Origin of the sequence: Bacillus cereus group sp. RP43 (genome assembly GCF_040459645.1) — a bacterium.
Taxonomy (GTDB): Bacteria; Bacillota; Bacilli; order Bacillales; family Bacillaceae_G; genus Bacillus_A; species Bacillus_A mycoides_C.
Genome location: NZ_JARVHQ010000001.1, coordinates 4,495,733 through 4,611,075 on the forward strand (window position 1 = coordinate 4,495,733; position 115,343 = coordinate 4,611,075).

The following is a 115,343-nucleotide window of genomic DNA, read 5'->3' on the forward strand; positions in this document are numbered from 1 at the left end:
CTCATTAATGACCAAGCTTCAACAGGTGAACCATTTCCAGTATATTTCGTATCATATTCATCCGGTAAACCAAGGTCATGTCCAAATTCATGTGCAAACACACCTACAGCGCCATCTTCTGGTTCAATTGTGTAATCATGCGCTGCTACTTTTCCACCAAAGTAATCTACCTTTGATTTTGTCCCTTCAATTGCTACTGGATCTGTAGCTAATTTTGAACGATGTGACCAGATTGCATCATCACCTAATTTACCGCCACCAGCTTCTTGACCAACACCAGAATGAATTACCATTAAATGATCAATTACACCGTCAGGTTCATTTTGATTCCCATCGCTATTTGTATCATATCTATCGAATTGATCGAACTGAGATAAGTCTAACCCTTTCTCAGCAGCTGCATGTAAAGCTTCCTTCACTAAATCACGTGCACCTTTTGGACCTTTATTATCGTGACCACTACTACCATCAGCTCCATAATCAGATGCTTTTCCTGGAACAGTTAGCCACTCCGTTACATATCCGTCTGTCGTATAGCTACCGCCAGACTGCTCTTCATAGTATTGTTTAAATGTTTTTACTTTCGAACCATCAAATAATGTATAAGGCTCATTACCAAACAACATCTTTTGATAATGTTCTCTACTAAAGTCTTTCGAATACATATAACCTGGTGTTTGATCAATATTATTATGTTTATAATCACTAAATTCAACGAGTAGCACTAATACTTTATCCGATCGAACAGATCCCTTATATGGAGCTTGCTTTGCCTTGGAAGTTGGAACTTGTCCATTCAATTGCTTTTTATTTGGTTCCGGCTTTTGCTCAGGGCTAACATTTTTTTCAGCCTTCTTTACGTTCTCCTTTTCTTCCATCTTTTTCTCTTTTACCTTTTTCACGAAATCAGATGCTTCTTGAGCAGCATCATCGGGAAGAATTTCTTTATTCGCCTGATCCCCTTGCTTTTTTTCAATATATTGCTCTACAGCCTTTTTTGTCTCTTCTTTAGACGATGCTGGATTAATTGTTCCTCTTTCTTTCAGCGCTTCCGCTAAACGATCTTCTTGAATTAAATTATGATCAATTGGCGTTGTAGACACACTTTCTTTTGCTGGCGTTTCTGCGTATGCTAACGGAGCACTCATTACAGATGTACATCCGATAATTGCCGCAATTGCTAACGTTGATAGTACTTTAAATGGAGCTTTTCTTTTCATCCTTTGTCTCTCCTTTTATAAAACTTAAAATTCAGATAAATAAGTGCATTTGAATCGAAATCCCCGCTTTCTGCCCTCCCTATATAAAAAGGCATAATTCTATAAACGTTAAGCTTTCTGTTATAGAATCATGCCCTCCAGTTTTCTGGTCAGACCCTCTATCTTTTTATCCCGCTATTCGCTGGGCAGTAAGACTCCCACCTCAAAATCCGGCGAATGTGAGGAAGTTAGGTGGGAGATAACTGCCCGTAAAATCCCGATTGGTGCGGGCTGATAATCAGTGGGGATGGACAAATCCCCCCTCTGATTAAAGTTTCACTTTATGTCGAAATGTGAAAAATAAAGAGTGATTTGTTATATATTAAATAGCTTATATTAAAAATTTAAAAGACAATATGCACAATTGCATGAAAATTCTTTCAAACAAAAAAAAGAACCCAAGTTAATTAAACTTGGGTTCTCCATTTCGTATTATTTCTCTTGTGTTTTTTCCCAATCAGCTAAGAATTTCTCAATTCCTTGATCTGTTAATGGGTGCTTCACTAATGAAGCGATTACGTTTGCTGGGATTGTTGCAATATGTGAACCGTTTAATGCTGCTTCTGTTACATGAACACTGTGACGTACAGATGCTGCAATGATTTCTGTTTCAATGCCGTGAATTGCAAAGATTTCTGCGATTTGGCGAATTAAGTCCATACCGTTATGACCGATATCATCTAGGCGACCTAAGAACGGTGAAACGTATGTCGCACCAGCGCGAGCTGCAAGTAATGCTTGCACTGCTGAGAATACTAATGTAACGTTTGTACGAATTCCTAAATCAGAGAATGCTTTTACTGCTTTTAAGCCTTCTGTTGTCATTGGAACTTTTACAACAACGTTTGGAGCGATTTTTGCTAACTCTTTTCCTTCTTCAATCATTTTATCAGCTTCTAAGCTAATTACTTCTGCGCTTACAGGTCCTTCAATAAAGCTGCAAATTTCACGAATACGCTCATGGAAATCTACGCCTTCTTTTGCTACAAGTGATGGATTTGTCGTTACTCCAGCTACTACACCTAATGCATTTGCCTCTTTAATTTCGTTAATGTTTGCTGTATCAATAAAAAATTTCATTTGTTATTCTTCCTTCCTAATTTTCATTTTATATTTATTTATTTTTTCTTAATAAGCTCTAATTCAATCGGAACAAATTTGTCCACTTTTTTACCTTGTGTTATTTCTTTCGCTGTTTCCATCGCCTTCTCTCCGATTAATTCCGGTTTTTGAGCGACTGTTGCTGCCATGCGCCCATCTTTAACCGCTTTTACAGCATCGTCCGTTGCATCAAATCCAACAACGACTACGTCCGTTTTACCAGCAGATTTCAACGCCTCAAGTGCGCCTAATGCCATTTCATCGTTATGAGCAAACACTGCTTTTATATCGCTATTTGCTTGCAAAATATTTTCCATAACGGATAACCCTTTTGCACGATCGAAATCAGCTGCTTGTTTTGCTACTACTTTTAAAGACTTATCAGCTACGTTATGGAATCCTTTCCCACGCTCACGAGCAGCAGACGATCCAGGGATTCCTTCTAACTCCGCAACATTTGTTCCTTCACCAACTAATTCCCGAATGTAATCACTAGCCATTTGACCACCTTCGACATTGTTAGAAGCAATGTGAGAAACAACTTTACCTGAATTCGCAACTCGGTCTACTGTAATAACAGGAACATTGGCTGCATTAGCTGCACTTACCGCTGAAGCAACGGCATCTGAGTCAGTTGGATTAATAACAACTACATCGACACCTTTTTGAATTAAATCTTCAACATCGTTTGTTTGCTTCGCTGCATCATTTTGTGCATCAACAGCAATTAGTTCAATGCCACTATCTTTTGCTTTCTTTTCTGCACCTTTTTTCAACGTGACAAAAAATGGATTATTTAAAGTGGAAACAGAAAATCCAACTTTAATAGTTTTATTTCGACCTTTATCGCTAGAATCCTTTGCCCAATCTGGTGGTTCCATTGAACAACCAGCAGTAACTACCATGATGCATGCAACGAGTATCAGTAACCATTTTTTCATGAATTGTCCCTCCATTACGCTTCTTTTCGACGATCAATTAGTACAGCTAGTAAGATTACAAGTCCTTTTACGACTTGTTGGAAGAAAGAAGATACACCTAATAAATTTAAACCGTTATTTAGTACACCAATAATAAGCACACCGATGAATGTACCAACAATCCATCCTCTTCCGCCAGAAAGACTCGTTCCTCCTAACACAACTGCAGCAATTGCATCTAATTCGTAAGAAGTACCAGCAGTCGGCTGTGCAGAATCTAACCTTGATGTTAAGACAATACCTGCAAGCGCTGCCAAAATTCCGGAAAGACCGTAAATCATTACTTTAATTCTCGTAACATTAATACCTGATAAAGCTGCGGCTTCTTCATTTCCACCAATCGCAAACGTACGGCGACCAAACGTTGTTTTCTTTAAAATAAAGTACAGTACTGCAAAAGCGATCATCATTGTAACGGCTGGCACAGGAATACCAAGGAAATAACCACGGCCAAACATTTGGAACATTAAATGATCACCAAGACCAGTGATCGGACGTCCGTCCATATAAACAAGCGTCAACCCGCGAAAAATAGTCATTGTTGCTAAAGTTGCAATAAACGGAGCTACTTTTCCCTTCGCAATAATGATACCGTTTACAATCCCCATTGCAAGACCTGCTAATAATCCAACTACCATTGCAAGGAACGGATCCATGCCACTTGCCATCATTCCGGCAACAAGTGCACTTGATAATGCTAAGATAGAACCTACCGATAAGTCAATACCCCCTGTTAAAATAACGAAGGTCATTCCAAATGCAATGAGTGCATTAATCGATACTTGGCGCAGTATATTAAATAAATTTGGAATTTCAATAAATGCTGGATTTAAAGCTGTAATTACTACGATAATTAATACTAATCCAATTAAAGAACCAAGTTGTTGTAATACATTCCCCTTTTTAGCCATATCTTACTCTCCCCCTGTAGCTAGTGCCATAATAGACTCTTGTGATGCCTGATCCTTCTCTAAAATACCACCGATTTTCCCCTCATGAATGACGAGAACTCGATCACTCATTCCTAAAACTTCTGGAAGCTCAGACGATACCATAATAACGGCATCTCCTTGCTCGGTAAGCTTATTCATAATAGAGTAAATTTCTTTTTTAGCCCCAACATCTACACCTCTCGTTGGTTCATCTAAAATGAGTAACTGCGGATGAATACCTAGCCATTTTGCAATTACAATCTTTTGTTGATTTCCACCAGAAAGAGATTTTACAGCTTGCTCTCCGTTTGCTGCTTTCACATTAAGAAGCTTCATCATATCCTCTGTAAATTGCTGTTCTAAACCTTTATTAACAACGCTTCCCTTTGAAAGACTTTCTAAATTTGGTAAAGCTAAATTTTCACGAATCGAAAAATCTAACACAAGCCCTTCAGATTTTCTATCCTCTGTAATAAAGGCAATTCGTTGTCTAATCGCATCAATCGGACTATCAATTTTTACTTCTTGTCCATTCATAAAAATTTGTCCTGAATCAAGCGGTTCATATCCAAATATTGCTTTCATAATATCCGTGCGACCAGCTCCCATCAAGCCCGCAACACCAAGGATTTCACCTTTTCTAACTTGAAACGAAACATTTTCAAATTTCCCCTTTTTCGTTCCGTTACGCATTTCAAAAATCACTTCGCCAATTTGACTATTTCGTTCTGGATAACGTTCACCAATACTGCGGCCCACCATCATGCTAACTACTTCATCAAATGATGTTTCCGGAATTAATCTCTTCCCTACATATTCTCCATCACGCAAAATCGTAATTGCATCACATATTGAAAAAATTTCTTCCATCCGGTGTGAAATATAAACGAATGAAACGCCCTCTTTACGTAATTTATTAATAACAATAAACAGCGTTTCAATTTCGCGATCAGTCAATGCTGCTGTAGGCTCATCCATAATAATAACACTTGCATTTGTCATTAATGCTTTAGCAATTTCAATAATTTGCTGTTGTCCAACTGATAGTTCACCTGCTAGCATAGCACCTCTCACATGTAGACCAAGATCTTCCAATTGCTGCTGGGCAATCGCATTCATTTGACGCGTACGTAAAATGCCCGTTTTCCCATACATTAACTCTTTTCCAAGAAACATATTTTCAGCTACCGTTAAATTCGGTAATATGTTCAACTCTTGATGGATAAATGCAATACCGTACTCTTCCGCTTCTTTCGCATTTTTAAAAGTTCGTTCTTGTCCATCAATTGTGACTGTTCCACTGTCTTTTTTATATACACCTGTTAGAATCTTCATGAGCGTCGATTTCCCCGCTCCATTTTCCCCCATCAATGCATGGACTTCTCCTGTTTCAATCATAAACTGTGCGTTTTTTAGAACAGGATTACCACTGAACGCTTTTGAAATGTTCTTCATTTCAATATGCATTCTCATCACATCCCTTTATTAAAAAATCACGCCTGCATGTAAAATAACATTCGCATAAGGCGTTGCTTCTCCTGTACGAATAATCGCCTTCGCTCTCTTTGTATGCTCTTTAAATTCCTTATGAGACACATATTCAAATGCTGGCTCTATTAATCGCATCTCAACTTCTTTATTTACCTCTGCATTATTCATAATAACTTCTTCTGCTAACGTCACTTTTTCAATTGCCATATCATCAGCAACAACTTGTAATACGTCTAAAAAACTAGGTTTTCCAATTTCAACTGCTAAATCAATTCGTTTTACTCCATCAGGAATAGGTAACCCGCAATCAGCAATTACAATCGTATCTGTATGTCCAAGTGAAGCAAGGACTGCCGCGATTTCACTATTTAATACACCGTGCTTTTTCATCCAACAATCACCTGCACTTCACGTACTCTCTCTCTCGTTGGCATACCGCCCTGTGCCCCAAGTTTCGTTACGGAAAGACCACCAGCAATATTTGCAAAACGAATTGCCTTTTGAAGTGTTACTCCTTCAGAAAGCGCAACTGCTAATGCACCGTTAAATGTATCACCTGCTCCAGTCGTATCTACTACATCTACAGCAATACTTGGAACTTGAACAACTTCCATTCCATTATGGAATCGAACACCGTTAGACCCTTCCGTCATCAATAGCTTATTTGGATATTTCGCAAGTAACTCTTCAATTGGTGATGTGAAATCATTTAATACGATGCGACATTCATGTTCATTCGGCGTAATATAAGTCGCTTTTTCTAAAATATCTTCTGATAAAAATTGTGCTGGAGCCGGATTCAGCATAACTGGAATTTTATGCTCCTCACAAATAGACAGAACGTATTTTACTGTTTCAAGCGGAATCTCTAGTTGAAGAACAACCATATCAGCTTTTACAAGAAGGTCTTTTGAACGATCTACAATCGACTCATTTACAAGAGCATTTGCCCCTTGCACAACAACAATACTGTTATCCTCTTCCGCTAAAACGATATGAGCAATTCCTGTCGTTCTATCTGTAACCGGTACCACATAGTCGATAAAAACACGTTCGTTCTCTAAATTTTTTCTAACTACTGTTCCGTAATCATCATTTCCTACTGCACCAACCATCGCTACATTTGCTCCCAATCTAGCTGCAGCAACTGCTTGGTTGGCCCCTTTTCCACCTGGGATCGTATGAAACGCTTCACCAATTACCGTTTCTCCTGCTTTCGGCCGTATTTTTGAAACAGCCACTAAGTCCATTGAAATACTACCTACTACTGCAATATTTGGCATCTGTCTCATCTCCTTACTTCGTTGTATTTCGTTCTATAATTTCAATCGGTAAACGATAGTGTTTCTCTTCTAATGGATTTCCTTCCATCTGCTCTAACAACAATTCTGTTGCAACTTTCCCCATTTCATAAATTGGCTGTGCAACAGTTGTAATAGATGGATACATCATTTCTGTTAAAGAAATTCCATCGAATCCGATAATTTGTAGCTCTTCTGGAATAGAAATTCCCTTTTGAAGTGCAGCCTTTACAACGCCGATTGCAATTAAATCATTCCCAGCAACAATTCCATCAATATGCGGATATTCTTCCAATAATTCCACCGTGACCTGTTCACTATTAGCTGGATCGAATGTACTCTCTGCAATCATATAAGAAAGATTATTTTGCGTAATAACGTCTACAAAACCTTCAAAACGTTCATTAGCTGTGCTCACATCACGCGGTCCGCGAATATGTGCAATATGTTTACACCCTTTGTCTATTAATAACTTTGTCGCTGCCTGACTCCCTGCATAGTTATCTGCATATACAGTAGGAATGCGCTCATTAAACATACGGTCAATCGCAACAACTGGAATAGACAAATTCATGTAATTAACACTATTTTGTGGATTCGTTGCCACAATAAACCCATCCACATTATTTTGTCTAAGCACATCAATGTATTGTTTCTCTTTTTCTAAACTTTCATCAGAGTTACAAAGGACAACTGTGTAACCTTGCTTATATGCTACATCTTCTACGGCACGTGCAACTTCTGGAAAGAATGGATTCACGATATTTGGAACAACTAAGCCAATTAAACGAGATTTTTTATTGTATAAAGAACGTGCTACTGTACTAGGTTTATAATCTAGCATTTCAATTGCTCGCTCTACTTTTTTTAATGTATCCTCATGAACATATCCATTTTTATTTAACACTCTGGAAACGGTCGCAACAGATACCCCTGCTAATTTTGCAACGTCTTTAATCGTACTCATTCTCTTTTCTCCTCATTTCATGTAACCGTTTACAGAAAATAATATAACGCATTTATAAAAATACGTCAATCATTTCTCACTAAAAAGCTTTTAAGGTTATACTCAAAAAAGCATCGCCATAAGGCGATGCTTTTTCATTACGAATATGATACCGTTTGTTCTTTCTCTTCTACAGCAGGCTCTTCAGCACCTTTTTTACGGTCAGACAGTTTAATTTTCTGTAAGAAAATCGTAAAGATAGCACCTACTATGATAAATACCAATCCTGTTAAGAATACAGTATGAAGTGAGTCCACTAAAGAGCTTTTCAAAATTGGTACGATGCTATTAGAAAATGCTTCTGGCATTTGTTTTAATGCCTCTGGACTAAATAGCATAGAATATAAACTTTGTGGATCTGTATGAATCATATCTTTAAATTTTGTTACCATTTGTCCCGCTTCTTTTGGGAATGTGTCTAATACAGGTACTAATTTATTTGTTAACGTTGTACCTGAAGTGTTATTCATAATTGATCCTAAAATTGTAATCCCAAAAGTTCCACCGATTTGACGGAAGAATTGACTTGATGATGTTACAACGCCAAGATCTTTTTTCGGGAAGCTTTCTTGTAATGCTAATGTTAATATCGGCATAACAAGACCCATTCCTAAACCGATAACCATCATATAAGAAGTAGCGGTAAGCTTAGTTGTATGCATATCCATCGTTGTTAATAGCCAGAAACCACCAGCCATAATAAGCATCCCTGTAATAATTTGTGGTTTCACACCAATTTTTAATACAAGTTGACCACCGATAATACTCATAACGATCATTGTAATCATCATCGGTGTCATAATTGTTCCTGATTCAGCAGCACTTACGCCTACAATTCCTTGCATAAAGAACGGTACGAACATAATTGCTCCAAACATTCCGATACTCATAAAGAAACCGATCGCATTCAGTAGTGTAAATGTGCGGTTTTTAAAGAAGTGCATCGGTAAAATTGGTTCTTCAGCCTTCGTTTCAACGATAACAAAGCTAACAATACCAATGGCAGCTAGTGCAAACAACCCGATAATTTGCCAAGATCCCCATGCATAATCTTTCCCGCCAAACGTTAACGCAAGTAATAAACTTACAACACCGAGAATCATCGTGAAGATTCCAGCGATATCAATTTTAATTGGTCCTGTTTGTTTATGTGCTTTTAATCCCATTGCAATAAAGATTGTCGCTAAAATACCAACTGGTAAGTTAATGTAGAATACCCATCTCCAGTTCACTGCGTCTACAATCCAACCACCAACTTGTGGTCCAATTACAGAAGCAAGACCGTATAAAGCGCCAAAAATCCCTTGCCATTTAGCACGTTCTTTTCCCGTGAACATATCTCCGATAATAATCATAGCCATTGGCATCATAATACCGCCACCAAGACCTTGAATACCACGGAAAATAATTAATTCTGTCATACCGTTTGCCATACCACATAACGCTGAACCAACCATAAAGATAATTAATCCTGCTATATATACGTTACGACGTCCAAGTAAATCCGCTAATTTACCTGCAATCGGTACAACCGTTGTTGATGTTAACATATAAGCTGTTGTTAACCATGTCATTAAACTTAATCCGCCTAGTTCACCGACGATACGCGGCATTGCTGTACCAACGATTGTTCCGTCCAATGCAGCAAATAGCATTGCGATTACTAAACCGATTAACAACAACTTTCTATTCTGATTCTCTTGTTGCTCCATGTAATCTCCTCAATTCCTCTTAGTTTTTCTCTTTTTTCTCTTGTGTCCCGCAAATAATTGTTTCTAGCTTTTCAAAGAGGCGTAACAAATCTTCCCTCTCTTGTAATTCTAAGTGTGAGAAGTATTTTGCAATATGCTCATTACGAGCCGCCATCGCTTCTTTTACTGTAGCTTTCCCCTTTTTAGTTAGCTCAATGATAACAACGCGGCGATCATTATCGTCGTGATAGCGCTCTACTAACCCATGATCAATTAAACGATCAATCATTACTGTAATCGCACTCGGTTTCACGTACATTTTCTCCGCCAATTGTGTCGCTCTTGAAGCTCCGTAATGATCTAAAATCTTTAAAATATAAAACTGCGGTGGTGTAAGTCCTGATGCTTGCATTTGTTCTAATAGCTCTGTTTGCATTTTCTTTCCTATAGCGAATGTAAGAGCTTGAATCTTATCAATATGAGTCATATCATTTGGCATGTTATCCACCTCTTATTTAAGCAATAAAATATTTAATGTATTTAAATATTAACCCCACAAACAAACTACGTCAACAACTTTCTTTATAAAAACGTTTACATTCTTGTCACAAAGTTGTATAATTTTCGTCGAAGTTAATATTGACAGTCACGGAGAATCGGAGTATACGGCTATGAATCATAAAAAAGGGAGCTTTTTTATATTTCATAGCCTTTTTGTATTCTCTCTGTCTTAAAACGCTTCCAATTAATTAGGGGAGGATTTTCATTTTATGTTTTTCACACAATTATTTAAACCTGCGCCCCACGCAGAACGCTTACCAGCTAATCGCACTGATAGCGAATACCGCAAATTGCGTTTGCAAGTATTCTTAGGCATCTTCATCGGTTATGCGGGTTACTACTTTGTTCGAAAAAACTTTTCACTCGCAATGCCATACTTAATCGAACAAGGCTTTAGTAAAGGGGAACTTGGGGTTATCCTTTCAGCAGTATCTATCGCTTACGGATTAAGTAAATTTCTTATGGGTATCGTATCCGATCGTTGTAATCCTCGCTACTTTTTAGCAGCTGGGCTATTTTTATCCGGTATCATTAATATTATTTTCGGCTCATTTTCTTTCATTACAACGAGCATTATACTTATGTTTGTACTTCAGTTTTTAAATGGATGGGTACAAGGTATGGGATGGCCTCCTTGTGGTCGTACGATGGTTCACTGGTTCTCCGTTAGTGAACGTGGTACAAAAATGTCTATTTGGAACGTCGCTCATAATGTCGGCGGCGCGCTTATGCCCTCTCTCGTTACATTAGGCTTATATTTCTTTGCAAATGACTGGAAAAGTATATTTTACTTCCCAGGTATTCTTTCAATTTTAGTGGGGATTTATGTATTAATTACGATGAGAGATACACCTCAATCTTGCGGATTACCTTCTATTGAAGAACATACTGGGGAATATCCATCAGATGAAAAAGTAGCGGACCGTGAACGCGAACTTTCGGTAAAGGAAATTTTATTTAAATACGTATTAAACAATAAGTTTTTATGGTACATCGCTATCGCTAACGTTTTTGTTTATTTCGTTCGTTACGGCGTTGTAGACTGGGCTCCTACTTATTTAGTAGAAGAAAAAAGCTTTACTCATAGTAGCTCACGTACAGCTTACGCTCTATATGAATGGGCTGGTATTCCAGGTACACTTCTTTGCGGATGGATGAGTGATAAACTGTTTAAAGGGCGCCGCGCACCTGCTGGTATTTTATTTATGGTCGGTGTATTCATTGCCGTTCTTGTTTACTGGCTAAATCCTGCTGGCCATCCAATCATTGATAGTATCGCACTTGTTTCCATTGGATTTTTAATTTATGGACCTGTTATGTTAATTGGCCTACACGCTCTTGACTTAGCACCAAAGAAAGCTGCTGGAACTGCCGCTGGGTTAACTGGGTTCTTCGGTTACCTAGGCGGAGCTACTTTTGCTAGCGCAGCTATGGGCTTTATTGTAGATGGATTCGGATGGGACGGCGGATTCATTTTGCTACTTGCTTCTTGTGTGCTTGCAATGTTCTTCCTTGCTCTTACTTTAAATACAGGATCTGCAAAACAAAAACAAGCTTAAACACTAATATTATACTTACAAAAAAAAGAGAGACAATTCTTTCCAGAACGTCTCTCTTTTTTCTACATATAGTACTTTTTTATTACAAATAATTTATCAATCCAACCCATAATTGTTAGCGTTTTAAAAAGGTTTTTATCCTTATATTACTGCGTCTCATCTCTATATAAAAAGATTTTTGAATATTTACTCTTGTCAAACATTGTCATTTTATATTAAAATAACAACATACTAAATATTTAGTCTTTTCAGAAAAGATGGAGGGATAACCATGAAGAATCCACTTCTTCGCATTGAAAACTTACAGACTTCCTTTCGCATACAAGATCAATATCATGCAGCAGTTGATAACGTTTCGTTAACTGTCCATGAAAATGAAATTGTCGCGATAGTTGGTGAATCAGGTTGCGGAAAAAGTGCACTTGCCCTTTCCATTATGCGACTGCATAATGAAGCAAATACAAAATTACAAGGGCAACTTAACTATAGAGATAAGGATTTACTTACTATGTCGACCGCAGAGATGAATAAAGTACGCGGATCAAACATCGGTATGATTTTCCAGGAACCTCTTACAGCACTCGATCCTCTTATGACAGTTGGAAAACAAATCGAAGAAAACTTAGACTACCACACAAACCTTTCGAAAGCAGAAAAGAAAGAACGCACCTTAGAACTACTCCATCAAGTTGGTATTCCAAAACCAGAACTTACATATAAACAATACCCTCACGAATTATCTGGCGGAATGAGACAAAGAATTGTTATCGCGATTGCGATTGCTTGTAACCCAGCACTCATTATTGCGGATGAGCCAACAACGGCTCTTGACGTAACTATCCAAGCACAAATTTTAGACTTACTAAAATCTATTCAAGAACAAACGAAAATGGGCATCATTTTAATTACACATGATTTAAGCGTTGTTGCCGAAACAGCTGATCGTATTGTCGTTATGTATGCAGGACAAGTTGTAGAAACAGGAACAGTAGAAGAGATTTTTAATAACCCTCTTCACCCATATACTCGTTCTCTATTAAACTCAATTCCATCTGCGTATGCTGAAAAAGAAAAACTGCATGTAATTCAAGGCGTGGTTCCTTCGTTAGCTAAGCTTCCTCGCACAGGTTGCCGATTCCAAGCCCGAATCCCGTGGGTTAGACCAGATCAGCATGAGGAAAATCCTGTTTTACATGAAGTAAAACCAGACCATTGGGTACGTTGTACTTGCTATAAGCACTTCAACTTCCAACATAAGAAAGGAGATGACGTAACTCATGGCACTGCTTAAAGTAGAAGATTTAAAAGTACACTTTCCAATTAAAGGCGGTTTCTTCGGACGTACATTAGATTATATACGAGCTGTCGATGGCGTAAGCTTTGAATTACAACCTGGTGAAACATATGGAATCGTTGGTGAATCAGGTAGCGGCAAGTCAACAACGGGTAAAGCAATTATGCACTTAACGAAAGCGACAGGCGGTAGCATTCATTTTAATAATAGGGATTTAACGAAATTAAGTCGCTCTGAGTTAAGAGAACAACGAAAAGATATCCAAATGATTTTCCAAGATCCATATTCATCGCTAAACCCGAAGAAACGTGTTCTCGATATTATTGCCGAGCCTCTTCGGAATTTTGAGAAGCTCTCGCCTGATGAAGAACGTAGAACCGTTCAAGGGTATCTTAGTATAGTTGGATTAAATCCAGAGTCTATTTATAAATACCCACATGAATTTTCCGGTGGACAAAGACAGCGGATTGGTATTGCACGCGCACTTACATTAAAACCGAAGCTTATTATCGCAGATGAACCTGTATCTGCACTTGACGTGTCGGTACAAGCTCAAGTTTTAAACTTCTTACAAGATTTACAATCTGAACTCGGACTAACATACTTATTTATTAGTCATGATTTAGGTGTAATTCGCCATATGTGTGACCGTATCGGTGTTATGTATCGCGGACGCATTGTGGAAGAAGCAACTAGTGCTGAAATTTATAATAATCCACAGCACATCTATACGAAGCGCCTAATATCAGCTATTCCTGATATTCGTCCAGAAAACCGCGAGCAACAACGTAAATTGCGTCGTGAGGTAAGCGCTGAGTATGAGAAATCCTACGAAAATTATTTCAATGAAAATGGACGTGCTTACGATTTAAAACCAATCTCGCCAACTCACCGGGTGGCATTACCTTAAGGGAGTGATAAAACATGTGGAAATTTATATTACGCCGGGTTTTAGTTATGATACCGCAATTATTCATATTAAGCGTACTCGTCTTTACACTGGCTAAGGCAATGCCAGGTGATGCATTAAGTGGCGCTGAACTAGCAAATCCAAAAGCCGATCCAAAAGTGATTGAAGAACAACGTGAAAAACTAGGTTTAAACGATCCTATTCCCACTCAATATGTAAGGTGGATTTCAAATGCCATGCAAGGGGATTTCGGTATTTCTTACGCACATAAAATAAAAGTAACAGATATTATTGGGGAACGTCTTGGCAATACAATACTGTTAGCTCTTTTTATTCTTATTCTTACTTACTTAATTGCTATTCCACTTGGAGTTATAAGTGGACGTTGGAATGATACGTGGGCTGATCGACTCATTACGCTATATAACTTTTTAGGATTCGGTACACCACTGTTTATTTTCGGATTAGTAATGTTATTCTTATTCGGCTTTTTATATCCAATTTTCCCTACGAGTGGTAGCGTTGCCCCACAAGTTGCAACCGGATCATTTGATTACTATTTAAGTAAATTAAATCATATGATTTTACCAGCTTTATCTGGGGCATTAATTGGAACTGTAGGAACTGTCCAATATTTACGAAGTGAAATTATCGATACGAAACATAAAGATTTTGTACGCACGGTAAAGGCAAAAGGTGTACCAGAATCTAAAGTATATTCCAGACATATTTTACGAAATTCATTTTTACCAATCGCAGCATTTTTAGGCTATGAAATTACAGGTTTAGTTGGGGGCTCTATTATTCTAGAAAATATTTTCGGCTACCCAGGAATTGGACAACTATTTTTCCAATCTATCACTCAACGTGATTTCAGTGTCGTAACTGCTCTTGTATTATTTACTGGATTCGCAACGCTACTCGGGACTCTTCTTTCCGATATTATTCTAAGCATCGTTGATCCACGTATTCGTATTGATTAATGGAGGTGAAGAAACGTTATGTTAGCAAATCCTGAAAAACAAACTGAAGTCATTCATTACGAAAAGAGCCCTTCTGGTTTCTCCATTATGTGGCGAGAATTTCGTAAAGATAAACTAGCAATGTTTTCTCTATTCTTTTTAGCTTTAATATTAATAGCCGTTTACGCAACTTCATTTATTATGAAGCAAGAAGATATCGTCCGAGTCGATCTGTTCGCCATTTATGATCCTCCTTCTGCTGAACATTGGTTAGGAACTGATTATGGAGGTCGCGATATTTTCGGACAATTAATTATTGGTACACGTAACTCCTTTACAGTTGGTTTAGCTATCACTCTTTTATCAACCCTTATCGGTCTTACGATGGGACTAATTGCTGGCTATTTTGGAGGAGTTGTCGATAACATCATTATGCGTTTTATCGACTTTATGATGATTTTACCATTCTTAATGATTGTTATCGTGTTTATCTCACTCGTTCCAACTTTCAATATTACGACATTTATTCTCATAATGACCGCTTTCTTATGGGTCGGAAAAGCAAGGCTGATACGTTCTAAAGTATTGACTGAGAAAGAACTTGATTACGTATCTGCATCAAAAACGTTAGGAACACCAAATTGGAAAATAATCTTCCAGCAAATATTACCTAATTTAAGTTCTATTATCATCGTAAATATTACATTAAATCTTGCTGGTAACATCGGAATTGAATCTAGTTTAACTTACTTAGGCTTCGGTCTACCAGAGAGCACACCAAGTCTTGGTACACTTGTAAGTTACGCAACTAACCCAGATGTATTGCAAGAAAAGTGGTGGATTTGGTTACCCGCATCAATCATGATTTTAGTGTTGATGCTGTGTATAAATTTTATTGGTCAAGCGTTAAAGCGTGCGGCTGATGCGAGACAAAGAAAAGGATAAGGGGTGGAGAAGTTATGAACAAACCAAAACTGTACAAAGTATTAAGTACACTTGCTGCTTCAACATTATTACTATCTGCATGTGGGGGTGCTGATAGCAGTAGTAAAAAAGCAAACACAAAAAAAGTAGAAACAAATAAATTTAGTGCTGCTGTAAAAAATGACGGTAAAGAAATTAAAGACGGATCATTAACTTATGGACTCGTTTCAAATTCACCTTTCGCTGGTGTTTTAAGTAGAGTATTGTATGAAGTTGCTCCAGATTCAGAAATTATGGATTTCTTTGATGAACAATTATTAGCTACAGATAAAAACTGGGAAATTACAAATGAAGGTGCTGCAACTTATACAATTTCTGAAGATAAAAAAACAATTACAATTAAAATTAAAGATAATGTAAAATGGCATGATGGTAACCCTTTAACAGCTGAGGATTTAGAATATTCTTACTTAATTATCGGTAATAGTAAATATACAGGTATTCGTTACGATACACAAATGCAAATGATTGAAGGTATGGAAGAATATCACACTGGAAAAGCTGACAAAATTTCTGGTATTAAAGTAGTCGATCCAAAAACAATTTCCATTACTTATAAAGAAGTAAACCCTTCACTGAAAACTGGTATTTGGACATATCCTACACCTAAAAAATATTTAGGTGATGTACCAATTGAAAAACTAGCTGAATCAGATAAAATCCGTCAAAATCCAATTGGATTCGGTCCATTTAAAGTGAAAAAAATCGTTCCTGGTGAATCAGTTGAGTATGAGCGCTTTGATGATTACTGGGGTGGCAAACCTAAGCTAAAAAATGTAACATTAAAAGTTGTAAATCCATCTATTGTTAGTGCATCTCTGAAAAAAGGTGATATTGATATTGCATCAATTACTGCTGATCAATATCCGAACGTAAGTAAATTAAAAAACACACAACTAATTGGTAAAACTGACCTTGCTTACACTTATATCGGATTTAAGTTCGGACATATGGACAAAGCAAAGAATGAAGCTGTAATGGATAACGATAAGTTCAAAGACGTTCGTTTACGTCAAGCGATGGCATATGCAATTGATAGAGAAAAATTAGGAGAAAAAGTATATCACGGACTTCGTGTTCCAGCTAACTCTCCAATTCCACCATCTATGCCAAAGTACCATAATAACAGTGTTGGCGCATATAACTTAGATGTAGATAAAGCGAAAAAACTATTAGATGAAGCTGGCTATAAAGACAAGAATGGTGATGGATTCCGTGAGGATCCAAAAGGTAATGAATTTAAAATTAACTTCCTAGCTAGTAACGGTAGTGAGACAAGTGAACCACTTGCAAAATTCTATATTCAATCTTGGAAAGATATCGGCTTAAAAGTAGAACTTCTTGATGGACGCTTACACGAATTTAATGCTATGCGTGATATGATTAAAAAAGATGATCCGAAGGTTGATATTTTCTCTGGTGCTTGGAATACTGGCTCTGACCCTGACCTTTCTGGCCTATGGGGCAAAAATGCCGGATTCAACTACCAGCGCTGGGTAAATGATGAAAATACGAAGTTATTAGACGCAGGATTATCAGAAAAAGCTACTGATGAAAAATATCGTAAAGAAATATACGATAAATGGCAAAAATTAATTCATGACGAAGCACCGATGATTCCAATTCATTACACATTTGATTTAACAGGTGTTAATAAGCGCGTAAAAAATTATGATGTCAACACTGAAGTAAATCAAATAACTTCACATTGGAAAGACGTTACTGTAACAAGTGAGAAGCCAGAAGTAGAAAAATAATCATACAAATAGCTCTTAGCATCTACATACATGCTAAGAGCTATTTTTTATTTACAATCCTTTTCTTACTATTTATAACAACCAATTCCTTCCCTACTATAAAATCAAAAAATTTGATGAATCATCTTTATTAAAACAGCTAAAGTAACAGATCCAGCAAATCCCCCTAAACAAATAAGACCCACACCTTGGCTATATGATAAATTTTGGAATGCTTTCATCTTTTTCATCCTCCCTATCTCCCCTTTGATACTCTTATTTTACCAATGGACTAATTTTCATAACATCGATTTCGCTGACAACTAACTTACAAATTTGTAAGTTAACAATTTCCCTTTAAACTTATATATCTAGTATGTCCACGCTCTCCCCCTTTATACATCAAAAAAGACCTCGAATCATATCAAGGTCCTGCTTACACTACATAATATCTCACTCAACTTATTTTATCCCGCTATTCGCCGGGCAGTAAGACCCCCACCTCAAAATTTAGTGAAAGCAACGAAGTTAGGCGGGGATCGGGCTGCCCATAAAAGCCCGATTGGTGAAGGCTAATAATCAGTGGGGATGAACAAAACCCCCACTGATTAAAAGTTCACTTTATAATCATAACTGGACATTTCACACGCTTTGCTATTTTATGACTTACACTACCAAGCACCATCTCTTGCAGTGTATTTAGCCCTCTACTCCCAGCAATAATAAGATCTATATCTCCTGTATTTACATATTGAACAATCGTATCTCCTGGATCGCCATGTAGAATCGTAATTTTGTAGGGAATGTTCTCTTTCTTTAATAAACCCTCAATCTCTTTTAATTTATCTTTTCGACTAGCTGATATTGTTTCTAAATCCGTTTGTCCTTGTATAATATCTGACTTTGCCGTTCTATTATCTACTACGTACACAACTTCAACATGTGTCTCTTCGTTAAATTTCGCAATATATGTTGCATGCTCGGCTGCTCGAAGTGCATGTTCAGAACCATCGCATGCTAATAAAATTTGTTTGTACATATGCTGAATCCCCTTTTCGTTATCCTACTCGTATTATATAATAAAGCCCCCTAAAAAGGAGGCTTCTAACTAGCAATTCTCTTATTATAAGTAGCTAAATTTGAAACAATCTTCGAGCTTCTTTCATTTAATCCCGTTATACTTACATTCACATCAATTTGTTTATACTTCATTATAATTTTATCAATTGCCGCTACTGCTGAATCATCCCATACATGCGCATGAGTAAAGTTCATCTCAATTTCTTTCACATCTTCATTGTATGAAAAAGCATTTATAAACTCTGCCGTAGACGCGAAAAATAGTTGGCCGTGAATTTCGTATATTTTCTTATTTTCAATATACAAATGTTTCACGTGAATCTTTGCCATATTGAATGCAAATAAAACAGCACTAATTATCGTTCCGATAATTACACCTAATCCTAAATTATGTGTAATTAGGACAATCACAACTGTTACGATCATAACAAATGCGTTTCCCTTCGGTACTTTATGAATTGTTGCTACAGAGTTCCAATCAAACGTCCCAATCGAAACCATAATCATAACAGCAACTAAAGCAGCCATCGGAATATGCACAACGTAATCACCTAAAACAAATAGCAATACGATTAAAAAACCACCGGCTACAAACGTCGATAATCTCCCTCGACCACCTGATTTAATGTTAATAACAGATTGTCCAATCATTGCACATCCTGCCATTCCTCCGAAAAAACCAGCGACAATGTTTGCAATACCTTGCCCGCGTGCTTCCTTATGTTTATTACTTTCCGTATGTGTCATATCATCTAAAACTGAAGCTGTTAATAATGACTCTAGTAAGCCGATAATTGCAAGCATAACTGAGTACGGTAAAATAATACGTAATGTCTCAAGTGTAAACGGCACATCAGGAATACTAAAGAACGGTAATTCTTTCGGTAAGCTTCCCATATCCCCTACTGTTTTCAACTGTAATCCGCTCATAAGTGCAATACTTGTCACAATAATAATTGAAATCAGTGTAGACGGTACAGCCTTCGTAATACGTGGAAATAAATATATAATTGCAAGTCCTAATGCGACAAGTGCATACATTTGCCAAGTTGCATTTTTAAAATGTGGCAATTGTGCTGTAAAAACTAAAATTCCAAGTGAATTTAAAAAACCACTCATAACGGATTTAGGAACAAACTTCATAAATGAACTCAGTTTGAACACTCCAAAAATAATTTGGACAATACCTGTTACTATTGTCGCAGCAAATAAATATTGTAAACCGTGATCCTTCACAAGAGTGACCATTAATAAAGCCATCGCACCCGTTGCCGCCGAGATCATCCCTGGTCTTCCGCCGACAAACGAAATTGTAACCGCAATACAAAAAGCGGCGTATAACCCAACGGTCGGATCTACACCTGCAATAACAGAAAAAGCTATCGCTTCAGGAATTAATGCTAAAGCAACAACAATCCCCGATAGCACGTCCCCTCTCATATTTGAGAACCATTCATTTTTTATAGTTTGAAACAAAGTAACACTCCTCTACTCTTTTATCATTTGATTTTCTCCGTAAGAAAATCAAGGCCGACTGCACGAAGGCTATTATATAACGAGCAAAGGATGTTGTGCTATGTAAAAGTTTCCTAAAGAAAAGACGCTACCTTCGTAGCGTCTTTTCTCATTTCATTAATGTCCACCATGCCCCTTACCACTTTCCTGAACAATCTCTAACCTCTCATCCAATATACCTTGTGTTTCAAATGAAATATCACTTGTACTTCCTAATAGGAAACCATGGTTATACGGTCCAAGTGTTGGATTATCTTTAAACTTCGGCTGAATAGTAGCAAGGAAGTTATAAACTGGTTGTGAAGCTTTTCCTTCCTCAAGCAAAACAACAGGGGCATGTTTCCCCATATGCGAAAACGGTGCTCCCGCAATTGCTAAGTCTGGTGTTTTACTCGAAACAAACGACAAACCGTGACCAGGTTTTGTGAACCCCCAGCCAAATTTTGTTTTTTTATCTTTAAACTTCGCGAATGCAATAGAATTTTCTACTGGAGTCTCTCCACTAATACGCGTTACTTTCCCATATTTACTTAACTCTTTTTCTACTTCTTTCGAAACGATTTTTTCTGGTCCTAACACATATATATTCGCTTTATCTTTTCTCGTCTTTAATGCCTCTATTGTCGCTTCTGGCACTTTATTTTTTTCAGTATATAGAAGAGGTTCTGGCATATGAGAAATCCAATTTACAGCTGGTATTGTATATAAACGTCCTTCTTCTTCAGACGAACCGATAATAACGCTATTTGGATAATTTCCTGTTATATCGGCATATTCTTTATCCACATCTTTGGCAAATTTAGCTGGATCCGTTTCTTTAATTTGCTTTACTTTATATTCTTTTAATTGCTCTAGGCTAGATACCTCTACATCCCCCATCACCATAATTTGCGTTCCATCTTTCGTTCCGAGCGGATTTAATCGTTTTATTTCTTTTAACGTCATTTCGGGTACCGCTTCTTTTTCTATAAATAAAATCGGTCCGTTATTCGGATGATGAATAAGATCCGCACTTGCAATACCTAATTGCCACTCGTTTACTGGTACTAAAATAATAGCGCCTGGCTGATTCTCTTTATGCGTTGCTGGCCATATTGTCTGCGAAGTTAACACTGCCATTTGCAGAGGATCATTTGTATTTAATCTCGTTACATTTTTTAAACTTGTCGTTAATAAATCATTCGCTGCTCCTTTATTCATTTCTTTCGGCGCAGTTACCTCTTGATTCATTTTCATTTCCTTTTGCTCTGTTTTCTTCTCTTTTGTAGATTCATGATTTTTATGATCAGTATTCGTTTGTCCACACGCCGCAAGACCAGCTGCCGCAATTATTGTTATCCCAAGAATTCGGGTCATCTTTTTCACTATATCGCCTCCGTATTAATCTTTTTCGAGCCAATATTATTGCCTAAAATGGAATTTCACCTTTACAATAACAAGCAATTCTGAAGAAATTATGCAGATGCATTATAATCTGCACCATTTCTTCATGATTTTGACTTACAATTTAAATAATGACTACAAATGCGGAGGTACTCTATGATCGATATACTACTCGTAGACGATGAACCGAGAATGCTTGAATTATTAACACTTTATCTTACTCCAATCGGATATAACTGCGTATGTGCAGTGTCCGGAGAAGAAGCTATTTCACATATAGAAAATCGAAATTTCAAATTTGTTTTACTCGATATTATGATGCCAAAGATGGATGGATGGGAAACGTGCAAAAGAATTCGATCATTTAGTAACGTTCCTATCATTATGGTAACTGCTCGTGATCAAACGGTAGATGTCATCCAAGGGTTAAAACTCGGAGCGGATGATTACGTAACGAAACCTTTCCATGAAGAAGAGCTTTTCGCAAGAATTGAAGCTGTTTTACGCCGAACGAATCAACGTACGCAAATCCAATATCAAGGCATTTTATGGGATGAGGCCAAGCATTTCGTTTCTGTCTATAATGAAGAACTTCTTCTCACTCCAATCGAATTCTCTTTACTCGGATTATTTTTACGTCATGTGAACTACGTATTAAGCCGTGATCAGCTCATTGAACGAATTTGGGGATTAAATACAAATACAGAAGATAGAACAGTCGATTCACATATTCGTAATTTGCGTGATAAATTACGAAAAGTAAATTTCCCTATTGATCACCATTTAAAAACTGTTTACGGAGTAGGCTATCGATGGATCGATACACTATATTAAGGAGCAAAACAATGAAGCGAATTTCTATTCAACTCGGATTTTATTTTTTAATTGTTACACTTTTAATCGAAAGTGTTCTATTTGTCTTGCTCTATTATAGCCTTGTAAACAATAGAGTAAATGAAGAAATGACAGCTTTATTGAAGCGTGGAAATAGTCACCGAGATGTCCTTGAAAAGTATTTTGATAAGCAAACAATCTCCCATGTTGCACTAATGGAATCCGAAGCTGAAACCACTGTTGTTATTACAAATGCAGATAAGGAAGTACTAGCCAAATCCAATGAAATAAATACTACTATAAAAAAACATATTGAAGGAATGCAAACACGAACAGATCATGATGGAGCTATTATAGAGAATCATTGGAAAACATCTAATTATATATGTACAGTTAGCCCAATTGTAGTGGCAGGAAAAACGGAAGGCTATGTATATATGTTTCTCGGAACGGAATCAATCGAAGAAATGGTTAACGGACTAACAAGACAATTCATTATCGCCGGAGTCATTACTTTTCTATTAACAGCCATCACCATCTTTCTATTATCACGTTTGTTAACAAAACCATTGTTACACATGAAACAAGCGACTGAAAAAATGAGTAAGGGCGATTTATCAGTTTCATTAACGACTACTCGAAATGACGAAATTGGTGAACTAACAGAATCTATCCAAACTCTCGCAAATGATTTACATTATATGAAAACAGAGCGAAGTGAATTTCTAGCAAGTGTTGCTCATGAATTACGAACACCGTTAACATACGTAAGAGGTTATGCTGACATTGCTTTAAAAGAAAGCACACCTCCAGAGCAACGTTTACGATACTTATCCATTATAAAAGACGAGTCTGATTATATTACAAACTTAGTTCAAGATTTATTTTCACTCGCTCAAATGGAAAAGCATAACTTTTTCATTCAAGTAAAAGAAGTGCATTTACACCCCTTCCTTACTCGCATGACCGAAAAAGTAAACGTGATGTATAAGGAAAGACACGTTAAAGTTTCTTTCACTTGTCCTCCTTCACTGTTAGTAAACTTAGATGAACAGCGATTCGAACAAGTTGTAGTAAACATTTTAAATAACGCTTATAGGCATTCAAAAGACCATTCTCATATTAATATTTCTGTTATAGAAGAACATAAAAGTATTTCCATTACAATTGAAGATGAAGGCGAAGGTATTCCGCCTGAAGACCTCCCTCACATTTTCGACCGTTTTTATCGAGTTGATAAAGCAAGATCACGAGCTACAGGCGGAACTGGTTTAGGACTATCTATCGTGAAAGAAATTGTAGAATTACACGGCGGGAATATTACTGTAACGAGCGAAGTCAATCATGGGTCTTGCTTTATCATTTCATTACCATCTATAAAGAAACACGACTATCATCAATAGTCGTGTTTCTTTATCATTTTACTTTATAATATAAATTTACAAACTGTCCAAAACGTTTCGTATCCGTTAAAGTTAAATTAATTTCTGGATTCTTGTCTTGAAATAACGGAACTCCAGAACCTAATATATGCGGTGTAATCGTAACGATATATTCATCAATTAGATTATTCTTAAAGAACTCTCTTAATAGACTTCCTCCACCGACCATCCATATTTTAGATCCCTCTTGTGCTTTTAACCTTTTTGTAAACTCCACTACATCTTCATTTACAAACTCTACATGTCCATTCGTGCCTTTTTCTGAATTAGAAAAAACATAACACGCTTTATCTAAGTACGGGAATGTCTCTGTATGCTCTACTACATAATCGTACGTTCTTTTTCCCATGATTATTGTATCAATTGTCTCATACATTTCCGTATAACCGTTGTCTCCCTCTCCTTCCGTTTCCATTAACCACTGTAAATCATCATCTTCTTTCGCAATAAACCCGTCTAAGCTCGCTGCAATAAATAAAACAATTTTACGTGACATATCTTCTCCTCCTTACAGCTTCTATTGATAAAATCATCTTATAAGCACTATACTAACCATAAAACATGACAACTTATGTCATGTTAAAAAAGAAAAAGGTGATATCCTTGTCAAAAGCAAAACGTTTACTAGACATTCTTATATTTGCTTCTGCGAAAAGAAAATTTACAGCTCAAGAAATAGCTGATGAGTTCAATATATCCGTTCGTACTGTCCATAGATATATTTTAGATTTAAGCGATATGGGGTTACCCATTTACGCTGAACAAGGTCGCAGCGGAGGATATACAGTATTAACAAATAGCATGCTTCCCCCCATTTTATTTACCGAAGAAGAAGCAGTCTCCATCTTTTTTGCTTTTCAATCTTTAAGCTACTATCGTAACTTGCCTTTTAATACGGAAATCAATTCCGTTACACATAAACTATATGGCTCTCTACAAAATGATGCGAAAGCTAAAGTTGATAAAATACGTTCTTATATCTCTTTTTGGAATCCGAAGAGAGCTATTGAGACACCTTTTTTAAACGAAGTGTTAACAGCGGCTATTGAAAACAAAAATTTACACTTTCAATACGAATCTAAATCGGGGATAAAAACAAAACACGTTCACCCTATCGGTGTATATGCTCACGATGGTTTATGGTATTTGCCATCCTATGACTTTAGCAGGCAGAAAGTATTACTGTATCGTGTTGATCGTATTCTTTCTATACTATCCACGGAAGAAAACGAAGATACTTTTATGAATTTAGAAGAATGGTTTGCCTCTAACTCTAACGTAATAAACATTCCTACTCAGTTACATGTTTTACTCACAACAGAAGGCGTACGCCAATGTAAAAGCGTTCCTTACCTTGAAGAGTTCGTTGAAGTAAACGAAGATGGGACAGGGTATATACATTCAGCCATTGATAAAGGAGAAATCAATTTTATTACTCCTTTATTTTATAGACTCGGAAAAGATGCACAAGTTTTAGAACCGAAAGAATTAATAGATGGTTTACGTATATGTGCGAAAGAAGTTTTAAATATGTATGGAGACTAAAAAGGCGTAAGAAAACCCCTCTTACGCCTTTTCAGTAAGCAGTATTTTCTCTATCGCTTCTTTTAACAAATGCTTTGTCTCTTCAAAGTGATGATTCTGCTTTTCTTCCGGTTGTACCGTATAAAACTCAGTAAATGAGCGCTCTTTATATCTCGGTACAACATGCATATGGTAATGCGTGAGTTCGTTAAAGATTCCACCATTTTGACAAATTGTAATTCCGTCAGGTTTATATAATAGCTTAATTGCTTTTGCAATAATCTTAGAAGCATCCATAATTGATTTTGCTACACAATCATCTAATTCGTCCACTTCTACAACATGCTGCTTTGGCACGATTAAAGTATGTCCTGGATAGAAAGGGGCATGATCTAAAAAACAAGTTACATTATCATCTTCATATATTTTATATATTTTTTCCTCTTCATTTGCTAATTTACAACCTAAACATTCCATCATGCTTCCCCCCTCTGCTAAAAACATAAAAACGTGAGCGCCCTATTCTCACGTTTTTATGTTTCACTTTATTAATTCAATTGTTTCCGTAACTTTTATACTATCTTTTACAGATTGAACAATCGTACAATTCTTTACTGCAAGTTGCAGTGCCTTGTCTAATTGCTCTTCTGTAATTTTTTGCGCTTTAATTTTATAGTGCAAATGAACACTTTCAACTGGTTTTGATAGAGCTTCACTTCTACCAATTTCAGTTTCAATTGTAAACGTATCGTATGTAATACGTTTCTTTTCTAAAATCGTTCGAAAAACAATTGCACTACACCCTGCAATAGAAGAAACGAGTAATTGTAACGGTGAATACCCGTTTTCTTTTCCAATCGCTAATTGACCATACGATAAATCTGCTTCTATATCATCGTGTTTGATTGTTAGTTTCATTTGTTTTTTCCATCTCCACTTTCATCGGTTTCTTCCGTTTCTTACTCATATAATAATATATGTAGCAGAAAATGATAAATGGAATACCACAGTATAACGCCATTCTTTGTTCAGGAATAAACGCTAAACTAATGACAACGACGCTATTTGTAATTAAAGCTAGAATTGGAACAAGCGGGTATAGTGGTGTTCTATACTTTAAGTCCTCTAATTTTCCTCCGCCTTTTAAATACTGACTTCTAAAGCGAAGTTGCGATAAAGCAATAATGATCCAACTTGAAACAGCAGATAAACCAGCTATAGATAATAGGTACATATATACTGTATCTTCTGCAAGGAAGCTTGTTAATAACGATAACGCCGCAACAGCAATCGTTACGACTAGCGCTGTAATTGGAATACCACGTTTATTTACTTTCTTAAAAGAAGTTGGTGCCATTCCTTCATTTGCAAGTGACCATAGTATACGCGTTGCTGCATATAACCCTGAGTTCGCTACAGATAATAAAGCAGTAATAATAACGAAGTTCATAATATCAGCTGCATATGGAATACCGATTTTATCAAATACAACTACGAATGGACTTTCAATTACCCCTGCTTCTTTCCAAGAAATTAATCCTACTAAAATTGTCATTGTTAAAATGAAGAATAACATAATGCGCCATACTGTATTACGAATTGCGCGTGGAATTGTTTTTTCAGGCTCCTGACTCTCTCCTGCTGCAATCCCGATTAACTCTGTTCCTTGGAAGGAAAAGTTAACTGTAATCATCGTAAGAAGCACTGCAGCTAGTCCATTTGGGAATAGCCCACCATCACTTACAAAGTTAGAGAAAAGAGGCGCTGCTTCTTTTCCGTCGTATGGTAAAAATCCTAGTAATGCACTACCACCAAGTAGAATGAATGCAATAATTGTAACTACTTTAATACTAGAGAACCAAAACTCTAATTCAGCATAACTCTTCGCTGATATTGCATTTGAAGCATATAAAATAACTCCGAATACGAGACACCATACCCAAACATCAACATTCGGAAACCATCTTTTCATCATTAAACCGATCGATGTTAATTCTAATCCTACTGTTACTGCCCAGCCAATCCAGTATAGCCAACCGATCATAAATCCAGTTCCTGGTCCAATAAACTTCGTCGCATACTTTTGGAAAGATCCTGAAACTGGCATTGCTACCGTTAGCTCTCCAAGACAAAGCATTGTTAAATACATAATAAATCCGCCCACTAAATATGAAAGGATGGCTCCCCCTGGTCCAGCCTGATTAATGGTGTAACCTGAACCTAGAAAAAAACCAGTTCCGATTACACCACCTAGTGCGATCATAAATAAATGTCTACTCTTCATCGTACGATGTAATTGCTCATTCGTTGTTTGCTGCATCTTAATCCTCCCCCTACAAGTACCCCTATCTCTTTTTAAAATTTTCTGATAATAAAAATATACACGAAAGCGATTACAATTTCTATATAAAATTAAAACTTTTCTGATAAAATAATATAAAAAAACGAATTATTGCAAGATTTAGATACTATTTAGAGGAAAATAAGGAGAAACAAGGAAAAACCCTTACATATATTGTAAGAGTTAACGAAGCTCTAATCTTCTCGATAAAATTGATAAACTATAATTCACTATAAAGTACATACAAGCCACTACTATAAAAGTCGGAATCATATAATTTACATTTTGCCCGCTAATAATTTGAGCATTATGCATAAGCTCTGGCAATGATATAACAACTGCGAGCGACGTATCTTTTAGCAATGAAATAAACTGACTAACAAGCGGGGGGACCATCCTTCTTAATGCTTGTGGCAAAATAATATACCAAAGCGCTTGCACATACGTTAATCCTGAAGACCTTGCAGCCTCAATCTGCCCTTTTTCGATAGATAATAGACCACTTCGAACAATTTCAGATATCATTGCCGCTTCAAATATTGTTAAAGCAACAATTGCAGCTGTTATAATTTCTAACTTCAATCCCGCTTCTGGAAGTGCAAAATACGTAAAAAATATAATTAAAAGTAGCGGTAAATTTCGAATCACTTCCACGATCAAGCCTAATATTTGTGAGACGACAGGTATTTTCGTATAGCGCAATATTCCTATTACACTACCAATAATAAAGCTAAGTACAATTGCTACGAGCGCTACCTCTAACGTTATGAGTAATCCTTTTAATAAAAAGAGGATATGATCACCTGTTATCGCTCCCTTAAAATCCATTTATACCGCCTCCTTTGCCAAGCGTTTTTCTAAATAACGCACTAGCATACTGAGCGGAATTGTTAATATTAAATAAAACATCCCGACAAATATATAGACGTCGAACGTAACAAATGTCTTCGTTGAAATTAAATCTCCTTGATACATCAAATCGGTACCAGCGATAATTCCGAGTATGGAAGAGTTTTTTACTAAATTGAGAAATTGATTTCCTAAAGGAGGGATTACGATTTTCATCGCTTGGGGTAAAACGACATGGTACATTGCTTGCATATAAGTCAATCCTGAGGAACGTGCTGCTTCCATTTGACCTTTTGCAACGGATAAAATACCGGCGCGAATAACCTCCGCAATAAAAGCTGCAGTATATACGGTAAGTGTAACTGTTCCTGCTACAAAACCATTTAAAGTAATTCCTACTACAGGTAAAGCGAAATAAAATATAAATGCAATTAATACGAGCGGAATATTTCTTACAAATTCTACAATAGCAGCTCCCAACCAATTTAAAATACGAATCGGTGCAATACGCATTACCGCCAAAATTACTCCTAAAATAAAGCTCCCTATTAATGCAATTACACTAGACATAACTGTATACTTAAAGCCTTCTAAATACATATCAATGTTATTCGTTAATATAGAAAAATCAGGCACATATGCTCCCCTCTTTCTTTACAAGAAGAGGATGAGCATCCCTCATCCTCTCACTCTTACTCTTCACTAGGAATAAAGCCCCACTAATTAAAGTTTCACTTTACTTCTCTTGTTTTTGACCAATCCATTTCTCATACAATTTATCGTATTCTCCATTCGCCTTCATATCTTTTAGCAAGCTATTAATCTCTTTCGTCAAATCATCTGCACCTTTTTGCACTGCAATTCCGTACGGTTCATCCGTAAAAATTTTTCCTACAACTTCATAATTAGAATCTTGCTTTGCCATTCCGTAAAGAATTGCATTATCTGTCGTTAAGACATCACCTTTCCCTGCTTTTAACGCCGTAAATGCCTCACTGTAATTTTCAAACTCTAATACAGTCGCTTCCGGTGACTTTTGGCGAATATTATTTGTAGATGTTGACCCTTTTACAGCTAATACTTTCACACCTTGTTTTATATCATCAATACCCTTAATATTGCTTCCTTTTTTCACAAGTAGCGATTGCCCTGCTTTAAAATATACATCTGAGAAATCAACCTCTTTTTTACGTTCTTCCGTAATTGTCATCGTTGCGATAATTGCATCAATATCACCATTTTTCAGTAGTGGAATACGTGTTTTAGACGTTACTTCTTTTAATTCTAGTTTCTTTTCATCTCCAAGGATTTTTTTCGCAAGCGCCTTTGCGATATCAACATCAAATCCTTCTACTTGCCCTGTTGACGGATTTTTCAATCCAAATAAGTTCGTATCATTCTTCACTCCAACTACTAGTTTCCCTCGCTTCTTAATTTGTTCAATAGCTCCGCCTTGCTTCGTATTCGTTTCTTTCGCCTCTTCTTTTTTACTTCCACATCCAGCGACAACAAGCACGAATAAGCATGAAAATACAATTAAAGTAAACAGCTTTTTCATTTTAAGCATGAAATTCCTCCTTTAATGATTTAACACTCGGCTTAAAAATAGACGAGCTCTTTCTTGTTCAGGATTTGCAAAAAATTGTGCTGGTGTTGTATCTTCGATAATTTGACCGTCATCCATAAATAAAATCCTATCTGCTACCTCACGTGCAAATCCCATCTCGTGTGTAACGACAACCATCGTCATGCCTTCTTTAGCCAGCGCTTTCATAACATCAAGCACTTCCCCAATCATCTCCGGATCAAGAGCAGACGTAGGCTCATCAAACAGCATAATTTCCGGTTGCATCGCGAGGCCTCTAGCAATCGCCACCCTTTGCTGTTGACCTCCGGATAATTGATGTGGATACACACCTGCCTTCTCCGGGATTCCTACTTTCTCTAAATAAAACATCGCTGTTTTCTCTGCTTCTTCTTTTGAAACTTTATTTACTTTAATTGGTGCTAGTGTAATATTTTGAAGAACTGTTTTATGCGGGTATAAATAAAAGTGTTGAAAGACCATCCCAATATTTCGGCGCAATTCATTCATATTTGTTTTCGCATTGTGTACTTCCGTATTTTGTACAATTAATTCTCCATCGGTAATTGCCTCCAATTGATTTATACACCGAAGTAACGTACTTTTTCCTGACCCTGATGGTCCAACAACTACTACCACTTCACCTTTCTTTACTTGAAGATTAATATTTTTTAAAACTTGAAAGTTACCGTAATATTTATTAACTTTACGAAATTCAATCAACATAACCCCTCCTTCCCCTAACAAAGCATGTACATTCTTTTTATATTCAAAAATAAGCAAAAAAATAACTTTCCTCTTCATTTTGCCCATAAAAAAGAGCAAAGGGATTTCCCTTTGCTCTCTTATTCCTATTCTATTAAGATACTTCTTCTTTTTTATCTTTCCCATATTCATGCTCCCAGAAATCAGCATTTTTAATTCCTAACTGCTGCGGATCGAATACTGGATCTTTTCCTTCTTTTTTCTGCTTTTCATAATCCTTTAATGCGATCAATGCCGGTTTTTGTAATAATAGAATCGCAATAATGTTAACCCATGCCATAATTCCTACACCGATATCTCCTAAAGCCCATGCTGTTGCTGCTGTTTTTACACAACCGTAGAATACAACTCCTAAGAATACAAACTTTAGTACGATAGACATCCAAGGGCGGTCTTTATCACGGTTTAAGTAAGCTATATTTGTTTCTGCAATGTAGTAATAAGCCATAATTGTTGTAAATGCGAAGAATAGTAGAGAAATTGCTACGAAACCATTTCCAAATCCAGGGAAAACAGATTCTACTGCTGCCTGTGTATAACCAGGACCTGGCTGTGCACCATTTAATTTATTGACGATAAAGTTTTTTCCGCTTGCATCAAATACGTTATACATGCCTGTAATAATCATCATAAATGCTGTTGCTGAACAAACAAATAATGTATCAATGTAAACGGAAAATGCTTGTACTAACCCTTGTTTAGCTGGATGCGATACTTCAGCAGCTGCCGCTGCATGAGCCCCAGTTCCTTGCCCTGCTTCATTTGAATAAATACCACGTTTTACCCCCCAAGAAATTGCTAAACCAATAATCCCGCCAAAAGCTGCTTCTAATGCAAATGCACTTTTTAAAATTAACATGAAAGCGTCTGGTAATTTTTCAATATTCATAGCTACAATTACACAAGCTACTAAAATATAACCAAGCGCCATAAACGGCACTACAACTTGCGCTACGTTAACAATTCGCTTAACTCCACCAAATATAATAAGTGCTAATGCCGCTACTAATACCGCTCCTGATACGGAAGTATTAATACCAAAAGCTGTTTCTAAACTTACAGCAATACTATTCGCCTGAACACCCGGTAACAGCATCCCCGTTGCAAGAATTGTCGCTGCAACGAACACTAATGCATACCATTTAACCCCTAGTCCTTTTTCAATGTAGTAAGCCGGACCACCGCGGAATTGTCCTTGATGCTTCGTCTTATATATTTGTGCAAGTGTCGATTCTACATAAGCAGAACCTGCTCCTAGAAAAGCTACCGCCCACATCCAAAAGACAGCTCCTGGACCACCAAATGCAACAGCCGTTGCAACACCCGCAATATTTCCGGTTCCAACGCGCCCTGATAATGAAAGTGCTAACGCCTGGAACGAAGAAACACCAGCATCTGATTTTTCTCCTTGAAATGTAAGCTTAACCATTTCCCCTACATGCCTTACTTGTAAAAACCTCGTTCGAATGGAAAAATATAGACCTGCTCCTAAACATAAATAGACAAGTGCGGGACTCCAAACAATATTATTTATCCAACTTACGATAGCTTCCAACATTCCTCCCCCTTTTTGTAAAGAATATTCAGAATATACATAAAATTATATAATGTATACCGAATCTATGACAATATTATTTTAATAAAACAAACATATTTTTGTATAAAAAAACAAAGTATACATTTATTTTGTATACTTTGTTCCCTTATCTCTGTATTATATATTCACTATTGCCTCTTGCTTTATAATTCTTTCATACAACTCATCCGATAACTTTTGAAAATCCTCTGGCATATCTTTCCCTTTAAATTTCTTTTGAAGCGTACCGTATAAACCGATATCACGTAGACGTAAAAATAACGGTAACGATTCATACCAACTATCCGCCAGTCTGTGCTCATATTCATAACCTTTTCGTAATATTTGTAACTGTTTACGAGCAAATTCCGTCTTTTTCTCCAATGTCCATGGTGTAAAAAGAACAGAGTAATAAAGAACCATTGCCAAATCATGAATGAAGTAATTATAGGCAGCGTCATCAAAATCAAAGATTGTTAGCTCTTTGCCGTCATAATGAAAGTTACCTGGATGAATATCGCCATGCATAAGGCCGAACGTTTCTCTTTCGATTGGAAGAGCCTTTATTTCATCCATTAATACAGCAGCAATCTCTTTCACTTTCTCATCTTCTAATTCATTAACAATGCTACTTTCGTCCTCTTCCCACGTATCACGGTAGTCTGTTTTAGGGTAATTCATTGTAAGACGATGCAGTTGTCCAATTGCTTTTCCCCACGCTTCAAAGTAAGCATCTCCCCAATAAGGCGATTCATCTCCTTTTACTTGCTCACCTTTTGCATATGTAAATAAAGACGCAAAAAAGAAAGTGCCATCTTCCGCTCCAATTTCTGCTACAAGATTTTGAGATATTGAATTACGAGGTCCCGCCACTTTCGCCCCATACTCCGCAACATATCGTAAAAAATCTAGTTCAGCCTCTACCTCTTTTTTTGAGCGATGAGAAGAATGCGTTAAACGTAATACGTAATCTTCATCATTTTTATCCTTCGCCTTAAAAATATAATTTTCAAAATCACCAAGTGGCTTTTCTTCCACTGTTACATGAAACAAACTTGCTGCTCTTGTTAAAATCTCTTTTGTAAAAACTCGTTCTACAGCTATTTCCATATGTATCCCTCCTATATATCTTCTTAATTCGACATAAATGTGAGAAGTACTGCTATGAAATTGAATAATGCATGGGCAACCATAGCTGATAAAAGAGAATTTGTTTTCTCATATAACCATGCGAATGCTACTCCACTTAAAAAATTCACCGGTAATGTGTTATATGTTGGAATATGAACAACGGTAAATATTATGGAACTTATAAGTACGCCGCCCCATATGCCATATCTCTCACGAAAAAACGTATAAAAAACACCTCGATATAAAATCTCTTCATAGACCGGGGATATAACTGCCGCTCCTATTACTGCAATGCAAAATGAATATACTGATTTATCACTCTGAATCGTATCCGTTTTGCTATTTTCAAAAGATATCCCCATCTCCTCCATCATTATTAATACACCAATACTCATTACCATTAAAGACATAAGCACTACAATCGTCCATAAAAACCCTTTCCATGAAAGCTTCCGAATCCCAATATCTGCCCACGACAAGTTATATCTTTTTATGCAAAACACATAAACTAAAAAAGTAAATACAACTGCCATAATAAATCCCATTAAAACCCCAGCATATAATGAATTCCCTAATAGATTTAAAGCATATTTATAAAAAATAGATTCAATTGTTACTGGAACAATAATAAATACAAAAACAAATAAATATAAAATTTCTTTCCATCCCCATATATATTTTAAAGTCATATATACCATCCCCTACTTCTCATTTTCTTTAGTATAGAAGATGACGTAACGTAACTTTCAAGCTAATTTCTTAAAAAGAACACAAGCATAATTTTTTCATAAAAAACAAAAATTAACAGTGATAATTTAATCCTAAAAGGGGTGGACAATGTGACAGAACAAAACAATAACCAACAGACGAATAAAACGAAGCCTATGTTTCCATCACTTGCGGAAAATATTAATTACATTGAAAACAAGCTCTCTCATTCCGATGATATAAAAAAATTAGATGTTCCTTTTCAAAATGGAAAAGGAACAATCTTATATATCGAATCTTTAACAGAACCCAATTTAATTCACCAATTAGCTCTTGAACCACTATTAACTCGATCTGATCTGTCTATGAAGGAAAACAATCGGAATAAGGATTATGCGAAAGTAAAATTTAAGCCGGAAGTAGAAGTGAAAATTTTATATAGTGGCGTCTTAAAATAAAAGGTTGTATGCCTTTATGGCATACAACCTTTTATTTTGTATAGCGATATACAATTGATTCGTATGGTCTCAATACAAGGTTTTTAATGTCCTTACTTAAGTCTTTGTAATTAGATAACAATATTTCTTGTTCCATTCCATCTAGTTGAACATGCTCTGGTACAGAATACGTGATTTCTTCACTATAGAAGTTATTTACAACAAGTAATAATTCATTATCTACAGTACGTGTATACACCCAAATCTTAGGATGATTCCCATCTAAAACATCATATTTCCCGTCTGTAATTACATCATATTTTTTTCTAAGTTCAATTAACTTTTTATAATGGTAAAATACAGACGCTCTATCTTCTAATGCCTTCTCTACGTTTATTTCTTTAAAGTTTTCAGCCACTGAAATCCAAGGTGTACTTGTTGTAAAACCACTATTTACCTCTTCATTCCACTGCATCGGAGTACGTGAGTTATCACGAGATTTTTGTTTTAAAATCCCTATAATCTCTTCTTTTGATAAGCCTTCTTCCTGTTTTATATCATGTATATTTAACGATTCTACATCACGATATTGCTCGATAGAATGGAAGTTAGGATTCGTCATACCAATCTCTTCACCTTGGTAAATATAAGGTGTCCCTTGCAACATATGCATAGCTGTCGCTAACATTTTAGCAGATTCATTTCGGTACTTCCCATCATCACCAAAACGGGAAACAATACGAGGCTGGTCATGGTTACACCAGAATAACGCATTCCATCCTCCGCCCTTTTGCATTTCAATTTGCCAATTAGACATAATTTCTTTTAATTTAATGAAATCAAAATCAGCCTTTGTCCACTTATCACCATTCGGATAATCTACTTTTAAATGATGGAAACTAAACGTCATACTTAGTTCATTACGCTCAGGGTTTGAGTATTTAATACAATTATCAATTGTCGTAGATGACATTTCTCCAACTGTAATTACATCTTTCCCTTCAAAAACATTTCGGTTCATCTCTTGTAAATATTCATGGACGCGCGGGCCATCTGTATAATATTTACGTCCATCACTTGTCGCAGTACTACCGTCATCATTTAAGAAACGTTGGTCTTTTGAAATTAAATTAATCACATCTAGACGGAATCCTGTTACACCTTTCTCCAGCCAAAAACGCATCATGTCGTACACTTCTTCACGAAGTTTTGGATTTTCCCAATTTAAATCAGCTTGTGTCTCATCAAATAGATGTAAATAGTATTGCTCAGTCTTTTCATCATACTTCCAAGCAGACCCGCCAAACTTAGACTGCCAATTATTCTTTTCATCACGCCAAATATAATAATTACGATACGGACTATTTTTATCTTCTTTCGCTTCTTTAAACCACTTATGCTCCGTTGAACTATGGTTTACAACAATATCAAGCATAATCTCAATATTACGTGCTTTTGCTTCTTCTAAAAGCTCTTCAAACTCTTCCATCGTTCCGTAAGATGGATCAACGCTGTAATAATCACTTACATCGTATCCATTATCGTTTTGTGGTGATTCGTATATCGGTGTTAACCAAATATAATCTACTCCAAGTTCTTTTAAATAATCTAGTTTCTCTGTAACCCCTTTTATATCACCGGTTTCTTTATTGTAATAACTATTAAAGCTCTTCGGATAAATTTGATAGACTACACTTTTATGCCAATCCTTCATGCTTAACTTCCTCCTACTTCTGTTTAACTCGTTTTGCAAATAACCATGTTAACGTAAATGGAATTACGACTGCGATAATCATCCCAACAATAAACATCGGAATCGATTTCGGAATGATAGAAATAAATGCTGGTAATCCGCCAATTCCGATAGCAGGTGCTAATACACCATTTAAAGTAATGAATATCGCCGCAATAGCAGATCCAATAATCGCTGCATAGAACGGGAATTTATTTCGTAAATTCACACCAAACATCGCTGGTTCTGTAATACCGAAGTACGCTGAGATTGCTGATGTCGATGCCATACTTTTATCATTTTGATTTTTAGAAATCCAGAACATCGCTAATGCCGCACTACCTTGTGCAATGTTAGAAAGAGCAATCATCGGCCAAATAAATGTACCGCCGTGTTGTGCAATTAATTGCAAGTCAATTGCAATAAACATATGATGCATTCCTGTAATTACGAGCGGTGCATATAATGCTCCAAATAATACTGCCCCAAGTGCCGGTACTGTTTCATATACTCCTACTAATCCAGCTGTTAATAAATCGCCAATATGACGTGTAACTGGACCGATAATCCCTAATGCTAATACACCTGTTACAACGATTGTTGTAATTGGTACAACTAATAATTGAATTGCGTTTGGCACATGTTTCTTTAAGAAGATTTCTACTTTACTTAATACGAATGCCGCTACTAAAATGGGTAAAATTTGGCCTTGATACCCTACCTTTTCAATTTGGAATAGCCCTAAAATATCGAAGTACTCAATCTTTTGTCCCTCTAAACCAGTCGCTGCTTTTCCATAATCCCACGCGTTTAATAAGGCCGGATGCACAAGCATTAATCCCATAACAATCCCAAGTATCGGACTACCACCAAAACGCTTCGTTGCTGACCAACCGACAAGTGCTGGTAAAAATACGAATGCAGTATTGGCCATCATATTAATTAAATCCCAAAGCCCACCTAAGTTCGGATATACTTCTAATAAATTTTTCCCATCAAAAAATAAGTCCTTTGCCCCTAATAGGTTATTAATCCCCATTAGTAAACCTGCCGTAATAATTGCTGGCAAAATTGGCATAAATACATCTGAAAATACTTTTACAAACTTTTGAACTGGGTTTAATTTTTTATCCCCTGAACCTTTTACGTCAGCTACCGTCGACTCTTCCATACCTGCAAGCGTTATCAATTCAGCGTATACTCGATCGACATCACCTGGACCAATTACAACTTGAAATACCCCAGCATTATGAAACGCTCCCTTTACTAATGAAACAGACTGCAATTTATCATTATCTATTTTACTTTCATCTTTTAAAGCGATACGGAGCCTCGTTACACAGTGCGCAGCTTGTTCAATATTGTCTTTCCCACCAATATACTGCAACACTTCTTCTGCTGTTTTACGATAGTCTTTCCCCATATTCCCGTCCCTCTTTTCTTTTTTTGATACCGTTTACACTTACATATTAACTCGTATATATAAGTTAGTCAACACTCGTATATATGAGTTGGTGATTTTTTTATAAATAAAGAGATGGAACGATTATTTCGCTCCATCTCTTTATTTTCTTCGCGCCACATCCGAAAAGTGAAAAATATCTAAACGGTGACGTGATTCCGTATATTCGAACTGACTCCCATCGTATAAATGAGTAAAGTTTTTTACAACGACAACATAGTCTGTTCCATTTAAATCTAAATACTTTCGGTCATCATCTGTACATGGTTGTACTTCGATTACCCGCTGTGAATAGCTAATATGTAGCCCTAATTCTTTCTCAATGTATTTATAAATCGATGCAGTTGCAATTTCTCTCGTTAATCCTGGAATATACTCCGATACAAAATGGTTTATATCTAAAATTACTTTTTCTCCATCAATATTTCGTACACGTTTAATATGATCTATTTCTGTTTTTTCTTCCACGTTTAATAACTTTGCTACATCTTTCGTCGCTTTCATTTTCTCTATTTCCACGACTTCTGTAATACAGTAACGCCCTAACCGTTCGTTTTCTTCTTGAAAACTTACAATACCACCAAAGTTAAATTCAATGTTTTTGCGCTTTAATACAAAAACACCTTTTCCGTGTATTTTTTGAACATATCCACGCTCTTGCAATAAATCTACAGCTTTTCTTACAGTACCCCGGCTTGCCTCATACTGCTTCATTAATTCCGTTTCTGATGGAATTTTGCATCCTTCTTTTAATTGTTTATTATCAATAGACTTGCTGATTTCTGTATAAATTTGTTCATACTTACTCATCATCTACAATAGCCCCTTGTCACCTTCTAGTTCTATATGTATTATACCACGCTATACTCTTCTGCCAATCTCTCACTTATTTTCCAGTACAAGAAAACTATGGGTAAATATTTAGTCCCTAAAACGTATTTTTATAAATTTTTTAATATTTTTCTTTTCATTCAAAAAAACATGTAGTATACTAACTTCAAAATCAGAGGAGAAAGGGAGCAAAGAACTATGCTTACTTATACAACTGTAGTTACATTTGCACAAAAACATCATCATCATACTTAACCCTTGAAACCTAGCGGAAAAATTACGCGTAGGTACAAGGGTTATTCCCATTGTACCTACGCTTTGGCAAAGAGCCATGTAGGTATTTTTTATCTACATGGCTCTTTTTTTATTGCCAAAAATGCTAGTAAAAAATGATGTTTAAGCAAAACTTACTACAAAGGAGTTAACAAAAATGGAAACGAAAAAATGGGGATTATGGATTTTAACAGCTTTTGTTATCGGGAATATGGTTGGCGGTGGCGTATTTATGCTCCCAGCAAATTTAGCACACGTATCAGGTCCAATGGGATCTACACTTGCATGGAGTATTACAGGACTTGGTGTATTTATGATTGCACTCGTATTCGGAAATTTAGCTATTCGTAAACCCGAATTAAAAGCAGGACCACAAAGTTACGCCCAAGCAATGTTTACTTCCCAAAAGGCAGGTAAAGTTGCAGGATATAGTATGGCTTGGGGCTACTGGGCTGCTAACTGGGCTGCTACAGCATCTGTAATTATTTCCTTTGCCGGATATTTATCAACATTCTTCCCAGTTTTACAAAGTAAGCAAATTCTCTTTTCAACAAACGGATTTTCATTAGAACTTGGAAAAGCTTTAACCTTCATAGTATGTAGTATGATGCTATGGGGAATTCAATATATTCTTTCTCAAAATATTGATAGAGCAGGAAATATGAACCTTCTTGCAACGATCGCAAAAATCATCGGATTTACAATGTTTATTGTAATCACATTATTCATTTTCAATGCCTCTAATTTCGGGGACGGCCAAACATTTATGAATGAAGCTGGACAACCTATTGCGTTGGGGGGACAAATAAATTCAGCTGCTATTGCAACACTTTGGGCGTTTATCGGTATTGAGTCAGCAGTTATGCTCTCTAACCGCGCAAAATCTCAGCGCGATGTTAAGAAAGCTACGATTTTCGGATTAATTATCGCTCTTCTTATTTACATGGCAATTACTCTACTAACAATGGGTGCTCTTCCACAAGACGCTTTAAAAGAGTCTCAAAAACCATTAGTAGATGCATTAAATTTAGCAATTGGTACTAAAGGTGCTTATATAATGGCACTACTTGCACTCGTATCTTTATTCGGCTCTACTGTAGGATGGATCGTTGTTAGCTCAGAAGTACCTTACCAAGCAGCAAAAAATGGGCTTTTCCCTAAGTTTTTCGGAAAAACAAATAAAAAAGGAAGTCCTTCTAAATCATTATTTATTACAAATGTGATGACACAAATTTTCTTATTTTCAACAATTTCTGGTACTGTTTCAGAAGCATATAATTTCGCTATTGTTGTAGCGACATTAGCATATTTAATCCCGTACCTTGTTTCTACCTTGTATCAGTTAAAATTAGTTATTACGGGGGAAACGTATGATATAATGCCGGGATCTCGAATAAAAGATGGAATCATTACTGCACTAGCATTTTTATATTCCATTTGGGTTATTAAAACAGGAACTGCTGATTTAAAAACGTTCTTCTTAGGAATTGGGTTGTTTGTATTAGGCCTTATTCTTTATCCAATTTTAATGAAAGATTCACAAAAAAAATAATAAAAAAGAGAAGCTTTCCGCTTCTCTTTTTTTATTAAAAGTCAGTTAATAACTTTTCTTTTAATTCCCCTACATCTAACGGTTTCGCATAATAAAAACCTTGTACAAAGTCGCAACCCATTGATTGTAATAAACTTTCTTGTTCTACCGTTTCTACCCCTTCAGCAACCACTATTAAATTTAAACTATGGGCAATTTCGATAACCGATTTTACAATCGTTCGCTCTGGCTGTGCGTGATCATAATGAAACTCACGAATAAAATTACGATCAATTTTCACAATATCAAGTGGTAGTTGTTTTAAATAATATAATGAAGAATATCCTGTTCCGAAATCGTCTAAAGCGATTAAAATTCCCATACTTCTTAATTCTTGTAATGTAGCAATAATATAATCAAAATGACGTACAGCTATACTTTCTGTTATTTCTAATATTAAACGATTTGGTGGAAACCCTGTTCGCTTCAATATACTACGAACAGATAAAATAAATCGCTTTTGCATCAATTGTTGTATTGATAAATTAACAGATAATTTCAGTCCCTCTTGATAATCTGGTAAAGTTTTAAACAGTCGACATGACTTTTCTAGTACCCAGTCACCTAGTTTTATAATAAGTCCACACTCTTCGGCTATAGGGATAAATTCACTTGGTGAAATAGGACCTTCTTCTGTCTTACAGCGTACTAAAGCCTCAATACCAGTGCATTTCTTTGTTTTCAAATCAATAATGGGCTGTAATGCCACTTTTAATTCTTCGTCACGAATTGCTTTTTGCAAAGCAAATTCTATTTTCATTCTACGGTTTATTTTCGCACGTAATTCATCTGTAAAGAAGCACGCCGCATTTCTTCCTTGCTCTTTCGCACTATACATGGCTAAATCCGAATTTTTTAATAATGTTTCAACGTCTTTTCCATCTTGCGGATAGGAACAAAGTCCTAGACTAGCTGAAATATATACTTCATGACCTTCAAGCATAAATGGCGCTTGAAAGCATGACAACACTGATGTCGATAACTGCCTCATCTCATCATGTGTATGAGTTTTTGTTAACAGCACAAATTCGTCGCCACCCAGCCTAGCCAGAACATCTTTCTCTCCTAGCACATAATGCAACCGTGAAGCAACTTCGCTTAAAAGTAAATCTCCTATCATATGACCTAACGTATCATTTACTAATTTAAAACGATCTAAATCAAAGTAAATCATGCCAAACTCTATTTTCTCTGCAATCATCTTATTTACAGTCGTAATTAACTGTAAACGGTTTGGTAAACTTGTTAACGCATCGTGATAAGCAAGTTCCCTATAACGACTTTCGCTTAATCGTAATCTTTGTTCTGCTTCTTTCCTACTACTTATATCATTTCGAATTGCAATAAATTGATAAGGTTCTCCCTTTTCATTTAAAAATGGAACAATTGTTGTTTTAACCCAATAATACGTACCATCTTTTGCTTGATTTCGAATTTCCCCCGTCCAAACTTTCCCACTCAAAATACGCTTCCATAAAATTTGAAAAAATGTTTTCGGATGATATCCAGAATTTAAAATACGGTGATCTTTTCCTATTAACTCTTCTCTTTTATATTTTGAGATTTTACAAAATTTATCATTCACATATGTAATACGACCATTTCGGTCTGTAATAGCAACAATTGAAGACTCATCTAATGCTAATTTTAAATCTTGCAATGAAGAGTCATATAATGCATGACCTCTTTGTTCTAGCATGCGCACCTCTCCTTGCTTCCTATCTGACTAAAACACAACTCGTTTCTCTTCATAGAAATAGAGATATTTCATTTTCTAACAATACGCCTTACATAAATCACAAATTTTTTAAAATAGGCCGATTAAAATAACATAATATTATTTATAAAAAAAAGCAATATAGTGCCGTTTTAATTATAGTAGAGACTTTTCACTTCTCTGATTATCTGATCTTATTATACCGTATTCCCTTACATTTTTTTAATTTATAAAGCTACAATTTAATCAATACTAGCCCCTGTTCCCTACTAATGCGACCTCACACCTAATCTCTTTGCTTGCATGAAATATTAAAGTGTAAATCTAGCTACCGACAGCTAACAGAATAGAAATTGAAATTGGTATTTAATATTTCGAATTACAATAACTAAATATTAACATATATTCACATTTATTTTGGAAGTATTTTATAAATATATACATTATTAAACTAAAAAAGAGGGTATCCTCTTTTTTAGTTTAATAATACGGATTCGATATTTGCTGGTAACCTGGGTATGGTGCTGGATATGGCGTTGGATAAGCTACTGGATATGGAGCTGGGTAATATCCCCCACCACTAGCTGCACCTGTTAACGCTCCGGCTGTAAGTCCTCCTACTACTCCTCCTGCAAAACTTCCTGGGAAAAATCCTCCGCCCCATGAGCCGCCACCCCAGCCCCATCCGCCGCCGTGATGGTGGTGGTGATCATAATGATTGTGTCCACCATGATGATTATGCCCGCCGTGATGATGGTGTCCTCCACCCCCGTGATGATTCCGATCATATCCTCCATAATTCCCAGTATAGTTCATTTTTCTTCCTCTCCTTTTAGCATATAGTTCTGCCTCTCTTTAATATGTGGAATAATAAGGATTCTGCTGATAATCCGCATAGTATGGATAATCTGAATAATAAGGATAACCATATCCGCCATAACCAAACGCTGGACTGAGTAAAGCACCTGCTACAAACCCTGGAAAGAAACCTCCCCCAAAAAACGGCGAATGTCCAAAACCACCCTGGAAACCTCCATGACCAAAACCACAGCCATGACCAAATCCTCCAATTGGACGACCGTACATTTTATTCACATCCCTTTTTATATAAGAACGTAACAATATACTGTATGTAGGACAAATGCGGAAAGCATGGGGGAAATGTCTATATTTTGTAAAAAAAACAAAACACTTTATAATAAGAATGTCGGATTATACCTTTTATATAAGAAGTCTATATTTAAGAAAGATTAGAGGAATTTTATAGAAATGAAGAAGCCTATCGTTCAATTATTATTGGTATTTACAATTGTATCTATCGTTCTCTTCCTATTAAATACGTCGATTATCTCGTTATATACATTCGTCGGTGTATTATGGTCTATTACAATCGTTGGAATTTCGTTCGTTATTTTTATCGAAAACAGGTCTCCTCAAAGCACCTTAGCGTGGTTTTTAGTATTAGCACTTCTTCCTGTTGTAGGTGTGCTTTTATACTCCCTTTTCGGACGTAGCCGTTGGAGAAGAAAGAAACATTTACATCGTTCAGAAGAACAAAGAAAATTATTCCGTGAAATTTTAGAAGGAAGGCGACTAGAATTATCACTCACAGTCCCATTAAGTGAACGTTCTATACATTTAACAGGAGTCGTACAAAAATTTGGAGGCGGTCCTGCCGCAGATAGAACGACGACAAAGCTTTTAACAAACGGAGATCAAACCTTTTCAGAAATCTTGCAAGCTATCGAGCATGCAAAACATCACATACATATTCAATACTATATTTATAAGGCTGATGAGATCGGTATAAAAGTTCGAGATGCTTTAATAAAAAAAGCAGAATCTGGGGTTATTGTACGATTCCTTTATGATGGACTCGGAAGTAATACGTTAAGAAGACGATTTTTAAAACCGATGAAAGAAGCTGGAATTGAAATTGTAGAATTTGACCCTATTTTTTCAGCTTGGTTACTTGAGACAGTTAATTATCGTAATCACCGTAAAATCGTCATTGTAGATGGAGAAATTGGTTTTACCGGAGGTCTCAACGTCGGTGACGAATATCTCGGCCGTTCAAAGAAATTTCCTGTTTGGCGTGATAGTCATTTAAAAATAGAAGGAAAAGCATTATACAAATTACAAGCAATCTTTCTAGAAGACTGGCTCTATGCCTCCAGTGGTTTAAATAACTATTCTTGGGATCAATTTATGAATGTACAATACTTCCCTGGTAAAGAAATTTCGAATGCAGAAGGTGCTGTTCAAATTGTAGCAAGTGGACCAAGCTCAGATGATAAAAGTATTCGTAATACATTACTAGCTGTTATGGGCTCTGCCAAAAAATCTATTTGGATCGCTACACCATACTTCATTCCAGATCAAGAAACTTTAACATTATTACGCTTAAGTGCAATATCCGGCATAGATGTACGTATTTTATATCCAGGTAAAAGTGATAGTATTATTAGTGATCAAGCATCTCAATCCTATTTCACGCCACTTTTAAAAGCTGGTGCTTCCATTTACAGTTATAAAGATGGTTTTATGCATGCGAAAATTGTACTCGTTGATGATAAGATCGCAACAATTGGAACAGCAAATATGGATGTACGTAGCTTTGAATTAAATTATGAAATTATTAGTGTACTTTATGAATCAGAAACCGTTCATGATATTAAACATGATTTTGAAGAAGACTTTAAGCATTCCACTGAAATTAAATGGAACTCGTTCCAAAAAAGAAGTATCAAAAAACGAATATTGGAGTCTTTTATGCGGCTCATTTCTCCTTTACTGTAAGCAATCAATTTCATATTGATTGCTTTTTCTTTTATATTTGTCCCCTCTCCTTTTCTTTGCATACCATATTAAAACAAGTTATCATAAGATGTATTACTTTATGAAAATAATGTTAGGTGGGAAATAAATGTTAGAACAATTTCATATACATGCTGATTTAAAACAACAGCTTTCATCAATTCACGAAAAGAATAAACAAGAAGCTGGTGAAAATGCTCATTTAATCGGTACAAAAATATATAAAGCATCTGATAAAAGCATCATCGAAGATGCTATTACAGCACTTCTTCTTGGTAAAAACATTCTATTAAAAGGACCTACTGGTAGTGGTAAAACAGTACTAGCGGAAACTCTTTCTTCTTTATTCCAAAAACCAATGCATAGCATTAACTGTTCTGTCGACTTAGATGTAGAAGGTATTTTAGGATACAACACATTACAAACAAAAGACGGCGCATCTGAAGTTGCATTCGTTAACGGCCCTCTTATGAAAGCTATGAAGAACGGTCATTTCCTATATATTGATGAAATCAATATGGCAAAACCTGAAACATTACCACTACTTCACGGTGCATTAGATTACCGTAAAATGATTACAAACCCATTTACACAAGAAGTTGTATACGGTGATGACGAATATCGTGTAATCGCTGCGATTAATGAAGGTTACGTTGGGACAAGTGAACTAAACGAAGCATTAAAAAACCGTTTCGTTATTATTGAAGTTCCTTACATTCAAGGTGATACATTAAAAGAGCTATTACTATCTGAATCAAAATTAAATGATGTTGCAACAATTGAAAAATTCGTTGCATTCGCAAGCGATCTTATGCCTTTAGCTCGTGATGGACGCGTAAGTGAAGAAGCAGCGAGTATTCGTGGTATTATCGACGCATGTGATTTAGGTGTATATATTCCTGTTATGCGTGCAATTGAACGCAGTATTATCGCAAAATTAAATGATGAAACAGAACAAATGACTGTCCGTGAATTAGCAGAAAGTTATTTCTTTGAGGGATAATTCATGAGACAAATTTTTAGTGACAAAAAAATTGATGCGTCGCTGTTTCTACAAATGGAAAACTTAATGTATGCCCTTCTAAAAGAAGACGATGCCTATCTTGAGTATGGCTATAAAGCATACTACGACGAAATTGAAAAAAAGGTTGTCATTAGTCACTTTTGGGATGATCGAAAAGAAGAAGATACAGTAATCGGATTAAAAAGCGAAGTGTTCTTAAAAGCACTTGGTAATAAACATTACTCGGACATGACTTTAATTCGTTCTTATGCGATTGAATTACAAGAATCGCCTCTAAAAAAGTTTTTAACACAATTATTTGTTCTATTAGAAGATTTACGTGTCGAAGAAATCGTAAAAAACTTACGCCCTGGCACAATGCATGTTTTCAAAAGAAGAAAAGAAATGTACCGTAATTACTTCGGCTCACAAAATGAAATCAATCGCGTTCGTAACTATCATGGTGATCGTCTATTTTGTCTATGCTATCTTTCATTAACGAGTGATAAATATGAAATGTTTAATAATGAATATTTCGAGCAAATTGAATCAATTTTGCATGAAACATTCCAAGCTCGTAATACGGAAGATATTATGTATATCGTTGAGAAAATTCGCTATCGCTTAGAAGGACTTCTTGAAAGTGATATGCTTAATAATTATTTCGGACATGCCCCGCTTTACTTATCTGTTATTGCAGATGAGAAAGACAGTCGCGCTGAAAAATTAGCAAATGATGATACGCAAATCATAGATGACGATGACAATAAAAACAAAATGGATGAAAGCTTCTCCACATGGCATCGTGAAAATAAAAATAACGAAAACGAGAACTTTCTACGCTTTGAATTAGAAAGCGGAACAAAAACAAATATGATGGGTGATACTGCTCGTGAATCAGAAGATGGTGACCAAGCACTTGGTTCTGTACAAGGCACTTCCCAAAAAAGTACACAATCTAACTTTGATGGTGCTGATACAGAGGAAGCAAGAGCGTCTCATGCTTCTAGCCAAAACGAAGGTGCATACGGCAAGTATAATGTCGGAGCTTCTCATACATTTAAAGAAGCTCGCAAATCAAATCCTGATGAGAAAAAAGATTACCAAGCTATCAAATCAGTCGTTAATAAAGATGTAAAAGAATTAAAAAAAATTATCGAAAAAACAATTGAAAATAAAACGAATGCAAATAGTGATAAATACTACGGAAGACTTCGTAAGAAATTCCTTCGTATTTATACTGAAAAGCAGCCGCGCATGTTTTATAAAAAAGGACAAGAATCACAAGAGCTCGATGTTGCATTCCAACTATTAGTGGACTGCTCTGGTTCTATGTATAACAAAATGGAAGAAACGAAAAAGAGTGTGGTCCTATTCCATGAAGCATTGAAATCTTTAAAAATCCCGCACGCTATTAGCGGATTTTGGGAAGATGCTTCTAGTGCTAAACCTGAAGATAAGCCGAACGTTATCCATGAAGTTGTAAATTACAAAAACTCAACGTTACCAAACGTTGGTCCAGAAATTATGCAGCTTCGCGAAGAGGAAGATAATCGCGACGGATATATTATTCGTATCGTTTCTGAAAAGCTTGCGAAAAGACCAGAAAAGCATAAATTCCTACTAGTTTTCACTGACGGTGAACCCTCTGCGCTAGACTATCAACAAGACGGTATTTTAGATACGCATGAAGCTGTCAAGCTCGCTCGTAAGAGTGGTATGGAAGTAATCGGAATCTTCATCGAAGAAGGCGAAGCGAAAGAAGCAACTTATCAATTAATGAAGAACATTTATAACCATCACTTCTTAGTTGCAAATCACGCTGAAGATTTACGCCTGAAGATTAAACCACTATTGAAAAAGTTATTACTGAAGACGATTGAATAGAAAAACAGGAGCCTTGTCGCTCCTGTTTTTTCTTTCAATCACTTTGTTTCTGGTTGAAACTTGTATGGAATGGATACTTCTAACAATGATTCGAATCCTCCGTCATAGAATGGGAATCGCTCATTTGCAATTTTCCTGTCTACCCACTCGATTGCGGAAATTTCTCCTTCATCTTCTGCACTAAGTTCACCTGTTACTACATTTGCTTGGAATGTAAACAATAGCGCATGATTGCCTTGCTTCTCAAAAAACTTCTCATTTATTGCGACAAGTCCACCTGTTACGGTAGTTAAGCCTGTCTCCTCTTTTACTTCCCTTACTAAAGCTTCCTCTAACGTTTCACCTTTTTCAACAGCCCCACCCGGCAGTGACCAAACATTTTGTTCTACATTATGTACCATTAATATTTTATCTTTTTCGCTATCGTATATTAGTGCATATACAACATCAACTCTTTGCATGTTGTTTTTCTCCCTTCCTAAAATAATTAAGAGCCGATCCCTAAGAATCGGCTCTTCCTATTAATTCATCACTAACTCAGCTGCAAGCTTTTTTTTTAACTTAGCAAGCATGTCCATTGTCATTTTGTCTAAATCGTATTCTGCTTTAAAGCCCCACTCTTTCATTGCTGCTGTTGCATCAATAGAATTTGGCCAGCTATCGGCGATTGTTTGACGAGCAGGATCTACAGCGTAATCCATCGTAAACGCCGGGATGTGTTTACGAATTGATGCTGCGATTTGCTCTGGCTCAAAGCTCATTGCTGTAATGTTAAATGCATTTCTATGCACTAGCTTACTTGGATCAGCTTCCATTAATGAAATGATTGCTTGTAAAGCATCAGGCATATACATCATGTCCATGTACGTTCCTTCAGCAATGTATGAGGTGTATGCGCCTTTTTTAATCGCCTCATAATAAATTTCAACTGCATAATCAGTCGTCCCGCCTCCTGGAGGAGCTACGTACGAAATTAAACCCGGGAAACGTACACCGCGCGTATCAACGCCAAACTTTTGATGATAATAATCACATAGTAATTCTCCTGCTACTTTGTTTACCCCATACATCGTAGTAGGACGCTGGATTGTATCTTGCGGTGTATTATCTTTTGGCGTTGATGGACCAAATGCACCGATAGAACTTGGCGTGAAAAACTTACAGTTTAATTCACGTGCTGCTTCTAATGCATTTACAAGTCCGCCCATATTTAAATTCCAAGCAAATAACGGATTTTTTTCTGCAGTTGCTGAAAGTAAAGCCGCTAAATGAATAATTGTATCTACTTCATTACGCTTTGCAATATCATGTAATTTTTGTCCATCCGTTACATCTAACGTTTCAAATGGGCCAGACGTTACTACTTCACTATCTGTTTCACGAATATCTGTTGCAATAATATTTGATGCACCGTATACATCACGAAGTTTCATTACTAGTTCAGAACCAATTTGCCCTAAAGAACCGGTTACTAGAATTTTTTTCATTTTTCCCACTCCTCATTTGCAAGCTATTCAAAAGATGTTGTTAATTAAATGATACCCATTTCTTTCCCTACTTTTTCATACTTACGAATTGCTTCATCTAACATTTCTTTCGTATGAGCTGCTGTAGGCATATTTCGAACGCGTCCCATTCCTTTTGCCACGGTTGGGAATACGATAGATTTTGCGTATACGCCTTCTTCATTCAGACGTTTACTAAATTCTTGTGTTAATACTTCATCACCAATAATACAAGGTGTAATTGGTGTCTCACTTTCTCCAATGTTAAAGCCAAGTTCTTTTAACCCTTGTTTTAAATAGCGACCATTTTCCCATAAACGATCGTGTAACTCTGTGCTTTCCATTAAAATTTCAATTGATCTCATACAAGCAGCTGCATCAGCTGGTGTTAATGCTGTAGAGAATAAGAATGGACGTGAACGCACTTTTAACCAGTCAATTAAGTTTTGTTTCCCTGCTACATATCCACCAATTACCCCAATTGCTTTTGATAATGTACCAATTTGGAAATCAACTTTATCAGATAGACCGAAGTGCTTTACAGTTCCTGCACCTTTTCCAAGTACACCTGAACCGTGTGCATCGTCTACATATGTCATTAAATCTAATTCTTCTGCAATCTCAACAATTTCTGGTAATTTTGCAACATCTCCATCCATCGAGAAGACACCATCTGTAATTACCATTAATTTATTGTAAAGACCTGATTCTTTCGCCGCGATTGCTTTTTGGCGTAAATCTTCCATATCAGAATGTTTATAAACAATAATTTTTGCTTTTGATAGACGACTACCATCAATAATAGAAGCATGGTTTAATTCGTCTGAAAGAATCGCATCGTTTTTATCCATAACGGCTGAAATCGCTGCCATATTACAGTTAAATCCTGATTGGTAAGCAATTGCTGCTTCTGTATGTTTAAACTTTGCAATTGTCTCTTCTAATTTAATATGCAAATCTAAAGTACCGTTAATTGTACGAACAGCTCCTGCTCCAACGCCGTACTTATGAATTGCACCAATTGCTGCTTCTTGCAAACGGCTATCTGTTGCTAATCCAAGATAGTTGTTTGAAGATAAGTTAATATATTCTTTTCCGCCAATTGTAATGATCGGTCCATTTGAACTCTCAAGCGGATCAATTACGTTATAAAGCCCCTTTGATTTTAAATCCTCTAAATTTTCTTCTAAAAATTTCGCAAGTGTTTTACTAGACATTGTGAAGCCTCCCATCGTTCATGTAAGCGAATTATTGTCTTAATAGTTCTAATAATCCCTCTACTAGCTTAACACGTTTTCAGAATTTATTATAGAAAAATAGCTTAAAGTAACCGCTTACAATTCTAGATTATATATGATTCATTACAAGAAATCTATCATTTACTTTTCATATTTGGTAGAATAAAAAAAATATTTAAGGGGGCTTCAATCATGGCATTTACTGAATCTGATGTATATAATAACGAAGCATTTTTTGAACAATATATGAAACGAAGATACCGAGAAAATAGCCCAAATGAATCACTTGAAAAACCAGCCTTCTTTCAACTCATTGGTGATGTGAAAGGAAAGAAAATCCTCGATTTAGGCTGCGGTGACGCCAAGTTTGGCGAGGAATTATTAGAGAATGGCTGCCACTCTTACACTGGCATTGAAGGCTCCGAGCTTATGTATGAAAAAGCTCGTAAGCACCTAGAAAATAAAAAAAATGGATCTGTTCATTTTATAAACCTCAAAGACTATACCTATCCTCCTTCTACTTTTGATTTAGTAACATCTAGACTCGCCTTACATTATATTGAACAGCTTGATATTATTTTTCAAAATGTGTTTCAAACTTTAAAAACAAACGGGACCTTTACCTTTAGCGTTCAACATCCCGTTATTACCTCTTCGTTTGAAAGCTTACAAACAAGTAGTAAAAGAACTAGCTGGCTCGTCGATGATTATTTCAAACCAGGGAAACGAGTTGAGCCGTGGATTGATCAAGAGGTTATTAAATATCATCGGACAACGGAAGAATATTTTACATTATTACAACAAGCCGGATTTACCATTACAAACCTAAAAGAAGCTACACCAAATCAAACCTATTTTCAGAGTAAAGAAGAATATGAACGTCGCTTACGTATTCCCCTTTTCCTACTATTTTCTTGCAAAAAATAAAAAAACGATGAATTACTCATCGTTTTTTTATCTCATCGCCTGAACAGCTTCTTTACGTACACTTCTTCCTCTTCCATGCGGGATACAGAGCGGTGTTCCAAATAACGGATCAGCGCTTATTTGACACTCCATACGGAATACATCACGAACTAACTTTTGATCAACAACTTCTTCTGGTTTACCTTGCGCATATATTTGTTTATCCTGAATAGCTACAATGTTGTCTGCATAACGGCATGCCAAGTTCAAATCATGCAATACCATAACAATCGTTCTTTTCTCTGTTTCATTTAATTCGAATAATAAATCTAACACTTCAATTTGGTGAGTCATATCTAAATATGTAGTTGGCTCATCCAGTAAAATAATATCGGTATCTTGTGCAAGGGTCATTGCAATCCAAGCACGTTGACGTTGTCCACCTGAAAGAGCATGAACATCACGCTCAGCAAATTCTGTCATACCCGTTGCTGCAAGCGCTTTTTGTACCATTTCCTCATCTTTTTCTGACCATTGCTTCAGCCATGTTTGATATGGATAACGTCCTTGCTTTACAAGTTGTAATACCGTAAGTCCTTCCGGTGCTTGTGGCCCTTGCGGTAAAATCGCCATTTGACGAGCGATTTGCTTCGTTTGCATACTTTGAATTGCTTGATTGTCTAACAAAATGTCACCGGTTGTTGGCTTTAATAATCTAGCTAGTGAACGTAATAAAGTTGATTTCCCACAACCGTTAGAACCGATGAAGATTGTAATTTCCCCTTTTGGAATTTCTAAATTCAGCTCATCAATAATAATCGTTTCACCATACGACAGCGTCAAGCGTTTCGTCTCCAATGCTTTTTGCATATTCATCTCCCTTTATGAATTCCGACTTTTATAAAGTAAATAAATAAAATAAGGTGCACCAATTGCTGATGTAAATACCCCTGCTGGAATTTCAAGTGGTGTGAAAATTGTGCGCCCAATTAAATCTGCAGCAAGTACTAGAATTGCACCAATAATCGCCGCAACTGGGAGCAATGCACCGTAGAAAGAGCCAACCAACCTTCGTGAAATATGAGGTGCCATTAAACCAACAAATCCAATTCCTCCTGCAAAGGCAACTGCCCCACCAATTAAAGCTGTACTAAGTAACAACATAAATACACGCGACTTCGTTAAAGGAACACCAAGTCCCACTGCTATATCATCCCCTAGCTCTTGTGCATTTAAATGTCTCGCAGCGATAAATGATATTGTCGTTAAAATGAGAACCCACGGCGCAAGTACCATAACATTTTGCCATGAAGAACCATAAACAGTACCTGTGATCCATACATTCGCTTGACTTGCTTGATAAATTGGTGCTAACAACATAAATAAAGTTGTTGCTGCTTTCGTTAATGCCCAAAATCCAACACCAATTAAAACGAGACTAATCGGTGATAATCCATCATTTTTCCAGGCGAATAAATATACAAAAAACGCTACAATTGTTGCCCCAGCAAAAGCTGCTAGCGGCATATAATGAATGCTTACTGTTAGCGCATTGTTTTTATCACTAAATATAGCTAAAAAGAGTACAACTGCTACACTTGCCCCGCCCGTAATTCCGATGATATCTGGAGAAGCAAGTGGATTTCGAACGAGCCCTTGTAAAATACAACCTGCTACTGCAAGCGCAATTCCTACGAGAATAGCAATTAAAATACGCGGCATACGAAACTTATTTACAACCATATTTGACATCGCATCGCCATTTCCAGTAATTGCTTGCCATACATCATAAGGAGCAATTTTCATATCGCCCATCCCTGCACTAGCAAAAAATAATCCTATTAAAATAGCTAGTAAACTTAATACGACTAGAATAGCTCGTTTATACATTAAAAACGAGAACCTATCTTTTCCTATACGAAACGGAATATACTTCTTCATTTGCTAAGCCCTCTCTTACGTGCAATATAAATAAAGAATGGGGCTCCGATAAATGCTGTCATAACCCCTACTGGTACTTCTTGTGGCATAATGACATATCTTGCTGCTATATCAGCCAAGATTAGTAGTATTGCACCTAACAAGCCGCTATAGGGTACTCTCCATCTGTGATCAACTCCAACAAGAGATCTGGCAAAATGCGGAGTAACAATTCCAATAAATCCTATTGGGCCAGCAACCGCAACTGAACCACCAGACAGCAGTACAATAATAAGTAGTACGAATGATTTCATTAAAATTGTTCGTTGTCCAAGTCCTTTTGCAACGTCTTCCCCCATCATTAATGTATTTACTTTCCCAGCCATCATAAGAGATGCAATCCAGCCTATTAATAAATACGGGAATACAGATTGTAAAATCTCTAACTTTCTTCCTTGCACAGATCCCGCAAGCCAAAATAATACCTCTTCCATCGCCTTTTCATTTAAAACAAGTAACCCTTGTGTTAACGATGAAAATAAAGCACTAATTGCTACACCTGCTAACGTTAACTTAAGAGGCGTTGTCCCTTCTTTTCCTAAAGAACTAGAGGCAAATACAAGTACTGCTGCAACTGCCGCTCCTAAAAAGGCAATCCATGTGAAAGCTGATAATGATGTCACGGAAAAGAGTACAATTGCTACAACTATAAAGAACGCAGCGCCTGAATTTAATCCAATAAAATCTGGAGAAGCAAGCGGATTCTTTGTTAAAGTTTGCATCAGACAACCCGCAATGGCTAAACTAGCACCAACACTTGCTGCAATTAACGCCCTTGGTAGACGCACATTTTGAATAATAATATGCTCATTTGAACCATTAAAATGGAAAAAAGCATCTAAAGCTAATTTCCAACTCGTATTTGTATATCCGAAAATAATACTTCCCCAAATACAAATAACGACTGCAATGATTCCAACAAATAATCCAATCCATTTTGCTTGATTTGTTTTTAATAACATGCAGCGTTTCCCCTTCAATGTATAATGATACGTTGTAAGTGTATTTCAACTTAATTCTCATTGTCAACGATAATGAGAACTATTTTCAGTAATATATATTGACAATCAAAAGATAAAGGCTTAATATCATGCTTGCTATTGAAAAATATTCTCAACATGTAGGGGGTACATAATGAATTTCATGCAAAAGAAATCGTTTACAGTATTTGTATTTCTACTAGCTTTTTCACTTCTTTTAAGTGCTTGTGGAAAATCAAATAACAAAGAAGAATCAACAAAAGAAGATAATAAAAAAGAAATGATTACCGTTGAACACGCAATGGGTAAAACAGAAGTTCCTGCTAATCCAAAACGTGTAGTTATTTTAACGAATGAAGGAACTGAAGCTTTACTTGAATTAGGTGTGAAACCAGTTGGTGCTGTAAAGTCTTGGACTGGTGATCCGTGGTATCCACATATTAAGGACAAAATGAAAGATGTAAAAGTTGTTGGCGACGAAGGACAAGTTAACGTTGAAACGATTGCTTCTTTAAAACCAGACTTAATTATCGGTAACAAAATGCGTCACGAAAAAGTGTACGAGCAACTAAAAGCTATTGCACCTACTGTTTTCTCGGAAACATTACGTGGTGAATGGAAAGATAACTTCAAATTTTATGCAAAAGCATTAAATAAAGAAAAAGAAGGTCAAAAGGTTTTAGCTGATTACGAAGCACGTATGAAAGATTTAAAAGGCAAACTTGGCGATAAAGTAAATCAAGAAATTTCTATGGTACGTTTTATGCCTGGTGATGTTCGTATTTATCATGGAGATACATTCTCTGGCGTTATTTTAAAAGAACTTGGATTTAAACGTCCTGGTGATCAAAATAAAGATGATTTCGCAGAGCGTAACGTATCTAAAGAGCGTATTTCTGCAATGGATGGTGATGTATTATTCTACTTCACATTCGATAAAGGCGACGAGAAAAAGGGTTCTGAACTAGAAAAAGAGTATATAAACGATCCTCTATTTAAAAATTTAAATGCAGTGAAAAATGGTAAAGCATACAAAGTTGACGACGTTATTTGGAATACAGCTGGTGGCGTAATGGCTGCTAACTTACTACTAGACGACATTGAAAAACGCTTTGTTAAATAATTTCATTCTAACCAGCTCCCTTTTTATGGAGCTGGTTTTTTCATTTCACTGAAGTGTCACATTATTTCATTTTGTATTTTTATTCCCGATATGTTATATTATAAAAGTAAATATAGTTTATTTTCTCTATATCAGAATAAATATTCTAATCTAAATTTTCTGATTTATCACTATTTTACTTTCTTTTAGAATTCAATTACTACATTTGAAAACGCTTATTATCTTGTTTTCAGGGAAAAATACAATAACGGTTGAAGAAAAATAGATTTTTTCAGAAATTTTCTTGCTATTTCCATATAATTCTATTGACTTCTAAATATTTTGTGAATTAAAATAATTACATAAATATCCGTTATACAGGATTAGGGGGAAACAAACATGGATGCAGCTTTAAAATTAGACAAAGCTGGAGAGCAACAATCACCAAAAAAACATCCACCAGGATTATATTTGTTGTTCTTTACAGAGGCATGGGAAAGATTTAGTTATTACGGAATGCGTGGCTTATTAGTTCTTTATTTAACAACGAGCTTAGTAAGTGGCGGTTTAGGATTTGATAAAGCAGTTGCTGTACAAATTTACGGTATTTTCACAATGTTAGTATACTTCACACCGATTATTGGTGGTTGGCTAACTGACCATTTCATTACGAAACGACACGCCATTACCATCGGCGGTATCATTATGGCACTTGGTAACTTTGTACTATTTTCAATGAACACGAAAACTGGACTATTTTTAGGATTAGGATTATTAGTTATCGGTAACGGATTCTTCAAACCAAATATTTCGACTTTATTAGGTCAATTATATAGCGACAACGATTCTCGTCGTGATAGTGCCTTCACTATCTTCTACATGGGAATTAACTTAGGAGCTCTTATCGCTCCATTCATTTGCGGTTACTTCGCAGATTATAGATACGGTTTCTTAACAGCTTGTATCGGTATGATCATTGGACAGATTGCATTTAACTTATTAGCACCTCGTTACTTAGGATCAGCTGGAACAACTGTTGTCGGTAAAAAATCTAAAGAACAAAATGCAAAACCTATTGAGAAAAAACCTTTAACAACACAAGAGAAAAAGCGTACAACTGCAATTTTAATTTTAACTTGTTTCGTTGTATTCTTCTGGGCAGGATTTGAACAAGCTGGTAGTTCTTTAACACTTTACACAGATAAGTTCGTGGATCGTACAATTGGTGGATTTACAATTCCAACACCTTGGTTCCAATCTGTAAACCCACTATTCATTATCTTACTAGCATTACCAGTTTCTGCATTATGGATTAAACTTTCAAAAACAAAAAATGGTGATTTAAAAATCCCTACAAAAATGGCTTTTGGTATGATTTTACTAGGAATCGGGTACTTAGTTTTAACTTTAGCTGTTCTAAAAACTGGTAGCGATGAAGGTAACATTACAATGAAAGCAAACTTACTATTCATTGTATTCACTTACATGTTCCACACAATCGGTGAATTATTCTTATCACCAATTGGATTATCTATGGTAAGTGCAATCGCTCCTGTTAAATTAGCATCATTACTAATGGGTGTATGGTTAGCTGGTACTGGATTTGCAAACTTATTAGCAGGACAATTAGCTGCTTTCACTCAATCTTTAGGATATTTAGAAGTATTCGCAAGCATCGGTATTATCGTAATCGTGCTAGGATTAGTACTTCTTATGTTCTCTAAGAAAATTGCACATATGATGGAATAGCAAATAAAAAAAGACGCTTCTACAATTAGAAGCGTCTTTTCTATTACATTTCTTCTAAAGCCGTCACATCCACGTGAACGCTCTCTCCTGGGTTGGATACGTCATACACTTGAGCACTCCCCTTCTGCTCATCACAGCTCTCAATCCATACGGGGACTCCCTCATATGTAACATCAATTCTACTTGAAGAAGATAATATCTGTTTCACACGTTTTACATCCATTAGATTATTCCTCCTTTGGCTTACAGCACTCCTTTCTATCTTTTCATATCCCTTCAGAATATATTCCGTCAATTTAGCACTTCAACCGATAGTTTGTTTCTTTCTCACGCGCTAATACATACGCTCTCAAATCTTCCTATTATTAGATTCTTTCCAAATAAAAAAAGACGTATATTTCACACGTCTTCTTTCCATAATATTCAAAAATTAAGAAAATAATGTTTTTACTACTTCACTTACTTTATCGTTATGAATTTGATAGTACACTTCTAACCCGCGTCTCTCAAAGCGCACTACTTTATTTTGTTTTAATTTCGTTAAATGCTGTGAAACAGTTGATTGTGGTATTTCTAATACCTCTTGTAATTGTGTTACATTACATGTTCCACGCTGCATTAGTTCCATTACTAGACGTAGACGAAGTGGATGAGCTAATGCTCTTAACATCTGTACGTCTTCTTCTGAAATACGACAGTCAAATTGGTTTTGGTTCATAAAATTCCCCTCATTTTCGTTTTTTATTTTCTTTATTATTTATTTATATATCTGTTCTTATATTTCCTGTTACGACATAACTTTATCAACCTATAATGCTGAAAAATTTTTCCTCCTTTTATCAGCACACAGTTCAGGAAAAAATCCCTGCTGATTTTGAATATTATACTATATGATATAAAGAAAAAGCAAAACAAAGGGCTAGTAATACTTTGCTTACAAACGTTGATTTATCAGCCTTTTTGTTATATTTTCACCTGACTGAAATGTACAGTAATGATATTGTAAAATATCGTCTATAATTGATAACCTATCGTAAAGTAATTTGACCATATTTAACCGCTTTGTTACGATAAAAAGGAAATTTAAGTAAGGAGGATGATGTAATATTAAAAAATGGTTTATTATTGCGTTAATTAGCATTGCGGTTGGCTGGACTATTATCGATCACTTCCTATTAGACACCAAAGAAGATATAGCTTCAAAATCAAACACCCCAATTGGAACTGAAGTTGGCAATGTTGCCCTCAATTTCCTTCTGGAAACAACCACTGGTCAAGAAGTTCGCCTTACAGACTATAAAGGAAAAAAAGTAATATTAAATTTTTGGGCAAGCTGGTGTGGTCCATGCAAAATAGAAATGCCTGATATGGAAAAGTTTTATCATGATACTAAAGATATGGGGATTGAAATTGTCGCTGTAAATGCGACAGCTACTGAAAAAGACCCGAACAATGTAAAACAATTTCTTGAAGAAAACAAATACACCTTCCCCGTCCTATTAGATCAGAAAGGACAGGCAAGTGCCGCATATCAAATCATCAGCATCCCAACATCTTTTATCATCGATACAAACGGTGTCATTCAATATAAGCATGTAGGACCAATGACATATGAAAAAATGAAAGAATATGTAAATAATTTATAAAAGCGTATTCAAATCAATTTGATTACGCTTTTTGTCTACTTTATGAACAAGATGTTACTTTTAATACTATTATGGAATAATTATACTTTTTCACGTTGACAATAGTGTTGAAGCAGAATATACTAAGCATGTAAGTTGATTGTGAATAGTTTCACAAATAATGTGAATTTCTTCACATATAATAGATAGGAGTTGTCATTATTATGAGTACTTGGACACAAATTTATGACCCATTAAACAATATTTGGTTATCTGCACTAATCGCAGCACTTCCAATCTTCTGTTTCATCATTTGTTTAATGGGACTCAAAATGAAAAGTTACATCGCTGGGCTTTATAGTGTGATCGTCGCTATTATTCTTGCTATATTTGTTTATAAAATGCCCGCAACTGTAGCTGTAGCATCTGCCGGGTTCGGTATTTTATCTGGATTTTATCCAATTTGTACTATCGTTATCGCAGCGATTTTCCTTTACAAATTAACTGTTAAAACAGAGCAATTCAACATAATTCGCGATAGTATTTCAAGCATTACAAATGATCAACGTTTACAAGTATTATTAATCGCTTATTCTTTCGGTGCTTTCTTAGAAGGCGCAGCTGGTCTAGGGGTTCCAGTTGCTATTACAGCTGCACTACTTGTAGGTATGGGCTTTAATCCATTAAAAGCAGCAGGTATTTGTTTAGTTGCTAACATCGCTGGTGGTGCTATGGGTGCTATGGGTATCCCAGTTACAGTACCAGCACAATTAACTGAACTCGACGCACTAACTATAGGTCGTCAAACTGTTCTTATTTTACCTTTCATTAGCATTATTTTACCTTTCTTACTTGTTTCAATGGTCGATGGAATTAAAGGTATTAAAGAAACTTGGCAAGGTATTCTTGTAAGTGGTGTTTCTTTCGCAATTACTCAGTTCCTTGTAACTTACTTCTTAGGTGCAGAACTTACTAATATTTTCGCAGCCGTTGTAAGTATGGTCTCTCTTGCATTATTCTTACGTGTTTGGCAGCCAAAATCTTCTGCTAAAGAAGAAAAACAAGGAGAAAAAGAATCTCATACATTCAATCAAATTTTATATGCTTGGTCTCCATTCGTATTCTTAACTGCATTCGTAACAATCTTTAATTTAAAACCGATTAAAGCTTTATTTGCTCCGGATGGCGCGTTAGCAAACTTAGTATTTAACATTCAGTTCCCTGGTCTTCATAATATGGTTATGAAAACTACACCAATTACAAAGGCTGATACACCTTTCGCAGCGATTTTCAAATTCGATGTATTCTCTTCTACAACTACTGCGATTGTATTAGCAATTATCGTTTCACTTATCGTTTACCGCGTAAAGGGTAAAATGATTAAAGAACTAATAGTTGAAACAATGAAAGAACTAAAAGCTCCAGTATATACAATTTGTAGTGTTATCGCTTTAGCTTACGTAGAGAACTACTCTGGTATGTCATCTACACTTGGACTTGCATTCTCTTCTACTGGTAATGCATTCCCAGTTCTTTCTCCAATCTTAGGATGGATTGGCGTATTCATTACAGGATCAGTAGTATCAAGCGGTTCATTATTCGCACCACTTCAAGCAGTAACTGCAGATCAATTAAACATCGTGCCTTCTACACTCGTTGCGTTAAACGTAGTAGGTGGTACAATGGCGAAAATGGTTTCACCACAATCTGTAGCAGTTGCTTGTGCAGCAGTTGGACTAGTTGGTCAAGAATCCGCCTTATTTAAAACAGCAATGAAATACAGTTTAATCTTCTTAGCTGTTATTAGCTTACTTCAATTAAACGCTGTATTTAATATCTTCTAAAAAAAGAACCGATCCAAATGGATCGGTTCTTTTTACATTACATTTTTTTATTCTTTAATAAAGAAGCACCAGCAATTTCAGGATGCGTCATTTCGTATGGATCCAAAATAATATCAAGCTCTTCTGCTGTAAGTACACCATGTTCTAAACATAGCTCCCTAACAGATTTTCCTGTCGCAATTGCTTCACGTGCAATGCGAGAAGCTGCTTCATAACCAATATGTGGATTCACTGCTGTAATAACTCCAACACTTTTTTCAACATATTGCTTAAGCAACTCTTCATTCGCTGTAATTCCTTTAATACAATATTCACGGAATACACGGAATCCATTGTTCATAATACTGATGGATTGAATTAAATTAAATACTAATACCGGTTCCATTACATTTAACTCTAATTGGCCAGCTTCTGACGCTAAGCAAATTGTATGGTCATTTCCAATTACTTGGAAAGCAACTTGGTTAATTACTTCTGCCATAACTGGATTTACTTTACCCGGCATAATAGATGAACCTGGTTGACGAGCTGGTAATTGAATTTCCGCCAACCCAACACGTGGACCAGACGCCATAATACGAAGGTCATTTGCAATTTTAGACATATTCATCATACATACTTTTAGTGCTGCAGATACTTCTGTATATGCATCTGTATTTTGCGTCGCATCAACTAAGTGCTCTGCACCAATAAGAGGGAAACCACTAAAAGTTCGTAAATGCTTCACAACTTGTTCTATATAAGTAGGGTTTGCATTTAATCCCGTACCGACAGCTGTCGCACCCATATTAACTTCGTATAAATGTTGACGAGACTGTTTAATTCTTTTTATATCACGCTCTAGCACTCTGCTATATGCTTCAAATTCTTGTCCAAGGCGAATTGGAACTGCATCTTGCAAATGTGTACGCCCCATTTTAATAACGTGATCAAACTCTTTTGCTTTATCATGAAAAGCAGAGTGAAGTTCTTCCATTGTAACAAGAAGTTCTTCTAGCATCATAAGAGTTGCAATATGAATCCCAGTTGGGAACGCATCATTTGTTGATTGAGCCATGTTCACATGAGTGTTTGGGCTAATTTTCGCATATTCACCTTTTTCGTATCCCATACGTTCTAACGCTCTATTAGCAATTACTTCATTAGTATTCATATTAATTGAAGTACCTGCCCCGCCCTGAATTGGGTCTACAATAAATTGATCATGGAACTTTCCATCCACAATCTCTTGCGCTGCTTCTGCAATTTCTTGTCCGATATCTTTAGCTAAGTAACCTGTATCTATATTCGCAAGCGCTGCCGCTTTTTTTACAATTGCCATTGCCGTAATGAGTGACGGATGAATGCGGTATCCTGTAATAGGAAAGTTTTCTACGGCACGTAATGTTTGTACACCATAATAGGCTACACTCGGTACTTCCTTTTCACCTAAAAAATCTTTTTCTATACGTATATCCTTCGTTGCTATCATTTTTCATCACCTATACTTTTCATTCTAAATCCTTATCTAAAGAATTCGCCCTATAAAATACGAGTATCATTAAAAGAATTCTTCAGTATCCACCTTCACTATATAGCACCTTTTTTGAAAGCGCAAACATTTACTTTTCTATATATCCCTTTTATTAAAGTTAATATAATAGAAAATCCATTCATTCTTCTACTTTCTTTATTTCAACTCGCTTAATTTGATGCATATCCTTTTCAAGAACTTTAAAAGAAAAGCCGTGTTTCTCAATAATATCTCCCTCAGCAACGATTTGCTTTTGTACCATAATCCAACCACCAATTGTATCAACATCATCAGCAACCAAATGTATGCCAAATAAATCATTTACTTCGCTAATAAGCACTTTCCCCTCTACAAGTTTACACACTTCACTTATATGTTCTATAGGTGGATGCTCATCTTCATCGTATTCATCTCGGATTTCTCCAACAATTTCTTCTAAAATATCTTCCAATGTAACAATCCCTGCTGTGCCACCATATTCATCATATAATACAGCTAATGGAATGCGCCTTCTTTGCATTTGCAATAGTAAATCATGGATTGCGATATTTTCTAACACTTCAATAACTGGACGTGTATATGGTGTAATCGAACACTCTTCATCTCGATTACCATCCATATAACGAATAAACAAGTCCTTTACATTAACCATCCCAATAATTTCATCTTTATCTTCACCAAATACTGGATATCTCGTATATTTTTCTTGTGCGATTACTTTAATATGTGTCTCAAACGGCTCATCTTCATATAAACCAACAACTTCAGTACGAGGTACCATGATTTCCTTTGCTACCCTGTTATCAAATTCAAAGATGTTATTTACATATTTAAATTCAGTTTGATTAATCTCGCCACTTTCATAACTCTCAGACAAGATTAATCTTAATTCCTCTTCAGAATGTGCAACTTCATGTTCAGAAGCTGGATGTAAGCCAAATAAGCCTGTCACAAATCGTGCAGAGCCATTTAAAGCCCAAATAAATGGATACATAACTCGGTAAAAATAAATAAGGGGCTTTGATAATAATAAGCTAACTTGCTCTGCTTTTTGGATTGCAAAAGTCTTTGGAGCGAGTTCACCAATTACAACATGTAAAAACGTAATAACTGCAAATGCAATAATAAATGAAACTGTACTTGCAATTGCAGGAGATAAATCCAATTTTAAAAACAGTGGTTCGAGTAAATGTTTAATCGTCGGTTCTCCTAACCACCCGAGCCCTAAAGCAGTAATCGTAATTCCTAACTGACATGCCGATAAATACTCATCTAAATTTGAAGTTACTTTTTTAGCTGCCAATGCGCCTCGTCTTTTTTCACTAACGAGTTGATCGATACGACTGCTACGCACCTTTATAATTGCAAACTCTACAGCTACAAAGAAACCTGTCAGCGCAATAAGAACAGCTACCATCAATAATTTTAAAATATCCACATATGTCCTTTAGCTTTTCTTAGCTAAAGTTACACCTCCTTTAAATAAAGAAGTTTCACTTTAGTTTCTTCATTTACTTGAAAGCAACCCTATATAAAATTCACCAATTTTCAGCCCTCATACAATTCTAATGGCAAACCGTCAGGATCTTGGAAAAAGACGAATTTTTTTCCCGTTATCTCATCAACACGTATCAATTCCGTCTCAACATCGCATCGATTTAAATGTTTAACAGCTTCTTCTATATCAGTAACCGCAAAAGCTAAATGTCTAAGTCCAGCAGCCTCTGGAAAGCTTGTGCGGTCAGGCGGACTTGGAAATGAAAATAATTCAATTTGATACTCTCCTCCTACACATAAATCTAACTTATAAGAATTTCGTTCCTTTCTATATACTTCATTCTTCACTTTGAAACCTAATATTCGTGTATAAAAATCCTTTGACACTTCATAATTTGAACAAATAATTGCAACGTGATGTACTCTACATATATTCATGATTCCTCTATTCCTCTCTTCACCAAACATGCATATTCTCACTTTAAATGAAAAACATATATATCAGAATATCTCTTTTAGGGGGCTTACTATGAAATTTATCACTTTTTTCGTTGGACTTATCGTTGTTTTTTTCCTTGCTTACATTGCTAGCAACAATAAAAAACACATTAAATTCAAACCAATTTTCATCATGCTTATTATACAGTTAATTTTAACCTATTTATTATTAAATACAGAAATTGGTCTCATACTTATTACGATAATTTCCAACCTGTTTACGAGGCTACTTGAGTATGCTGCCAGTGGTATAAACTTTGTATTTGGTGGCCTTGCAAATAAAGGGGAAATGCCATTTTTCCTTAACGTATTATTACCGATTGTCTTTATCTCCGTCTTAATTGGTATATTACAACATTTCAAAATACTACCATTCTTTATTCGTTGGATTGGTTTCTTTCTTAGTAAAATAAACGGTCTTGGGAAATTAGAATCTTACAACGCCATCGCTTCCGCTATTGTCGGCCAATCAGAAGTTTTTATTACGGTTAAAAAACAATTAGCCCAAATTCCAAAACATCGACTATATACACTTTGCGCCTCTGCTATGTCAACAGTATCTATGTCCATTGTTGGTGCCTATATGACAATGATTGAACCAAAATATGTAGTAACCGCACTCGTTCTCAATTTATTTAGTGGTTTTATTATCGTACTCATTATTAATCCTTACGACGTTAATGATGATGAAGACATTTTGGTAATAAAAGGGGAAAAACAAAGTTTCTTTGAAATGCTTGGAGAATACATTCTTGATGGTTTTCGCGTAGCAATTGTCGTCGGTGCTATGCTCATTGGATTCGTCGCATTAATGAGTTGTATTAATGACCTATTCCTCATTATATTTGGAGTTACTTTCCAACAAATAATAGGCTATGTATTCGCCCCTATTGCATTTCTTATCGGCGTACCAAGTTCTGAAATTGTCACAGCTGGTAGCATTATGGCAACGAAGCTTGTAACAAATGAATTTGTAGCAATGATGGATCTTAGTAAAATTTCCAGCACGCTCTCTATCCGTACAGTCGGTATTATTTCTGTCTTCCTCGTTTCTTTTGCTAACTTTTCTTCCATTGGAATTATTTCCGGTGCGGTAAAAGGGTTAAACGAAGAACAAGGAAATGTCGTTGCCCGCTTTGGCCTAAAATTACTATACGGAGCTACTCTTGTTAGCATTTTATCTGCGATTATTGTAAGTATTATGCTTTAATTAGGTAAAATTTTATCATTTTCTTATCCCTGTCTTTTGTATACAATAACGAATAGGTGTCTTATAAATAATCAAGACATCTATTTTTTATACATGTACAATACCTTTTATTTAGCGTACAATATTTTTTATGTGTTTTAATACGCTTCTAGATGTATACACTTTGATTGTTTTAAAGGAGAAAAAATGATGAAATCCGACATTAACAACGACACTCGAGCCAAAAAAGGACGCTCAAAGAAAAAGCGCCTACTTTGGTTCCTTCTTATTCCCTTACTTATTGTAGCAATGGGAGCAGGAGGCTACTCCTTCCATATATACAGTAAAGCAAAATCCGTCTTAAGCAACGCCTATTCTGAACTCGGCCGAGGAGATAAATCCAACAAACGTGAAAAAGTTGTTAAACCTATGACTGATAATATTTCTGTCTTGATCATGGGTGTTGATGAAAGTGATATCAGGGAAAAAGGTTACGGAAAAGCGACTCGTACAGATGCATTACTACTTGCAACAATTAATAAAAATGATAAATCTGTTAAACTAGTTAGCATTCCACGTGATTCACGCGTCTACATTAAATCACGTGATAAATATGATAAAATCACACATGCACACGTATTTGGTGGTGTAGACAGCACAATTGATACAGTAGAAAAATTTTTAGATGTCCCAGTTGATTACTATGTAAAATTTAATTTCAAATCCTTTATCAAGATCGTTGATTCTCTAGGTGGTATAACTGTCGACGTTCCAGTTGAGTTCACAGAACAAAATAGTAGCGACGAAGCAGATGCAATTCACCTAAAAAAAGGGCGTCAACATTTAAATGGAGAAGAAGCACTTGCACTAGCTAGAACGCGTCATATTGATAGTGATTATATGCGTGGTCAACGACAACAACTTGTTTTAGAGGCTATTGCTGAAAAAGCCCTATCTCTCAATTCCATTAATAAAATCGGAAGCCTATTAGATGCTGTCGATAAAGATTTAAAAACAAATTTAACTTTTGATGATATGATGGCTATTGCGAAAAATTCAATGGATTCAAATTTAAAAATGGATAAATTGCAAGTGGAAGGTACTGATAAATATATAGGTGGTATTTATTATTACGTTCCAAACGAAAAAAGTGTTAATGATATATCGACAACACTTCAAGAACATCTCGGTGTTACGAATAAAAATGAGCATAAAAAATTATAATAAAAAGGCTGCTAGATTTTTCTAAGCAGCCTTTTTATTATAATTTTCAACATATTTCTCATGCATATTGTGACAAAAAGAGACAATTATTACAACAGTGTAACATTTTTTATGAAAACATTACACACATAGTGAAAATAATAGTATACTAGTACGTACATAATGTTATTTTCATCATTTTTATACAAAAAATGTAATACATATATTTATACAATTTTTTCTGGGGGGAAATAAATGAAGCTAAGCAAAATACTGATCGGTTCCGCTATTGCCGGTGGCATATTACTTTGTGTTGGTGGTGTTGGTGGATATCAATATGTATCCAAATTAAATAATCAACTAAATACAACTGCACTACCAAACACTACATTTGAAGGTATTTCTCTTGATGGAAAAAATAAAGCAGATATTCAAGCCATTGTTAATCAAAAAGTGAATGAATTAAATCAAAAATCTCTTAACTACGTATTCCAAAATGATAAACAAACTTACATATGGAAAGATTTAGGAGTAGATTATAAAGAGAAGGATATTGTCGACAATATCTTTAAAGAACAAGAAGGGAACGTAATGAATCGTTACAACATGCGTAAGCAAGCTGAAAACGGTGAAGTAAAACGTGACTATAAATTAACACCACAATTAAATACAACAACTTACGAAACCTTTATAAAGGATAAATATAATGAAACATTAAAAAATCCTGTCAACGCCGAATTAAGTGTTGAAGGCTCTACAGTAAATATTAGCCAAAGTCAAAATGGAGAAAAAATTGATAAAGGAAAATTAACCGATTTAACAAGCGCAGCTATTACTTCTGGCACATCCGATGTTGCATTACCAGTTACACTAATAAAACCTGAACGTTCTACAGAAGATATACAACAAATGGGGATTAAAGAAGTGATCGCTGAATACTCTACCCCAATGGCTGGCCGTAATGGAAATCAGTCCTATAACGTAAATAAGTCAGCTAATACTTTAAGTGGAGTTATTGTTGCACCTGATGACACGTTTAGTTTTAATGACCGTGTTGGCGTAACTGATGCTGCACATGGTTATAAATCCGCAGCAGTATATTCACAAGGTAAAGTTATACAAAGTGCAGGCGGAGGCGTTTGCCAAGTAAGTAGTACTTTATACAGCGCAGCTTTAAGGGCAGATTTAGGAATTGTTTCTCGAAGCAATCATTCTATGCCCGTAAATTATTTACCACTTGGGCAAGATGCAGCAGTGGCAGATTATGGCCCGGATTTAAAATTTAAAAACAATACAGGTAAGCATATTTACATTCAAGCATTTTCAAATGGAGGTAGTATTACTACTCGCATTTTCGGTACAAATACTGGTAAAAATGTTGAAGTTTCTTCTCAAGTAATTAGTAATACTGGTGATAAAATAACAGCGGTTACGTATAAAAAAGTAACACAAAACGGTGAAGTAATATCAAATGGACAAATTTCAAAAAGCGTATATAAAAGTGCCCCAAAACAATGAGATAATATCAAACGGACAAATTTCAAAAAGCGTATACAAAAAGGCGTGATCTACTCACGCCTTTTTCTTTTGCAATAATAGTAAAAAAGTTTCAAGATGGTCTTTCGTTTCTTCTAAAGACCACATACGATTTCCTTGCTTCGCAGCTAATACGCACGCTTCTTCCCACGCGTTCTTTTTCTTCATATTTACTAATTCATCGCGTAATTTCAAAACAATTTCTTCATCTTCTTGCTCTATAAACTCTTCCATCACGCTTGCTATTTCATCCTCATGAATACTTAACGTACAGTATGATTTTAAAAAGTATTGTAATGTTGGATACATATATACTCCCCCCTTTATTTATCTGATGGATAAGAAGTAATAATCTTAAATCCTAGATCTCCTGATTTATCTCTCGCTAAAACGGTAACAGTCTTTACTAGTTTGTCTTTTACATTCATATTTTTCTTTATTACCGTTTTTCCAACTGGGAATGAATGAGTTGTATTCAATACAAGGCGAGCCTCTTTAGAGTTTTTTAACCAATCCTGAATTTCTTTATCATGTTGTTTTAAACTATCTTTCACAGCCTTTGTCGCTGTTTCCTTATCATAGTATGTACTGGCCGCTGAAACTTTATCTGTCTTCAAACGATTCTTCAAATCCTCTTCTGATTTGCCTACATGCCTTTCAATCGTATGACCATTTTTAGGTGGTCCTTCCATTTCATCTAAAATATTGTCACTAATTTTTTCTACTGATGTAGAATGATCCTCTTTTGGTTTTTCTGTTTTTTGTTCTTTTCCTGCACATCCACTTAAAATCAGCATTAATGCCAATAAACCACTCAAGAAAAGACTACTTAGTCGTTTCATCGTATCACCTCTTCCATGATTATTATCGTAACTCCACTAAAAGTCAATTTCACAAAGAAAAAATGTATACAGTTTTAAAATCCCTCATTCATCTCACTATATTTTCCAACCCCATTTCATCAAATCACTATTTTTCGCCCTCATAAAAATATACCCCCATGTTTTTCTAATTATTTCCCAGATAAAAAATACCAATCATAATACCCACAAACCCTTTAAACATAGTATTTATGTAGTGTTTTTCAAACAGAATAAATATACCCCTACTTTCATATACCCAATACCTATATAAGGTATAAAAACACCTTCCTATCAACTGTTTTCTACATTATGTAAATTTGTACTTGCCTATACAATGGAAATATGGTGTAATGCAAAAAAAGATAAAGGATTTTATAAAATGGCTGCAACAATTCAAAACTTCTTAACAGACTATTATTCACTCGCAATTCCACTTAGTATCTTAATCAACATCATCATCAGTCTTTTAGGTTTTATCCCTAGTATTTTTTTGACCGCCATTAATATACAGCTCTTCGGTGTAACAAATGGCACAATCATTTCGATCGCAGGTGAGGCATTAGGGGCTATTATCTCGTTTTATATTTATCGCATAGGCCTTCAAAAGTTCACTCACGATAAAGTAAATAAGTATCCAAAGGTAGAACGTCTTCTTTACGTAGAAGGCAGAGAGGCATTTCTACTCGTCCTATCTTTTCGTTTTATTCCTTTCATTCCGTCCAGTATCGTTACTTTATTTGCAGCTCTCGGCAAAATGTCATTACTCTCTTTCAGTATTGCCAGCACAATAGGGAAAATACCGGCCTTATTGATTGAAGTATATTCTGCATATCATGTCATTAACGGAACAAATGAAGCTAAGTGGATTATTACAATCGCAGGTTGTGTTGGATTGTTTTATTTGTGGAAAAAATGGAGAAAAAAATAAAGAAGGAGCCTATGCTCCTTCTTTATTTTTGAAGTATTTTATTAATAACTATCCTTTAAAGCCTTAGTTTACACCAACAGCACTAAATGATTGCTTCACTGCATTTACTTCTGCAGAGCTAGCACCATATAAATCTGCTGCAGCTTGTACTGCACCAGCACGAGCTTGACTAAATGTAGTAGATTGCGTGAAATACTGTGTATTTGCACGGTAGTAAATCGCACCTAATTTATCTTTACCGATACCAGTTACAGTTACACCAGAATGCGTACCACCATTTGCTAATAAATAAGCTTGTTTGTTAATAATACCACTGTTTGTATGAACGCCACCGTTATCACTTGAACCAGTGTAACGCTTAGAATAATGATCTGGATCACCATACTTCGCAGGATCACTCATAGAACGAAGTGCATCTCCTGCTTGTCCAGGTGTATAAATATCCTCACCAATCTCCCAATCTGGGTTACGGTTATCATAGAATTCTACTAAAGTACCAAAAATATCAGAAATTGCTTCATTTAACGCTCCTGATTCATTTTGATAAATTAAATCTGAACTGTTTTCTGTAACAGCATGCGTTAATTCGTGGCCAATTACATCAATGCCACCAGATAATGAAGTGAATGTTACACCATCACCATCTCCGTATACCATTTGTGAGCCGTTCCAGAATGCATTATTATACTTACTTCCGTAATGAACTGTTGATTTTAATGGTGCTCCTGCATCATTAATAGAGTTTCTGTTAAATGTAGCTTTATAGTAATCATATGTTTTACCTGCATAGTAATGAGCATCTACTGCCGCTGCATCATACGCTGCATTGAAAACATTATCTGCATCTGCCCATAATGTTCCTGGTAATGTTGAGCGGTTTTTCGCATCATATGTGAAAATTGTTGCTCCGCGCGTATTATCTTGTAAATAGTAAGACGATCCAGATAACGTTGTATTAAGCGATTTCGTATCTCCTAATACACCTTTACCAGTTCCAACTTTATTCGTCCCTGTTACAGGCTTTACAACCGCTTTCGCTTCCTGTTTAGGAGCATCTTGCTTAACTGGTGACTTATCATCATTCGTTACATGATCAAGTTTATTATATTTATTTAACACTTTACCGCTTTCCGCTTCAATGAAATAGTAATAGTTTCCTGGATTTGGCTCTAAGAAGTTTAAATTCACAACGTATGCATATGTCGTTTCTTCACCATTTTGATATACATATAAGTCCGCTTTTGGATCCACTTCATATTTAGGTGTTACTCCTAAATCTTGTTGCGCAATTTCAATTGCTTTTGCGCCTTCAATCTTATTTTTGTTTTTTAACTTTTCCTTCTTGTCTAAATCAGGCGCAACTGTTCCAGACAATACTTTTAAAGAACCATCTTTACTTACGTGAGCTACTTGAGTAGACCCCCATACAGGTACTCCCTCGTAAACTTGTTGCATACGTACTACTGTTGAATCAGTTACTGCATCTTTTTTCACTTGTTTCACTTTGAAAGAATCTTGCGCACTCTTTTCCCCTAGCTTATAATCACCTTTTGCTGCGTTTAAGTAATCAAACACCACAGATTCCGCTTTCTTACCAGTCGCTCCAGTTAGATCACCAGAAATAAACTCAGGTGACTGTACCGTCTCATTGTACTTCTTAGTAGAGAGTACATTTTTAGAATCCGCAAATGCAGAGCCTGTCCCTCCAAACGCTGTAACTGCCATTCCTGTCGCTAACACTAACGCTAAACTCTTCCTTTTCATATAAACTTCCCCCTAATAAAAAAATTTGAAAACGAGTAGTTTCATATTAGCATTATGTTTCCACTATTAATATACTAAAAATTCAAATAATTGTTTTCTCAAGTTTTGTAGAATTTTGAGGAACAAATATTGAAAAAACCCCTTTCCAGTTGGAAAGGGGTTTTTGTTATGAATTAATTTGTTGAACCGTTTTAGCTTGTTGGCCAACGATATCGGGTTTACTACTATACTGATGTATTCCTCCAGCAACTGTAAGAGTCACTATAAACGCTAATACTCCAAATACCATCTTTTTCATTTTTACTCCTCCTTATTATCATTCATCAAATCAATAACTAACCTATAATATCGATTACTTTCCTCAAATCTCGATAAACTAGCGAAATGTTCTGCGAGTTCAACGTATACTTTCTTTAATTCTATTTTATTTCCCGCAGATTTATACAAAGGAATAGCCTCATTTTCCAAAAATACTTTATAATCTTTTGCTTCTTCAAAATGTTTATATCTAAGAATTAAAAGCAAATATAACTTTGCATTAAATCTCTCTTCTTGTTTTGCTGCAACAATTCCCTTATCAATCCATTCCTTTGCCTCTTCTAATTCTTCTAATTTAATGCACACTAATGCCAGTTCATATATTGTATCTAGATAGTTTAAATCTATTTGTTTTTGAAGTTGTAGACTATCCAAATAATATTTCTTCGCCTGCTGATATTTGCTTTTTTTATAATATATACTTCCCATATTGCTTAAAGTAATAGCTAAAAGTACATCCTTATCCGCAAAAGATGTGGCCTCCCTCAATATACTCTCGTACATTCTTAAAGCCTCTTCATACTGCCCCTTTTCTGTGTAACTTACCGCAATAAGTATCTGGCAATTAATTATATTTCTAAACTTATATTCACTACGAAATCCTTCTAATGCTATATTCACAAAATGAATTGCAAGGTGATGAATATCTAAGTGAGTATATGCAAGCGCTATATTATAGTACATACCCGTTTCATGATACCCTTGTTCCTTGGCCATTACTTCTGTTTTTAATAAGTAGTCTAGTCCATCCTTCCATCTATACTGCAAACAGCACAATAACCCTCTACTGTACGTATATAATAACTTCTGAAATGGAGAATACTTTTTGTAGACTTTCTTTAATCTCTCTAATTCTTCTTCAAGAGCTAAAATCTCCCTTTTCATAATTAAATAACGTGTATAAAGCAGTTTATAATAATTTATAATTTCAAAATCCAACACATGCTTCATTTCACCTTGCAACTCTTCGTATATGCGTTCTACTTGTTGCTTGTCCAAATGAACTAGTGCATTCAACCACTCGTCCAACTTCACTTTCACATCTTCTTCTACATCTCTCAAATCCGTCACAGCAATTTCTAGTCTTGTGCAGAGCAATTGTAGAATTTCTTCTGATGCTTCTATCTTCCCATTTTCGATCTTACTTAAGTATGAGACAGAACAAATGCCCTGACATAATTCTTCTTGTGTCATTTTTTGCTGTAGCCGTTTATAAAAAACTTGCTTGCCTATTTTTTCTAATGTTTGTTGCATTGTCCTCCTCCATTCTCATTACCCCCATTACTCTAATAATACATAAAATCTAGAGAAATATAAATTGATAAATGTAAATTTTCTAAAAAATATGCATTATTTCATTTTTTTCTCTCTTGACTTCAATCCCTATTACTTCTTTGCTACGAAAGGGGGAAAATTGGTATACTATAATCAAATTACGGAGGTGTTTTCGCAATGAATCATTATAAAGACGATAGTTACGCCTTACATACAGATTTATATCAAATCAACATGGCTTATACATATTGGAAAGATGGTATTCATACTCGCCGTTCTGTTTTTGATCTATACTTTCGAAAGCTTCCATTCGAAAACGGCTATGCTGTTTTTGCTGGGCTTGAAAAAATTGTAGAGTACATAGAAAATTTCAGCTTTACCGAAAGTGATATCGCTTATTTAGCAGAGCTGCAATTTGAAGAAGATTTCCTTCATTATTTACAAAATATGAAATTTACTGGCACGATTCGTAGTATGCAAGAAGGTGAAGTTGTTTTTAATAATGAGCCTTTATTACGTGTCGATGCACCGCTTGGCGAGGCACAAATAATTGAAACCGCCCTCTTAAATATTGTAAATTACCAAACATTAATTGCTACAAAAGCTGCACGTATGAAGCATGCTGCAAATAATGATGAACTTTTAGAGTTCGGTACAAGACGTGCTCATGAGTTTGATGCTGCCCTTTGGGGCACTCGCGCTGCCTTTATTGGTGGGTTTTCATCTACAAGTAACGTTCGCGCAGGGAAACGTTTTGGCATCCCTGTAGCTGGCACACATGCCCACTCTTTCGTTCAAGCATATCGTGATGAATATGTTGCGTTTAAAAAATATGCTGAAACACATAAAAAATGTGTATTTCTCGTCGATACATACGACACATTAAAATCTGGTGTTCCAAATGCGATTCGTGTTGCAAAAGAGTTCGGGGATCGTATCGATTTTTATGGCATTCGCCTGGATAGTGGTGATATGGCATATTTATCAAAGGAAGCAAGAAAACAACTTGATGAAGCTGGATTTACAAACACAAAAATTATCGCTTCTAGCGATTTAGATGAATATACGATTATGCACTTGAAATCTCAAGGGGCAAAAATTGATGTATGGGGTGTTGGCACAAAGTTGATTACATCCTTTGAACAGCCAGCATTAGGTGCTGTCTATAAACTAGTCGCTATTGAAGATACCGATGGAAAATTAAATGATACGATTAAAATTTCATCTAATCCTGAAAAAATTACAACCCCAGGACTTAAACGAATTTACCGTATTATTAACCGTGTTAACGATCATGCAGAAGGCGATTTTATTGCTTTAGAGTCAGAAGAACCCGGAAAAGAAGAACGTTTAAAAATGTTCCATCCTGTTCATACATATATAAGTAAATTCGTAACAAACTTCGAAGCACGCGAACTGCATCAAGATATTTTCGTTAACGGTAAAAGAACGTATGAATTACCTAATATATTAGATATTCAAAAGTATAACGAACACAGCCTCTCACTATTTTGGGAAGAATATATGCGAACTTTAAATCCTGAAGAGTACCCTGTAGATTTAAGCCAAGAATGTTGGGATCATAAAATGAATTACATTCAAACTGTTCGAGAAAAGGTTGCAAAAAATATACAAAAATAAACAGAGAAGTTTCTCCTTCTCTGTTTTTTTCAAATTATATTACCAACAGTCACCCTCAATAACACGGTAAAATAATAAAAATAAGCGAGGGCGTAATCGCGCCCTCGCTTATTTTTATAAATCTTTCACTCTCAGTACACGCATTGCATTTAAAACTGCAAGTAGCGTAACACCAACATCTGAGAAGACCGCTTCCCACATTGTTGCAATACCAAAGGCACCAAGTAATAAAACTAGCCCTTTTACACCTAATGCAAATATAATATTTTGCCATACAATACTACGTGTACGTTTTGCAATTTTTACAGCTGTCGCGATTTTTGAAGGCTCATCAGTCATAATAACGATGTCAGCAGCTTCAATTGCTGCATCTGACCCTAAACCGCCCATCGCAATACCAACGTCCGCCCTTGCTAGTACTGGTGTATCATTAATACCATCACCGACGAATGCAATCTTTTCTTTACCGCGTTTTGCTGCATCAATTTTTTCGATTTCTTCTACTTTTTGGTGTGGTAATAATTCGGCATGAACTTCATCTAAACCTAATTCTTTACCAACAGCTTCACCAACTGATTTTGCATCACCAGTTAACATGACTGTCTTCTTAATACCTAGTTCTTTTAACTTTTGAATGGCTTGTTTAGAATCCTCTTTTACCTCATCAGAGATAACAATATAACCTGCATATTTACCATCTACAGCAACATGAACTAGTGTACCTACTGTATTTGGTTGCTTAAATGTAATGTTTTCTTTTCTCATTAATTTAGCATTACCTGCGAAAATTTCTTTTCCTTGTACTTTTACAACCGTACCATGACCAGAAATTTCACTATAGTCTTCAATAGTATTTTCATCGATTGATTTTCCATATGCATTTCGAATAGATTGTGCAATCGGATGATTAGAATATACTTCTGCAAATGCTGCATATTCTAATAGCTCTTCAGCCGTAATACCTTCACTAGGCTCCATCTTCGTAACTTTAAAGACGCCTTTTGTTAATGTTCCTGTTTTATCAAAAACGATATATTTCACATCATTCAATGCTTCTAAATAGTTACTTCCTTTTACTAAAATACCACTTTTAGATGCCCCACCAATACCACCAAAGAATCCAAGAGGAATCGATACAACGAGCGCACATGGACAAGAGATTACTAAGAACACTAAAGCTCTATAAATCCAATCGGAGAATGTAGCACCTTCTAAAATAAGGGGTGGAATAAATGCCATTATTGCTGCTGTTATAACTACAACAGGAGTATAATAACGTGCAAATTTCGTAATAAAGTTCTCTGTTGGCGCTTTTTTGCTACTTGCGTTTTGTACTAAGTCCAAAATTTTCGATACAGTCGATTCACCGAACTCTTTTGTAACTTCAACAGTTAATACACCATTTTGGTTTACAAAACCACTTAATACGTCATTACCAACTTCTACTTCTCGCGGTACAGACTCACCTGTTAACGCTGAAGTATCCATCATTGATGTTCCCTCAACTACTTTCCCATCTAACGGTACTTTTTCACCTGGTTTTACGATAATATACTCACCAATTTGCACATCTTCTGGTGATACTTGTTTCGTTTCGTTTCCTACTTTCACATTCGCATAGTCAGGACGAATATCCATTAATGACGTAATTGATTTTCGAGAACGATTTACTGCAATACTTTGGAACAGTTCCCCTACTTGGTAAAATAGCATAACTGCTACCGCTTCTGGATATTGTTGAATCGCGAAAGCTCCTAAAGTTGCAATTGCCATTAAAAAGTTTTCATCGAACACTTGGCCGCGAGTTATGTTTCTTACCGCTCTCCAAACGATATCTCCACCTATTAATAAATACGCAAGGACGAATAATGGAATTGTTATCATTTGCGGCAATCCGGCTAATGCAGCAATTCCTGTCAAAATTCCACCGACTACTAATCGTCCTATCATCTTTTTCACATTGCCATCACCATGATCATGACCGTGGTCGTGTCCTTTTTCCTCTTCACGAACAACTTTTACATCCGGCTCTAACTTTTGAACAACATTTTTTATATTTTGCACAGTCGATTCAAGCTCTCTTTTATTTGCAACTTCTACTCTTAATTTCTTTGATACGAAATCAACAGTCGCTTCTGAAACTGTTGGCATTTCTTTTACCTTATTTTCAATCTTCATTGCGCAATTTGCACAGTCTAAGCCTTCTAATACAAATACTTCTTTTATTGATTTTGTTTTTTGTTCTTCTTGTACTTTAATATGCGGTTCTAATTTTGTAACAAGTTGCTTTGCTTCCGTAACAACTTGATTTTCTTTATTTTGTGGTGTTTCTAAAAGCATCGTTTTTGTTGCGAAGTTTACGGAACAAGATGTTACTCCCTCTATATTCCCAACACCTTTTTCAATTTTCATTGCACAATTTGCACAATCTAAACCTTCTAGCATAAGTTTCTTTTTCACTAATGCTTCTGCCATCGTTCTCCCTCCTCGCTTTTTTATTCTTCCTCGTTTACGTGTTCAAACGCTTGCTCGAAGATATGAATTACGTGTTGATCAGCTAATGAATAATAAACTACCTTTCCTTCTTTACGGTTCTTTACAAGCTTTGCTTGCTTTAATACACGAAGCTGATGTGAGATTGAAGATTGCGTCATTCCTAATAAATAAGCTAAATCACAAACACACATTTCAGCTTCAAATAATGCATGTAATATTCTCGTACGTGTACGGTCACCTAATACTTTAAATAATTCTGCTACTTTACTTAAACTTTCATCAGTCGGAATTGTTTGTTTTACTTGATCCACGATTTCCTCGTGAATTACCGTTTGAGAACATGCTTCCTGTTGCGTTTCTACTTTATTTTCAGCCATCACAGCTCACCTCTTCATTTGAACATATGAACAACTATTCATATATCTTATACCTTTATTATATGAGCGTCCATTCATATGTGTCAACGAATTTCCATACATTTTTTTGAACATTTCGTTCACATTTCAAAATACACCTATAAATATTTTCAGCATCTATCATGATCTTCATACAAAAAGGATGCACGAATATCGTACATCCTTTTCTTATTTATTAACTTTCACTGCATCCACAATTAACGAAGCGAATCCTAACTTTCCATCTTGATTTCTATGGTCAAAGCGCTTCGAACGATAAATAAAACCTCCTTGCTCATTCCAATCATTATAATGAAATTCTCCATTTTCATCGCAATACTCTAGCAACTTTACTTGAAAACCCGCTGCTTCAAACATTGATACAATCGTTTTATAGTTATGTACAATTTTATGACTTGCAGCTGGATGATCTAACGGACCGGGTCCTCCCACTTGCACACCACGCTGATATTCTTCATTGGGGAAACATGCATCCGGCACTGCACAACGAATATAACCATCATCTTGTAAAAAATCAAAGCATATTTTAGCTGCTTCTATACCTTCTTCATACGATAAATGCTCCCATACATGTTCAGCTAAAATTACCGATAAAGAATTAGGCTGAAATTTATTAAGCCACGTTTCTCTTCTTAATAAATTTAATTCTTCTTCACTCGTATGTAACCAACCTGGATTATTATTATATCCCTCTGCTCCAACGACAACTTTCGTCTCCATCTTTCCACCCCTTTTTCATATTCCGACATAAAAAGTTCGACAAAGTAACATTGACCCCCTTTATTTCCCCAAAAGAAAAAGCCTTGCGCGCTCCCTAGACGCACAAGGCTTACTATCTTATATCCCTTTAATTAGCTTTTTCTAAATTATCTTGCGAACTTCCATCTTCTTTTAGATGACTGTGCTTTTTCGAATATACAAAGTATACAACTACTCCAATTGCCAACCAAACACCGAAGTATATCCATGTTTTTAACGGTAAATTTACCATTAAGAATAGACAACATGCAACTGAAATAATCGGTAAGATTGGTACAAGTGGTACCATAAATCCGCGTTGTAATTTCGGATGCGTTTTACGAAGAATGATAACAGTTACACCAACCATTGCGAATGTTAATAACGCTCCAATATTCGCTAAATTCGACAATTCTTTTAAATCGATAAATCCAGCAATTAAAGCACTACCAATTCCTGTTAACCAAACTGAAAATGTTGGCGCTTCAGTCTTCTTGTTAATTTTCGCGAAAGATTTTGGCAATAAACCGTCACGGCTCATCGCGAAGAATACACGTGTTGTCGCATAAATGTAAGCGAAAATTACAGCCATAATACCGATTACAGCTCCAATAGCAATTACACCAGCCACTTTATCTTGTCCTACAACTTCTAACACATATGCCATAGCTTCAGGTACATCTAATTCCTTATAAGAAACCATACCTGTCATAACGAGACAAACTACAACATAAATGATTGTACAAATAACTAACGAAGCAATAATACCAATTGGTAGATCACGTTGCGGATTTTTTACTTCTTCAGCAGAAGTTGCTAATGCATCAAATCCTAAGAAAGCGAAGAATACTGCTGCTCCCCCTGCGAACACTCCACTTAAACCGTAAGGTGCAAATGGTATCCAGTTTTCTGGTTTCACGTAGAATACACCAACTGCAATGAATAAAACAACAATACCAATTTTAATTAATACCATTATGTTATTCACACGCTTACTTTCTTTTGTACCTCGTGATAATAACCAAGTTATCACTAACGTAACGATAATTGCGGGTAAGTTCACCATACCACCTTGCGATGGAATCGTTAACAATGCTTTAGGAATTTCAAGTCCCAATCCGCTCACTAAATTATTGAAATAACCTGTCCATCCGCCAGCTACTGCGGCAGTTGTTACGACATATACGGATAACAATGTCCATCCCATTAAATGGGCAACAAACTCACCAATTGTTGCATATGAATATGTGTATACACTACCTGAAACAGGAAGTGTAGATGCAACCTCTGCATAACATAAAGCTGCAAATCCACAAACAATTGCTGCAATCATGAATGAAAAAATAACTGCTGGACCAGCATCTCTTGCTGCTACTAATCCCGTTAATACTAGAACTCCTGTACCAATTATCGCACCAATCCCTAGCATTGTTAGGTCAAATGCCCCTAGCGTTTTCGTCAAAGTTTTACTTTGACTTTCCCCTAACAATTGCGTAACGGATTTCTTTTTGAATAGGTTGGCCACGATGAATGCCCCCTTTTACTAAGAAGAGCTAAGAGGTATTATCTCTTAGCTCTTATCATGTTGTATTATATATTGTTCGATTTTTTTTTGTATAATGCTGCTATTAGCAAGATACTGTTTCTGCTTCTAATAATTCTTTTGCACCTTTGTACTCTACACCGTGAGCTTCTGCAACTGCTTCGAATGTTACATAGCCTTCTAATGTATTAATACCTTTTAATAATGCAGTGTTGCCTAGGCAAGCTTCTTTGTAGCCTTTGTTAGCAATTTGTACTGCATATGGTACTGTTACGTTTGTTAATGCAAGAGTTGATGTACGTGGAACCGCACCTGGCATGTTTGCAACTGCATAATGAACAACGCCGTGTTTTTCATAAGTTGGGTTATCATGAGTTGTAATACGGTCAGTTGTTTCGAAAATACCACCTTGGTCAATCGCGATATCTACAACAACAGAACCTGGTTCCATTGATTTAATCATTTCTTCTGTTACAAGTTTTGGAGCTTTTGCACCTGGGATTAATACTGCACCGATTACAAGATCAGATTCTTTTACAGCTTCTGCAATATTGTAAGGATTAGACATTAAAGTTTTTACTTGGTTTCCGAAAATGTCATCTAATTGACGAAGACGTTCTGCACTTAAGTCGATGATTGTTACATCCGCACCTAGTCCAACTGCAATTTTAGCAGCATTTGTACCAGCTTGTCCACCACCGATAATTGTTACTTTACCACGTTTAACTCCTGGAACACCTGCAAGTAAGATACCTTTACCGCCTTTGTTTTTCTCAAGGAATTGCGCACCGATTTGTGCAGCCATACGACCAGCTACTTCACTCATAGGTGCAAGTAATGGTAATGAACGGTTTTCTAATTGTACTGTTTCATATGCGATAGCAACAACTTTCTTTTCAATTAACGCTTTTGTTAATTCTGGTTCTGGAGCTAAGTGTAAGTATGTGAATAAGATTAAACCTTCGCTGAAGTGTTTGTATTCGCTTTCAACTGGTTCCTTAACTTTCATAACCATTTCCATGTTCCAAGCTTCTTCAGCCGTATCAACAATTTTTGCTCCCGCTTCAACATACTGAGCATCTGTGAAACCAGATCCTACACCTGCATCCTTTTGAATGAATACTTCGTGATTGTTACGAACTAAATGTACAACACCTGCTGGTGTCATTGCCACACGGTTTTCGTTGTTTTTAATTTCTGCTGGTACCCCAATACGCATAATGAAATGCCCCCTTATAATTAACAGAAAAAAGGAATTCTTTTTTCTTTTTTAAATAATTAATAACTTATGTCCTTATTCTAGCATAACTTAAAAATTATGAAAACGCTAACATACCATTTTTTTAAAGTTTATATATTTAGAATAGTGTAAATATACGAAACATTGATTCTATTGGGTTATTCGTACCATCGCATTATCTATCACTCTATTTACATTATATCCATTCAAAACGCATAGTAATTATTTATTATTTGACAATAATGTAACAATGCAAAAAACTAAGTAGTTACGTATACATATACACTTATTACTTTGTACAATACTTTAGAAATATATTCTTTTCATAAAAAAAACAGCTACTAGCATTTAGCCAGCAGCTGGATAGATCATAAATAACTTTGAAAATAGATCTTCTGTCGTCTCAGTAATTTTATCAAACATATCACTTTCACGATCTTCTTGCTCTTTTAACATCTTAATTGTTTCACGTGCATCTTCAGGATAATCGGTAATGATACCATCTACGTTTAACTTATAATATCCCTTTAAACTTTCCATATCATTTACCGTCCATACGTAAATTGGCTTGTTTAACTTCCTTGCTTCTTTTACTAATTTCTTATTTAACATGTATTCTTCTGCTACATAAAAATCAGCCTTCACATTCTTTAAGTTAGCTCTACTCGCATACAGTATATATCCTACTTTTATATTTGGATTTGCACGTTTAAACTCTTTAATAAGCGGATAGTGTAACGTTTGAATGACACATTGCTTCTCAAATTCATTATCTTTAATCGCTTTTAATACTTTGTTTACGAAATCTTTTTCGCCACCATGAAGCTTCACTTCAATATTAAGTTTGATTTTTCCTTTTGCCAGCTTAATGATCTCATCAAGTGTACTTATTTGTCCTGAAAAACCATCTTGACTAAGGGTAAGCTGTCTTAACTCCTCCATCGTTAAATCTGACACATGAACATTAGCATTAGCAAGACGTTTTAGCTTCAAATCATGTATAACTGCTAGTTCACCGTCTTTTGTTTGCAGTACATCAATTTCAGCGTAGTCTGCTTTGGCATCAATAGCCCCCTGCACAGCTTCTTTCGTATTCTCTACACCTTTTGAAATATAACCACGATGAGCCATAATAATTGGTTCTTTATATGAATTTGAAATAAACGTTACAATGAAGGCAACGACCATTCCGGCAGTAATAATTCCTACAATATATACACCAATAAATTTCCAACGATGTTTTTGAAAGAAACATTTATCTGCTTTTGTTTTCGAATAATCTAATCCTTCTTCTAATAAAACATCTTCAACCGGAACCTTTTGTAAATACAATCGTGTTATTGCCATAATATAAAATGGCGTCACGATAAAACTAAATAAATACAATGTACTCGTTAAAAATACAGACATTGTTGATTCTGCTAATAATGCAAATGTTCCCTGTGGATTTGTAAATTCATACATGCCCCATAGACACAATAAATACATTCCAAAAAATACACCGTACACAATCCCTATTGAAATAAAAAATCCTACTAAAAAGAATAGTACTTTAAAAAAACTTTCTTTTACTAACGTTGCACTTTTACGTGCTGCTGTGCGAAACGGCTTTTGCTCTAACACAACAATAGGTAGAACAAAAATCCAGCGAAGGTTCAAATACGCAACTACAGCAAAGAACGTGTAATAACCAACTTGTCCCATCGTTGTCTTAAACAGTTCTCCTGTAATAAAGTTAGGAATTTGAATTTGCGGAATTAATGCCGTTTCATATCCAATATTTAAAAGAGGTAACAATACGACAGCATATAAAATAAATCCTGGTAAGCAATATGTGAAAAGAGTAGGTAAATACGTTACGGTTTTATATAAAATCGGACGTAATTTCACCTTTTGTCTTTTATGAGCGAAGTACGAAATGATAATAAGCACCGCAAATTCCGTAAAGATAAGAAACAGTGCTAACAATGATAAAATTACGATTGCCAAAATGCCGTATGGTGTCTTTAAAAACGCTAATAATTCATCATTCGTCGCATTTGCATAACCACCAAAATACAATAACTTATTAAAAACGATCCCAAATAGCGGGACAAATACAATCGCTGCTAATAATTTATAAGCAAGTTGAAAGGTTAATACATTCCAAAAAGCAAATCTAACTGTTTGAAAGGAATGTCCCATTACCCCTGGTATAGATAGTCTTTTACGGTGTTGCATATATTCCTCCACATTCTAAAACGATATTTGAGATGGATTCCATATTTCCATTTCCAACCCATCTTTTTAATAATAATATATTCCGCTTAACATGAACACTCTTATACATACAATGAAAAAGTGATGGCTACTTGCCATCACTTTTTCATTTACTCTATTTTTTCTCTAACCCTTGACCAAATGCTTTCAAGAAGCTAAAACCGAATGTAATTGCTCTATTGATATCTGGATCTTTTAACACTTTAAAGAAATCCATCACTTTTGTTTTTTTACCACTATTTAATTCCTCTGTTGCAAATTGCAATCCGGTTACTAAACTCGATGTGATTTGCTTTGTTACTTCTGGGTCAACTGAGGATAACGCTTCCCCCGCCCCCATCATATTGTTGAGTGCATTTTTAACTGGTTCACGATTTAATTGCTCCACAGCGATTTTCGAAACATCTTCCTTCGCAGCAAGTAAACTAATTGCTGCATCCAAAATTCCAGCTTTTTGCAACTGTGCTAATAGCTGCATCGTCTCTTCTACTGCTTCTCTATTTTCAGCTAGATCATTTAACAGTTCAGCTGTTACTTGCTGTTTCTTTTCTTCTTCTGTTACAACCTTCTTTTTAATTAAAGTAATCTCTTTTGCCATGATCTCCGCCCCCTAATTCTGGTCCACAAGTGATACGTATTGTTTTCTTTGCCACTTTTGCTCGATTTCAACACCATTTTGCGGATGACGTTTTTTATCTCTCGGGTTTGAAGATGGTAACGGACGATTTCCTTTTTCACGTAATACGCGCAGTTTCACCATCGTTTGTTTATAAGCTGGTGTACACGTATAAATGTCTGTCGCTGTTCCTGTTAAAATATTGATTGCCTCTTCATTTACTGTCGCATGCATCGGCAAATATAACTCATTTCCAGTTACACGATCTGTAACAAGCGCTTGTACTTTAATCTTTCCAAATGGTGATGCTAATTCTACAAGACCACCATCTTTCACATTACGTTCTTTAGCAAGTTCAGGTGAAATTTCAACAAATACTTCAGACACTTTAGATAAAATACCAGCTGACTTATTCGTCATATTTCCTTCATGGAAATGCTCTAGCATACGGCCATTATTTAATAGTAAATCATACTCATCTGGTGCTACTACTGGTGGTACCCATTCATCTAATGATAAACGAGCTAGCTTATCCGGGAAGTTAAATCCATCTACATATAATAATGGTGTATCGCTACCATCATGGCTACCCCAGCATAAACTATTCCAGCCTTCTAAACGGTCATACGTTGCTTGTGAGTATAACGGAGCAAGCGATGCAATTTCATCCATAATTTCACTTGGACTTCCATAATTCCAGTCTCCGCCAAGTGCACGAGCTACTTTTTGTAAAATCCACCAATCTGGCTTAGAATCACCAAGTGGCTTCAACACTTCATACAATCTTTGAATACGACGTTCGGTATTTGTAAATGTTCCTTCTTTTTCTAAGCTTGGTGCTGCCGGTAAAATAACATCGGCAAAACGAGCTGTTTTCGATAAAAACATATCTTGAACAACGAGGAAGTCTAAATTCGCTAAAATATGTTGTACATGGTTGGCATTTGAATCTACTAAAGCCATTTCTTCTCCCATAACATACATACCGCGCAGTTTTCCTTCTTCCGCTGCTAGTAACATTGCGATATTATTTAGTCCCGGTTCTTTCGGAATGGTAGTACCGTATGCTTTTTCAAATTTCGCACGATGCACATCATCTGAAACTGCTTGATAACCTGGAAGCCAGTTCGGTAATGTTGCCATATCACAAGCACCTTGTACGTTATTATGTCCGCGTAACGGATACGCACCTGCACCAGGACGACGATAGTTGCCCGTAACAAGCAGTAAATTTGAAATTGCAGCTGACGTTGTACTTCCTCCTGTATTTTGAGTTACACCCATTCCCCAAAGTACACAAGTACCATCTGCTTCATATACCATACGAGCCATCTCTTTAAGATTATCTTTAGAAATCCCTGTAATTTTCTCAGTATAATCAAGCGTATACTTTTCTAGCATTTTGCTATATTCATCAAAATTCTTTACATTTTCAGCTATGAACTTTTTATCATGCCAATCTTGATCAATAATATATTTCGTAATACCAGCAAGCCATACATAATCCGTTCCTTGACTCGGGTGAACAAATATATCAGCACGCTCTGCCATTTCATGTTTACGAAGGTCTGCTACAATCAATTTTTGCTCGTGTAATTTATGAGCACGCTTTACTCTAGTTGCAAGTACAGGATGACCTTCTGTTGGATTTGCACCAACAATAATAACAAGACCTGCTTCAGCAATATCTTTCACTGTTCCAGCATCTCCGCCCATACCAACAGTTTTAAATAAACCGTCTGTTGCTGGAGATTGGCAATAACGGGAACAGTTATCTACATTATTTGTTCCATATATTTGACGAGCTAGTTTTTGCATAAGATAGTTTTCTTCATTTGTTACTTTCGAAGAAGAAATAAACCCAAACGCATCGCTACCATATTCTGATTTAATATGTTGCATATTAGATGCAACAACTTCAAGAGCCTCTTCCCATGAAACCTCAACAAACATATCCCCTTGGCGAATTAACGGCTTTGTAATACGCTCTTCACTGTTCACAAAGTCCCATCCAAATTTGCCTTTTACACATGTGGAAATACCATTAACCGGTGCATCTGAAACAGGTTGCACTTTTAAAATTTGTCGATCTTTCGTCCATACTTCAAATGAACAACCTACACCACAAAATGTACAAACTGTTTTTGTCTTATTAATTTTCGTCTTACGCATCGCGGACTCTACTTCTGAGACTGCTAAAATACTGCTATATCCAGGCTCTACATCTTTTACAAAATCAATCATTGGATTTAGCACATCTGGTTTTAAACCAGTCATAAATCCAGCTTCTCCTAGCATCGTTTTTTCCATTAATGCATTACAAGGACAAACTGTTACACATTGCCCACAGCTAACACAAGACGAGTCATTTATACTCACACCATTGTCCCAAATAACACGCGGACGGTCTAAACTCCAATCAATCGATAAAGTTTCATTCACTTGTAAATTTTGGCATACTTCTACACACTGCCCACAAGCAATACATTGATTTGGATCGTATCGATAGAATGGATGCGACGTATCCACTTCGCATGCACTTACTTTCGGTTCATATGGATATTTCTGTTCTTCAATTCCCATCATATCTACTGTATTGTGGACTTTACAGTTACCATTATTATTATCACATACCGTACAGTACAATAAATGATTCTCTAATATTCGATCCATCGCTTCAGTTTGTGCTTCCTTCGCACGTTCCGATTGCCTCTCAATATGCATACCATCTTCCAACTTCGTTGAACAGGCACGCAGTAAACTTCCATTCACTTCTACAATACATGTATCACAAGTTTGAATAGGATCTACCTCTGGTACATGACAAATTTGAGGATGTTCTAAATCACTTTCGTTAAATAATTGGAGTATCGTCTTTTCACCTGATGCGAAAAATTCTTTACCATCAACGGTTACACGGACTGTCTGTTCTGTCATAGTTTCCCCTCTCCTTACAACTAACTGTACAACACAATTGTGAATCCGTTTTCAAAACTGCGTTGCTGTACATATTTTTGAAACGCCCTGTTGAAATACTTTCCTTTGGAAGTCGATTCTAGATGTTATAAGGTATAACTACGAAAGCTTGAAAATGTCGCTATTCTACAAATCTATTATATCGTACATATACAATAATAACCAAAATAATCTGCCATCTTCTTGTTAATAGATGCTTTTGGTTTTTCGATGTTTTATGATAAATATGGAGAAAAAAATATATAAAGGGGAATTTAATATGGGGCCTATTCAAGAAACATATACCATTGTACGCTATCAATCTGGTACATTTTCAAAACAAACCGATGAGGTTGTTACAGAATCTCCTATTACAATTAAATTAAATAACGAAGAATACGTAACAGTTGTATGCACTCCTAATTACATTGAAGATATGGTAATCGGTTTTTTAATTTCTGAAGGAATTATTTCTTCTTATAAAGATATTGAAGAATTATGGATCCAAAAAGAAAACGGAATCGTCCATGTAAAATCATCAAAAATTAATCCACTCTATCAAACCTTATATAATAAACGGTACGTAACTTCTTGTTGCGGGAAAAGTAGACAAGGTTTTGTTTTCGTCAACGATGCAGCAAAAGCAAAAAAATTACATGATATACATATAACTATTACTCCGGAAGAATGTTTTCACCTAATGACTTCCTTACAACAATCTTCAACTACATTTCGCCAAACGGGTGGTGTGCATAATACCGCTCTATGTGATCGAAATAACATTCTTTTATCAAGAATGGATATCGGAAGACATAATGCGCTAGATAAAATATACGGTCATTGTTTACGAAACAATATATCTGTTCAAGGGAAAATCATTGCGTTTAGCGGACGCATCTCATCTGAAATTTTGTTAAAGGTTTCAAAAATAGGTTGCGAAATTGTTCTATCTAAATCAGCTCCAACTAAACTAGCTCTGCAACTCGCCCATGATTTAGGTATTACCGTAGTAGGATTTATTCGAAATGGATCTTGCAATATTTATACACATCCAGAACGAATCGATGGTTATCAATCGAACAATTAAAAAATAGCTTCTCAATTGAGGAGCTATTTTAGTTATAAAAATGTAATATACATATCACTTGAATAGTTAACGAAGTTAATATATAATTTCATTACATAAATAAAATAAAAACATAGTAGCATAATCTTTTCATTCTTTTACAAATTAAGAAAGAATAGTCACAGAATACATTTAACTAAACTTAATCTTACAAAGTTAATGAATTAAATTTGAATCAATCTAGGAGGTTACAACTATGGAAATTCGCTTATTAACAACAGAGGACGCAGAAATTTATTTGAAAGTTTGTATGGAAGGTTTAACGAAAAACCCTGAGGCTTTTAGCTCTTCTTATGAAGATGTTCTTAAACATGAAAACCCTGTCGCTGCTATGGCAAAGCGATTAAGCAATCCGGATAAGTATACTCTAGGTGTCTTCAAAGATAATGATTTAGTCGGTATTGCTACTCTAGAAACAAAGCCATTTATTAAGCAAGAGCATAAGGCAAAAATCGGCTCCGTTTTTGTTTCTCCAAAAGCGCGTGGTCTCGGTGCAGGACGAGCTTTAATTAAAGCGATTATTGAAAATGCCGATAAATTACATGTAGAACAGCTCATGCTTGATGTTGTTGCTGATAACACTGCTGCAAAAAAATTATATGAGTCCCTTGGCTTCCAAACTTACGGCGTGCAAGAACGGTCCTTAAAACATAATGGCCAATATTGGGACGAAGAGCATATGGTTTTATTCTTAAATAATTAACATTTTAATATAATTTTTCAAAAGCATCTTCTTATTAATTAAGATGCTTTTTTCATTACAACAATGTAATCTTCATGTCACCTTTATCGATCGTTCCAATCCTTTCCATTCGTTATACTAAAAATATAAAGTAAAACTTTACTCAGTGAGGAGGACCCATCTCCCGCTAATTATTAAATGAACGTATAGCATGCAATTGATATGTAGAGGAGAATGTAACATGAAACAAAACAAACAAGCTATCTTTTTAATATTTGCTACAGCAATTGTAACTTCTGGATTAGCAATCTTACCTTGGTTTATTATATAGAATACATAAAAAAAGCTTATTGCTTCTTAAGAAGCAATAAGCTTTTTTTCTATTATAAAATCCCGAAAAATTTATTTACACAACTTATCATAATAAGCATAGATACCGCAACACACATTACAACCGCATTACGATCTTGCTTTTCTTTTTGTAAATGCTCTACTTTTTTACTCATGTGTACAATCCCCTTTTAAAAAAAGTGTGAGATAGGAAATTTTTCTTATCCGATGCGAGGTGAATACGAAAACCCTCTCTATCTCACATACACAATAGAATGGAATTGTCATTTTATAAATAAAATGACATGACGTTATGTCGCAACATAGGGTATTTGTGTCGCTACGTTTTCTATTATAAAAAATAGTTGTGCAAAACTAGTGCATTTTTTATGTCAATTGCCCTGATCGAAAAAATCAGCCATCCATTCAATCACATAAAAAGAGTTTTTTATTATTTTCATGTAAACTATACAAGTAGAATGAATAGTTTGGGGTGCACAAGATTATGGTGAAAATTTTATTAGTAGACGATGAAGAACGTATGTTACGATTATTAGATCTGTTCTTAAGCCCTCGCGGCTATTTTTGTATGAAAGCTACTTCTGGCCTTGAAGCGCTAGAAGTAATCGAACAGAAGGACTTCGATATTATTTTATTAGATGTTATGATGCCGAATATGGATGGGTGGGATACTTGCTATCAAATCCGTCAAATTTCCAACGTTCCAATTATTATGCTAACAGCTCGCAACCAAAATTATGATATGGTCAAAGGTCTGACTATGGGAGCAGATGACTACATTACAAAACCATTCGATGAGCATGTATTAGTCGCGCGAATCGAGGCTATATTACGTCGCACAAAGAAAGATGGCTTTGTTAGCTTCAATGGTATTGAGTGGGATAAAACAAAACATACTGTTACAGTTTATAATGAAAAAATCTCACTAACTCCTATTGAATTTTCGTTGCTCGGACTATTTTTACAAAATACAAACCGTGCCTACAGCCGAGACGATTTAATAGAAAAAATTTGGGGCTATCAAACAGACATCGAATACAGAACTATCGATTCACATATTCGTAATATACGGGATAAGTTACGCAAAAAAGGATTTCCAGTTGAAGATTACTTAGAAACTGTCTATAAAGTCGGATATAAATGGAAAAATGAATAATTACTTTAATCAGTGGGGATGGAGCTCCCCACTAATTAAAGTTTCACTTTATATGAAATAAGGTATGGTGAGAAAATGAGCAAACTTTCCCTTAAAGTTGGGACATACTTTTTAATATTAGCTTTATGTATTGAAACAATTGCCTTCGTATCTTTTTATAAGAACCTTTCAAACATACGCATTGAAGAGGAAACTCTTGCTCTTTTAGAGAAAGGAAATCGCTATAGTAAAATGATTAAAAACCGCGCGAAGTGGGGTGCATATTCTAAAGAAAAGAAACTCACAGAAAGCGCTGAACACAGTAAACGGCCTAAACGTGCTGTGTACCCCGAGTTTGATATCAACACTGAGGCTGAACACTTAGTTGAATCAGAATTAATTGCTAACTCTGATATAGCTATCATTATAACAGACAATAACGGCAAAATTATTTCTACCTCAGAACCCGTAACGAAAGAAATGCAAAAACAACTTACTTGTAAAACAGAGACTATCCCAGAAGGTGGATTAATCGTTGAAAAAAACTGGAAAAAATCAAAATTCATCTCAACAGTAAGCCCGCTGGAAATTCAAGGATTTCAAGGTAAGTTATATATGTTATTAAAGACATCTTTCTTAGAAAATATGTTACTTAAACTCATGAATCAATTTCTTATCATTAGTGTTTTGACAATTATTTTAACTACTATTTCTGTCTTTGTTTTTTCTCGTGTTATTACAGAACCGCTTATAAAAATGAAGCGGGCGACAGAAAAAATGTCAAAATTAAATAAGCCGATTCAATTAGGAATTAAACGAAATGATGAACTTGGAAGCTTAGCAAAAACGATTGAAGATTTATCTAGTGAACTTACGTATATGAAAAAAGAACGAAACGAATTTCTCGCTAGTGTAGCGCATGAATTACTAACTCCATTAACCTATATGAAAGGTTATGCAAAGGTAGCAAAAAGAGATTCTCTAACGAAAGAAGAACGTGAAGAATACTTACAAATCATTGAAGACGAAACGGATAGTGTAACCGATCTCGTACAAGATTTATTTATGCTTGTACAATTAGAGCAACACCAGTTTGTTATAAAAAAACAAAAAGTAATTCTTAAACCATTTTTAGAACGAATGGTTGAAAAAACAAAAACAACATTAACAAACAAACAAATGCAACTCCATGTACATTGCAAAGATGATTTAGAAGTTTGCATAGACGAAAGACGTATGGAACAAGTTATGTTAAATTTATTACACAATGCTTATCAACATTCACCAGAAAACACTTCTATAATAATACGTGTACTAACCAGTACGAATACTTTTACAATAAGTGTACAAGATGAAGGTGAAGGTATTCCAAAAGAAGATATCCCACATGTTTTTGATCGCTTTTACCGTGTCGATAAATCCAGAACACGAGCTACAGGTGGAAAAGGTATCGGACTGGCTGTTGCAAAAGAAATTGTAGAACTTCATAATGGTTCTATTGAAGTTAAAAGCGAATTAGAAGTCGGAACAGAATTTATAATTGAATTACCATTTGTATAATATATGCGTGAAATCACCAGTAGTAGTCAACACTACTGGTGCTATTTTATTTATAAAACCAACTATTATAAGCTAAGCTTTTGAAATTATTCTTATTTCAATATAAAATATAGGTACAACTGTCAAAGATTTGGAGGGTGATATAATTGGATATCCATGTATTAACAAAAGACGAAGCAGAAATTTACTTAGAACTTCGAGTAGAAGGGTTAAAACAAAACCCGGAAGCTTTCAGCTCTTCTTATGAAGATATTATTAATAAAGAGTGTGCTATTGAATATAAAGCCCAAAAATTAGCACAAGACGAGAACTATACACTAGGTGCATTTAAAGATGGAGAATTAATCGGAGTTGCAACACTGGAAACGAAACCATATGTAAAACAAGAACATAAAGCGAAAATTGGTTCAGTATACGTGTCTCCAAAAGCACGCGGACTTGGAGCGGGAAAAGCACTTATTAAAGAATGTCTTGAGCTTGCTAAATCTTTAGAAGTAGAGCAAGTTATGCTTGATGTTGTTGTTGGCAACGATGGTGCAAAAAAACTTTACGAGTCATTAGGGTTTAAAACATTTGGTGTGCAAGAACGTTCATTAAAATATAACGGACAATATTGGGATGAAGAGCATATGGTTCTTTTCCTAGATGAAGAAGAAAAATAATAAAAAACATCCTCGCATTTATGAGGATGTTTTTTACTTTCTTGTAAACCATGCTGTATATAATAATTGAATTGCCTCTTCAATTTCTTCCTCTAATAAAGTCGCAAATCCAAGCAATACTGTATTTTCGGGAGAAGTCCCTTCCTTATAATACATCGAAACAGGATACACTTTAATACTCCATTTAGCTGCAGCTTCCATTAATTCTTTCTCTTCCATCCCATTATGCACTTTTAATAAAATATGTAGGCCCGAATCTTCCCCTATTACTTCAATGCGATTAGAAAAATATTTTTCTAATACAGAAACAAGACGGTCTCTCTTCTTTCGATACACAACACGCATTTTATGAATATGCTTTTCCCAATGCCCGTCATTTAAAAATTTCCTAATGATCTCTTGATCTATTCTTGAAACGCTTTGTGTGTAAAATAAATATCGCTCCTGATACTGCTTAATGAGGGATTTTGGCAACACCATATAACTCATCCGTAAGGATGGCAATAGCGCTTTAGAGAGCGTCCCCATATAAATTACTTTCCCGTCTCTATCTAATCCTTGCAGCGCTGGAATCGGCTTTCCTGAATAGCGGAATTCACTATCATAATCATCTTCAATAATATATCTTCCTTCTTCTTTTTTCGCCCATTGTAAAAGCTGCATTCTTCTCGTAATTGGCATAATCATCCCGTAAGGAAACTGATGCGAAGGTGTAACAAATACAACATTTGCATGACTATCAGCTAACTGTGACATACGAATTCCATCTCCATCTAAAGATAACATTTGTACATTTTGTTCCCCTTGCTCAAAAACAACCATTTTCCGATGATACCCAGGGTTCTCAACCGCATAACGACTCCCCTTTAACAACTGAAATAACATTTTTACTAATATTTGCGTACCCGCTCCTATTACAATTTGACTAGCTACGCATCGTACACCTCTAGATTCATACAAATAGCTCGCGATTTCTTCTCGCAAACTTACCTCCCCTTGCGGATGTCCAATAAAAAGTAAATCTTTATTTTCAAATTGCCATACCTCATTCGTAATTTTTCGATATACACGAAACGGAAAAGTATTAGTATCCACACCCGTTTGAGTGAAATCAAATTTATACTTCTTATCTTGAAAAGGCGCTTCTCCTATTACCTCTTCGCTGCCTTCCACATGAATCATTTTCTCGATTTCACATACAAAATAACCTTTTCTAGAAATCGACTCAATATATCCTTCGGCAAGAAGTTGCTCATAAGCAGCTTCAACTGTATTTTTACTCACTTGTAAATATGTCGCCAGCTTCCTCTTAGCCGGTAATTTCGTAACAGCCGGAATCGTTCCATCTTTAATCTCTTTTTTTATATACTCATACAATTGTACATACAATGCCGTTTTACTATTTGCATTCAAATTAGGCGTTAATTCTAACACAACATCTGACCCCTTCCAAAAATACATAACTGATACTTTTTGTAGTACCAGAAGTTCTATATAATTCCTTTTATCATGTAACACATTAATAATCAAATACTAGAGAGGAGATGCATGATAATGAACAATGGTAGACGCATTGGACTTATGATGATTATTACAGGAGCTACCCTATGGGGATTGTCTGGTCCCATGATTCAGTGGCTATTTCAACATACTAACGTATCATCACTTGATTTTTTAACGATTCGCCTGTTACTCGCAGGAATATTCATTTTGGCTTTCTTGCTTATTAAAAAACAAAACATATTTCACATTTGGAAACATCCTAAACACTTTATACAACTTATAATTTTCTCTATTCTTGGCATGCTTGGTGCACAGTACGCTTTTATCGAAACAGTTCATATTAGTAATGCCGTAACGGCAACACTATTTCAATTTCTAGGTCCTGTTCTTATTACAATTTACGTTGCGTTTGAGCAAAAGAAATTCCCTGCTTCTATGCAAATACTCGCAATTATAACTGCTCTAACAGGGACATACTTTATTATTACAAACGGTTCAATTGAAAATATTGTTTTATCTAAAGCAGCTATTACTTTCGGCCTATTAACAGCGATTGGTTTTGCGTTTTATACCCTTCATCCTGCTTCTCTTATTAAAGAATGTGGAACAACTATAGTAATTGGCTGGGGAATGTTAATTGGAGGGATTGCATTGCTTATTTGTAATCGCTCTTTTGGATGGAATCAGATTTCGCAAACTTTCACACTTCAAACTTTTTCTATGCTTATTCTTATCATTATAAGTGGCACTCTTTCTTTCCTTCTCTATATCGGGAGTCTTAAATATTTAGCAGCAACAGAAACAAGTATTTTATCTAGCATTGAACCACTTGTAGCTGCCATCGTTTCAATCGCTTGGCTTAATGAATCTTTTGGAGCATATCAATTATTAGGCGGAGTATGTATCGTCCTTTCTGTTATTTTCTTAACAATGCCTCAAAAAGAGAGAGAACCAACCTTTTCAACTGAACAAATATAAAGTGAAACTTTAATCAGTGGGGGGTTCCATCCCCTACTGATTATTAGCCCTCACCAATCGGGATAGAAAATGTCAAAAGAGGTCGTACAAAACTTACGACCTCTTTTTATGATTTAAAGGAATTGTCTCGTCTTCTAGCAAATACAATTACACTAACAATAAAAATTAGGAGTGTGGCACCATGAAAAAAATCGGAACTATGCTACTTTTCTCCTTCCTCATTACTGGCTGTGTGCAAGTGCAACCCGATTCAAATGTACCTAAAAAAGAAGTACTAGAAACATCATCCTCTCAAATTAACGAACCTTCCTTTTTTCATCTTAGTGTCTTAAAAGATGTAAATTGGGAAGAAGCGCCGTCATTCGTAGAAGGAAAAATTCCTTTAAAAGGAATTGAAGGGAAAATCGCAGTGGCTGATAGCTCTATTATCGCAAATGAACAAAATGAAATAATGTGGTTCTTCCTAGATCCTGAAATGCCAACTGGAAAACTATCTATTATTGCGTTAAAACAAGGAACTACAACTCCAACACCAGTACTCTTTCAAAAAGAAACCTCCAAACAAACTTGGACTACTTCAAATACAGTCGATACAACCGTAAAGGAACTCCCTCTCGTAATGTCACTACCTTCATCTGGATTATGGGTATTAAACATATATGTGAATGAAAGATATTATGATCAATTTGTAATCAATGCCGAATAAAGTGACAAAACTGAAACACTTCCTTACACCAATGTAATTTCTACGTCACGTACTTCGATAGTTGGATTATCTCTCTTCTCTTATACTTAAAGTAAGAAATGACGCAAGGAGAGATGAGAGATGAAAAAAATGATAGAAGTGATCGTAGCAGTAACTGCGGTTTTAGTAAATGGTAAACAAGTTGCAATGGAATTAAATAAATAATGAAAGGGGCTTAAATAAATTTACACTTCTTCAGTATTTTGATTTCTTATCTCAAAAAAGCAGTGCCTTTTTAAGGCGCTGCTTTTGACTATTTATAACTTGGCATTTTCATAATTTGTGCCACACCTGAATCAATGGCTGCTTTCGCTACTGCTTCTGCAACACTTGGAACAACTCTTTTATCTAATGGATTTGGGATTACCTAGTTCGCACTACGCTCTTCGTCCGTAATTATGTTAGCGATCCCATATGCGGCTGCTAATTTCATCTCTTCTGTAATATCAGTCGCGCGTACATCTAAAGCACCACGGAATATACCAGGGAACGCTAATACATTATTTACTTGATTTGAATAATCAGAACGACCAGTTCCAACTACAGCAGCTCCAGCTTCTAATGCATCTTCTGGGAATATTTCTGGAATTGGATTCGCCATTGCAAACACAATCGCTTTCTCATTCATCGTCTGTACAAGTTCTTTCGTTAATACGTTAGGCGCAGATACACCAATAAAGATATCAGCCTGATGAATCGCTTCTTTTAACGTTCCACGCACATATTCTCGATTTGTCTTCTTTGAAACTTCGATTTGCGCTTCGTTCATCCATGTTTCACCTTCACAAATAATACCTTCTAAGCTAACTAACGTAATGTGTTTTGCTCCAGCTTTTAATAATAATTTTCCAATTGCAATTCCCGCAGAACCCGCACCGTTAATAACAATTTTTACATTATCCATTTGTTTACTTACAACTTTTAATGCATTAATAACAGCTGCTAAGACGACAATAGCCGTTCCATGTTGATCATCATGGAATACAGGAATATTCGTTTCTTCTTTTAATCGTTTTTCAATTTCAAAGCAACGTGGTGCTGCAATATCTTCTAAATTAATACCTGCAAATGTAGGTTCTAAATTTTTCACAAGGGTAACGATTTCATCCACATCCGTCGTCCCTAAACATAACGGGAAAGCATCTACATTCGCAAATTTCTTAAATAAAATACTTTTCCCTTCCATAACAGGCATAGCCGCTTTCGGTCCAATATTCCCTAAACCAAGTACTGCAGTTCCATCTGAAACAACTGCAACCATATTACCACGTGCTGTATAGTCATAAGCTGTTTCCTCATCTGCCGCAATTGCTTTACAAGACTCTGCTACCCCCGGTGTATAAGTCAAACTTAAATCGTCCGCTGTATTCACTTCTACTTTACTTGTAATTTCAATTTTCCCTACTAACTCTTTATGCAATAACAATGATCTTTCATTAATTTGTTTTTCTAACATACTTATAATCTCCCCTTAATTTGACAAGCTAGCTATATGAATATAGCTAGCTTGTTTGATCATGAAAACATTTTTAATAAAATTGTCGCTGTTACGACCATTGCAGCCCCACCTAAACGCGTTGAAATTTGTGCGAACGGCATTAATTCCATACGATTTGAAGCTGATAAAATAGCAACATCTCCAGTTCCACCTAAACCGCTATGACATCCAGTTACAATTGCTGATTCAACTGGATACATTTTCATTACTTTCCCTACAAGAAAACCTGATGCTACCATTGTAAGAACAACCGATGCGCACACAACAACATATCCTACCGAAAGAACTGCTGCTACGTCTTTTAACGGAATATATAGCAATCCTAACCCGACCATTAACGGCCAAGTTAAATTCTTTGAAATAAATTTATATAAATGGAATGCTCCTTGCTCCATTTTTGCTGGCATTAATTTAAAGTATTTCACAAGTGCTGCTGAGAAAATCATAATGATTGCCCCAGGAATACCGATGAACTTAGAAGCAAATCCTCCGAAGATGAAGAACGTACATGCAATTAATAAACCTGCTCCCATTAATGAGAAGTCAATTGGCTTCTCTGTATTTTGTTCTTTTAATAAATCTGCTTGATTGTCTGTTTTCACTAATACACCGTTACCACTAAGCTCCGGTTTCTTCTCACCTAAACGCTTCATATACCCTGCACTCACGATTGCAAACATATTCCCAATAATAGCTGCCGGAATAAGCTGTGATACAAATGTTGCTGATGATTCATTTAAAATATCACTATAAGCTAGCGACAATGGTAAAATCCCTTCCCCGATACCACCACTCACAATTGGTACGATGATAAAGAAGAATGTCTGCTTCATTTCAAATCCAAACAGTGAACCGACTAATAAGCCCACTGCTACAGAAGCTAACGTCCCTACTACTAAAGGAATAAACATACGAACGAAACCTTGCACTAACACTTTACGGTTCATTCCTAAAATACTTCCAACTACTAAACAAGAAATATATAAATATAAAAAGTTCGATTTTTTCATTAACATAGTCGCAGCTTCCATTGAAGCTGGATTCATCCAGTTAAAAAATACAAGTAACGATGGAATAAATAATGAGAGAATTGCTGGACCACCGATATTTTTTAATATTGGAATTCTCATTCCAATATCACCTAAGAAAATACCCATGATCATAATAACTGCAAAACCACCAATCATATCTGCTGGTAATTTATTATATACAGATGCTCCATAAATAATAGCAGCCAATACTACGTATAACGGTAAAGGTATAACACCGATTTTAACGTTCATAATTTTAGAAGCGAAAGATTCACTTTTCAATTCATTGCCTTCAGAAAATGATACCGCTTCCACATTCTTTTGAATTCCCATATGGCACCCCCTTGTTTTCTTAATAACAATATTAAAACGCTTTCAATAGTAAAAATAGTTTTTGTAAGTTTTGTAACTACTTTTGTAATTAAAAAAAGTATAAGCGACCTATAATAAGTCGCTTATACGTAAAAGTCTATTTTATTTTGATCAATGCACCTTAATTTACTTACCGGCCTTCCCACATGTTGATACACCATTTCATTCTCTAAAACTCCAATTTCAGTCAAAAACATTACATACTTTCGAATAGAAACTCTTGAAACCCCTACTAATTTCGCCATTTCATCTGTTGTAAATGCTTGTCCGTGAAGCAATTTGATTTGCTGCCAAATTAGTTGTAATGTTTGCTTTGTTAATCCTTTCGGAAGCTCTTTATAGTCAAAGGACTCTCTTTTTTCTTTTTGTAAAATTAGCGAATCTAATTCCGATTGACTAATTTTTTGTTGTTCTTTCATGAAAGTAAATTTTTCTCGATACACAGTTAATGCTTCCTTAAAGCGTTCAAATGTAAATGGTTTAATTAGATAGTCTACAACTCCATATTGTAATGCTTTTTTGATACTTCCCATATCATGCACAGCTGAAATCATCATAATATCAATTTCTTTTTCTTGATTTCGAATATACATTAAAAGCTCAAATCCAGTCTCCTCAGGCATAAAAATATCAAGTAATATGAAGTCTACTCGTGACTTCTCTAATACTTCTATCGCTTCTTTAACTGAGTTAACTGCATAGACAAGTTCAAACCCTCCTACTTGCTCTAAATAATGCGTATTTAACATCGCAACCATCGGATCATCTTCTACAATCAAAACTTTGATCATCTTATCTCTCATCCCTACCTTTAGGTATTTCAATCGTTATTGTCGTTCCCGTTCCTAACAATGAATGAACATAAATTTCCCCATTTATTCGCTGTATGCTTTCCTTTACAAGATGCAAACCATACCCCCGATTATCACCCTTTGTGGAATAACCTTTTATAAATAATGCATCAATTTCATCTTCTTTTATGCCTTTCCCTGTATCTTGTACTGTAATAATTAATGTATCCCCATATTGTATTCCAACTTCAACCTGTTTCTTCTCACAGTTCGTCACTGCGTCTAATGCATTATTAATTAAATTTCCGACAATGGTGATCAGTTCATGAATGATACGCTCATCATATATTTCTGGTAAATAAGAATCTTTTTTTATAATTAACTTTATATTTTTCTCTCTAGCATAACTAAGTTTACCTAGTAAAAATCCAGCAAATACTGGGCTTTGAATTTTTTTCATAATCCCCCCAATTTCATATTGATGCTCTGATACCATACTACTTACATATTTCTGCAATTCTTCATACTGCTTCATATGTGTTAACCCTAATACGACATGCATTTTATTCATAAATTCATGAGATTGAGCCCGTAATGCTTCCGCATATAGCCTAATACCAGTTAATTCTTCTGCTAATTTTCTAATTTCTGTTTTATCACGAAATGTTGCAATTGCACCAACTATTTCTCCTTTTACATATAAAGGAACACGATTAGTAACAATCGTAATCCCATAAATTTTTTGTTCTTCGTTTAATTGTACCTCTCCTGTTTGCAACACTTCTTTTATACGTGAATTCGGCATATACAATTCAACATCTTTACCAATAAAGTCTTCTTCAAGTCCACTTTTCTTAAATAGCCGTTTTGCTTCATTATTAATTAACGTTACTTTCGCTTCTTTATCTACAGCAATAATACCTTCTTTGACCGATTGTAACATCGTATTTCTTTCTTCAAGAATTTTCGCTATCCTATGCGGCTCAAGACCAAATAAACTTTTCTTTATATGTCTAGCTAGCAATATTGCTCCTATAATCCCAACTAATACTCCAACTCCGACACCAATATAAATAATATGTCTACTTTGCTTAACTCTTTCTTTTACATTATCTGCTGAAATACCGACAGCTACTGCTCCAAGCTGTTCACCTGTTTCAGAAAATATTGGTACAAACACTCGCATTGAAATACCTAAAGTTCCTTCTGCTAGCGATACATGTTCCTTTCCTTTCAATGCAGGCCCTTCATCTCCCCCAATAAAATGATGACCTATTTTTTGAGGATTTGGATGTGATTTTCTTATTCCGTTCATGTCCATAACTACAATAAATTGAACACCTGTGTTTTTTAATATTCTATTTGTATACGTTTGGATTGCGGAAGTATCCGCTTTCCCAATTAAACCATCGATTACAAGCGAATCATTTGCTACAATATGTGCAATCGTTTTTGCCTTCTCGGCTTGGCTTTCCTCCGTTGTTCGTTCTACATTATGACTAATTAATATATCTGTCACAAGTAAAGAAAAAATTACAACTGTACAAACTAACAATGTAATCGTTTTCCATAAATTCCATAGTCTATTTCTTTTTTTCATCCCGTTAATGACTCCCCTAATTGCTGAATAGAAAAATAAGTAAGGTGATATTATTTTCACCTTACTTATTTGCTGTTATTATACTTTAAATTTACTAGTCATTGCTTGTAGTTCTTCGGCCATCTCAGCTAAGTTTTGCGAAGCTGAACTAATTTCTTCCATCGAATTTACTTGTTCTTCTGTTGAAGCTGCAACACTTTGCATACTAGCGGTATTTTCTTCTGCAGCCGCTGCAATTTCATCAATAGCATTTGTTACTGCATTTGCATCTCCAGCAATTATCTTCGTTGTTTCTACCATTTGATTAACTTGAGAAACAATATGTGTAGTAGAACTTAAAATTTCTGTAAAACTTACTTTGGTTTTCGTTACAACCTCTAAGCCCTGCTGAACTTCCCCACTCACATTATCCATCGCCTTAACAGTATGTTCAATATCAGCCTTAATTTCTGTAATTAAATTTGCAATCTCTCCAGATGATTCTCCTGATTGCTCTGCTAATTTTCTAACCTCATCTGCTACAATAGCAAATCCTCGTCCCTGTTCACCTGCTCTTGCTGCCTCAATAGCCGCATTTAAAGCTAATAAGTTCGTTTGAGTAGCAATGTTTTGAATTGCTTCAGAAATAGCTCCTACCTGCTTTGATTTCTCATCAAGAAGTTTAATAATGGCATCTGATTGGGACACGGACTTAGAAATAGATTGCATTTGTTTTGCAGTTTGCTCAACCAATTCTTCTCCCTCTTCAGCTCTTTCTCTCGCATGTAATGAGGAGATTGAAATTGACTCTGCACTTCCAGTTACATCTTGAATTGCTGTATTTACTTGTTGTAATGTAGCCGCACCCTCTTCAACACCTTGTCTTTGTGATTCAGCCCCACCCGATACTTGTTCCATTGCAATTGTAATTTGATCTGTCGCATCATTCGCTTGCTGTACACTCGCTGTTAACTCTTCCGCCGATGCAGCGACATGTTCTGCTGAAAAACTAATTTGAGTAATCACATCTTGTAAAGACGTAGACATTTCATTAAATGAATTCCCTAATTTCCCTATATCATCCTTGGAATGGATTGTAATTGTTTCAGTTAAATCTCCCTTACTAATTTTATGTGCCGATTCAGCTATTTTTCGTAATGGCCTTGTAATAGAATTTGTAATGAAATAAATTAATACACTACCAAATACAATAGCGATAGCAATGACAATCAAAGTCTTATAAAACACTGGATTCGCAGCTTGAGTAATTTCTTCGTCAAACATAACTCCAACTACTTTCCATCCTGTTTTCTCATTTGTTGCAAAGATTAAATTCTTTTTATCATCTTGTTCTGCATAAGATACATTTCCTTGTTTATCTTCATAAATTGGTTTAATCCAAGGCTCAGTAACCTTTGAACCTGGTTTTCTAGATGGATGACTAACAATTTGCTGATCTTGATCTAAAATAACCGCATAGCCTTTTTCACCAATGTTAATCATTTTTGAAATCTTTAAGATGTTATCCAAATTCAAGTTAATGCCTATAACACCTTTACCATCTTTTACTTCTTTAGCAATTGTCACTACCATATTTTTTGTAGATGCTGATTGATACGGTGCAGTAACAATTACTTTCCCTTTATTTTCATGTGCTTCTTTATACCACGATCTATCTGTTGGATTATAGCCATCAGACATTTGAATAAATGGTTCTCTTATAAACTTTCCTGTCTGCGTTCCAATATAAATACCTTCTACTTCTGGATGAAGCTTTATATATTGCGCTAACTTCGTTCTTACTATTTCTTCTTGTCCGTTTGGATATGTATCCTCTGTTAAGATGTCTGCAAAGTACGTCGCATCAACAAATTTCTCTTCTATATTTTGAGAAATAACAGTATTTAAAACTGAAATATTTTCCTTTGCTTTATCTGTCATTTGATGTTCAAAATTTGTTCTGGCAGTTTGATATGAAAAACCACCGATAATAAGTCCCGGTATAGTTAAAATAATAAAAAATGAAATGATTAATTTTTTCTTGATACTCATACTTTTAACCCAGTTGAATATATTTTGCATAATAAACCTCCTTTATGTAATGTAGAACACTTGTGTAATTTTATACAATCAACATATATAAAACAATATATAATGATAACATGTAATTTTTTCGTCAATTATGCATTTTTACATATCCACTTCTCCTAAACATTTTAATCCTAAAAAATAAGAGAACTTTAGCATATATAATAAGCTAAAGTTCTCTTATTTCTTAACAGCTTCTCTTCAAAAAAATTCGCAAAAATTCTCTTACAATTCCTTAAATCTTTATCCTTCACCTTATAGTTATATAGTTCATGCTCTTCTTCCTAATTTATTTGGAGTTATTTACATAGCTAATTGCCTGACTCCCCATCTGCACCCATGCCTGTTCAAAGTTCCCTCTTGGCACTTTTACATCTAAGCTATCATCGAGGGGATCTCGAATATATACAGATTCCTTATCGTACCCAACAAGTACAACACAATGTTCATTATACGTAATAGAAACATCCCCACTATTTGTTTCCCATGTAGTAAATTCATCCTCATCTAGCGGTGCATATGTTGCATTCGTAATCATGACTACCGGTTGTCCTGCCTTTACACTCTTATAAATTTCTTCTATACTCTCCCCTGTTAAATCCACGGCTTTATTAGGTAAATATTTTTTCGCTAACTGAAAAAGCGGTCCATGATATACACCGTATCCGGATTCAGAAAAAGTATAAATATTCCCTACAAACCCTTCATTCGGATTCCCACGTACACCCTCATCCATAAAATCAACTTTTTTTATTTCATTTGCTAATTTCATCTTATCTACAGAAACACCCGCATATTGTAACATCATCGCTAGGCTTGTCACTTCACAGCCTCTATCTAGCTCTGGTAATTGCTGAATTAAAGGCACATTTGATAACATGACTTTTTCATCGTTATTACTAAACTCTATTCGTTTTTGACTTTGTATACTTGATAATAGTAATTCCTTTGCTTTCTCCACATACTCTGTAATCCCATTTGTATATGCACCCCATATTCCTATACATAGTACGGACATACATATATACCACTTCCATTTTCGTATCACTCTCACGCCCTTTTTAATTCGTTAAATATGAATAAAACGCATCAGCATCTGTTTGAACCATAGGAACAAACTTAAGCTCTTTTCCCTTTTCAGGTTGTTCAAAATTTATCTTCTCCGCTAAATCTTGAATATTCAAATTCGCTCTATCCATACCAAGCTCATCTGCTATTTCTATTACCTTTTGCTCATTTATTTCTCTTAATACTTGATATATATCTTTGCCATATAAATCAATATGATATTTTTTTGCTTCTTCCTGTACTTTTTGTTCGTACACTTCTCGTGCTAACTCTTCCATCTCTTTTCCTTGTTGAGCAATACCTAGATTTTCTGCTTCTTCTCTAACTTTCGCTCCGTAGATTTCTTCCTCAATTTCTTCTATTTCTTTTCCTTCAGTTGAAACACCAAGCTTTTCTGCTTCATTATTAATTTTAATCTTATTAATTTGATCAATTAAACTTACAATCGACGTATTCTCTATAGATATTCCTAGTTTCAACGCTTCTTTCCTCACTTTTGTTTCATAAATTTCTTCTGAAAGAATTCCAACATCTTTTCCTTCTGCCGAAATACCTAATTGTTCTGCTTCTCTTCCTACCTCAGTCTCATGAATTTCTTTTTCTAACGTAATTTGTTCTTTCCCATCCGTTTCAATGCCTAACTTTTCCGCTTTTTCTTCAGTATGCATTGCATGTATTTTCCCATCATTTAATTGTTCTTTACTACGCTGCGTGTAATCTGTCTTTCCTTTTGTCATTCCAGAAGGAGAGGCACCCCCTAATATACTTAAACTCATTACTCCAATAGTGAATACCGTCATCATTTTCTTTTGCAAAATTAATTCCTCCCTCTCACGCTTTCTTTTCCCAGCTTTCCCATAATTTTTTTTATACTATACATAAACTTCATCTCTGTTAGAAATAACCTTATGATTTATCCAGTTCATTCAAAAAAACCTTACAGCTTTTCTTTCCATCACAAGTTTCCATGATGTAATACATGATACAAGTTGTTCCTTAACTTTCCCTTAAAAAAAGACGACCTTGTAAAAAACAAGGTCGCCTTCTCACTTATAATCTTTGGTTTTTAGGAAAAATCACTTCAAAACAAGTGCCCTCTCCCCATTTGCTCTCTACTGATATTTTTCCGTAATGCTTTTCTACAATCCAATTGGCGATTGAAAGACCTAATCCAGCTCCTTCTGATGTACTTCTTGTCTTATCCCCTTGATAAAAACGATCAAATAATTTCGGAATATCTTCTTCTTTAACCCCTATCCCATTATCTTTCACCCGTATACGAATTGAATTACTCATTTGTGTGCAATCAATTTGAATATGCCCGTCTTCATTCGTATACTTCATCGCATTATCTAACAATATGACCATCATTTGATGGATTCTCTCTCTATCACCCCTAAACGATATGTCACGTTCTACTTTTAATATCATCTCTTTTTCTTGATAAGAAGCAATTTCTTTATATGGATCTATGATCTCTTCTAACAATTTATCCAGTTCAAATATTTTCTTGTCCATCTCAATTTGATTAGAATCAGAACGTGCTAACAATAATAAATTGCTAACTAGTTTCGATAACCGCCTGCATTCCTTAGATATTGTAGAAATGTCCATCGCTTTTTCTTCTATCGTAGCGGATGGTGACTGGAATAAAACATCCGTTTTTGATTGAATAACTGCAAGTGGCGTTCTTAATTCATGCGATGCATCGGAAACGAACTGCTGCTGCTTCTCCCATGAATTTTGAATAGGTATGAGTGCTCTGCCAGCTAGGAAAAAGCCGATACCTATTGCACAGAGACTTCCTATACCACAACCTATAACGAGAATTAAAAATAAAGTATTTAACATTCCTTCTTCCGCTGTTATATCTCGCACGATTTGAACTATTTCTCCATCTTTTTGAAGCGCAAATGCTCTAAAATATCGTCCTTGCACTTCAATATCTTGCAAATCCTCTAACTTTTTTGGAGAAAACTTTTCCAAATTCTCTTCAAAAATAGAACGAAATTTACGGTTATCGCCCTCTATTTTCACTATTTTCCCATTCCAAGTTATTCTAGTTACCCATGGATCTCCAATTTGGATATTCTCCATGCGTTTTCTTGGTGGTATTTTAACATCTAGTTTTTCTCCATACTGAGCCATCATTTTTATAGATTGATCCACTTCATTATAAATACGCTTATATGTGTACGAATAAACAATACTACCTAATACTCCTATTAATAGAATAAATACTAATGAGTTCACTATAGTCAAACGGATGCGTGTTTTTTGAAACATACTTCCTTTTTTCATTGTTCTTTTAACATATATCCAATACCACGAACAGTTTGAATATCTTTCTGATAACCGAATGGCTCTAATTTTTTACGTAAATGATGCACATACACTTCTACAATTGCTACTGTCGTATCTGAATCAAATCCCCAAACACGATCAAAAATTTGTTCACGCATTAAAATCTTTCCACTATTTTGAATGAGATACTCTAAAAGCTCATATTGTTTTAATGTCAGCTTAATATCTTGTCCATCTACTTGAACATCTTTATCTTTTCCAAACAATTCAATTCCTTTATATCGAATTGTCTGCTTTGTTGTTAAACTACCACTTCTGCGTAATAAAGCACGAATTCTCGCCTTTAGTTCTGGTGCTTGAAACGGCTTTACGATATAGTCGTCTCCGCCAAAATCCAACCCTTTCACTCGATCTTCTAAAGAATCTCTCGCTGTTAAAAACAGGACTGGCGTTTCAATCTTTTCATCACGTATTTTTTGAATTACTTCAAACCCGTCCATTCCTGGCATCATCACATCTAGCAAAATTGCATCATAAATGTTTTGCATCGCCAAAAACAATCCATCTTCTCCATTTAACGCTGTATCTACTTCAAATTCATCACGCAAAATTTGTACGATAGACTCTAATAACGAAGCATTATCTTCTACTACAAGTAAGCGCATATTCTCACCTTCCATAATATAGTTCAATTCCATTTATTATTACATTACTTCTCTTCATAACGAAAGAATGTAATCCTATTATGTAATTTCATTTTCAACTATTTCCTTCTAAGTTTTTGCTCGATATAGAATTTTGAACCTTTATTATAAAAGCTCTTTCTTAAATTTTGCTTAAGAAAAAATTGAAAGAAATAAGATTTCCCTTATCTCTCTCAATTTTTTACTACATACACCTTTTTACTCGGCAACTCCAAACAATTTAACTGACCACCATATACAGCCCCGCCATCAATTCCAATAATACGATTACTACCAAAATATACTCCGCAATTCTCACTACCATGAAGCGTTTTTGTTTCCGTATGGCCAAATACAACAACCTTTTCGCCACTATACCCACTATGAAACTCATTACGGATCCACATTAGCGTATATGGTTCAGATTCAGAAACTCGTTTCATTGGCTCAACACCAGCATGTACAAATATATACTCTTCTGTTTCAATGTAATGATCTAATTCTTGAATGAATTTTACATGTTCCTCTAATACGTGAGATTGTAAAATCGGCTTTTGGAAGTCTCCTTCATTAACTGCGATATCTTCTTCTACAAATCCATAGCTATATAACGTTTTATCTCCACCATTTCTTTTTACCCAATGGTTCCATGAACGTTCCTCATCTGTCGTTAACGCTTTAATCATCATATCTTCATGATTTCCCTTTAAAACGAATGCTCCTTCTTCTTTTAGCTCTTTTACCTTTTCAATTACAGCACGTGCATTCGGACCACGATCCACATAATCCCCTAATAGAATTAATTGATCTTGTTTTGCATTGTATTGTATTTCCTCAAGTAACTTTTTAAATTTATCAATCTCTCCATGAATATCACTAATGACAAGTATCCTATTCATTTTTCTCCTTCTTTCTAAATAAAGTTATTTCTAATTATAACTTTATTTAAAGGAATTTTCTGAACTCAACTACTAGAAAGTATTATTATTACAAATGCAGCTAATTTCCTTACAACACTGTAAGCCTCTTGTCATTCAATTCGATAGTTGCAATTACTATATTTCCTTATACTAAAAGTAAGAAATGAAACAAAAAACAAGGAGAGATGAGATATGAAAAAAGTGATGGAAGTTGTAGTAGCGGTGGTAGAAGTTTTCGTAAATGGTAAACAAGTTGCAATGGAGTTAAATAAATAATGAAAAGGACAATATTCGTTCTAGACCCTTTACTCATATAAAAGAGATAAGAGTTCATCATTTCATTGATCCCTTATCTCCCTGTAAAGAAAGCCGTATCCTGAACAAGGATGCGGCTTCCTTTACAATAATCTAGATATTCGAATAAACTCCAACAGCAAACAACTGTGTTTAAAATTTAAGTGATATGTAAATTCATTCCGTATTTAATCAATTTTAGTTTTCTCGCCACTGCTTGCGAAGCAAAGTTATCCCAAGAAGTACTATAAAGCGGAATGCGTTTTTCTTCTTGTATTGATATTGCCCAAGCTGCAACAACATCAGCACCATATCCATTTCCTTGGAACGCCTCTAAAGTTTCCACACTTGCCTCAGCAGCTATGGGCGTACTTCTGGCACTGCAACATATAGAAACTACCTTTTCATTTTTAACAATCGCAAAATAAGGTTTCCTCCATTCCATCTGTTCTATTAAATTAGGGAAATTTTCTCGCATGAGTTCTTTATTCTTCTCTGTTATTTGTATCGCCCTAGTTAGCTTGTTTGAATTATTTGGAAACATGTAAGCAGAACCCATCCAAATATTCTCCACCGTTCTCTCATCATTTAATACTTTAATAATCTTTGCTATCTCTATATGATTTGAACATTCTAAAATTAATTTTTCAATCTTACTTATCATTTCACTATCCAGATTATAATGATATCTCTTTATATTCCCTTCACGAGTTCTGCCAAGAAAAAAACGCGGTGCTTTCGGATTTCCCTGTTCATTTACACATATCATTTTTCCTACTTGATTATGAACAAATAAAACCTCTGCCTGAATTGCTATTAACTCAAGTTCTGAAAGCCTCATTTATATCCTCCTTAGTTACTATGTGTAGTCTCCATATACTATCCATTCATACTCTATTTTTCATGTTCAAAACAAAAATCCCATTTAAATACACATTACTGAATCCATCATACTAAATGACTTCTTCATTCTGTCTATCTAAATGGGATTAATTCGTACCCTTTATTTCTTCTTCTTTTTACTCCATTGGTTGTTGTGGCTGCACTACTTCATTCGCTCCAGCTATCCTCAACATATTTGCAATATCTTTAAAGCCTCTTTTTTCAGCATATTGCAGCGGCGTAATATTTTCCTTATTGGCCATATTTACATCTGCCCCGTGGTCAATAAGCATTTGAATTACTTTCTTATGACTTTCACTACCATTTCCTAATACAATTGCTTCTAATAAAGCTGTTCCACCACGTTCATTCTTATAATTCACATCAATATTTGTATGCTCTAATAATTCTTTAACAACCTCTACATGGCCACGCTCAGATGCAGAAATAAGTGCTGTTCCACCTGACTTAGTCGTTTCTTTCGTATTAACTCCTGCATTAATTAATACTTTTACAATATCCGTATATCCTTCTCTACTTGCATAAAGAAGTGGATTGCTTTGTTTCTCATCTTTAATTTCAATATTAGCACCTGCACCAATTAATGCTTTAACTGTCTCTACATGATTTTGATACGTCGCTGCAAGGACAGGCGTTTCTCCGTTGTCACCTTCTACATTGATATTCGCTCCATCTTGGATTAGCTTCATAGCTGTTTCTGTGTCTCCAAGCGTCGCAGAAAGTAGCAACTGTTTGTCCATTAAATTTATACTTTTTTCTTCTTTAACTTCATCTTGTTCTTTATGCTTTTCTTTTTTCTTTTCACTTTTCACATGAACCGGTTTCGATTCTGGTTCTTCTTGCTTATCGCAAGCCACTACCGTCATTAAAAGTCCTAATAACATACATAATAAAATTTTTTGTTTTCTCACAACTACAGCTCCTATGAAAGATAATGTTTTCTTAACCATTCCTCCATGACATACAATAACTCTTCTTGAGTACATTTATCCATAAGCCCTTTATATTCCTTCTTTAATCGGATTATCTTAAACTTATACTATGTTTCTCAACCTATTGGAATGATACGCCTGATGGCCTCATCATTAACATTACGAAGCAATTAGTTTAGCACGTTTTTACCGCATTTGTATACATTTCTAAAAAGTACATAAATGATTGCTTTAGGTTACTATATTCCATTGTAACCGTTCTTCTGAAAATTTTACACCTTTTCTATATTTGCACCTGAGTAATAATAGAAAAGGACAACCATACATGGCTGTCCTACATTATAAATACTTCTTCACTTTAATGGGAATGCCCACCGTTATTCCCTTTTGTTGGTTTCCCCATCATCTCTTTATTCATTTCCCATTTATGCTCTGCTAGCTCTTTATACGAAAGAACCTTCCCCTTATAGTTAGATACAAAGCTCTCTGCATCTTTTTTATTTTCAAATGAAATGACATTATAAGCCATTGGTGTCGTTATTGTTTTATCATATACGTAAGTGGCATCTTCTAACGAAACCCAATCTTTCGAATCATAATCTCGGACAAATTTTTCTTTCGTCTTTTCACCTGAATTAATCTCCATCCATTTATACATACAACCAATATCATCAAACTTTAACGCTTTTCCGTTTTCTAAAATGATTTCTGTTGCAAATTGATTATCCATTACCCCAATTTGGCAAATATCACACTTATCATGTTTCTCATCAATCGCAACAGCTTTTAGTTCCTTTTTTCCACATCCTACTATCGTAAATATGAAACATAAACATATAACAAGTACGACATATTTTATCCTCATCAATATTCCTCCCTAAAAACCGTTTACTCCACGAAAAGAATATCAAAAGTTTGTGTGAGATTTGTGAAAAAACAATGTTCTTTTTGTAATATATGGAACAAAAAGAGATGTGCAGTTACTTCTACACATCTCTCATCATTCACAACCAGTAATTAATAAATCATCTTCTAACTTAACTAATAATGTGTCCGCATCAATGTTCTGTCCAACTTCTACATTTACTAATCTTATATTTCCACTGATCCCTACTGCGATTTTTTCAATCTCACCGTCATTTTTTCGGATCATCATTAATTTCTCCCATTCATATACGTAAGAGGATTCATTAATACAAATCTCTTCTACTATTCCTGTACATGAACTATAAATCTCTTCTATTCTTGTTTCCATTCAAAATCTACTCCCTACTTCACGCGCTTCTCTTTTTCACCTTATTCTACCATTCTTGTATACAGGTATTTATCTTTTTAAAAATTCAAAATTACCTCGTGAACAAAATGATCAAAATAAAGATTATGCTTCTAATGATGTTATTTTCTTAATTATTTACCATTCGAATTGAACCTTTTATTATAAATAAAAAACCTTTTATCTGAATTTTTATTTTATTTTGAAAGCGCAATCATTTTCTGAGGGGGAAATTACATGGTAGCATTACTTGGATTTGCAATGGTATTTGTCTTTATGTTTTTGATTATGACTAAACGTATGTCAGCCTTAGTAGCATTAATATTAATTCCAATTACTTTTGCATTAATTGGTGGATTTTATGCAGACATGGGTCCTATGATGTTAGACGGTATTAAAAAGTTAGCACCTACTGGTATTATGCTTATGTTCGCCATTTTATATTTTGGAATTATGATTGATAGTGGTTTATTTGACCCTGTTATTAGTAAAATTTTGAAATTTGTAAAAGGCGATCCTTTAAAAATTGTTGTTGGTACGGCTATCCTTACTATTATCGTTTCATTAGATGGGGACGGAACAACAACATATATGATTACAGTTTCCGCAATGTATCCACTATATAAACGTCTTGGGATGAATCCACTTATATTAGCTGGGGTTGTTATGTTAGGAGCAGGTGTGACAAATCTTACACCTTGGGGTGGACCAACTGCCCGGGTTATGAGTGCTCTTGGACTTGATGCCTCAGAACTCTTCACACCACTTATACCAGGAATGATCGCTGGTGCAATTTGGGTAGTTTTCGTTGCCTACTATCTTGGAAAAAAAGAAAGAAAACGTTTAGGAATTATGGATGTACAGTATTTAAAACAAATGCAAACAATGGATGAGCAAGCTGCGACAGTTGAAGCTGAAATACATAAACGCCCGAAACTGCTATGGATTAACTTTTTATTAACTGCTTCCCTCCTCGTTTGTCTCATACTAGAGATTATGCCGTTACCTGTTTTATTTACAGTCGCTTTTGCTATTGCTGTTATGATTAACTATCCTAACTTAGAACAACAAAAAGAGCGTATTGCGTCTCACGCTGGAAACGTATTAGCGGTTGTTTCTCTCGTCTTTGCTGCTGGAATTTTCACAGGTATTCTATCTGGAACAAAAATGGTAGATGCGATGGCTCAAAGTGTTGTTACTCTTATACCAGATGCACTTGGCCCACAGCTTCCAATTATTACAGCTTTACTAAGTATGCCGTTCACATTTTTCATGTCTAATGATGCTTTTTACTTCGGCGTATTACCTATTTTAACGAAAGCCGCTGCCGCTTACGGAATTAGTGCCGCAGAAATGGGACGTGCTTCGTTACTCGGTCAACCTGTTCACTTACTGAGTCCCCTCGTTGCTTCCACTTATTTATTAGTCGGAATGGCCAAGGTTGATTTTGGTGAACACCAACGATTTACTTTACTTTGGGCTGTTGGAACGACAATGGTTATGTTGATTACTGGAATTGTAATTGGAATTATTCCAATATAAGATGAAACTAGGAAAAACAGTAGAGGAAATGTAATCCTCTACTGTTTTTATTGTTGTGAAAGTCCCCTATGAAGAAACGCGGAAATACCTTCTTTCTGGCCTCCCCACACTTCCATATATAAGCTCCGCATGCACTTTCTTTCCAGAGATCAAATACTCTAAATAGCGCCTCGCAGTTGATCGGCTTACACCTACCATTGAACTTAGCATCTCTGCAGTAATTCCCTCTTCATTAACAGTTAACATATGCTTTTTTATTTTTGCTAACGTTAAAGGATCGATTCCTTTTGGCGCATATTCTATTGGATTTGCCTGCACCCCTCTTTGGGACCATAGATGTTCAATCTGTTCTGAAGATAATTGAGCATTTTTCTTTAACTTCGTAATCTTCTTTTGATAACTTTCTAAACTTGTTTTAAACCGATCAAATGTAAGTGGCTTTACGATATAATCTGTTACCCCGCCTCGTAAAGCATGCCGCACTACATCCGTCTCTGATGCGGCTGTAATCATAATAATATCTGTATCATGCAAATTATGCCTAATATATGTGACGAGTTCTGTCCCTTGCATGTCAGGTAAATATACATCTAATAAAACGAGTTGTGGCTTTACAAACTCTAGCCATTCTTTCGCCTGTTCCCCAGTCGTTGCTGTTCCAATTACTTTAAACCCTTCAATTTTTTCAGTAAAACGCCGATGAATGTCCGCAATCCGAATATCATCTTCTACAATTAATACTTCAATCTCCTCACCCATTACAACTCGCCTCTCTCTTTCGGTAATGCAATAATGAACAACGCACCACCTAAATCCCCTTTTTCAATTGCAATGCTTCCATTTAAATCTTCTACTAACTCTTTCACTTTCGCTAATCCATATCCACGTTTTTCGCCCGCCTTCGTCGAAAAGCCTTTATAGAATATGCTTGTAATTATTTCATCATGAACACCTTGTCCTGAATCTTCCACTTCAATTAATATTTCTTCGCCAATGTCTGTTACAAACATTCTTACTTTCTTATTATGCTCGTGATTTCTTTCAATTGCTTCAAATGCATTCGTAATCAAATTCCCTAAAATAGAAACAACGTAATTACTCTCAATATGCGGACTTAACTCTTCTAAACTACTTTCCCGATCTAACATAAAATCAATCTTCAACTCTCGCGCCCTATTATAAAATCCAATTAAAATCCCACCTAACCATGGATTTTGAATTCGTTTCATAATAAATTGAACAAACTCTTGATATACTGCCGTTTCCTTATGAATAAGCTCTAAAGCATCTTCATAAGACTCTAATTGAATAAGACCTGAAAGCGTATACAATAAATTGTTATATTCGTGCGTTTGCGCCCGTAATGCCTCTGTATATTGCCGTGTTTGAGATAATTCCGCTGTTAATTGATCCATCTCAGATTTCAAGCGCAAGCTGGATACTACACCAGTTACTTTATTATTAACTTTAATAGGTAGGCGATTGGCAATAACATCCTGCCCCTTTATATTTAATTGGCGATCAAATTGTTCTTCTCCAGTTTGAAGTACATCCAGTATCGATGAATTAGGAATAACATCTAAAATAAATTTCCCTATTATATTTTGTTGTTTATCTAAAGAAAGGATATCGTATGCCGCTTGATTTACTAAACTA

Annotated in this window: 103 protein-coding genes and 3 pseudogenes (2 of these 106 running past the window's edge); 32 read left to right on the forward strand and 74 right to left on the reverse strand. The window is 35.5% G+C overall.

Features of this window, described 5'->3' with window-relative positions:
- The 10 genes from inhA2 to QCI75_RS23510 form a co-directional block, all read right to left on the reverse strand.
- Nucleotides 1-1,220: the 5' portion of a M6 family metalloprotease immune inhibitor InhA2 gene (gene inhA2, locus QCI75_RS23465; protein WP_353761268.1), read on the reverse strand. It extends 1,174 nt beyond the left edge of the window; 1,220 of the gene's 2,394 nt are visible here — the first part of the coding sequence; the start codon lies at nucleotides 1,218-1,220; its stop codon lies beyond the left edge, outside the window.
- A gap of 471 nt (nucleotides 1,221-1,691) precedes the next feature.
- Entirely contained in the window at nucleotides 1,692-2,339 is a 648-nt protein-coding gene (gene fsa / locus QCI75_RS23470; protein ID WP_000667669.1) for a fructose-6-phosphate aldolase, read from the reverse strand.
- A 38-nt stretch (nucleotides 2,340-2,377) separates the two neighbouring features.
- A complete protein-coding gene (gene rbsB, locus QCI75_RS23475) occupies nucleotides 2,378-3,301 on the reverse strand; it encodes a ribose ABC transporter substrate-binding protein RbsB (RefSeq protein ID WP_002159286.1) in 924 nt (307 codons plus the stop codon).
- A 14-nt stretch (nucleotides 3,302-3,315) separates the two neighbouring features.
- On the reverse strand, nucleotides 3,316-4,251 hold the full coding sequence (locus QCI75_RS23480; protein WP_002029798.1) for an ABC transporter permease subunit: 936 nt from the start codon (nucleotides 4,249-4,251) through the stop codon (nucleotides 3,316-3,318).
- A 3-nt stretch (nucleotides 4,252-4,254) separates the two neighbouring features.
- Nucleotides 4,255-5,739 (reverse strand): ribose ABC transporter ATP-binding protein RbsA, encoded by a 1,485-nt coding sequence (gene rbsA, locus QCI75_RS23485; protein WP_144506918.1) that lies wholly within the window; start codon nucleotides 5,737-5,739, stop codon nucleotides 4,255-4,257.
- Between the two features lie 18 nt (nucleotides 5,740-5,757).
- Nucleotides 5,758-6,153 carry a D-ribose pyranase gene (gene rbsD / locus QCI75_RS23490; protein WP_098779609.1) on the reverse strand — a complete coding sequence of 132 codons (396 nt, stop codon included), beginning with the start codon at nucleotides 6,151-6,153 and terminating at the stop codon, nucleotides 5,758-5,760.
- Nucleotides 6,150-7,046: a ribokinase gene (gene rbsK / locus QCI75_RS23495; RefSeq protein WP_144506919.1), complete on the reverse strand. Its 897-nt coding sequence runs from the start codon at nucleotides 7,044-7,046 to the stop codon at nucleotides 6,150-6,152. The genes rbsD and rbsK overlap by 4 nt, the downstream gene beginning before the upstream one ends.
- A gap of 13 nt (nucleotides 7,047-7,059) precedes the next feature.
- Nucleotides 7,060-8,031 carry a ribose operon transcriptional repressor RbsR gene (gene rbsR / locus QCI75_RS23500; protein ID WP_144506920.1) on the reverse strand — a complete coding sequence of 324 codons (972 nt, stop codon included), beginning with the start codon at nucleotides 8,029-8,031 and terminating at the stop codon, nucleotides 7,060-7,062.
- A gap of 137 nt (nucleotides 8,032-8,168) precedes the next feature.
- The gene (locus QCI75_RS23505; protein WP_144506921.1) at nucleotides 8,169-9,782 is read right to left on the reverse strand and encodes an MDR family MFS transporter; all 1,614 of its coding nucleotides are present in this window, start codon (nucleotides 9,780-9,782) and stop codon (nucleotides 8,169-8,171) included.
- Between the two features lie 19 nt (nucleotides 9,783-9,801).
- Nucleotides 9,802-10,260 (reverse strand): MarR family winged helix-turn-helix transcriptional regulator, encoded by a 459-nt coding sequence (locus tag QCI75_RS23510; protein ID WP_144506922.1) that lies wholly within the window; start codon nucleotides 10,258-10,260, stop codon nucleotides 9,802-9,804.
- A gap of 271 nt (nucleotides 10,261-10,531) precedes the next feature.
- Here QCI75_RS23510 and glpT point away from each other — a divergent pair, with 271 nt between their 5' ends.
- The 6 genes from glpT (at nucleotide 10,532) to opp4A (ending at nucleotide 17,788) form a co-directional block, all read left to right on the forward strand.
- Nucleotides 10,532-11,881, forward strand: a complete 1,350-nt coding sequence (glpT, locus tag QCI75_RS23515) for a glycerol-3-phosphate transporter (protein ID WP_353761270.1) — start codon at nucleotides 10,532-10,534, stop codon at nucleotides 11,879-11,881.
- A gap of 271 nt (nucleotides 11,882-12,152) precedes the next feature.
- Nucleotides 12,153-13,172 carry an ABC transporter ATP-binding protein gene (locus QCI75_RS23520; RefSeq protein WP_016126562.1) on the forward strand — a complete coding sequence of 340 codons (1,020 nt, stop codon included), beginning with the start codon at nucleotides 12,153-12,155 and terminating at the stop codon, nucleotides 13,170-13,172.
- Nucleotides 13,159-14,085 (forward strand): ABC transporter ATP-binding protein, encoded by a 927-nt coding sequence (locus QCI75_RS23525; RefSeq protein WP_353761272.1) that lies wholly within the window; start codon nucleotides 13,159-13,161, stop codon nucleotides 14,083-14,085. Before QCI75_RS23520 ends, QCI75_RS23525 begins: the two co-directional genes overlap by 14 nt.
- 14 nt (nucleotides 14,086-14,099) lie before the next feature.
- Entirely contained in the window at nucleotides 14,100-15,068 is a 969-nt protein-coding gene (opp4B, locus tag QCI75_RS23530; protein ID WP_353761274.1) for an oligopeptide ABC transporter permease, read from the forward strand.
- 18 nt (nucleotides 15,069-15,086) lie between these two features.
- The gene (locus QCI75_RS23535; protein WP_000880731.1) at nucleotides 15,087-15,992 is read left to right on the forward strand and encodes an ABC transporter permease; all 906 of its coding nucleotides are present in this window, start codon (nucleotides 15,087-15,089) and stop codon (nucleotides 15,990-15,992) included.
- A 14-nt stretch (nucleotides 15,993-16,006) separates the two neighbouring features.
- Complete coding sequence (gene opp4A / locus QCI75_RS23540; RefSeq protein WP_144506926.1) at nucleotides 16,007-17,788, forward strand: oligopeptide ABC transporter substrate-binding protein; 1,782 nt, start codon at nucleotides 16,007-16,009, stop codon at nucleotides 17,786-17,788.
- A gap of 104 nt (nucleotides 17,789-17,892) precedes the next feature.
- Here the strand turns inward: opp4A and QCI75_RS23545 are convergent, their stop codons facing one another.
- From QCI75_RS23545 to QCI75_RS23560, 4 genes are all read right to left on the reverse strand, one after another.
- On the reverse strand, nucleotides 17,893-18,018 hold the full coding sequence (locus QCI75_RS23545) for a DUF4027 family protein (protein WP_144506927.1): 126 nt from the start codon (nucleotides 18,016-18,018) through the stop codon (nucleotides 17,893-17,895).
- Nucleotides 18,019-18,383: 365 nt separating this feature from the next.
- Nucleotides 18,384-18,806: a universal stress protein gene (locus QCI75_RS23550; protein ID WP_044444492.1), complete on the reverse strand. Its 423-nt coding sequence runs from the start codon at nucleotides 18,804-18,806 to the stop codon at nucleotides 18,384-18,386.
- Between the two features lie 65 nt (nucleotides 18,807-18,871).
- The gene (locus tag QCI75_RS23555) at nucleotides 18,872-20,323 is read right to left on the reverse strand and encodes a SulP family inorganic anion transporter (RefSeq protein WP_353761275.1); all 1,452 of its coding nucleotides are present in this window, start codon (nucleotides 20,321-20,323) and stop codon (nucleotides 18,872-18,874) included.
- Between the two features lie 156 nt (nucleotides 20,324-20,479).
- Entirely contained in the window at nucleotides 20,480-21,727 is a 1,248-nt protein-coding gene (locus tag QCI75_RS23560) for a cell wall-binding repeat-containing protein (protein WP_144506928.1), read from the reverse strand.
- Between the two features lie 174 nt (nucleotides 21,728-21,901).
- On the opposite strand from QCI75_RS23560, the gene QCI75_RS23565 reads away from it, so the two are divergent.
- Together QCI75_RS23565 and QCI75_RS23570 are read left to right on the forward strand one after the other, a co-directional pair.
- Nucleotides 21,902-22,579 (forward strand): response regulator transcription factor, encoded by a 678-nt coding sequence (locus tag QCI75_RS23565; RefSeq protein WP_144506929.1) that lies wholly within the window; start codon nucleotides 21,902-21,904, stop codon nucleotides 22,577-22,579.
- A gap of 11 nt (nucleotides 22,580-22,590) precedes the next feature.
- Nucleotides 22,591-23,982 (forward strand): sensor histidine kinase, encoded by a 1,392-nt coding sequence (locus QCI75_RS23570; protein ID WP_353761276.1) that lies wholly within the window; start codon nucleotides 22,591-22,593, stop codon nucleotides 23,980-23,982.
- 13 nt (nucleotides 23,983-23,995) lie between these two features.
- Here QCI75_RS23570 and QCI75_RS23575 read toward each other — a convergent pair whose 3' ends face one another.
- A complete protein-coding gene (locus QCI75_RS23575; protein ID WP_144506931.1) occupies nucleotides 23,996-24,517 on the reverse strand; it encodes a dihydrofolate reductase family protein in 522 nt (173 codons plus the stop codon).
- A 107-nt stretch (nucleotides 24,518-24,624) separates the two neighbouring features.
- Here QCI75_RS23575 and QCI75_RS23580 point away from each other — a divergent pair, with 107 nt between their 5' ends.
- The gene (locus QCI75_RS23580) at nucleotides 24,625-25,566 is read left to right on the forward strand and encodes a helix-turn-helix transcriptional regulator (protein ID WP_353761278.1); all 942 of its coding nucleotides are present in this window, start codon (nucleotides 24,625-24,627) and stop codon (nucleotides 25,564-25,566) included.
- A gap of 21 nt (nucleotides 25,567-25,587) precedes the next feature.
- On the opposite strand, the gene QCI75_RS23585 is transcribed toward QCI75_RS23580, so the two are convergent.
- The 10 genes from QCI75_RS23585 to QCI75_RS23630 all read right to left on the reverse strand — a co-directional run bounded on the left by QCI75_RS23585 (nucleotide 25,588) and on the right by QCI75_RS23630 (nucleotide 34,481).
- A complete protein-coding gene (locus QCI75_RS23585; RefSeq protein WP_144508843.1) occupies nucleotides 25,588-26,022 on the reverse strand; it encodes an HIT family protein in 435 nt (144 codons plus the stop codon).
- A 63-nt stretch (nucleotides 26,023-26,085) separates the two neighbouring features.
- A complete protein-coding gene (locus QCI75_RS23590; protein ID WP_144508842.1) occupies nucleotides 26,086-26,463 on the reverse strand; it encodes an OsmC family protein in 378 nt (125 codons plus the stop codon).
- Nucleotides 26,438-27,865 (reverse strand): amino acid permease, encoded by a 1,428-nt coding sequence (locus QCI75_RS23595; protein ID WP_098498099.1) that lies wholly within the window; start codon nucleotides 27,863-27,865, stop codon nucleotides 26,438-26,440. The genes QCI75_RS23590 and QCI75_RS23595 overlap by 26 nt, the downstream gene beginning before the upstream one ends.
- A 204-nt stretch (nucleotides 27,866-28,069) precedes the next feature.
- Nucleotides 28,070-28,714 carry an amino acid ABC transporter permease gene (locus tag QCI75_RS23600; RefSeq protein WP_144508841.1) on the reverse strand — a complete coding sequence of 215 codons (645 nt, stop codon included), beginning with the start codon at nucleotides 28,712-28,714 and terminating at the stop codon, nucleotides 28,070-28,072.
- Nucleotides 28,715-29,371: an amino acid ABC transporter permease gene (locus tag QCI75_RS23605; RefSeq protein ID WP_144508840.1), complete on the reverse strand. Its 657-nt coding sequence runs from the start codon at nucleotides 29,369-29,371 to the stop codon at nucleotides 28,715-28,717.
- Between the two features lie 100 nt (nucleotides 29,372-29,471).
- Nucleotides 29,472-30,302, reverse strand: a complete 831-nt coding sequence (gene glnH / locus QCI75_RS23610; RefSeq protein ID WP_144508839.1) for a glutamine ABC transporter substrate-binding protein GlnH — start codon at nucleotides 30,300-30,302, stop codon at nucleotides 29,472-29,474.
- Nucleotides 30,303-30,314: 12 nt separating this feature from the next.
- A complete protein-coding gene (locus tag QCI75_RS23615) occupies nucleotides 30,315-31,235 on the reverse strand; it encodes an amino acid ABC transporter ATP-binding protein (RefSeq protein WP_353761279.1) in 921 nt (306 codons plus the stop codon).
- The gene (locus QCI75_RS23620; protein WP_353761280.1) at nucleotides 31,180-32,640 is read right to left on the reverse strand and encodes an alanine/glycine:cation symporter family protein; all 1,461 of its coding nucleotides are present in this window, start codon (nucleotides 32,638-32,640) and stop codon (nucleotides 31,180-31,182) included. Before QCI75_RS23620 ends, QCI75_RS23615 begins: the two co-directional genes overlap by 56 nt.
- Nucleotides 32,641-32,799: 159 nt before the next feature.
- Nucleotides 32,800-33,771 carry a phosphotransferase enzyme family protein gene (locus QCI75_RS23625; RefSeq protein ID WP_144506461.1) on the reverse strand — a complete coding sequence of 324 codons (972 nt, stop codon included), beginning with the start codon at nucleotides 33,769-33,771 and terminating at the stop codon, nucleotides 32,800-32,802.
- A gap of 23 nt (nucleotides 33,772-33,794) precedes the next feature.
- A complete protein-coding gene (locus QCI75_RS23630; RefSeq protein WP_144506460.1) occupies nucleotides 33,795-34,481 on the reverse strand; it encodes a CPBP family intramembrane glutamic endopeptidase in 687 nt (228 codons plus the stop codon).
- Nucleotides 34,482-34,631: 150 nt separating this feature from the next.
- Between QCI75_RS23630 and QCI75_RS30580 the strand changes: the two are divergent.
- Nucleotides 34,632-34,928 (forward strand): annotated as a pseudogene (locus tag QCI75_RS30580) (spore germination protein); the annotation flags it as partial.
- A gap of 61 nt (nucleotides 34,929-34,989) precedes the next feature.
- On the opposite strand, the gene treC reads toward QCI75_RS30580, so the two are convergent.
- The 3 genes from treC to treR all read right to left on the reverse strand — a co-directional run bounded on the left by treC (nucleotide 34,990) and on the right by treR (nucleotide 38,944).
- Entirely contained in the window at nucleotides 34,990-36,651 is a 1,662-nt protein-coding gene (gene treC / locus QCI75_RS23640) for an alpha,alpha-phosphotrehalase (RefSeq protein WP_144506459.1), read from the reverse strand.
- A 13-nt stretch (nucleotides 36,652-36,664) separates the two neighbouring features.
- A complete protein-coding gene (gene treP / locus QCI75_RS23645) occupies nucleotides 36,665-38,092 on the reverse strand; it encodes a PTS system trehalose-specific EIIBC component (RefSeq protein ID WP_353761281.1) in 1,428 nt (475 codons plus the stop codon).
- A 141-nt stretch (nucleotides 38,093-38,233) separates the two neighbouring features.
- On the reverse strand, nucleotides 38,234-38,944 hold the full coding sequence (treR, locus tag QCI75_RS23650; RefSeq protein ID WP_353761282.1) for a trehalose operon repressor: 711 nt from the start codon (nucleotides 38,942-38,944) through the stop codon (nucleotides 38,234-38,236).
- 448 nt (nucleotides 38,945-39,392) lie between these two features.
- Here treR and QCI75_RS23655 point away from each other — a divergent pair, with 448 nt between their 5' ends.
- Nucleotides 39,393-40,787, forward strand: a complete 1,395-nt coding sequence (locus QCI75_RS23655; protein WP_144506457.1) for an amino acid permease — start codon at nucleotides 39,393-39,395, stop codon at nucleotides 40,785-40,787.
- A 34-nt stretch (nucleotides 40,788-40,821) separates the two neighbouring features.
- Here the strand turns inward: QCI75_RS23655 and QCI75_RS23660 are convergent, their stop codons facing one another.
- The 3 genes from QCI75_RS23660 to QCI75_RS23670 all read right to left on the reverse strand — a co-directional run bounded on the left by QCI75_RS23660 (nucleotide 40,822) and on the right by QCI75_RS23670 (nucleotide 43,629).
- Nucleotides 40,822-42,525, reverse strand: coding sequence for a putative bifunctional diguanylate cyclase/phosphodiesterase (locus QCI75_RS23660; RefSeq protein WP_144506456.1), 1,704 nt, complete (start codon nucleotides 42,523-42,525; stop codon nucleotides 40,822-40,824).
- Nucleotides 42,526-43,023: 498 nt separating this feature from the next.
- Nucleotides 43,024-43,359 (reverse strand): hypothetical protein, encoded by a 336-nt coding sequence (locus QCI75_RS23665; RefSeq protein ID WP_144506455.1) that lies wholly within the window; start codon nucleotides 43,357-43,359, stop codon nucleotides 43,024-43,026.
- A gap of 39 nt (nucleotides 43,360-43,398) precedes the next feature.
- Nucleotides 43,399-43,629 carry a hypothetical protein gene (locus tag QCI75_RS23670; RefSeq protein WP_353761284.1) on the reverse strand — a complete coding sequence of 77 codons (231 nt, stop codon included), beginning with the start codon at nucleotides 43,627-43,629 and terminating at the stop codon, nucleotides 43,399-43,401.
- A gap of 183 nt (nucleotides 43,630-43,812) precedes the next feature.
- Here QCI75_RS23670 and QCI75_RS23675 point away from each other — a divergent pair, with 183 nt between their 5' ends.
- The 3 genes from QCI75_RS23675 (at nucleotide 43,813) to QCI75_RS23685 (ending at nucleotide 48,250) form a co-directional block, all read left to right on the forward strand.
- Nucleotides 43,813-45,342 (forward strand): cardiolipin synthase, encoded by a 1,530-nt coding sequence (locus QCI75_RS23675; RefSeq protein WP_353761285.1) that lies wholly within the window; start codon nucleotides 43,813-43,815, stop codon nucleotides 45,340-45,342.
- A 127-nt stretch (nucleotides 45,343-45,469) separates the two neighbouring features.
- Complete coding sequence (locus tag QCI75_RS23680; RefSeq protein ID WP_144506452.1) at nucleotides 45,470-46,363, forward strand: ATP-binding protein; 894 nt, start codon at nucleotides 45,470-45,472, stop codon at nucleotides 46,361-46,363.
- Between the two features lie 3 nt (nucleotides 46,364-46,366).
- Nucleotides 46,367-48,250 carry a vWA domain-containing protein gene (locus QCI75_RS23685; protein ID WP_353761286.1) on the forward strand — a complete coding sequence of 628 codons (1,884 nt, stop codon included), beginning with the start codon at nucleotides 46,367-46,369 and terminating at the stop codon, nucleotides 48,248-48,250.
- A gap of 38 nt (nucleotides 48,251-48,288) precedes the next feature.
- Here QCI75_RS23685 and QCI75_RS23690 read toward each other — a convergent pair whose 3' ends face one another.
- From QCI75_RS23690 to QCI75_RS23700, 3 genes are read right to left on the reverse strand one after another with little or no spacing between them, the layout of a single operon-like run.
- Nucleotides 48,289-48,711, reverse strand: coding sequence for an NUDIX hydrolase (locus QCI75_RS23690; protein ID WP_144506450.1), 423 nt, complete (start codon nucleotides 48,709-48,711; stop codon nucleotides 48,289-48,291).
- A gap of 60 nt (nucleotides 48,712-48,771) precedes the next feature.
- Nucleotides 48,772-49,737: an L-threonine 3-dehydrogenase gene (locus QCI75_RS23695; protein ID WP_144506449.1), complete on the reverse strand. Its 966-nt coding sequence runs from the start codon at nucleotides 49,735-49,737 to the stop codon at nucleotides 48,772-48,774.
- A 44-nt stretch (nucleotides 49,738-49,781) separates the two neighbouring features.
- On the reverse strand, nucleotides 49,782-50,972 hold the full coding sequence (locus tag QCI75_RS23700) for a glycine C-acetyltransferase (RefSeq protein ID WP_144506448.1): 1,191 nt from the start codon (nucleotides 50,970-50,972) through the stop codon (nucleotides 49,782-49,784).
- 213 nt (nucleotides 50,973-51,185) lie between these two features.
- Between QCI75_RS23700 and QCI75_RS23705 the strand changes: the two genes are divergently transcribed.
- Nucleotides 51,186-51,920, forward strand: coding sequence for a class I SAM-dependent DNA methyltransferase (locus tag QCI75_RS23705; RefSeq protein WP_353761288.1), 735 nt, complete (start codon nucleotides 51,186-51,188; stop codon nucleotides 51,918-51,920).
- Between the two features lie 27 nt (nucleotides 51,921-51,947).
- On the opposite strand, the gene QCI75_RS23710 is transcribed toward QCI75_RS23705, so the two are convergent.
- The 3 genes from QCI75_RS23710 to QCI75_RS23720 are packed head-to-tail and all read right to left on the reverse strand — an operon-like array spanning nucleotide 51,948 to nucleotide 54,841.
- Entirely contained in the window at nucleotides 51,948-52,769 is an 822-nt protein-coding gene (locus QCI75_RS23710) for an ABC transporter ATP-binding protein (protein ID WP_002114020.1), read from the reverse strand.
- Nucleotides 52,770-52,781: 12 nt separating this feature from the next.
- Complete coding sequence (locus QCI75_RS23715; protein ID WP_144506446.1) at nucleotides 52,782-53,840, reverse strand: FecCD family ABC transporter permease; 1,059 nt, start codon at nucleotides 53,838-53,840, stop codon at nucleotides 52,782-52,784.
- The gene (locus tag QCI75_RS23720) at nucleotides 53,837-54,841 is read right to left on the reverse strand and encodes a FecCD family ABC transporter permease (RefSeq protein WP_144506445.1); all 1,005 of its coding nucleotides are present in this window, start codon (nucleotides 54,839-54,841) and stop codon (nucleotides 53,837-53,839) included. Before QCI75_RS23720 ends, QCI75_RS23715 begins: the two co-directional genes overlap by 4 nt.
- Before the next feature lie 172 nt (nucleotides 54,842-55,013).
- Between QCI75_RS23720 and QCI75_RS23725 the strand changes: the two genes are divergently transcribed.
- Complete coding sequence (locus tag QCI75_RS23725; RefSeq protein ID WP_144506444.1) at nucleotides 55,014-55,982, forward strand: ABC transporter substrate-binding protein; 969 nt, start codon at nucleotides 55,014-55,016, stop codon at nucleotides 55,980-55,982.
- A gap of 378 nt (nucleotides 55,983-56,360) precedes the next feature.
- The gene (locus tag QCI75_RS23730) at nucleotides 56,361-57,710 is read left to right on the forward strand and encodes a peptide MFS transporter (protein ID WP_353761289.1); all 1,350 of its coding nucleotides are present in this window, start codon (nucleotides 56,361-56,363) and stop codon (nucleotides 57,708-57,710) included.
- 43 nt (nucleotides 57,711-57,753) lie between these two features.
- Here the strand turns inward: QCI75_RS23730 and QCI75_RS23735 are convergent, their stop codons facing one another.
- Together QCI75_RS23735 and QCI75_RS23740 are read right to left on the reverse strand one after the other, a co-directional pair.
- Nucleotides 57,754-57,933, reverse strand: a complete 180-nt coding sequence (locus tag QCI75_RS23735; protein ID WP_002010492.1) for an acid-soluble spore protein H — start codon at nucleotides 57,931-57,933, stop codon at nucleotides 57,754-57,756.
- Nucleotides 57,934-58,140: 207 nt separating this feature from the next.
- A complete protein-coding gene (locus QCI75_RS23740; protein WP_001075217.1) occupies nucleotides 58,141-58,428 on the reverse strand; it encodes an ArsR/SmtB family transcription factor in 288 nt (95 codons plus the stop codon).
- A gap of 499 nt (nucleotides 58,429-58,927) precedes the next feature.
- Between QCI75_RS23740 and QCI75_RS23745 the strand changes: the two genes are divergently transcribed.
- Both QCI75_RS23745 and QCI75_RS23750 read left to right on the forward strand, forming a co-directional pair.
- Nucleotides 58,928-59,356, forward strand: coding sequence for a TlpA disulfide reductase family protein (locus QCI75_RS23745; protein WP_353761570.1), 429 nt, complete (start codon nucleotides 58,928-58,930; stop codon nucleotides 59,354-59,356).
- A 203-nt stretch (nucleotides 59,357-59,559) separates the two neighbouring features.
- A complete protein-coding gene (locus QCI75_RS23750; protein WP_144506441.1) occupies nucleotides 59,560-61,179 on the forward strand; it encodes an L-lactate permease in 1,620 nt (539 codons plus the stop codon).
- Between the two features lie 37 nt (nucleotides 61,180-61,216).
- Here QCI75_RS23750 and aspA read toward each other — a convergent pair whose 3' ends face one another.
- From aspA to gloA2, 3 genes are all read right to left on the reverse strand, one after another.
- Nucleotides 61,217-62,650, reverse strand: a complete 1,434-nt coding sequence (aspA, locus tag QCI75_RS23755; protein ID WP_144506440.1) for an aspartate ammonia-lyase — start codon at nucleotides 62,648-62,650, stop codon at nucleotides 61,217-61,219.
- A 181-nt stretch (nucleotides 62,651-62,831) separates the two neighbouring features.
- Nucleotides 62,832-64,130, reverse strand: a complete 1,299-nt coding sequence (locus tag QCI75_RS23760; RefSeq protein WP_144506439.1) for a hemolysin family protein — start codon at nucleotides 64,128-64,130, stop codon at nucleotides 62,832-62,834.
- A 110-nt stretch (nucleotides 64,131-64,240) separates the two neighbouring features.
- A complete protein-coding gene (gene gloA2, locus QCI75_RS23765; RefSeq protein WP_144506438.1) occupies nucleotides 64,241-64,627 on the reverse strand; it encodes an SMU1112c/YaeR family gloxylase I-like metalloprotein in 387 nt (128 codons plus the stop codon).
- 91 nt (nucleotides 64,628-64,718) lie between these two features.
- Here gloA2 and QCI75_RS23770 point away from each other — a divergent pair, with 91 nt between their 5' ends.
- From QCI75_RS23770 to QCI75_RS23780, 3 genes are all read left to right on the forward strand, one after another.
- The gene (locus QCI75_RS23770; protein ID WP_353761290.1) at nucleotides 64,719-65,897 is read left to right on the forward strand and encodes a NupC/NupG family nucleoside CNT transporter; all 1,179 of its coding nucleotides are present in this window, start codon (nucleotides 64,719-64,721) and stop codon (nucleotides 65,895-65,897) included.
- Between the two features lie 186 nt (nucleotides 65,898-66,083).
- Nucleotides 66,084-67,100 (forward strand): LCP family protein, encoded by a 1,017-nt coding sequence (locus QCI75_RS23775; protein WP_337692282.1) that lies wholly within the window; start codon nucleotides 66,084-66,086, stop codon nucleotides 67,098-67,100.
- Nucleotides 67,101-67,334: 234 nt separating this feature from the next.
- Complete coding sequence (locus QCI75_RS23780; RefSeq protein WP_144506157.1) at nucleotides 67,335-68,597, forward strand: VanW family protein; 1,263 nt, start codon at nucleotides 67,335-67,337, stop codon at nucleotides 68,595-68,597.
- A gap of 54 nt (nucleotides 68,598-68,651) precedes the next feature.
- Here the strand turns inward: QCI75_RS23780 and QCI75_RS23785 are convergent, their stop codons facing one another.
- Both QCI75_RS23785 and QCI75_RS23790 read right to left on the reverse strand, forming a co-directional pair.
- A complete protein-coding gene (locus tag QCI75_RS23785; RefSeq protein ID WP_144506156.1) occupies nucleotides 68,652-68,924 on the reverse strand; it encodes a hypothetical protein in 273 nt (90 codons plus the stop codon).
- Nucleotides 68,925-68,938: 14 nt separating this feature from the next.
- Nucleotides 68,939-69,457 carry an RNase A-like domain-containing lipoprotein gene (locus QCI75_RS23790; RefSeq protein WP_105586146.1) on the reverse strand — a complete coding sequence of 173 codons (519 nt, stop codon included), beginning with the start codon at nucleotides 69,455-69,457 and terminating at the stop codon, nucleotides 68,939-68,941.
- Nucleotides 69,458-69,857: 400 nt separating this feature from the next.
- On the opposite strand from QCI75_RS23790, the gene QCI75_RS23795 reads away from it, so the two are divergent.
- Nucleotides 69,858-70,406, forward strand: coding sequence for a TVP38/TMEM64 family protein (locus tag QCI75_RS23795; protein WP_144506155.1), 549 nt, complete (start codon nucleotides 69,858-69,860; stop codon nucleotides 70,404-70,406).
- Between the two features lie 63 nt (nucleotides 70,407-70,469).
- Here QCI75_RS23795 and QCI75_RS23800 read toward each other — a convergent pair whose 3' ends face one another.
- The 3 genes from QCI75_RS23800 to QCI75_RS23810 all read right to left on the reverse strand — a co-directional run bounded on the left by QCI75_RS23800 (nucleotide 70,470) and on the right by QCI75_RS23810 (nucleotide 73,742).
- Nucleotides 70,470-72,170: a M4 family metallopeptidase gene (locus tag QCI75_RS23800; RefSeq protein ID WP_353761291.1), complete on the reverse strand. Its 1,701-nt coding sequence runs from the start codon at nucleotides 72,168-72,170 to the stop codon at nucleotides 70,470-70,472.
- Between the two features lie 166 nt (nucleotides 72,171-72,336).
- Nucleotides 72,337-72,468: a quorum-signaling peptide NprX gene (nprX, locus tag QCI75_RS23805; protein ID WP_002174820.1), complete on the reverse strand. Its 132-nt coding sequence runs from the start codon at nucleotides 72,466-72,468 to the stop codon at nucleotides 72,337-72,339.
- Between the two features lie 2 nt (nucleotides 72,469-72,470).
- Nucleotides 72,471-73,742 (reverse strand): tetratricopeptide repeat protein, encoded by a 1,272-nt coding sequence (locus QCI75_RS23810; protein WP_144506153.1) that lies wholly within the window; start codon nucleotides 73,740-73,742, stop codon nucleotides 72,471-72,473.
- 198 nt (nucleotides 73,743-73,940) lie between these two features.
- Between QCI75_RS23810 and QCI75_RS23815 the strand changes: the two genes are divergently transcribed.
- Complete coding sequence (locus QCI75_RS23815; RefSeq protein WP_353761293.1) at nucleotides 73,941-75,404, forward strand: nicotinate phosphoribosyltransferase; 1,464 nt, start codon at nucleotides 73,941-73,943, stop codon at nucleotides 75,402-75,404.
- Nucleotides 75,405-75,518: 114 nt separating this feature from the next.
- On the opposite strand, the gene QCI75_RS23820 is transcribed toward QCI75_RS23815, so the two are convergent.
- From QCI75_RS23820 to fdhF, 8 genes are all read right to left on the reverse strand, one after another.
- The gene (locus QCI75_RS23820) at nucleotides 75,519-77,879 is read right to left on the reverse strand and encodes a heavy metal translocating P-type ATPase (RefSeq protein WP_353761295.1); all 2,361 of its coding nucleotides are present in this window, start codon (nucleotides 77,877-77,879) and stop codon (nucleotides 75,519-75,521) included.
- 20 nt (nucleotides 77,880-77,899) lie between these two features.
- A complete protein-coding gene (locus QCI75_RS23825; protein ID WP_002010461.1) occupies nucleotides 77,900-78,277 on the reverse strand; it encodes an ArsR/SmtB family transcription factor in 378 nt (125 codons plus the stop codon).
- Between the two features lie 207 nt (nucleotides 78,278-78,484).
- A complete protein-coding gene (locus QCI75_RS23830; protein WP_144506150.1) occupies nucleotides 78,485-79,036 on the reverse strand; it encodes a class I SAM-dependent methyltransferase in 552 nt (183 codons plus the stop codon).
- Nucleotides 79,037-79,163: 127 nt separating this feature from the next.
- Nucleotides 79,164-80,579, reverse strand: coding sequence for an amino acid permease (locus QCI75_RS23835; RefSeq protein ID WP_144506149.1), 1,416 nt, complete (start codon nucleotides 80,577-80,579; stop codon nucleotides 79,164-79,166).
- A 103-nt stretch (nucleotides 80,580-80,682) separates the two neighbouring features.
- Nucleotides 80,683-81,816, reverse strand: a complete 1,134-nt coding sequence (ald, locus tag QCI75_RS23840) for an alanine dehydrogenase (RefSeq protein WP_016097200.1) — start codon at nucleotides 81,814-81,816, stop codon at nucleotides 80,683-80,685.
- A gap of 369 nt (nucleotides 81,817-82,185) precedes the next feature.
- Entirely contained in the window at nucleotides 82,186-84,057 is a 1,872-nt protein-coding gene (locus tag QCI75_RS23845) for a glycerophosphoryl diester phosphodiesterase membrane domain-containing protein (RefSeq protein ID WP_144506148.1), read from the reverse strand.
- Between the two features lie 154 nt (nucleotides 84,058-84,211).
- Nucleotides 84,212-84,694: a helical membrane plugin domain-containing protein gene (locus QCI75_RS23850; RefSeq protein ID WP_144506147.1), complete on the reverse strand. Its 483-nt coding sequence runs from the start codon at nucleotides 84,692-84,694 to the stop codon at nucleotides 84,212-84,214.
- Between the two features lie 12 nt (nucleotides 84,695-84,706).
- Entirely contained in the window at nucleotides 84,707-87,649 is a 2,943-nt protein-coding gene (gene fdhF, locus QCI75_RS23855) for a formate dehydrogenase subunit alpha (protein ID WP_353761297.1), read from the reverse strand.
- A 298-nt stretch (nucleotides 87,650-87,947) separates the two neighbouring features.
- Between fdhF and fdhD the strand changes: the two genes are divergently transcribed.
- Entirely contained in the window at nucleotides 87,948-88,754 is an 807-nt protein-coding gene (gene fdhD, locus QCI75_RS23860) for a formate dehydrogenase accessory sulfurtransferase FdhD (RefSeq protein WP_144506146.1), read from the forward strand.
- Nucleotides 88,755-88,989: 235 nt separating this feature from the next.
- Nucleotides 88,990-89,496 carry a GNAT family N-acetyltransferase gene (locus tag QCI75_RS23865; RefSeq protein WP_000405886.1) on the forward strand — a complete coding sequence of 169 codons (507 nt, stop codon included), beginning with the start codon at nucleotides 88,990-88,992 and terminating at the stop codon, nucleotides 89,494-89,496.
- Nucleotides 89,497-89,858: 362 nt separating this feature from the next.
- On the opposite strand, the gene QCI75_RS23870 is transcribed toward QCI75_RS23865, so the two are convergent.
- Nucleotides 89,859-89,981, reverse strand: a complete 123-nt coding sequence (locus QCI75_RS23870; RefSeq protein WP_002125145.1) for a hypothetical protein — start codon at nucleotides 89,979-89,981, stop codon at nucleotides 89,859-89,861.
- 329 nt (nucleotides 89,982-90,310) lie between these two features.
- Between QCI75_RS23870 and QCI75_RS23875 the strand changes: the two genes are divergently transcribed.
- From QCI75_RS23875 to QCI75_RS23885, 3 genes are all read left to right on the forward strand, one after another.
- Nucleotides 90,311-90,982 (forward strand): response regulator transcription factor, encoded by a 672-nt coding sequence (locus QCI75_RS23875; RefSeq protein WP_144506145.1) that lies wholly within the window; start codon nucleotides 90,311-90,313, stop codon nucleotides 90,980-90,982.
- 75 nt (nucleotides 90,983-91,057) lie between these two features.
- A complete protein-coding gene (locus QCI75_RS23880; protein WP_353761299.1) occupies nucleotides 91,058-92,521 on the forward strand; it encodes a sensor histidine kinase in 1,464 nt (487 codons plus the stop codon).
- Between the two features lie 146 nt (nucleotides 92,522-92,667).
- A complete protein-coding gene (locus tag QCI75_RS23885) occupies nucleotides 92,668-93,183 on the forward strand; it encodes a GNAT family N-acetyltransferase (RefSeq protein ID WP_353761300.1) in 516 nt (171 codons plus the stop codon).
- 33 nt (nucleotides 93,184-93,216) lie between these two features.
- Here QCI75_RS23885 and pdxR read toward each other — a convergent pair whose 3' ends face one another.
- Complete coding sequence (gene pdxR, locus QCI75_RS23890) at nucleotides 93,217-94,617, reverse strand: MocR-like pyridoxine biosynthesis transcription factor PdxR (RefSeq protein ID WP_353761302.1); 1,401 nt, start codon at nucleotides 94,615-94,617, stop codon at nucleotides 93,217-93,219.
- A gap of 120 nt (nucleotides 94,618-94,737) precedes the next feature.
- On the opposite strand from pdxR, the gene QCI75_RS23895 reads away from it, so the two are divergent.
- Nucleotides 94,738-95,664 carry a DMT family transporter gene (locus tag QCI75_RS23895; RefSeq protein WP_144506141.1) on the forward strand — a complete coding sequence of 309 codons (927 nt, stop codon included), beginning with the start codon at nucleotides 94,738-94,740 and terminating at the stop codon, nucleotides 95,662-95,664.
- A gap of 181 nt (nucleotides 95,665-95,845) precedes the next feature.
- The gene (locus QCI75_RS23900) at nucleotides 95,846-96,370 is read left to right on the forward strand and encodes a DUF4871 domain-containing protein (protein WP_144506140.1); all 525 of its coding nucleotides are present in this window, start codon (nucleotides 95,846-95,848) and stop codon (nucleotides 96,368-96,370) included.
- Between the two features lie 292 nt (nucleotides 96,371-96,662).
- Here QCI75_RS23900 and QCI75_RS23905 read toward each other — a convergent pair.
- The 15 genes and pseudogenes from QCI75_RS23905 to QCI75_RS23970 form a co-directional block, all read right to left on the reverse strand.
- Nucleotides 96,663-97,865 (reverse strand): annotated as a pseudogene (locus tag QCI75_RS23905) (NAD(P)-dependent malic enzyme).
- 59 nt (nucleotides 97,866-97,924) lie between these two features.
- Nucleotides 97,925-99,271, reverse strand: a complete 1,347-nt coding sequence (locus QCI75_RS23910; protein ID WP_002063728.1) for a 2-hydroxycarboxylate transporter family protein — start codon at nucleotides 99,269-99,271, stop codon at nucleotides 97,925-97,927.
- A 122-nt stretch (nucleotides 99,272-99,393) separates the two neighbouring features.
- The gene (locus tag QCI75_RS23915; protein ID WP_144506138.1) at nucleotides 99,394-100,101 is read right to left on the reverse strand and encodes a response regulator; all 708 of its coding nucleotides are present in this window, start codon (nucleotides 100,099-100,101) and stop codon (nucleotides 99,394-99,396) included.
- 1 nt (nucleotide 100,102) lies between these two features.
- A complete protein-coding gene (locus QCI75_RS23920; protein ID WP_353761304.1) occupies nucleotides 100,103-101,701 on the reverse strand; it encodes a sensor histidine kinase in 1,599 nt (532 codons plus the stop codon).
- A 78-nt stretch (nucleotides 101,702-101,779) separates the two neighbouring features.
- On the reverse strand, nucleotides 101,780-102,727 hold the full coding sequence (locus QCI75_RS30585) for a methyl-accepting chemotaxis protein (RefSeq protein WP_483299476.1): 948 nt from the start codon (nucleotides 102,725-102,727) through the stop codon (nucleotides 101,780-101,782).
- Nucleotides 102,719-103,762, reverse strand: a pseudogene (locus QCI75_RS30590) (HAMP domain-containing protein); the annotation flags it as partial. The pseudogene QCI75_RS30590 and the gene QCI75_RS30585, both read right to left, overlap by 9 nt.
- Nucleotides 103,763-104,057: 295 nt before the next feature.
- Entirely contained in the window at nucleotides 104,058-104,786 is a 729-nt protein-coding gene (locus QCI75_RS23930) for a C39 family peptidase (RefSeq protein ID WP_353761306.1), read from the reverse strand.
- A 43-nt stretch (nucleotides 104,787-104,829) separates the two neighbouring features.
- On the reverse strand, nucleotides 104,830-105,651 hold the full coding sequence (locus QCI75_RS23935) for a transporter (protein WP_353761307.1): 822 nt from the start codon (nucleotides 105,649-105,651) through the stop codon (nucleotides 104,830-104,832).
- A gap of 235 nt (nucleotides 105,652-105,886) precedes the next feature.
- On the reverse strand, nucleotides 105,887-107,122 hold the full coding sequence (locus QCI75_RS23940) for a sensor histidine kinase (RefSeq protein WP_353761308.1): 1,236 nt from the start codon (nucleotides 107,120-107,122) through the stop codon (nucleotides 105,887-105,889).
- A gap of 11 nt (nucleotides 107,123-107,133) precedes the next feature.
- The gene (locus tag QCI75_RS23945; protein ID WP_144505897.1) at nucleotides 107,134-107,805 is read right to left on the reverse strand and encodes a response regulator transcription factor; all 672 of its coding nucleotides are present in this window, start codon (nucleotides 107,803-107,805) and stop codon (nucleotides 107,134-107,136) included.
- Between the two features lie 212 nt (nucleotides 107,806-108,017).
- A complete protein-coding gene (locus QCI75_RS23950; RefSeq protein ID WP_144505898.1) occupies nucleotides 108,018-108,722 on the reverse strand; it encodes a metallophosphoesterase family protein in 705 nt (234 codons plus the stop codon).
- 475 nt (nucleotides 108,723-109,197) lie between these two features.
- A complete protein-coding gene (locus QCI75_RS23955) occupies nucleotides 109,198-109,878 on the reverse strand; it encodes a GNAT family N-acetyltransferase (protein ID WP_353761309.1) in 681 nt (226 codons plus the stop codon).
- 178 nt (nucleotides 109,879-110,056) lie between these two features.
- Nucleotides 110,057-110,926: an ankyrin repeat domain-containing protein gene (locus QCI75_RS23960; protein ID WP_353761310.1), complete on the reverse strand. Its 870-nt coding sequence runs from the start codon at nucleotides 110,924-110,926 to the stop codon at nucleotides 110,057-110,059.
- 304 nt (nucleotides 110,927-111,230) lie between these two features.
- A complete protein-coding gene (locus tag QCI75_RS23965) occupies nucleotides 111,231-111,737 on the reverse strand; it encodes a nitrous oxide reductase accessory protein NosL (RefSeq protein ID WP_353761311.1) in 507 nt (168 codons plus the stop codon).
- A gap of 135 nt (nucleotides 111,738-111,872) precedes the next feature.
- On the reverse strand, nucleotides 111,873-112,127 hold the full coding sequence (locus QCI75_RS23970) for a hypothetical protein (protein WP_002169200.1): 255 nt from the start codon (nucleotides 112,125-112,127) through the stop codon (nucleotides 111,873-111,875).
- A 255-nt stretch (nucleotides 112,128-112,382) separates the two neighbouring features.
- Here QCI75_RS23970 and QCI75_RS23975 point away from each other — a divergent pair, with 255 nt between their 5' ends.
- Nucleotides 112,383-113,687 carry a CitMHS family transporter gene (locus QCI75_RS23975; protein WP_353761312.1) on the forward strand — a complete coding sequence of 435 codons (1,305 nt, stop codon included), beginning with the start codon at nucleotides 112,383-112,385 and terminating at the stop codon, nucleotides 113,685-113,687.
- Nucleotides 113,688-113,753: 66 nt separating this feature from the next.
- On the opposite strand, the gene QCI75_RS23980 is transcribed toward QCI75_RS23975, so the two are convergent.
- Both QCI75_RS23980 and QCI75_RS23985 read right to left on the reverse strand, forming a co-directional pair.
- Nucleotides 113,754-114,446 (reverse strand): response regulator, encoded by a 693-nt coding sequence (locus QCI75_RS23980; RefSeq protein ID WP_144505903.1) that lies wholly within the window; start codon nucleotides 114,444-114,446, stop codon nucleotides 113,754-113,756.
- Nucleotides 114,446-115,343, reverse strand: the 3' portion of a protein-coding gene (locus QCI75_RS23985; protein ID WP_144505904.1) for an ATP-binding protein. It continues 713 nt past the right edge of the window; 898 of the gene's 1,611 nt are visible here — the last part of the coding sequence; its start codon lies beyond the right edge, outside the window; it ends in the stop codon at nucleotides 114,446-114,448. The genes QCI75_RS23980 and QCI75_RS23985 overlap by 1 nt, the downstream gene beginning before the upstream one ends.

Coding starts and splice junctions, on each gene's coding strand:
- fsa (WP_000667669.1), bottom strand. CDS start 2,339: ATGAAATTTTTTATTGATACAGCAAACATTAACGAAATTAAAGAGGCA.
- rbsB (WP_002159286.1), bottom strand. CDS start 3,301: ATGAAAAAATGGTTACTGATACTCGTTGCATGCATCATGGTAGTTACT.
- QCI75_RS23480 (WP_002029798.1), bottom strand. CDS start 4,251: ATGGCTAAAAAGGGGAATGTATTACAACAACTTGGTTCTTTAATTGGA.
- rbsA (WP_144506918.1), bottom strand. CDS start 5,739: ATGCATATTGAAATGAAGAACATTTCAAAAGCGTTCAGTGGTAATCCT.
- rbsD (WP_098779609.1), bottom strand. CDS start 6,153: ATGAAAAAGCACGGTGTATTAAATAGTGAAATCGCGGCAGTCCTTGCT.
- rbsK (WP_144506919.1), bottom strand. CDS start 7,046: ATGCCAAATATTGCAGTAGTAGGTAGTATTTCAATGGACTTAGTGGCT.
- rbsR (WP_144506920.1), bottom strand. CDS start 8,031: ATGAGTACGATTAAAGACGTTGCAAAATTAGCAGGGGTATCTGTTGCG.
- QCI75_RS23505 (WP_144506921.1), bottom strand. CDS start 9,782: ATGGAGCAACAAGAGAATCAGAATAGAAAGTTGTTGTTAATCGGTTTA.
- QCI75_RS23510 (WP_144506922.1), bottom strand. CDS start 10,260: ATGCCAAATGATATGACTCATATTGATAAGATTCAAGCTCTTACATTC.
- glpT (WP_353761270.1), top strand. CDS start 10,532: ATGTTTTTCACACAATTATTTAAACCTGCGCCCCACGCAGAACGCTTA.
- QCI75_RS23520 (WP_016126562.1), top strand. CDS start 12,153: ATGAAGAATCCACTTCTTCGCATTGAAAACTTACAGACTTCCTTTCGC.
- QCI75_RS23525 (WP_353761272.1), top strand. CDS start 13,159: ATGGCACTGCTTAAAGTAGAAGATTTAAAAGTACACTTTCCAATTAAA.
- opp4B (WP_353761274.1), top strand. CDS start 14,100: ATGTGGAAATTTATATTACGCCGGGTTTTAGTTATGATACCGCAATTA.
- QCI75_RS23535 (WP_000880731.1), top strand. CDS start 15,087: ATGTTAGCAAATCCTGAAAAACAAACTGAAGTCATTCATTACGAAAAG.
- opp4A (WP_144506926.1), top strand. CDS start 16,007: ATGAACAAACCAAAACTGTACAAAGTATTAAGTACACTTGCTGCTTCA.
- QCI75_RS23545 (WP_144506927.1), bottom strand. CDS start 18,018: ATGAAAAAGATGAAAGCATTCCAAAATTTATCATATAGCCAAGGTGTG.
- QCI75_RS23550 (WP_044444492.1), bottom strand. CDS start 18,806: ATGTACAAACAAATTTTATTAGCATGCGATGGTTCTGAACATGCACTT.
- QCI75_RS23565 (WP_144506929.1), top strand. CDS start 21,902: ATGATCGATATACTACTCGTAGACGATGAACCGAGAATGCTTGAATTA.
- QCI75_RS23570 (WP_353761276.1), top strand. CDS start 22,591: ATGAAGCGAATTTCTATTCAACTCGGATTTTATTTTTTAATTGTTACA.
- QCI75_RS23575 (WP_144506931.1), bottom strand. CDS start 24,517: ATGTCACGTAAAATTGTTTTATTTATTGCAGCGAGCTTAGACGGGTTT.
- QCI75_RS23585 (WP_144508843.1), bottom strand. CDS start 26,022: ATGGAATGTTTAGGTTGTAAATTAGCAAATGAAGAGGAAAAAATATAT.
- QCI75_RS23590 (WP_144508842.1), bottom strand. CDS start 26,463: ATGAAACTAACAATCAAACACGATGATATAGAAGCAGATTTATCGTAT.
- QCI75_RS23595 (WP_098498099.1), bottom strand. CDS start 27,865: ATGCAGCAAACAACGAATGAGCAATTACATCGTACGATGAAGAGTAGA.
- QCI75_RS23600 (WP_144508841.1), bottom strand. CDS start 28,714: ATGGATTTTAAGGGAGCGATAACAGGTGATCATATCCTCTTTTTATTA.
- glnH (WP_144508839.1), bottom strand. CDS start 30,302: ATGCTTAAAATGAAAAAGCTGTTTACTTTAATTGTATTTTCATGCTTA.
- QCI75_RS23615 (WP_353761279.1), bottom strand. CDS start 31,235: ATGCTGATTTCTGGGAGCATGAATATGGGAAAGATAAAAAAGAAGAAG.
- QCI75_RS23625 (WP_144506461.1), bottom strand. CDS start 33,771: ATGGAAATAGCTGTAGAACGAGTTTTTACAAAAGAGATTTTAACAAGA.
- QCI75_RS23630 (WP_144506460.1), bottom strand. CDS start 34,481: ATGACTTTAAAATATATATGGGGATGGAAAGAAATTTTATATTTATTT.
- treC (WP_144506459.1), bottom strand. CDS start 36,651: ATGAAGGATTGGCATAAAAGTGTAGTCTATCAAATTTATCCGAAGAGC.
- treP (WP_353761281.1), bottom strand. CDS start 38,092: ATGGGGAAAGACTATCGTAAAACAGCAGAAGAAGTGTTGCAGTATATT.
- treR (WP_353761282.1), bottom strand. CDS start 38,944: ATGATGAGTAAGTATGAACAAATTTATACAGAAATCAGCAAGTCTATT.
- QCI75_RS23655 (WP_144506457.1), top strand. CDS start 39,393: ATGGAAACGAAAAAATGGGGATTATGGATTTTAACAGCTTTTGTTATC.
- QCI75_RS23660 (WP_144506456.1), bottom strand. CDS start 42,525: ATGCTAGAACAAAGAGGTCATGCATTATATGACTCTTCATTGCAAGAT.
- QCI75_RS23665 (WP_144506455.1), bottom strand. CDS start 43,359: ATGAACTATACTGGGAATTATGGAGGATATGATCGGAATCATCACGGG.
- QCI75_RS23670 (WP_353761284.1), bottom strand. CDS start 43,629: ATGTACGGTCGTCCAATTGGAGGATTTGGTCATGGCTGTGGTTTTGGT.
- QCI75_RS23675 (WP_353761285.1), top strand. CDS start 43,813: ATGAAGAAGCCTATCGTTCAATTATTATTGGTATTTACAATTGTATCT.
- QCI75_RS23680 (WP_144506452.1), top strand. CDS start 45,470: ATGTTAGAACAATTTCATATACATGCTGATTTAAAACAACAGCTTTCA.
- QCI75_RS23685 (WP_353761286.1), top strand. CDS start 46,367: ATGAGACAAATTTTTAGTGACAAAAAAATTGATGCGTCGCTGTTTCTA.
- QCI75_RS23690 (WP_144506450.1), bottom strand. CDS start 48,711: ATGCAAAGAGTTGATGTTGTATATGCACTAATATACGATAGCGAAAAA.
- QCI75_RS23695 (WP_144506449.1), bottom strand. CDS start 49,737: ATGAAAAAAATTCTAGTAACCGGTTCTTTAGGGCAAATTGGTTCTGAA.
- QCI75_RS23700 (WP_144506448.1), bottom strand. CDS start 50,972: ATGTCTAGTAAAACACTTGCGAAATTTTTAGAAGAAAATTTAGAGGAT.
- QCI75_RS23705 (WP_353761288.1), top strand. CDS start 51,186: ATGGCATTTACTGAATCTGATGTATATAATAACGAAGCATTTTTTGAA.
- QCI75_RS23710 (WP_002114020.1), bottom strand. CDS start 52,769: ATGCAAAAAGCATTGGAGACGAAACGCTTGACGCTGTCGTATGGTGAA.
- QCI75_RS23715 (WP_144506446.1), bottom strand. CDS start 53,840: ATGAAGAAGTATATTCCGTTTCGTATAGGAAAAGATAGGTTCTCGTTT.
- QCI75_RS23720 (WP_144506445.1), bottom strand. CDS start 54,841: ATGTTATTAAAAACAAATCAAGCAAAATGGATTGGATTATTTGTTGGA.
- QCI75_RS23725 (WP_144506444.1), top strand. CDS start 55,014: ATGAATTTCATGCAAAAGAAATCGTTTACAGTATTTGTATTTCTACTA.
- QCI75_RS23730 (WP_353761289.1), top strand. CDS start 56,361: ATGGATGCAGCTTTAAAATTAGACAAAGCTGGAGAGCAACAATCACCA.
- QCI75_RS23735 (WP_002010492.1), bottom strand. CDS start 57,933: ATGGATGTAAAACGTGTGAAACAGATATTATCTTCTTCAAGTAGAATT.
- QCI75_RS23740 (WP_001075217.1), bottom strand. CDS start 58,428: ATGAACCAAAACCAATTTGACTGTCGTATTTCAGAAGAAGACGTACAG.
- QCI75_RS23750 (WP_144506441.1), top strand. CDS start 59,560: ATGAGTACTTGGACACAAATTTATGACCCATTAAACAATATTTGGTTA.
- aspA (WP_144506440.1), bottom strand. CDS start 62,650: ATGATAGCAACGAAGGATATACGTATAGAAAAAGATTTTTTAGGTGAA.
- gloA2 (WP_144506438.1), bottom strand. CDS start 64,627: ATGAATATATGTAGAGTACATCACGTTGCAATTATTTGTTCAAATTAT.
- QCI75_RS23770 (WP_353761290.1), top strand. CDS start 64,719: ATGAAATTTATCACTTTTTTCGTTGGACTTATCGTTGTTTTTTTCCTT.
- QCI75_RS23775 (WP_337692282.1), top strand. CDS start 66,084: ATGATGAAATCCGACATTAACAACGACACTCGAGCCAAAAAAGGACGC.
- QCI75_RS23780 (WP_144506157.1), top strand. CDS start 67,335: ATGAAGCTAAGCAAAATACTGATCGGTTCCGCTATTGCCGGTGGCATA.
- QCI75_RS23785 (WP_144506156.1), bottom strand. CDS start 68,924: ATGTATCCAACATTACAATACTTTTTAAAATCATACTGTACGTTAAGT.
- QCI75_RS23790 (WP_105586146.1), bottom strand. CDS start 69,457: ATGAAACGACTAAGTAGTCTTTTCTTGAGTGGTTTATTGGCATTAATG.
- QCI75_RS23795 (WP_144506155.1), top strand. CDS start 69,858: ATGGCTGCAACAATTCAAAACTTCTTAACAGACTATTATTCACTCGCA.
- QCI75_RS23800 (WP_353761291.1), bottom strand. CDS start 72,170: ATGAAAAGGAAGAGTTTAGCGTTAGTGTTAGCGACAGGAATGGCAGTT.
- nprX (WP_002174820.1), bottom strand. CDS start 72,468: ATGAAAAAGATGGTATTTGGAGTATTAGCGTTTATAGTGACTCTTACA.
- QCI75_RS23810 (WP_144506153.1), bottom strand. CDS start 73,742: ATGCAACAAACATTAGAAAAAATAGGCAAGCAAGTTTTTTATAAACGG.
- QCI75_RS23815 (WP_353761293.1), top strand. CDS start 73,941: ATGAATCATTATAAAGACGATAGTTACGCCTTACATACAGATTTATAT.
- QCI75_RS23820 (WP_353761295.1), bottom strand. CDS start 77,879: ATGGCAGAAGCATTAGTGAAAAAGAAACTTATGCTAGAAGGTTTAGAT.
- QCI75_RS23825 (WP_002010461.1), bottom strand. CDS start 78,277: ATGGCTGAAAATAAAGTAGAAACGCAACAGGAAGCATGTTCTCAAACG.
- QCI75_RS23830 (WP_144506150.1), bottom strand. CDS start 79,036: ATGGAGACGAAAGTTGTCGTTGGAGCAGAGGGATATAATAATAATCCA.
- ald (WP_016097200.1), bottom strand. CDS start 81,816: ATGCGTATTGGGGTACCAGCAGAAATTAAAAACAACGAAAACCGTGTG.
- QCI75_RS23845 (WP_144506148.1), bottom strand. CDS start 84,057: ATGCAACACCGTAAAAGACTATCTATACCAGGGGTAATGGGACATTCC.
- QCI75_RS23850 (WP_144506147.1), bottom strand. CDS start 84,694: ATGGCAAAAGAGATTACTTTAATTAAAAAGAAGGTTGTAACAGAAGAA.
- fdhF (WP_353761297.1), bottom strand. CDS start 87,649: ATGACAGAACAGACAGTCCGTGTAACCGTTGATGGTAAAGAATTTTTC.
- fdhD (WP_144506146.1), top strand. CDS start 87,948: ATGGGGCCTATTCAAGAAACATATACCATTGTACGCTATCAATCTGGT.
- QCI75_RS23865 (WP_000405886.1), top strand. CDS start 88,990: ATGGAAATTCGCTTATTAACAACAGAGGACGCAGAAATTTATTTGAAA.
- QCI75_RS23870 (WP_002125145.1), bottom strand. CDS start 89,981: ATGAGTAAAAAAGTAGAGCATTTACAAAAAGAAAAGCAAGATCGTAAT.
- QCI75_RS23875 (WP_144506145.1), top strand. CDS start 90,311: ATGGTGAAAATTTTATTAGTAGACGATGAAGAACGTATGTTACGATTA.
- QCI75_RS23880 (WP_353761299.1), top strand. CDS start 91,058: ATGAGCAAACTTTCCCTTAAAGTTGGGACATACTTTTTAATATTAGCT.
- QCI75_RS23895 (WP_144506141.1), top strand. CDS start 94,738: ATGAACAATGGTAGACGCATTGGACTTATGATGATTATTACAGGAGCT.
- QCI75_RS23900 (WP_144506140.1), top strand. CDS start 95,846: ATGAAAAAAATCGGAACTATGCTACTTTTCTCCTTCCTCATTACTGGC.
- QCI75_RS23910 (WP_002063728.1), bottom strand. CDS start 99,271: ATGGGAATTCAAAAGAATGTGGAAGCGGTATCATTTTCTGAAGGCAAT.
- QCI75_RS23915 (WP_144506138.1), bottom strand. CDS start 100,101: ATGATCAAAGTTTTGATTGTAGAAGATGATCCGATGGTTGCGATGTTA.
- QCI75_RS23920 (WP_353761304.1), bottom strand. CDS start 101,701: ATGAAAAAAAGAAATAGACTATGGAATTTATGGAAAACGATTACATTG.
- QCI75_RS30585 (WP_483299476.1), bottom strand. CDS start 102,727: ATGTCTACGTCTTTACAAGATGTGATTACTCAAATTAGTTTTTCAGCA.
- QCI75_RS23930 (WP_353761306.1), bottom strand. CDS start 104,786: ATGTCCGTACTATGTATAGGAATATGGGGTGCATATACAAATGGGATT.
- QCI75_RS23940 (WP_353761308.1), bottom strand. CDS start 107,122: ATGTTTCAAAAAACACGCATCCGTTTGACTATAGTGAACTCATTAGTA.
- QCI75_RS23945 (WP_144505897.1), bottom strand. CDS start 107,805: ATGCGCTTACTTGTAGTAGAAGATAATGCTTCGTTATTAGAGTCTATC.
- QCI75_RS23950 (WP_144505898.1), bottom strand. CDS start 108,722: ATGAATAGGATACTTGTCATTAGTGATATTCATGGAGAGATTGATAAA.
- QCI75_RS23955 (WP_353761309.1), bottom strand. CDS start 109,878: ATGAGGCTTTCAGAACTTGAGTTAATAGCAATTCAGGCAGAGGTTTTA.
- QCI75_RS23960 (WP_353761310.1), bottom strand. CDS start 110,926: ATGTACTCAAGAAGAGTTATTGTATGTCATGGAGGAATGGTTAAGAAA.
- QCI75_RS23965 (WP_353761311.1), bottom strand. CDS start 111,737: ATGAGGATAAAATATGTCGTACTTGTTATATGTTTATGTTTCATATTT.
- QCI75_RS23970 (WP_002169200.1), bottom strand. CDS start 112,127: ATGGAAACAAGAATAGAAGAGATTTATAGTTCATGTACAGGAATAGTA.
- QCI75_RS23975 (WP_353761312.1), top strand. CDS start 112,383: ATGGTAGCATTACTTGGATTTGCAATGGTATTTGTCTTTATGTTTTTG.
- QCI75_RS23980 (WP_144505903.1), bottom strand. CDS start 114,446: ATGGGTGAGGAGATTGAAGTATTAATTGTAGAAGATGATATTCGGATT.